Annotated in this window: 115 protein-coding genes, 4 rRNA genes, 1 pseudogene and 1 other annotated feature (2 of these 121 running past the window's edge); of the genes and pseudogenes, 10 read left to right on the forward strand and 110 right to left on the reverse strand. The window is 38.8% G+C overall.

Annotation, left to right across the window (positions count from 1 at the left end):
- From ACN6MT_RS02985 to ACN6MT_RS02995, 3 genes are all read right to left on the reverse strand, one after another.
- Positions 1-590 (reverse strand): 23S ribosomal RNA (locus ACN6MT_RS02985) (it extends 2,347 nt beyond the left edge of the window).
- Positions 591-778: 188 nt separating this feature from the next.
- A 16S ribosomal RNA gene (locus tag ACN6MT_RS02990) occupies positions 779-2,328 on the reverse strand.
- Together the 16S and 23S rRNA genes form the textbook arrangement of a ribosomal RNA operon.
- Before the next feature lie 273 nt (positions 2,329-2,601).
- The gene (locus ACN6MT_RS02995) at positions 2,602-2,832 is read right to left on the reverse strand and encodes a hypothetical protein (protein WP_063254304.1); all 231 of its coding nucleotides are present in this window, start codon (positions 2,830-2,832) and stop codon (positions 2,602-2,604) included.
- Between the two features lie 140 nt (positions 2,833-2,972).
- Here ACN6MT_RS02995 and pdaB point away from each other — a divergent pair, with 140 nt between their 5' ends.
- Positions 2,973-3,725 carry a polysaccharide deacetylase family sporulation protein PdaB gene (pdaB, locus tag ACN6MT_RS03000; protein WP_063254303.1) on the forward strand — a complete coding sequence of 251 codons (753 nt, stop codon included), beginning with the start codon at positions 2,973-2,975 and terminating at the stop codon, positions 3,723-3,725.
- 583 nt (positions 3,726-4,308) lie between these two features.
- Here the strand turns inward: pdaB and ACN6MT_RS03005 are convergent.
- Positions 4,309-4,992, reverse strand: a complete 684-nt coding sequence (locus ACN6MT_RS03005; RefSeq protein WP_419954747.1) for a KinB-signaling pathway activation protein — start codon at positions 4,990-4,992, stop codon at positions 4,309-4,311.
- Positions 4,993-5,145: 153 nt separating this feature from the next.
- On the opposite strand from ACN6MT_RS03005, the gene gerD reads away from it, so the two are divergent.
- Entirely contained in the window at positions 5,146-5,712 is a 567-nt protein-coding gene (gene gerD, locus ACN6MT_RS03010; protein ID WP_034676189.1) for a spore germination lipoprotein GerD, read from the forward strand.
- Positions 5,713-5,765: 53 nt separating this feature from the next.
- Here gerD and ACN6MT_RS03015 read toward each other — a convergent pair whose 3' ends face one another.
- The 18 genes and pseudogenes from ACN6MT_RS03015 to ACN6MT_RS03100 all read right to left on the reverse strand — a co-directional run bounded on the left by ACN6MT_RS03015 (position 5,766) and on the right by ACN6MT_RS03100 (position 25,697).
- Positions 5,766-6,821: a P-loop NTPase gene (locus ACN6MT_RS03015; protein WP_419954748.1), complete on the reverse strand. Its 1,056-nt coding sequence runs from the start codon at positions 6,819-6,821 to the stop codon at positions 5,766-5,768.
- A gap of 123 nt (positions 6,822-6,944) precedes the next feature.
- On the reverse strand, positions 6,945-7,673 hold the full coding sequence (cwlD, locus tag ACN6MT_RS03020) for an N-acetylmuramoyl-L-alanine amidase CwlD (RefSeq protein WP_268875100.1): 729 nt from the start codon (positions 7,671-7,673) through the stop codon (positions 6,945-6,947).
- A gap of 124 nt (positions 7,674-7,797) precedes the next feature.
- Positions 7,798-8,241: a YbaK family protein gene (locus tag ACN6MT_RS03025; RefSeq protein ID WP_034676180.1), complete on the reverse strand. Its 444-nt coding sequence runs from the start codon at positions 8,239-8,241 to the stop codon at positions 7,798-7,800.
- Between the two features lie 79 nt (positions 8,242-8,320).
- Entirely contained in the window at positions 8,321-9,751 is a 1,431-nt protein-coding gene (locus ACN6MT_RS03030) for an ATP-binding protein (RefSeq protein ID WP_419956369.1), read from the reverse strand.
- On the reverse strand, positions 9,741-10,427 hold the full coding sequence (locus ACN6MT_RS03035; RefSeq protein ID WP_419954749.1) for a response regulator transcription factor: 687 nt from the start codon (positions 10,425-10,427) through the stop codon (positions 9,741-9,743). The genes ACN6MT_RS03030 and ACN6MT_RS03035 overlap by 11 nt, the downstream gene beginning before the upstream one ends.
- Positions 10,428-10,506: 79 nt before the next feature.
- Complete coding sequence (locus tag ACN6MT_RS03040) at positions 10,507-11,523, reverse strand: hypothetical protein (RefSeq protein ID WP_419954750.1); 1,017 nt, start codon at positions 11,521-11,523, stop codon at positions 10,507-10,509.
- Positions 11,524-11,716: 193 nt separating this feature from the next.
- On the reverse strand, positions 11,717-12,406 hold the full coding sequence (locus ACN6MT_RS03045; protein WP_419954751.1) for an ABC transporter ATP-binding protein: 690 nt from the start codon (positions 12,404-12,406) through the stop codon (positions 11,717-11,719).
- On the reverse strand, positions 12,403-14,049 hold the full coding sequence (locus tag ACN6MT_RS03050; protein ID WP_419954752.1) for an ABC transporter permease: 1,647 nt from the start codon (positions 14,047-14,049) through the stop codon (positions 12,403-12,405). Before ACN6MT_RS03050 ends, ACN6MT_RS03045 begins: the two co-directional genes overlap by 4 nt.
- A gap of 2 nt (positions 14,050-14,051) precedes the next feature.
- Positions 14,052-15,134, reverse strand: coding sequence for a Fe(3+) ABC transporter substrate-binding protein (locus tag ACN6MT_RS03055; RefSeq protein WP_419954753.1), 1,083 nt, complete (start codon positions 15,132-15,134; stop codon positions 14,052-14,054).
- A gap of 339 nt (positions 15,135-15,473) precedes the next feature.
- Positions 15,474-16,724, reverse strand: coding sequence for an exo-beta-N-acetylmuramidase NamZ domain-containing protein (locus ACN6MT_RS03060; RefSeq protein ID WP_419954754.1), 1,251 nt, complete (start codon positions 16,722-16,724; stop codon positions 15,474-15,476).
- A 30-nt stretch (positions 16,725-16,754) separates the two neighbouring features.
- Positions 16,755-18,827, reverse strand: a complete 2,073-nt coding sequence (locus ACN6MT_RS03065; RefSeq protein ID WP_419954755.1) for a glycoside hydrolase family 3 protein — start codon at positions 18,825-18,827, stop codon at positions 16,755-16,757.
- A 27-nt stretch (positions 18,828-18,854) separates the two neighbouring features.
- Positions 18,855-20,540: a serine hydrolase gene (locus ACN6MT_RS03070; RefSeq protein ID WP_419954756.1), complete on the reverse strand. Its 1,686-nt coding sequence runs from the start codon at positions 20,538-20,540 to the stop codon at positions 18,855-18,857.
- An 872-nt stretch (positions 20,541-21,412) separates the two neighbouring features.
- A pseudogene (gene rpsI, locus ACN6MT_RS03075) lies at positions 21,413-21,478 on the reverse strand (30S ribosomal protein S9); the annotation flags it as partial.
- Positions 21,479-22,626: 1,148 nt separating this feature from the next.
- Complete coding sequence (locus ACN6MT_RS03080; protein WP_419954757.1) at positions 22,627-23,385, reverse strand: DUF3800 domain-containing protein; 759 nt, start codon at positions 23,383-23,385, stop codon at positions 22,627-22,629.
- A 28-nt stretch (positions 23,386-23,413) separates the two neighbouring features.
- Positions 23,414-23,809, reverse strand: a complete 396-nt coding sequence (locus tag ACN6MT_RS03085; protein WP_419954758.1) for a hypothetical protein — start codon at positions 23,807-23,809, stop codon at positions 23,414-23,416.
- Positions 23,810-24,876: 1,067 nt separating this feature from the next.
- On the reverse strand, positions 24,877-25,128 hold the full coding sequence (locus ACN6MT_RS03090) for a hypothetical protein (RefSeq protein WP_419954759.1): 252 nt from the start codon (positions 25,126-25,128) through the stop codon (positions 24,877-24,879).
- Complete coding sequence (locus ACN6MT_RS03095) at positions 25,125-25,400, reverse strand: hypothetical protein (protein ID WP_419954760.1); 276 nt, start codon at positions 25,398-25,400, stop codon at positions 25,125-25,127. Before ACN6MT_RS03095 ends, ACN6MT_RS03090 begins: the two co-directional genes overlap by 4 nt.
- A 90-nt stretch (positions 25,401-25,490) precedes the next feature.
- Entirely contained in the window at positions 25,491-25,697 is a 207-nt protein-coding gene (locus ACN6MT_RS03100) for a hypothetical protein (RefSeq protein WP_419954761.1), read from the reverse strand.
- Positions 25,698-25,910: 213 nt separating this feature from the next.
- On the opposite strand from ACN6MT_RS03100, the gene ACN6MT_RS03105 reads away from it, so the two are divergent.
- From ACN6MT_RS03105 to ACN6MT_RS03115, 3 genes are read left to right on the forward strand one after another with little or no spacing between them, the layout of a single operon-like run.
- Positions 25,911-26,060, forward strand: a complete 150-nt coding sequence (locus ACN6MT_RS03105; protein ID WP_419956370.1) for a helix-turn-helix transcriptional regulator — start codon at positions 25,911-25,913, stop codon at positions 26,058-26,060.
- Positions 26,023-26,217, forward strand: a complete 195-nt coding sequence (locus ACN6MT_RS03110) for a hypothetical protein (RefSeq protein ID WP_419956559.1) — start codon at positions 26,023-26,025, stop codon at positions 26,215-26,217. The genes ACN6MT_RS03105 and ACN6MT_RS03110 overlap by 38 nt, the downstream gene beginning before the upstream one ends.
- Positions 26,174-26,395, forward strand: coding sequence for a hypothetical protein (locus tag ACN6MT_RS03115; RefSeq protein WP_419954762.1), 222 nt, complete (start codon positions 26,174-26,176; stop codon positions 26,393-26,395). The genes ACN6MT_RS03110 and ACN6MT_RS03115 overlap by 44 nt, the downstream gene beginning before the upstream one ends.
- 127 nt (positions 26,396-26,522) lie before the next feature.
- On the opposite strand, the gene ACN6MT_RS03120 is transcribed toward ACN6MT_RS03115, so the two are convergent.
- Positions 26,523-26,936, reverse strand: a complete 414-nt coding sequence (locus ACN6MT_RS03120; protein WP_419954763.1) for a hypothetical protein — start codon at positions 26,934-26,936, stop codon at positions 26,523-26,525.
- Between the two features lie 450 nt (positions 26,937-27,386).
- Positions 27,387-27,509 (reverse strand): hypothetical protein, encoded by a 123-nt coding sequence (locus tag ACN6MT_RS03125; RefSeq protein ID WP_419954764.1) that lies wholly within the window; start codon positions 27,507-27,509, stop codon positions 27,387-27,389.
- Positions 27,510-27,567: 58 nt separating this feature from the next.
- On the opposite strand from ACN6MT_RS03125, the gene ACN6MT_RS03130 reads away from it, so the two are divergent.
- Positions 27,568-27,717, forward strand: coding sequence for a hypothetical protein (locus ACN6MT_RS03130; RefSeq protein ID WP_419954765.1), 150 nt, complete (start codon positions 27,568-27,570; stop codon positions 27,715-27,717).
- A gap of 79 nt (positions 27,718-27,796) precedes the next feature.
- On the opposite strand, the gene ACN6MT_RS03135 is transcribed toward ACN6MT_RS03130, so the two are convergent.
- The 5 genes from ACN6MT_RS03135 to ACN6MT_RS03155 all read right to left on the reverse strand — a co-directional run bounded on the left by ACN6MT_RS03135 (position 27,797) and on the right by ACN6MT_RS03155 (position 32,844).
- A complete protein-coding gene (locus ACN6MT_RS03135; RefSeq protein WP_419956371.1) occupies positions 27,797-28,285 on the reverse strand; it encodes an SMI1/KNR4 family protein in 489 nt (162 codons plus the stop codon).
- A gap of 184 nt (positions 28,286-28,469) precedes the next feature.
- A complete protein-coding gene (gene ltrA, locus ACN6MT_RS03140) occupies positions 28,470-29,798 on the reverse strand; it encodes a group II intron reverse transcriptase/maturase (RefSeq protein WP_419954766.1) in 1,329 nt (442 codons plus the stop codon).
- 594 nt (positions 29,799-30,392) lie between these two features.
- Positions 30,393-30,806, reverse strand: coding sequence for a hypothetical protein (locus ACN6MT_RS03145; RefSeq protein ID WP_419954767.1), 414 nt, complete (start codon positions 30,804-30,806; stop codon positions 30,393-30,395).
- Positions 30,807-31,120: 314 nt separating this feature from the next.
- Positions 31,121-32,281, reverse strand: a complete 1,161-nt coding sequence (locus ACN6MT_RS03150) for a DUF4179 domain-containing protein (protein ID WP_419954768.1) — start codon at positions 32,279-32,281, stop codon at positions 31,121-31,123.
- Positions 32,278-32,844, reverse strand: a complete 567-nt coding sequence (locus ACN6MT_RS03155; RefSeq protein WP_419954769.1) for a sigma-70 family RNA polymerase sigma factor — start codon at positions 32,842-32,844, stop codon at positions 32,278-32,280. The genes ACN6MT_RS03150 and ACN6MT_RS03155 overlap by 4 nt, the downstream gene beginning before the upstream one ends.
- A gap of 387 nt (positions 32,845-33,231) precedes the next feature.
- Between ACN6MT_RS03155 and ACN6MT_RS03160 the strand changes: the two genes are divergently transcribed.
- Positions 33,232-33,555 (forward strand): hypothetical protein, encoded by a 324-nt coding sequence (locus ACN6MT_RS03160; RefSeq protein WP_419954770.1) that lies wholly within the window; start codon positions 33,232-33,234, stop codon positions 33,553-33,555.
- 326 nt (positions 33,556-33,881) lie between these two features.
- Here ACN6MT_RS03160 and ACN6MT_RS03165 read toward each other — a convergent pair whose 3' ends face one another.
- The gene (locus tag ACN6MT_RS03165; protein ID WP_419954771.1) at positions 33,882-34,436 is read right to left on the reverse strand and encodes a tyrosine-type recombinase/integrase; all 555 of its coding nucleotides are present in this window, start codon (positions 34,434-34,436) and stop codon (positions 33,882-33,884) included.
- Positions 34,437-35,125: 689 nt separating this feature from the next.
- Between ACN6MT_RS03165 and ACN6MT_RS03170 the strand changes: the two genes are divergently transcribed.
- Entirely contained in the window at positions 35,126-35,269 is a 144-nt protein-coding gene (locus ACN6MT_RS03170) for a hypothetical protein (RefSeq protein ID WP_419954772.1), read from the forward strand.
- An 804-nt stretch (positions 35,270-36,073) separates the two neighbouring features.
- Here ACN6MT_RS03170 and ACN6MT_RS03175 read toward each other — a convergent pair.
- The 12 genes from ACN6MT_RS03175 to ACN6MT_RS03230 all read right to left on the reverse strand — a co-directional run bounded on the left by ACN6MT_RS03175 (position 36,074) and on the right by ACN6MT_RS03230 (position 46,098).
- Complete coding sequence (locus ACN6MT_RS03175; protein ID WP_419954773.1) at positions 36,074-37,567, reverse strand: restriction endonuclease subunit S; 1,494 nt, start codon at positions 37,565-37,567, stop codon at positions 36,074-36,076.
- Between the two features lies 1 nt (position 37,568).
- Complete coding sequence (locus tag ACN6MT_RS03180) at positions 37,569-39,038, reverse strand: N-6 DNA methylase (protein WP_419954774.1); 1,470 nt, start codon at positions 39,036-39,038, stop codon at positions 37,569-37,571.
- Positions 39,039-39,072: 34 nt separating this feature from the next.
- On the reverse strand, positions 39,073-41,427 hold the full coding sequence (gene hsdR / locus ACN6MT_RS03185; protein WP_419954775.1) for an EcoAI/FtnUII family type I restriction enzme subunit R: 2,355 nt from the start codon (positions 41,425-41,427) through the stop codon (positions 39,073-39,075).
- Positions 41,428-41,512: 85 nt separating this feature from the next.
- The gene (locus ACN6MT_RS03190; RefSeq protein WP_419954776.1) at positions 41,513-41,803 is read right to left on the reverse strand and encodes a hypothetical protein; all 291 of its coding nucleotides are present in this window, start codon (positions 41,801-41,803) and stop codon (positions 41,513-41,515) included.
- Positions 41,804-42,134: 331 nt separating this feature from the next.
- Positions 42,135-42,290, reverse strand: coding sequence for a hypothetical protein (locus ACN6MT_RS03195; protein ID WP_419954777.1), 156 nt, complete (start codon positions 42,288-42,290; stop codon positions 42,135-42,137).
- Between the two features lie 170 nt (positions 42,291-42,460).
- Positions 42,461-42,793 (reverse strand): hypothetical protein, encoded by a 333-nt coding sequence (locus ACN6MT_RS03200; protein WP_419954778.1) that lies wholly within the window; start codon positions 42,791-42,793, stop codon positions 42,461-42,463.
- Between the two features lie 27 nt (positions 42,794-42,820).
- Complete coding sequence (locus ACN6MT_RS03205) at positions 42,821-43,225, reverse strand: terminase small subunit (RefSeq protein WP_419954779.1); 405 nt, start codon at positions 43,223-43,225, stop codon at positions 42,821-42,823.
- 107 nt (positions 43,226-43,332) lie between these two features.
- Positions 43,333-43,563 (reverse strand): hypothetical protein, encoded by a 231-nt coding sequence (locus tag ACN6MT_RS03210; RefSeq protein ID WP_419954780.1) that lies wholly within the window; start codon positions 43,561-43,563, stop codon positions 43,333-43,335.
- On the reverse strand, positions 43,560-44,843 hold the full coding sequence (locus ACN6MT_RS03215; RefSeq protein ID WP_419954781.1) for a replicative DNA helicase: 1,284 nt from the start codon (positions 44,841-44,843) through the stop codon (positions 43,560-43,562). The genes ACN6MT_RS03210 and ACN6MT_RS03215 overlap by 4 nt, the downstream gene beginning before the upstream one ends.
- On the reverse strand, positions 44,827-45,093 hold the full coding sequence (locus ACN6MT_RS03220) for a hypothetical protein (protein WP_419954782.1): 267 nt from the start codon (positions 45,091-45,093) through the stop codon (positions 44,827-44,829). The genes ACN6MT_RS03215 and ACN6MT_RS03220 overlap by 17 nt, the downstream gene beginning before the upstream one ends.
- Before the next feature lie 2 nt (positions 45,094-45,095).
- On the reverse strand, positions 45,096-45,653 hold the full coding sequence (locus tag ACN6MT_RS03225; protein WP_419954783.1) for a hypothetical protein: 558 nt from the start codon (positions 45,651-45,653) through the stop codon (positions 45,096-45,098).
- A gap of 172 nt (positions 45,654-45,825) precedes the next feature.
- Positions 45,826-46,098, reverse strand: a complete 273-nt coding sequence (locus ACN6MT_RS03230) for a helix-turn-helix domain-containing protein (RefSeq protein ID WP_419954784.1) — start codon at positions 46,096-46,098, stop codon at positions 45,826-45,828.
- Between the two features lie 326 nt (positions 46,099-46,424).
- Here ACN6MT_RS03230 and ACN6MT_RS03235 point away from each other — a divergent pair, with 326 nt between their 5' ends.
- Both ACN6MT_RS03235 and ACN6MT_RS03240 read left to right on the forward strand, forming a co-directional pair.
- Positions 46,425-47,543 (forward strand): hypothetical protein, encoded by a 1,119-nt coding sequence (locus tag ACN6MT_RS03235; RefSeq protein ID WP_419954785.1) that lies wholly within the window; start codon positions 46,425-46,427, stop codon positions 47,541-47,543.
- A gap of 87 nt (positions 47,544-47,630) precedes the next feature.
- Positions 47,631-48,782 (forward strand): tyrosine-type recombinase/integrase, encoded by a 1,152-nt coding sequence (locus ACN6MT_RS03240; RefSeq protein WP_419954786.1) that lies wholly within the window; start codon positions 47,631-47,633, stop codon positions 48,780-48,782.
- Positions 48,783-48,889: 107 nt separating this feature from the next.
- Here the strand turns inward: ACN6MT_RS03240 and rpsI (ACN6MT_RS03245) are convergent, their stop codons facing one another.
- The 68 genes from rpsI (ACN6MT_RS03245) to ACN6MT_RS03580 form a co-directional block, all read right to left on the reverse strand.
- Positions 48,890-49,282, reverse strand: a complete 393-nt coding sequence (gene rpsI, locus ACN6MT_RS03245; RefSeq protein ID WP_034676157.1) for a 30S ribosomal protein S9 — start codon at positions 49,280-49,282, stop codon at positions 48,890-48,892.
- Positions 49,283-49,302: 20 nt separating this feature from the next.
- Positions 49,303-49,740 carry a 50S ribosomal protein L13 gene (rplM, locus tag ACN6MT_RS03250; protein ID WP_034676154.1) on the reverse strand — a complete coding sequence of 146 codons (438 nt, stop codon included), beginning with the start codon at positions 49,738-49,740 and terminating at the stop codon, positions 49,303-49,305.
- 255 nt (positions 49,741-49,995) lie between these two features.
- Positions 49,996-50,733: a tRNA pseudouridine(38-40) synthase TruA gene (gene truA, locus ACN6MT_RS03255; RefSeq protein WP_419954787.1), complete on the reverse strand. Its 738-nt coding sequence runs from the start codon at positions 50,731-50,733 to the stop codon at positions 49,996-49,998.
- A gap of 11 nt (positions 50,734-50,744) precedes the next feature.
- Entirely contained in the window at positions 50,745-51,542 is a 798-nt protein-coding gene (locus ACN6MT_RS03260; RefSeq protein WP_419954788.1) for an energy-coupling factor transporter transmembrane component T family protein, read from the reverse strand.
- Positions 51,539-52,405, reverse strand: a complete 867-nt coding sequence (locus tag ACN6MT_RS03265; RefSeq protein ID WP_419954789.1) for an energy-coupling factor ABC transporter ATP-binding protein — start codon at positions 52,403-52,405, stop codon at positions 51,539-51,541. The genes ACN6MT_RS03260 and ACN6MT_RS03265 overlap by 4 nt, the downstream gene beginning before the upstream one ends.
- A complete protein-coding gene (locus tag ACN6MT_RS03270) occupies positions 52,381-53,220 on the reverse strand; it encodes an energy-coupling factor ABC transporter ATP-binding protein (RefSeq protein ID WP_419954790.1) in 840 nt (279 codons plus the stop codon). The genes ACN6MT_RS03265 and ACN6MT_RS03270 overlap by 25 nt, the downstream gene beginning before the upstream one ends.
- Positions 53,221-53,590: 370 nt before the next feature.
- Positions 53,591-53,953 (reverse strand): 50S ribosomal protein L17, encoded by a 363-nt coding sequence (rplQ, locus tag ACN6MT_RS03275; RefSeq protein WP_034676140.1) that lies wholly within the window; start codon positions 53,951-53,953, stop codon positions 53,591-53,593.
- Between the two features lie 63 nt (positions 53,954-54,016).
- A complete protein-coding gene (locus ACN6MT_RS03280) occupies positions 54,017-54,961 on the reverse strand; it encodes a DNA-directed RNA polymerase subunit alpha (RefSeq protein WP_034676137.1) in 945 nt (314 codons plus the stop codon).
- Between the two features lie 176 nt (positions 54,962-55,137).
- On the reverse strand, positions 55,138-55,527 hold the full coding sequence (gene rpsK / locus ACN6MT_RS03285) for a 30S ribosomal protein S11 (protein ID WP_024027886.1): 390 nt from the start codon (positions 55,525-55,527) through the stop codon (positions 55,138-55,140).
- Positions 55,528-55,548: 21 nt separating this feature from the next.
- Complete coding sequence (gene rpsM, locus ACN6MT_RS03290; protein WP_026565543.1) at positions 55,549-55,914, reverse strand: 30S ribosomal protein S13; 366 nt, start codon at positions 55,912-55,914, stop codon at positions 55,549-55,551.
- Between the two features lie 23 nt (positions 55,915-55,937).
- Positions 55,938-56,051: a 50S ribosomal protein L36 gene (gene rpmJ, locus ACN6MT_RS03295; protein ID WP_000868344.1), complete on the reverse strand. Its 114-nt coding sequence runs from the start codon at positions 56,049-56,051 to the stop codon at positions 55,938-55,940.
- Positions 56,052-56,087: 36 nt separating this feature from the next.
- A complete protein-coding gene (gene infA / locus ACN6MT_RS03300) occupies positions 56,088-56,306 on the reverse strand; it encodes a translation initiation factor IF-1 (RefSeq protein ID WP_034676129.1) in 219 nt (72 codons plus the stop codon).
- 282 nt (positions 56,307-56,588) lie between these two features.
- Complete coding sequence (locus ACN6MT_RS03305; protein WP_419954791.1) at positions 56,589-57,239, reverse strand: adenylate kinase; 651 nt, start codon at positions 57,237-57,239, stop codon at positions 56,589-56,591.
- 56 nt (positions 57,240-57,295) lie between these two features.
- A complete protein-coding gene (secY, locus tag ACN6MT_RS03310; protein ID WP_419954792.1) occupies positions 57,296-58,594 on the reverse strand; it encodes a preprotein translocase subunit SecY in 1,299 nt (432 codons plus the stop codon).
- Complete coding sequence (gene rplO / locus ACN6MT_RS03315) at positions 58,594-59,034, reverse strand: 50S ribosomal protein L15 (protein WP_335415972.1); 441 nt, start codon at positions 59,032-59,034, stop codon at positions 58,594-58,596. The genes secY and rplO overlap by 1 nt, the downstream gene beginning before the upstream one ends.
- 33 nt (positions 59,035-59,067) lie before the next feature.
- Positions 59,068-59,250 carry a 50S ribosomal protein L30 gene (gene rpmD, locus ACN6MT_RS03320; protein ID WP_034676120.1) on the reverse strand — a complete coding sequence of 61 codons (183 nt, stop codon included), beginning with the start codon at positions 59,248-59,250 and terminating at the stop codon, positions 59,068-59,070.
- Between the two features lie 13 nt (positions 59,251-59,263).
- Positions 59,264-59,764, reverse strand: coding sequence for a 30S ribosomal protein S5 (gene rpsE / locus ACN6MT_RS03325; RefSeq protein ID WP_082799596.1), 501 nt, complete (start codon positions 59,762-59,764; stop codon positions 59,264-59,266).
- 25 nt (positions 59,765-59,789) lie between these two features.
- Positions 59,790-60,152 (reverse strand): 50S ribosomal protein L18, encoded by a 363-nt coding sequence (gene rplR, locus ACN6MT_RS03330; protein WP_034676115.1) that lies wholly within the window; start codon positions 60,150-60,152, stop codon positions 59,790-59,792.
- Between the two features lie 32 nt (positions 60,153-60,184).
- The gene (gene rplF / locus ACN6MT_RS03335; RefSeq protein WP_034676111.1) at positions 60,185-60,721 is read right to left on the reverse strand and encodes a 50S ribosomal protein L6; all 537 of its coding nucleotides are present in this window, start codon (positions 60,719-60,721) and stop codon (positions 60,185-60,187) included.
- Between the two features lie 31 nt (positions 60,722-60,752).
- On the reverse strand, positions 60,753-61,151 hold the full coding sequence (rpsH, locus tag ACN6MT_RS03340) for a 30S ribosomal protein S8 (RefSeq protein ID WP_034676109.1): 399 nt from the start codon (positions 61,149-61,151) through the stop codon (positions 60,753-60,755).
- A gap of 29 nt (positions 61,152-61,180) precedes the next feature.
- Positions 61,181-61,366, reverse strand: a complete 186-nt coding sequence (locus ACN6MT_RS03345; protein ID WP_034676107.1) for a type Z 30S ribosomal protein S14 — start codon at positions 61,364-61,366, stop codon at positions 61,181-61,183.
- A gap of 24 nt (positions 61,367-61,390) precedes the next feature.
- Positions 61,391-61,930 carry a 50S ribosomal protein L5 gene (rplE, locus tag ACN6MT_RS03350; protein ID WP_034676105.1) on the reverse strand — a complete coding sequence of 180 codons (540 nt, stop codon included), beginning with the start codon at positions 61,928-61,930 and terminating at the stop codon, positions 61,391-61,393.
- Between the two features lie 28 nt (positions 61,931-61,958).
- Positions 61,959-62,267 carry a 50S ribosomal protein L24 gene (gene rplX, locus ACN6MT_RS03355; RefSeq protein WP_034676103.1) on the reverse strand — a complete coding sequence of 103 codons (309 nt, stop codon included), beginning with the start codon at positions 62,265-62,267 and terminating at the stop codon, positions 61,959-61,961.
- A 32-nt stretch (positions 62,268-62,299) separates the two neighbouring features.
- The gene (gene rplN / locus ACN6MT_RS03360; protein WP_034676100.1) at positions 62,300-62,668 is read right to left on the reverse strand and encodes a 50S ribosomal protein L14; all 369 of its coding nucleotides are present in this window, start codon (positions 62,666-62,668) and stop codon (positions 62,300-62,302) included.
- Between the two features lie 41 nt (positions 62,669-62,709).
- Positions 62,710-62,973, reverse strand: a complete 264-nt coding sequence (rpsQ, locus tag ACN6MT_RS03365) for a 30S ribosomal protein S17 (RefSeq protein WP_034676097.1) — start codon at positions 62,971-62,973, stop codon at positions 62,710-62,712.
- Positions 62,974-62,995: 22 nt separating this feature from the next.
- The gene (gene rpmC / locus ACN6MT_RS03370) at positions 62,996-63,196 is read right to left on the reverse strand and encodes a 50S ribosomal protein L29 (protein ID WP_034676094.1); all 201 of its coding nucleotides are present in this window, start codon (positions 63,194-63,196) and stop codon (positions 62,996-62,998) included.
- Positions 63,186-63,620, reverse strand: a complete 435-nt coding sequence (rplP, locus tag ACN6MT_RS03375) for a 50S ribosomal protein L16 (RefSeq protein WP_034676090.1) — start codon at positions 63,618-63,620, stop codon at positions 63,186-63,188. Before rplP ends, rpmC begins: the two co-directional genes overlap by 11 nt.
- A gap of 1 nt (position 63,621) precedes the next feature.
- On the reverse strand, positions 63,622-64,278 hold the full coding sequence (gene rpsC / locus ACN6MT_RS03380) for a 30S ribosomal protein S3 (RefSeq protein ID WP_034676088.1): 657 nt from the start codon (positions 64,276-64,278) through the stop codon (positions 63,622-63,624).
- A 3-nt stretch (positions 64,279-64,281) separates the two neighbouring features.
- Positions 64,282-64,623, reverse strand: a complete 342-nt coding sequence (gene rplV / locus ACN6MT_RS03385) for a 50S ribosomal protein L22 (RefSeq protein WP_034676086.1) — start codon at positions 64,621-64,623, stop codon at positions 64,282-64,284.
- 17 nt (positions 64,624-64,640) lie between these two features.
- A complete protein-coding gene (gene rpsS, locus ACN6MT_RS03390) occupies positions 64,641-64,919 on the reverse strand; it encodes a 30S ribosomal protein S19 (RefSeq protein ID WP_026574091.1) in 279 nt (92 codons plus the stop codon).
- 60 nt (positions 64,920-64,979) lie between these two features.
- Positions 64,980-65,810, reverse strand: a complete 831-nt coding sequence (rplB, locus tag ACN6MT_RS03395; RefSeq protein ID WP_034676082.1) for a 50S ribosomal protein L2 — start codon at positions 65,808-65,810, stop codon at positions 64,980-64,982.
- A gap of 30 nt (positions 65,811-65,840) precedes the next feature.
- Positions 65,841-66,125, reverse strand: coding sequence for a 50S ribosomal protein L23 (gene rplW, locus ACN6MT_RS03400; protein ID WP_034676080.1), 285 nt, complete (start codon positions 66,123-66,125; stop codon positions 65,841-65,843).
- Complete coding sequence (gene rplD, locus ACN6MT_RS03405) at positions 66,125-66,748, reverse strand: 50S ribosomal protein L4 (RefSeq protein ID WP_419954793.1); 624 nt, start codon at positions 66,746-66,748, stop codon at positions 66,125-66,127. Before rplD ends, rplW begins: the two co-directional genes overlap by 1 nt.
- A 29-nt stretch (positions 66,749-66,777) precedes the next feature.
- Positions 66,778-67,404, reverse strand: a complete 627-nt coding sequence (gene rplC, locus ACN6MT_RS03410) for a 50S ribosomal protein L3 (protein WP_034676075.1) — start codon at positions 67,402-67,404, stop codon at positions 66,778-66,780.
- Positions 67,405-67,444: 40 nt separating this feature from the next.
- The gene (gene rpsJ, locus ACN6MT_RS03415) at positions 67,445-67,753 is read right to left on the reverse strand and encodes a 30S ribosomal protein S10 (protein WP_034676072.1); all 309 of its coding nucleotides are present in this window, start codon (positions 67,751-67,753) and stop codon (positions 67,445-67,447) included.
- A 698-nt stretch (positions 67,754-68,451) separates the two neighbouring features.
- On the reverse strand, positions 68,452-69,639 hold the full coding sequence (gene tuf / locus ACN6MT_RS03420) for an elongation factor Tu (RefSeq protein ID WP_034676069.1): 1,188 nt from the start codon (positions 69,637-69,639) through the stop codon (positions 68,452-68,454).
- A gap of 126 nt (positions 69,640-69,765) precedes the next feature.
- Entirely contained in the window at positions 69,766-71,847 is a 2,082-nt protein-coding gene (fusA, locus tag ACN6MT_RS03425; protein WP_419954794.1) for an elongation factor G, read from the reverse strand.
- 47 nt (positions 71,848-71,894) lie between these two features.
- Positions 71,895-72,365 carry a 30S ribosomal protein S7 gene (gene rpsG / locus ACN6MT_RS03430; protein WP_034676063.1) on the reverse strand — a complete coding sequence of 157 codons (471 nt, stop codon included), beginning with the start codon at positions 72,363-72,365 and terminating at the stop codon, positions 71,895-71,897.
- A 41-nt stretch (positions 72,366-72,406) separates the two neighbouring features.
- Complete coding sequence (gene rpsL, locus ACN6MT_RS03435) at positions 72,407-72,829, reverse strand: 30S ribosomal protein S12 (RefSeq protein ID WP_034676061.1); 423 nt, start codon at positions 72,827-72,829, stop codon at positions 72,407-72,409.
- Between the two features lie 104 nt (positions 72,830-72,933).
- Entirely contained in the window at positions 72,934-73,182 is a 249-nt protein-coding gene (locus ACN6MT_RS03440) for a 50S ribosomal protein L7ae-like protein (RefSeq protein ID WP_419954795.1), read from the reverse strand.
- Positions 73,183-73,337: 155 nt separating this feature from the next.
- Positions 73,338-76,937, reverse strand: a complete 3,600-nt coding sequence (gene rpoC / locus ACN6MT_RS03445) for a DNA-directed RNA polymerase subunit beta' (protein ID WP_419954796.1) — start codon at positions 76,935-76,937, stop codon at positions 73,338-73,340.
- Between the two features lie 67 nt (positions 76,938-77,004).
- Complete coding sequence (rpoB, locus tag ACN6MT_RS03450) at positions 77,005-80,565, reverse strand: DNA-directed RNA polymerase subunit beta (RefSeq protein ID WP_034676054.1); 3,561 nt, start codon at positions 80,563-80,565, stop codon at positions 77,005-77,007.
- Positions 80,566-80,825: 260 nt separating this feature from the next.
- The gene (locus ACN6MT_RS03455; RefSeq protein WP_419954797.1) at positions 80,826-81,425 is read right to left on the reverse strand and encodes a class I SAM-dependent methyltransferase; all 600 of its coding nucleotides are present in this window, start codon (positions 81,423-81,425) and stop codon (positions 80,826-80,828) included.
- 140 nt (positions 81,426-81,565) lie between these two features.
- Entirely contained in the window at positions 81,566-81,928 is a 363-nt protein-coding gene (gene rplL, locus ACN6MT_RS03460; protein WP_034676050.1) for a 50S ribosomal protein L7/L12, read from the reverse strand.
- 55 nt (positions 81,929-81,983) lie between these two features.
- Positions 81,984-82,484: a 50S ribosomal protein L10 gene (rplJ, locus tag ACN6MT_RS03465; RefSeq protein ID WP_034676047.1), complete on the reverse strand. Its 501-nt coding sequence runs from the start codon at positions 82,482-82,484 to the stop codon at positions 81,984-81,986.
- 33 nt (positions 82,485-82,517) lie between these two features.
- Positions 82,518-82,664: a sequence feature (ribosomal protein L10 leader region), on the reverse strand.
- A gap of 52 nt (positions 82,665-82,716) precedes the next feature.
- Positions 82,717-83,415: a 50S ribosomal protein L1 gene (rplA, locus tag ACN6MT_RS03470; protein WP_034676044.1), complete on the reverse strand. Its 699-nt coding sequence runs from the start codon at positions 83,413-83,415 to the stop codon at positions 82,717-82,719.
- Positions 83,416-83,534: 119 nt separating this feature from the next.
- Entirely contained in the window at positions 83,535-83,960 is a 426-nt protein-coding gene (rplK, locus tag ACN6MT_RS03475; protein ID WP_192654866.1) for a 50S ribosomal protein L11, read from the reverse strand.
- A 195-nt stretch (positions 83,961-84,155) separates the two neighbouring features.
- On the reverse strand, positions 84,156-84,689 hold the full coding sequence (gene nusG, locus ACN6MT_RS03480; RefSeq protein ID WP_419954798.1) for a transcription termination/antitermination protein NusG: 534 nt from the start codon (positions 84,687-84,689) through the stop codon (positions 84,156-84,158).
- A gap of 295 nt (positions 84,690-84,984) precedes the next feature.
- Positions 84,985-85,167 carry a preprotein translocase subunit SecE gene (gene secE, locus ACN6MT_RS03485; RefSeq protein WP_034676034.1) on the reverse strand — a complete coding sequence of 61 codons (183 nt, stop codon included), beginning with the start codon at positions 85,165-85,167 and terminating at the stop codon, positions 84,985-84,987.
- 49 nt (positions 85,168-85,216) lie between these two features.
- Positions 85,217-85,363: a 50S ribosomal protein L33 gene (gene rpmG / locus ACN6MT_RS03490; protein WP_082799595.1), complete on the reverse strand. Its 147-nt coding sequence runs from the start codon at positions 85,361-85,363 to the stop codon at positions 85,217-85,219.
- 112 nt (positions 85,364-85,475) lie between these two features.
- Positions 85,476-86,081, reverse strand: coding sequence for an RNA polymerase sporulation sigma factor SigH (gene sigH / locus ACN6MT_RS03495; RefSeq protein ID WP_052106397.1), 606 nt, complete (start codon positions 86,079-86,081; stop codon positions 85,476-85,478).
- Between the two features lie 117 nt (positions 86,082-86,198).
- A complete protein-coding gene (locus ACN6MT_RS03500; protein WP_034676028.1) occupies positions 86,199-86,708 on the reverse strand; it encodes an NYN domain-containing protein in 510 nt (169 codons plus the stop codon).
- Between the two features lie 2 nt (positions 86,709-86,710).
- Complete coding sequence (gene rlmB, locus ACN6MT_RS03505; protein ID WP_034676025.1) at positions 86,711-87,460, reverse strand: 23S rRNA (guanosine(2251)-2'-O)-methyltransferase RlmB; 750 nt, start codon at positions 87,458-87,460, stop codon at positions 86,711-86,713.
- A complete protein-coding gene (locus ACN6MT_RS03510) occupies positions 87,447-87,881 on the reverse strand; it encodes a Mini-ribonuclease 3 (RefSeq protein WP_034676022.1) in 435 nt (144 codons plus the stop codon). Before ACN6MT_RS03510 ends, rlmB begins: the two co-directional genes overlap by 14 nt.
- Before the next feature lie 3 nt (positions 87,882-87,884).
- On the reverse strand, positions 87,885-89,282 hold the full coding sequence (cysS, locus tag ACN6MT_RS03515; protein WP_034676021.1) for a cysteine--tRNA ligase: 1,398 nt from the start codon (positions 89,280-89,282) through the stop codon (positions 87,885-87,887).
- Positions 89,263-89,931 (reverse strand): serine O-acetyltransferase, encoded by a 669-nt coding sequence (cysE, locus tag ACN6MT_RS03520; protein WP_419954799.1) that lies wholly within the window; start codon positions 89,929-89,931, stop codon positions 89,263-89,265. The genes cysS and cysE overlap by 20 nt, the downstream gene beginning before the upstream one ends.
- A 384-nt stretch (positions 89,932-90,315) precedes the next feature.
- Positions 90,316-91,773: a glutamate--tRNA ligase gene (gene gltX / locus ACN6MT_RS03525; protein ID WP_419954800.1), complete on the reverse strand. Its 1,458-nt coding sequence runs from the start codon at positions 91,771-91,773 to the stop codon at positions 90,316-90,318.
- Between the two features lie 72 nt (positions 91,774-91,845).
- The gene (ispF, locus tag ACN6MT_RS03530) at positions 91,846-92,328 is read right to left on the reverse strand and encodes a 2-C-methyl-D-erythritol 2,4-cyclodiphosphate synthase (protein WP_034676014.1); all 483 of its coding nucleotides are present in this window, start codon (positions 92,326-92,328) and stop codon (positions 91,846-91,848) included.
- Between the two features lies 1 nt (position 92,329).
- Complete coding sequence (gene ispD, locus ACN6MT_RS03535; RefSeq protein ID WP_419954801.1) at positions 92,330-93,019, reverse strand: 2-C-methyl-D-erythritol 4-phosphate cytidylyltransferase; 690 nt, start codon at positions 93,017-93,019, stop codon at positions 92,330-92,332.
- Positions 93,020-93,061: 42 nt separating this feature from the next.
- Positions 93,062-94,147 carry a PIN/TRAM domain-containing protein gene (locus tag ACN6MT_RS03540; protein WP_419954802.1) on the reverse strand — a complete coding sequence of 362 codons (1,086 nt, stop codon included), beginning with the start codon at positions 94,145-94,147 and terminating at the stop codon, positions 93,062-93,064.
- Between the two features lie 198 nt (positions 94,148-94,345).
- Complete coding sequence (gene disA / locus ACN6MT_RS03545) at positions 94,346-95,419, reverse strand: DNA integrity scanning diadenylate cyclase DisA (RefSeq protein WP_419954803.1); 1,074 nt, start codon at positions 95,417-95,419, stop codon at positions 94,346-94,348.
- Positions 95,420-95,422: 3 nt separating this feature from the next.
- A complete protein-coding gene (gene radA / locus ACN6MT_RS03550; protein WP_034676005.1) occupies positions 95,423-96,805 on the reverse strand; it encodes a DNA repair protein RadA in 1,383 nt (460 codons plus the stop codon).
- 96 nt (positions 96,806-96,901) lie between these two features.
- The gene (gene clpC, locus ACN6MT_RS03555; RefSeq protein WP_034676002.1) at positions 96,902-99,343 is read right to left on the reverse strand and encodes an ATP-dependent protease ATP-binding subunit ClpC; all 2,442 of its coding nucleotides are present in this window, start codon (positions 99,341-99,343) and stop codon (positions 96,902-96,904) included.
- 13 nt (positions 99,344-99,356) lie between these two features.
- Positions 99,357-100,430 (reverse strand): protein arginine kinase, encoded by a 1,074-nt coding sequence (locus ACN6MT_RS03560; protein ID WP_419954804.1) that lies wholly within the window; start codon positions 100,428-100,430, stop codon positions 99,357-99,359.
- A 1-nt stretch (position 100,431) separates the two neighbouring features.
- Positions 100,432-100,980, reverse strand: a complete 549-nt coding sequence (locus tag ACN6MT_RS03565; RefSeq protein WP_034675995.1) for a UvrB/UvrC motif-containing protein — start codon at positions 100,978-100,980, stop codon at positions 100,432-100,434.
- A 28-nt stretch (positions 100,981-101,008) separates the two neighbouring features.
- Complete coding sequence (locus ACN6MT_RS03570) at positions 101,009-101,470, reverse strand: CtsR family transcriptional regulator (protein WP_034675992.1); 462 nt, start codon at positions 101,468-101,470, stop codon at positions 101,009-101,011.
- A 447-nt stretch (positions 101,471-101,917) separates the two neighbouring features.
- A 5S ribosomal RNA gene (gene rrf, locus ACN6MT_RS03575) occupies positions 101,918-102,033 on the reverse strand.
- 72 nt (positions 102,034-102,105) lie between these two features.
- Positions 102,106-102,500: ribosomal RNA gene (locus ACN6MT_RS03580) — 23S ribosomal RNA — on the reverse strand; it runs 2,542 nt beyond the window's last position.

A 102,500-nucleotide genomic window follows, 5' to 3' on the forward strand; every position in this document is an offset into this window, starting at 1 on the left:
ACGGGCTCTAACTACTTGTAGGCACACGGTTTCAGGATCTCTTTCACTCCCCTTCCGGGGTGCTTTTCACCTTTCCCTCACGGTACTGGTTCACTATCGGTCACTAGGGAGTATTTAGCCTTGGGAGATGGTCCTCCCAGCTTCCGACCGGATTTCACGTGTCCGGCCGTACTCAGGATCCACTCAGGAGGGAACGAAGTTTCAACTACAGGGTTCTTACCTTCTATGACGGACCTTTCCAGATCGCTTCATCTACCCCGTTCCTTTGTAACTCCATGTTGAGTGTCCTACAACCCCAAGAGGCAAGCCTCTTGGTTTGGGCTATGTCCCGTTTCGCTCGCCGCTACTCAGGGAATCGCGTTTGCTTTCTCTTCCTCCGGGTACTTAGATGTTTCAGTTCCCCGGGTCTGCCTTCAATACCCTATGTATTCAGGTAAAGATACTGCTCCATTACGAGCAGTGGGTTCCCCCATTCGGAAATCTCCGGATCAAAGCTTACTTACAGCTCCCCGAAGCATATCGGTGTTAGTCCCGTCCTTCATCGGCTCCTAGTGCCAAGGCATCCACCGTGCGCCCTTTCTAACTTAACCTAAATGGTTATTCTCTTAATAAATAAGAGAGAAAAACTAATGTGGCGATTCTCGGTTTTACTTTGACTTCTTCTTACGATTATCTAGTTTTCAAAGAACGAATTTGATAGAGAGATTGCACTCTCAAAACTAAACAAACAAGTAACCATCAACGTTTTATCAGTCCACAAGGACTGCATTTTCCTTAGAAAGGAGGTGATCCAGCCGCACCTTCCGATACGGCTACCTTGTTACGACTTCACCCCAATCATCTGTCCCACCTTAGGCGGCTGGCTCCTTACGGTTACCCCACCGACTTCGGGTGTTACAAACTCTCGTGGTGTGACGGGCGGTGTGTACAAGGCCCGGGAACGTATTCACCGCGGCATGCTGATCCGCGATTACTAGCGATTCCGGCTTCATGCAGGCGAGTTGCAGCCTGCAATCCGAACTGAGAATGGTTTTATGGGATTGGCTAAACCTCGCGGTCTTGCAGCCCTTTGTACCATCCATTGTAGCACGTGTGTAGCCCAGGTCATAAGGGGCATGATGATTTGACGTCATCCCCACCTTCCTCCGGTTTGTCACCGGCAGTCACCTTAGAGTGCCCAACTGAATGCTGGCAACTAAGATCAAGGGTTGCGCTCGTTGCGGGACTTAACCCAACATCTCACGACACGAGCTGACGACAACCATGCACCACCTGTCACTCTGTCCCCCGAAGGGGAAAATCCTATCTCTAGGAGTGTCAGAGGATGTCAAGACCTGGTAAGGTTCTTCGCGTTGCTTCGAATTAAACCACATGCTCCACCGCTTGTGCGGGCCCCCGTCAATTCCTTTGAGTTTCAGCCTTGCGGCCGTACTCCCCAGGCGGAGTGCTTAATGCGTTAGCTGCAGCACTAAAGGGCGGAAACCCTCTAACACTTAGCACTCATCGTTTACGGCGTGGACTACCAGGGTATCTAATCCTGTTTGCTCCCCACGCTTTCGCGCCTCAGCGTCAGTTACAGACCAGAAAGCCGCCTTCGCCACTGGTGTTCCTCCACATCTCTACGCATTTCACCGCTACACGTGGAATTCCGCTTTCCTCTTCTGTACTCAAGTCCCCCAGTTTCCAATGACCCTCCACGGTTGAGCCGTGGGCTTTCACATCAGACTTAAAGGACCGCCTGCGCGCGCTTTACGCCCAATAATTCCGGACAACGCTTGCCACCTACGTATTACCGCGGCTGCTGGCACGTAGTTAGCCGTGGCTTTCTGGTTAGGTACCGTCAAGGTACCGGCAGTTACTCCGGTACTTGTTCTTCCCTAACAACAGAGCTTTACGACCCGAAGGCCTTCATCGCTCACGCGGCGTTGCTCCGTCAGACTTTCGTCCATTGCGGAAGATTCCCTACTGCTGCCTCCCGTAGGAGTCTGGGCCGTGTCTCAGTCCCAGTGTGGCCGATCACCCTCTCAGGTCGGCTACGCATCGTCGCCTTGGTGAGCCGTTACCTCACCAACTAGCTAATGCGCCGCGGGCCCATCTGTAAGTGTCAGCGTAAACCGACTTTCAAATTTTCCTCATGCGAGGAAAAGGATTATCCGGTATTAGCTCCGGTTTCCCGAAGTTATCCCAGTCTTACAGGCAGGTTGCCCACGTGTTACTCACCCGTCCGCCGCTAACCAAGAGGTGCAAGCACCTCAAGATTCGCTCGACTTGCATGTATTAGGCACGCCGCCAGCGTTCGTCCTGAGCCAGGATCAAACTCTCCAAGAAAGTTGATATAGCTCATTTTGTTACGTTGGCTTAGCTTTTATAAAAAGCTAAAAAATTGTTTGTTGACGTTCTTGTTTGTTTAGTTTTCAAAGGACAAATTCACTGTGTCACCTAAAAGCGACTTTATTAATTTATCATAGCCAACATGTAAAGTCAATAACTTTTTTCGAGTTATTTATTTACGTCAGCAGCGACGTTTATTAATATACCAACATATGATTCAAAAGTCAACACACTATTTTAAATTAATTCTTTCTTTTTTTTAAGAGATATTTATCCTTTCTTCCTGCTTTTATTATCTCTTCTCATGTACTTCAGACATTCATTTGGTGAGGCCACTCTTTTAAATAGGGTAAATAAAATCTTATACCGCTCTTCCATTGCGCGCTTTACTATATGGTCAATACGATTATCTTTTAAATCAAATAAGATTTCATCCATCTCTCGCTTAATCAGGTATTCCATTTCTTTTACTTCTTTTTCATTTATGAGAAGCCCAAACATTGAATCACCCTTTACGAATTATGTAGTTATAGTAGTCTTTTCCAAATTAGTAAAATTTATAATTATTTTTTTCTTAATCATATTAATTTAAAAATACGCATAGGTATGAGACAAGGATAGCAATGGACGAGGTGGTATATATGAATTTCTTTTTTGTATTAAATAGTAGATCTGTAAAACAAACCATTTTGATAGTAGTCGCTGCTTTTTTTACCGCATTGTTTTTATTTATGGGAAATCTCTCGTTATCTCCAGTTTTTTCAACAAAGGACGGTCCTAAAGCTGTCTATCGCGGGGAAAAGGATATAGCTCTAACCTTTAATATTGGTTGGGGTGATGAAAAAGCAGAACCCATTTTGGATGCACTAAAAAAGGAAAACGTCAAAGCAGCAACCTTCTTTTTAGCTGGTTCATGGGCTGAGCGGCATCCGGATATAGTTAGCAGGATTGTCAAGGAAGGTTACGAAATTGGGATTCTTGGGTATGCCTATGAAGATTATACAGAATTAGAAGATGTGAAAATCGGAAAGGATATTTCAAAAGCAAAGGAAGCCTTCAGAAAGTTAAATATTAAGGACATCAAGCTTCTACGGGCTCCTACTGGTCATTTTGATCAACGTTCCTTAAAAATAGCGGAACGATATGGGTACACGATGGTTCATTGGAGTGTAGACTCTAAGGATTGGACCAACCCTGGGGTAAAGCAAATACAAGAGAATGTAAAGAAGGCTGCTAAAGGAGATATCATTCTTCTCCATGCCTCAGATTCAGCTAAACAGACGGCAAATGCTTTACCAGGAATCATTCAAGACTTGCAGGGAAAGGGACTTAAACTGGTAACAGTATCACAGCTAATTGCTAATGGCGTTGTTGAGTCAAGGGAAATTAAATAACGAAAAAGCGTCTAATAATTTTACAGATGGTTTACCTTTAAGGTGCAAAACGGTAAATCAAATAAAATATCACATCAACTTCACAGTACATTCCACAGTCAAAAGGGCTTAGAGATGAAAATATCTCTATGCCTTTTTTTAATGAAACCAACTGAAAGTTTTACAAAGTTCATTAGCTGCTAAAGCAAGTTTGATCAATAAGCGGAGAAATTCCTCTTAATTTGGAAATAGCACTGAAAATCACTTAAATAGACGGAAGGATTCCGACTATCGACACGAAAATATGGAAATGTGTAATTTTGCCTTGCTTAATCGAAAAATCTCCGCTTATATACCCCGAACGGGCTCTGTTCTGCCATCTAACCGAAAAATCTCCGGTTATTTTAAAATCACTGGTTACTCAATTAAGAATAAGCCTTCCTAACCAAGTAAACCTCATTTAGATGCGTTGAGGGGGACAATCGCTTTGCCACAAGTACCAAATCACAAAGATTCACACGATCAAGAAAAAACGCACTATGAATTATAATGTGAATTCAAGTGCGTTTTTTTATGTGTTTTATATTGTTTGAACCTCTAAATTTTAATGAACGGTTTTTTTGCTTAATTTTTTCGGGGATTTTGTTTTTTTATTGCTAGAAGAAGATTGCTTACTTTGTCTATGCTGCTGTGACTGCATATTTAGTTTATGAAGAATTAATAGTTGATACGCATTACAAGCTAATAAGGAAAACAACATTAAATAAACCCAGCTAGGTTCATTTACTCGTAACACAGGGAACCATTCTATAACAGTTACAACAATCATGAAAAAGAGTGCTGGAATAAATGCTTCCCGATTGGTTTGTTTCGCCTTAAACCAAGCAGTAACTAACGAAGGAATTAGCAGCAAGGCAGCCAGCACGATATATGATAGGAGGCTTTCCCCAGTTTTTGCAAATGTCTCATAGCGCAAATATACAAGGTCAAATAACACAAATAGAATTAATATAACTTGAACTCCATTCCAAAGTGAAACGGATTTAAAAATACCTAAACCAAAACGGTGAACCGTTAGATAGGCGAAAAAGCCCATTTGACTAACCACACTATAAAGAATGCCCCATAAAATAAACCAAAAAAGGGCAGATAATATATTGATCACTCGAAAATCGATAAAATAGTGCACATATTCATTCCAATTGATAATAAAACCTACAATTGCTGATGTAATTCCGCCAATTAAAAGCGTAGTCATAAACAGCCTGACCCAAATACGACTCGTCACACAATTATCCTCCAATAACAAAAAATAAATACCATACTGATTGTACCAATCCGAATATAAAAAATCCATCTTTTCAATTTCTTTACGCATAATCTAAGGTGCTTTTCTTCATCCTAAAAATTAAGGACTATTATGTGAAAGGAGCTTTTTTAAATGAAAGCAAAAAAGCTGATGCTCCCCTTGCTGATCACTATGCTTCTGTCTAGTTGTGCTTCTCCTGAAGCTAGCGGTGGAGATCAAATAGATTATGAAGCAACAAAGAAAATGGTTGTTGATATACTTAAAACAGATGACGGCAAGAAAGCACTACAAGAGGTTATGTCTGATGAAAAAATGAAAGAAACGCTAGTAATGGACCAGAAAGTGGTGTCTGATACCATTCAGCAAACCCTAACCTCTGATGCTGCGACAGAATTTTGGAAGAAAACCTTTAGTGACGCCAAATTCGCAGAGGGCGTAGCAAAAAACATGAGATCCGAGAATGAAAAACTTTTAAAGGATTTAATGAAAGATCCTGAGTATAGAGCCATGATGATAGAGGTTTTTAAAGAACCAGAAATTCAGAAAGAAATGGCAGATGCGCTAAAAAGCAAAGAATATCGAGAACATCTTCAAACCGTTATCTCTGAAACACTTGAAAGCCCTCTTTTTAAAGTAAAAATGCAGGAATTACTCCTAAAAGCCGCTGAGGAAACACAGAAAGAAGAAGAGAAAAAATAAAAAGCTTGGGATTTCAAAAAAATGCCTCTTCCGCACTTGGAAGAGGCATTCTTTTATTTATTTAAACGACTTGTCATTTTCTCTGCAATCTCTAGATAAATTTTTCCTAATTGATGATCTTCTTGATAGATTGATGGCGCAAAATCCTCGTCATTCCAATCAGGCTGATTGAGCGGTAAACGGCCAAGCACTTCTGAGTTTAAATCCTCGGCTAATTTATCACCGCCGCCTTTACCGAATACATATTCTTTTTCACCTGTCAGTTTACTTTCAAAGTAAGCCATATTTTCGATAATCCCTAAAATCTCATGATCGGTACGCAATGCCATCGCCCCAGCACGTGCCGCAACAAATGCCGCAGTTGGGTGTGGAGTGGTTACAATCACTTCTTTACAAGCAGGAAGCATCGTATGAACATCTAATGCAACATCTCCTGTTCCAGGAGGCAGGTCTAATAGTAAGTATTCAATTTCTCCCCATTCGACTTCATTAAAGAAGCTATTTAGCATTTTCCCTAACATCGGCCCGCGCCAGATGATCGGGGAATTATCTTCTACAAAAAAGCCCATGGAAATAACTTTTACCCCAAAGCGTTCAACAGGAAGAATTTTTTCTCCTCTGACAACTGGTCTTTTCGTAATTCCCATCATATCCGGAACACTAAATCCATAAATATCAGCATCAATTAAGCCAACTTTTTTACCTAGACGCGCGAGTGCTACGGCAAGGTTTACCGAGACGGTGGATTTACCAACCCCGCCTTTACCACTTGCAATGGCAATAAATGTTGTTTTATTAGAAGAAAGCAATCCCTTGTCTTCTGATTCACTTGCAGTAGCACGGTGTTCCGCTAATACCGCCTCAGGCAGTTCACTAAAACGGATTCCAACCGTTTGGGCACCAGCCTCTTTCAGCAAATTCACCACTTGTGTTTGAAGCTGTAATTGTTCAGCGGTTCCAGTTTTCGCAATCTGTAATTTTACGCTGACATGGCTTTTCTCTTCTTTGATTTTTACTTCTTCAATTGCATTTAATTCATCTAACGTTTTATGTAAAAATGGTTCTTTTAAGCTGCCTAGTACTTCACGGACTTTTACTTCTGTTAACATGTAAACAAACACCTCACCTTATGAATTCGTTTCCAGTTTTCAGTATACCATATTCTTTTCTAGAAGCAGTTAAATGAATCACATCCACTATGATTTCAAAAAAAAGAAGGTGTTTAAACACCTTTATTCATCCTCAATCTTTAATTCCTTTTCATTGGTGAAATATCGAAGGACACCTTGATAGATGGAAGCTGCTATTTTCTCCTGGTAGGCCTCCTTCTTTAATTGCTCTCTTTCATTTGGATTTGAAAGGAAGCCTACCTCCACTAACACCCCAGGCTTTTTAGCATTTTTTAAAATATAGACGGAATTAATAGGCTTCGCTTTTCTCGTTGTATTCTCTAAATTAACAATCAGTTCATCCTGGATGAATTTTGCTGCTTTGGCATTTTCTTTGAAATGAGGAGCATAAAATGTTTGCGCTCCACTCCATCTTGAAGAAGGAATAGCGTTCAAATGAATGCTGACAAAAAAATCATTATCGGAGTTGTTTATCATTTTTAAACGTTTTTTTAAATCTTCTACTTTTCTCCTACTGTATCCTTTTGTTCCTTCATCAGCTAGATCTTTATCTGTTTCACGGGTCATGACCACTAAGGCTCCCTGTTCCTGAAGATAGTCTCTGACCTTTAATGAAATATCCAAGGCAATATCTTTTTCTAACACTTTGGAATTTCCTGCTCCACCATCTGGACCGCCATGGCCAGGGTCAAGTAAAATGATTTTGCCGGATAGCGGAAGATTCCAAGAATCGCCCCATGTATCCTCTTTAACAAAATCATATTGTAAGATCAAAAATAACAGAAGTAAACCAACTGAAAAACCAATGACCTTAAATTTTTTCTTTGACACCCAAATCATCCTTCCCGCTCGTCCCTATTCACTTTACTATATGGGACAAGGGGACTGTTTAGAACAGGAAGAAATGTTAAACCCAGGATTATCGCTAATCCTGGTGCTTGAATATGCCATTTGATTAATGCAATCGTAGCTTGCGGCGTCGCTGAGCTTTTTCATACCCTTCTTTCCACCAGGTATCAATATACCCCTCACAGGAATAATAAAGGGTTTCACTCATGGTCCCTTCTTCACCATTTCCCCAATAAAGGAGAAAATTGTAGAGCGTATCAATTAAATGCTTCTCTTCTCTATAACAACGTTTTCGAACATCATCTATATTTTCGCCGTAATAACCAAATTTGCTAAATTTAGCTCCTAATAAGTACGCTTCTAATGCTACATCATAACAGGCTTCTTCAATGCCTGTATTCATGATAAAAGTTGACGCAATTCTGGATGAGCCAAAATATTGCTGCACCCGTTCTTTTAACATTTTAACAGACAAGTCCTTTAAAACAGACCGCTCGTATTTGATTTGTTTATCGCGACGCTTTTCTTTAAAGGTAGTAATGACAGTCACTCTTTTCACCTCTTAGGACTATTCTTCATCCTATAGGCATAAGAAATTCAAATTCAACAGCGTTTTCAATTGCCAATTTTTATTGAATCGTGTCATCTTTATTCCAAATAATTGAAAACGTACTTCCCCTGTTGCTGCTTTCGGATAAAATTAAATCTCCATCAAGGGCTTTTGTAAGCATTTTACTGAAAGGCAAACCTAAACCAAGACCTCTTACCTTTAATTTTTTCTTTTCTCCACGGAAAAATCTTTCAAATATATAAGGCTGTTCTTCTTCTGGAATTCCAGATCCCGTATCTGATATGTCAATACCGCAATCTGTCAGCCTTACTATTATTGAACCCTGGCCATCGAGTGATTGATAGGAGTTGTTTAACAGGTTAATCATGATTTGCTGTAACCGCAATGGATCGATGTACCGGTACAAGGTTTCATTAGGCACATTGACTTGATAATCAATCGGTTGAGGCTGTGTTACCGCCCATGCACGGACAATGTTCTTTATAAGCTCATTCAAATTGTGATTTTCTAGTCTGATGGAAAAGGCCCCTGCAGCTAAGGAATTAAAATCTAATAAATCTGCAATCATGGTTTGGAGCCGAGTGACTTCCTTGAGTGTAATATCAAGAAACTCTTCCCTTTCCTCACCCGTGACAACTCCATCACGCACTGCTTGGATCAGTCCGCTAATGGAGGTTACAGGTGTTTTTAGATCATGTGTAACACCCGCAAATAATTCAGCACGAAGTTTTTCAAGCTGCATCAGGCGCTTCGTCATCTCCGCAAAGGAACTGACGAGTTCATAAATTTCCTGTTCGTTTGATTCTGTATTTAAGTTAAGCTCATAATTCCCCTCTTTGATTTGCGCCGCCGCATGTGCCACATCTTGAATGGGCTTTAATATTTTCTTCGAGAGCAGGTATATCACAAGCCAACCTAATAATCCTAAGCCTCCTAATAAAATAAATAATAGACGATATTCCTGATTAACCTCTGACAATTCCTCTCCGCTTTGCATTAACACAACCCAGCCAATTTGGTCGTTATTTTTCATAATCGGCGATTTGATAGCATACATCACACCGATATCATCTACATCGAGCCTTTGTATGGTTTCTTTATTCTCAAAAACCTCACCGGGAATTTCAATTTTGTTCTGGTTCCGCGGCCCCATTCGTCCAGGGTTCATATGCCGCGGTCTTGAAAAAATCTCTTCCCCCTTTAAATTGGTGATAAATAGCTCTGGCTCTTTTTCTAATTGAAGGACTCTAGCTCGTTCTTCCAGCATACGATTAAAAAATGGATCAACCTCCATCATTCCATTTGATTGAGTTACTCGATTTGCAGTTTCAACCGCTAAATATTCCATTAACTTCAAACGATTCTCCAAGGTGGCTTTTTGAATCCACCATAAAGATCCAGCACCTAATAGGACTAATCCAATAATAAGCGTAACAAGGTATCTTGTTGTCCAATACGTAAGTAATGTCGTTCGTTTCTTATTTTTCATAAACACAGAATTGATACCCCAATCCCCGATGGGTACGTATTTCGCCTTGCGAGACTGGCCATTCACACAATGCTTGCCGTATCCGTTTAATTGCTAAATCAACAGCACGATCACTGCCTTCATAATCCATTCCCCAGACACTTTCGATAAGGTCGTCTCTTGTAAAGGTTCTATTAGGCCTTTCTGCTAAAAAGATAAGCAAACTGAGGTCTTTAGGTGTTAAAATAACCTCTTCTCCATTAATAGTTACAACATGAGAATCAAGGTTTATTTTTAAACTGCCAAACTGCTTACTGTTTTCTGTATCAAGAACATTTGCTGAACGCCGCAGCACAGCATTTACACGTGCTATGACTTCCTCACCAACAAATGGTTTTGTGATATAATCATCTGCTCCTTGATTTAATCCCTTAAGACGATAATCAATATCCCCTAGAGCGGTTAGCATAATCACTGGACAGGCACTAATTTTTCGAATATCTTCTAGAATACTCCAGCCGTTTCTACCTGGCAGCATAACGTCAAGTAATACAAGATTTGGACAATTCTCATGAAATAAACGCAATGCTTCATCTCCATCGTAGGCTTGTACGACATGATAGCCTGCATGCTGTAAGTAAACAGCCAATACTCTGGAGATTGTCTGTTCATCTTCAACAACCAAAATGGTTTTCATTACTTAACAACCTCCAATCTCTTTAACTATACTAGAAAATCCTCGGGTGGAATATACCGAGGATTTTGACTAATATAGTTTAAACTCCCATATTGCTACTAGGAGTGGTGCCAACTACTCCCGGTTGCCCATCGCCGCCTTTATGCATACCGCCGCCATGTGCACCGCCTCTATGACCAGGGCCGCCCATTCTCTTGCCAAACATTCCGAATGTGTCATTACCGAGTAGTTCTTTTAACTTCGCAGCATCCTTCTTTTCTATTTCACTTATGATTTCTTGTGTTGATTTATCCGTAGTAGCGATTCCCAAATCTTTTGCTAATTTTGCTATTTTTTGATCTCGCACTTCATCAGCAATCTGTTGAATCGTTTTTGCGTCGATCGTAATATTATATTCCTTTGCGTCCGCTAATACTTTTGCCTTGTAAACTTCTTGGGCAATTTCGTTCATTTCCTTTCCTTCTATACTTATACCTAGTTCTTTTGCCTCCTTATTGACGGTTGCGGTATATACTTCCTGTGTTAGTGTGGTTAAATCTTTCCCTTCAGTTGTAATTCCTAACTCTTTTGCCTTCTTATTCAGATCAGCTTGTCTAATATCCTTCATTAATGTTTCTGCATCTTTACCATCAATTGTTACGCCTAGCGCTTTTGCTTCCTTTTGAAGCTCAGCTAAGCGGATTTCCTGAAGCAGTGATTGTGCATCCTTTCCATCTGACTTGATATCTAATGACTTAGCTTTCTCTTGCAATTTGGCTAATTGTACTTCCTTTGCAAGAGTATTAATATCCTTATCAGTTGTCTTGATACCTAAATCCTTCGCTTCCTGCTTTATACGTGCTGCTTGGATTTCCTCCATTAACGTTTCAGCGTCTTTGCCGCTGGTTTCAATTCCCAAGCTCTTTGCTTGGGCCAATAGTTCTTCTGAATCCATACCCCTATGTCCAAAACCCATCATGCCTTTAAAGCCCTTTATCATATTTTCAACCTTTGTACCCGTGCTGCTCGTTGGGTCATCGTTTGCAAGCGTGGTAGTTGCATAACCTCCTAGCAATAAGACACCTGCAACCGTTAACCCCAATACAGATTTTTTCATTTAAATTACCTCCTGATTTTAGCAGGCTCTTGTACTTGCTGAACCTTGTACAATTACTTTAACGGCCAAATAAGTCAGGAGGATGTCAAATGAAAATATTTTTCTAAACATAAAAAGACCTCAACCATATTGGATGAGTGTCTTTTTATGTTGCATAATTGAAGGGTTTTCCTTGTGAAGTTTATTTTAATATCTACTTTATTCTAATACGCTTTTCAATAGAGGATACATTTCCATCACCTATACGGCTCATTGAAATACTACGATCACAGATTGCCTCTACATCATTGCGGTCATGTGTAACCAAAATACATGTGATACCGGTTTTTTTCAGGATTGAGCGAAGTTCTAACCTGATTGAGTCTTTTAAATCGGAATCTAAATTACTAAAAGGTTCATCCATTAACAGCACTTTAGGCTGTGGGGCAAGTGCACGAGCCAAAGCAATTCGTTGCTGCTGTCCACCGCTCAATTCATGAGGATAACGAAGCTCAAACTCTTCCATTTGAACGAGTTCGAGCATTTCTTTCAGACGTGATTTACGCTCATTTCTGCTTGTACGCACGAGCCCAAAAAGGAGATTATCCTTTACTGTCATATGCGGAAACAGGACATAATCTTGAAAGACCATACCTACACTCCGATCTTCCGGCTGAACAAATAGCTTTTCAGTCACTACTGGAGCTTCTGCTATATGAATAGCACCTTTGTTTGGTATCTCTAGTCCTGCAATCAGCCGAAGCAGTGTACTTTTTCCACTCCCGCTTGGCCCTAAGATACCCACAATCTCGCCCTTATTCATAGAAAAAGAAAAATCGTTAATGACAGGTTCTTTTGATTGCGTAAATGAAAAAGTCAGCCCCTTGATCTCTAAAATTTTCATTTTTTCACCCTCTTATCTATCAAATGAAAAACAACTACAGACATGGTGCTGATCACGATAATCATCAGGGAAGGAATTGCTGCCTCATGAATCATCTCATCTTTTGCATATTGAAAAGTTTTGGTCGCCAATGTCTCGAAGTTAAATGGCCTTAATAACAATACTAAGGGCAATTCCTTACAAATTTCAACAAATGTTAAAATAAAGCCGCTGAATAGTGCACCTTTAATTAATGGTAATTCCACTCTAAAAAACGTTTTCGTTATTCCATGGCCTAGTAATCTAGAGGCCTCGGTATATTTCGTACCTATCTTTTCAAAACCCACTTCAACCGCATTGTACCCTGTAGCCATAAAACGAATAACGTAACCAACAATCAGCATTACAATTGACATGCTTAAAAGTAATGGAGCATCCCCGAGCCCCATATAAGAATAAAGTGGTGCCAGCGTTTCATCAAGTTGTATGAAGACAGCTAATACACCAATAGCAATAATAGCACCGGGTATTGAATAACCAGAAGTAATCACTTTTGACAATATATATGGAAATGCCCATTTTGATCGGCATACATTCGCAATGATAGTAGCAACAATAATGATGATGGCTGTAGAGATTGCTGCTATAGAAACTGTCTGAGTCAATAAAGTAAAAAAGGATATGTCCCAAACCTTATCAAACGTCAACCCAGCCCAGGCAATTAGTTGAAATAAAGGGATGATAAATCCTAAAGATAATACAATGGTACAAAATATAAAAGCTGCTGCAGCTGGTACACCTTTTAATTTAATAGGAACAAGCGGTTTGGACTTATTACTTAGATGGTATCTCTTTCTTTGTCTAAGCAATCTCTCTAAAATGAATACTCCAATGATGATAAACATAAGCCAAGCAGCGAGCCGCATAGCAGTATCCACATCATACATACCGAACCATGTTTGAAAAATTGCTGTCGTAATCGTGTGAATTCCAAAATAGCTGGTAACTCCGTAGTCACTCAGCACCTCAAAAATGACTAATCCTGCTCCACCTATAATGGCTGGTCTAGCAAGCGGAAGCACGATTTTAAAAAATACTGCCGTAGGCCTTCTTCCAAGTAGTCTTGCATTTTCAATATATGATGAACTTTGGCTTTCCAAAAATGCTCTAGCAATAATATAGACATATGGAAACAAAAATATCGTAAAAACGAAAATAGCCCCACGTAAGGAGGAAAATGATAATAGTTCAGGATTAATTTGAACGTCCCATTGATTTCGTAATGTACTTTGAACGATGCCTGTATAACTCAGCATGGTTCGGTAGGTATACGCTGCAATATAAGGCGGAATCGCAAGTGGGAGGATTAATCCCCAGCGAAAAAACTTACGGAACGGAAAATCATACGCTGAAGTCAGCCAAGCAAGTGTGACACCTAAAAAAATAGTAAGAATCCCGGTAAAGAAAACCAGGATTAAGGTGTTTATTACATAATTCCCCAATAAATACTCGCGAATTTGGTACCAATTTTCATTTGGCTCTTGAAATATTTCTAGGAAAACGTAAAGGATGGGCAACAGAATAACTGCTGCCCCTATTAAGCTGATAATCCACCATCCGTTAAGCTCTTTTTTTGCATAGCGCTTAACACTTTCAAGTTTCATGTCTATTTCCAACCTGTCTTATTAAAGATTTCGATTGCTTTTGCATTATGTTCACCCAAGGTTTCAAAATTTAATTCCTGCATTTTGAATTCTCCCCATGATTGAAGTAATTCAGGCTGTTTTGCTTTTTGGTTAACTGGGAACTCATAGTTGTTTGCTGATAAATATTCTTGTGCTTCCACATCTGTCATATATTCAATTAATTTAACCGCATTTTCTTTATTTTTGCTATGTTTTGTTAATCCAATTCCACTGATATTAACGTGGGTACCATTCGTTTCTTGGTTTGGATAAAACACTCCGATACTTTCAGCCACCTTCACTTCTTCCGGATCTTCAGAATTTGCTAGTAAACCAACGTAGTAAGTGTTCATAATGGCTACATCACCAGTCCCAGCTGCAATTGCTTTTGCCTGGTCACGGTCACCGCCATCAGGCTGGCGGGCAAAGTTTTTGACAATTCCCTCAGCCCATTGCTCTGCTTTTTCTTCACCATTTAGTTCAATAAAAGAAGCAAGTAACGATTGATTGTATAGGCTTGTTGATGAACGTGCAAGAACCTTACCTTTCCATTGATCATCTGTTAAGTTTTCATATGTAGATAATTCTTCTGGTTTTACTCGGTCTTTCGCATAAACAATCACTCGTGCTCTTGTTGCCATTCCTACCCAGAAGTCCTCTTTATCTCTTAAATTTTCCGGTACATTTTTGTCTATTACTTCTGAGGTTACAGGCTGAAGGATGTCATTCTTTTTTGCATTAGCTAGAACTCCTCCATCCACCGTTAAAAATAAATCCGCTTGAGTGCTTTCCCCTTCACGCTTTAAACGTTCAATTAATTCCTCTGCCTCCGCTTTTACAACATTTACTTTAATCCCTGTTTCTTCCGTAAACATTTTATATACTTCATCATCTGCCTCATAATGTCTGGCAGTATAAACATTAACAACCTCGTTTTTTGTTGTAGTCTTTTTCGTTGTTTCCTTATCTGAATCCGAACTGTTTTGGTTTGAGCCGCAGCCAGCCAGACCTACGGCAAGAATTGCACTAGCCATCACAGGTTTAAACCATTTTGTTATATACATTGTTTGTTTCCCCTTTTCGATAAATAATATTTTGTCGTTTAATGATAACCATTTTCAATTACCTTTAGTTTACTGATAACGATTATCATTGTCAATGCATCTTTTGAATTTTTCAAAAAATATTCAGGTATGAATAATAAAAAAAGACTCCCCATTAAAATGATTGAGAGTCTATGAAATATGAGTGTGAACATAGGAGCACCACAATCACTTAATTAGGAATATGGAGATAATTTTAATCACAATCTTTTTTATTAATTGTATTCCTGTTAAGTGCTTTATTTCTTGAAGGGTAGCAATAAAAAGAGGCACCAAAAAATGGTGGCCCCTTAATCCATACTAATATAATAGATATTTTTCACGAACCTCATTAAATTCATCTAAACCATTCTGCCATGCTGCTTTCATTTCCTCAACACTTTTGCCAGCTTCAATATCAGCACGAATGGAGCCATTACCGACAAGGTTATCAAAGAAGGAGATTCCGGCTGCACTTGGTGCTCTAAATTGGAAATCATTTGGATACATATCATGGATTGTTTTTACAATATACAATCCTGTTTCAAACGGCTTATAAGAGTTTCTGTCTGTAACATGAATTTGAATACCGTGACTTAATACATTTGCATGTTTTGAAAATGTCGGAATAAATGACGCTGCACGGAATGTAACGCCTGGTAATTTGTAAGAGTTTAACTTCGCGGCCAGGTTGTCACTATTAATAAACGGTGCCCCTATCAATTCAAATGGCTTGGTTGTTCCTCGTCCCTCCGACACATTGGTTCCTTCAATTAGAGCAGCTCCTGGGTAGACAACAGCCGTTTCTAATGTCGGCATGTTTGGTGACGGAAGGACCCATTCTGATGGCGTTTCATCAAAATACATGTTCCGCTTCCAACCATCCATTTCCACTACTGTTAAATCGGCTCCAATCCCAAATTCACTATTGAATAGCTTCGCCAATTCCCCCACGGTCATCCCGTGGCGGACAGGAATCGGATATTCACCAATAAACGAAGAATACTTATCCTCAAGTACAGGCCCTTCGACTTTTGTACCGCTGATTGGATTTGGACGATCAAGAACGATAATCGGAATATTGTTCTCTTTTGCCGCTTCCATAGCTAACGCCATTGTATAAATGTATGTGTAGAAACGTGCTCCGACATCTTGAATATCAAATAGCAATACATCAACATTGCTTAGCATTTCAGGTGTCGGCTTTTTGGTCTTTCCATATAAGCTGTAAACAGGAAGCCCTGTTTTTTCATCCGTATATTGTTCAACGTACGCACCTGCTTGTGCACTTCCTCGTACACCATGCTCTGGACCATAAAGAGCAGTCAAGTTCACATTGGGGTTATTGAAGAGTAAATCTACGATACTCGTAACGTTTTGATCTACTCCGGTTGGATTAGTAATCAACCCTACGCGTTTATCCTTAATCAAATCTATTTCATCCTGCAACAAAACCTCAACACCCAAACGGAATTTTTTATTCTTTTTCTCTTTATCGTTCTTGGCCATTGCTGCAGAAACCGTAGATAGTAATAAAACGAGAACCAATAAACCTGTAAGCCACTTTTTCAAAACTATCCCTCCTCTTTATTTATTCCCTGCCTAGTATCCTAACCCATGGTCAAAACTGTATAATACACTACCATCATGGTTATAAAGTGTAACTGGAAGTTTTCCAGTTGGATTGTTCTTTCCAAAAATGGTGTTTGCTGCTGCTTCAAAGCTTGCTGGTCTGAAACCATATTGAACCAGGTAGGCGTCTACATTTGTGTAGGACATAATGTCATATGGATTTCTTGCCCCAACAGCGATAACAGGTACTCCAGTCTCTATGAGTTGTCTTGTCATCACCATTTGACTAGCGTTTTGTGCTCTGCCACTAACACTAGAAGTGTAGGTACCTGCAATGATATATTTTGCACCTTGTACTTGTGCTAACTGCGCTTCAGTAAGTTTATCAGAAGCATTGATATAAACGGCGCCAGCATGGTGTTTTTTAACCTCATTTGCAAGCAAATTAATCGAGAATCCAGAACCTCCAACTACGACAATCTTATCTTCAGGAGACACGGAAAGCGGAAGAACGGAATCATTTTTTACAAGAGTAATGGACTTTTCTGCTGCTTCTTTTTCAACTGCTTTATGTTCAGCTGACCCTACTACTCTAAGCGCATTCGCTACCTTATCGTCGAGGCTCCTTTCCATTTCAGCCTTAACGATTCCTCTATTTAACTTCAGTGTTAAGATTCTCTCAACGGATTGCTCTAATCTATCTTCTGAAATATCGCCTGAAGCAACAGCCTCATAAATGCCATTAGCTACAGCTTCTATTCCAACCGGCATTAAGAGAATGTCTGTACCTGCTTTAACCGCACGAATTGCTGCGTCAACAGGACCAAAATGATCTGCTATTGCCCCCATATTCATGGCATCCGTTACAATAACCCCTTTAAAACCCATTTCTTCGCGCATTAGACCTGTTAATATCTTGTGGGAAAGCGTACCTGGAACAGAGACTTCTGTTCCGTCCTTTTTAGAAATAGCTTTTGTATCGTCTATTTTCGGAAATGTCACGTGTGCAGACATAATCGCATCAATTCCCGCATCCATTGCCTGCTGGAAAGGATATAATTCTACTTTCTTCAAACGATCAATATCATGTGGTACTGATGGAAGTCCTACATGGGAATCAACCGCAGTATCTCCATGGCCAGGAAAATGCTTAGCAGTCGCCGCAGTCCCTGTTTCATGCAGTCCTTTAATATACGCATTTCCTAGGTTAGCAACTAGCTCAGGATCCTCACCAAAAGATCGAACACCTATAACTGGATTATCTGGATTGTTGTTTACATCCAACACCGGTCCAAAATTCATGTTAATACCCAGTGCATGAAGCTCCTCACCAATTGTCCGTCCAACTTTTTCAGCAAGTTCTTCAGACCTAGCCGCACCTAACGCCATATTCCCAGGCATGTCGGTACCAGTTTGCAGGCGTGTAACAATTCCACCTTCCTGATCAATCGAAATCAACAGTCCGTACTTTTCAGCAGCTTCTTGATAGGCACTGACTAACTTTGTTGTTTGATCAGCTGACACCGTATTCTCACGGAATAAAATCACACCGCCAAGATGATAATCCTTTACGAGCTTGGCAATTTCCGGATTCATTTCCGTTACATTTTTCCCCTTCCAGGTTCTAAAATCAGGCATTAGCATTTGTCCGACCTTTTCTTCCATGCTCATCTGCTTGATGGCATTACCGATAAGATCGTAGCGTGCGCCTTCTTCTTTTTCTATAATGACTTTTTCTTGGTTACCTTTGAATTGAATCGATATTCTATCGTTATAGCTGCCATCGCTGACAGATATAAAGGTTTTACCATTGTGACCAGATAACGTTACCTCTCCATTTTTAGAGACAGATGCAACATTCTTATTGGACGACTTCCATTTTAAATTTTCAGAGGCCAACAGAAATCTGCCATCATCATAAATATGAAGCGCGTTTAAAGCAAGTTTGTTATCCGTCACTTCCCGTGTAACTTGTGGCACATTTAGGTCTATCACTAAATCTTTACTGTCCGAAGCAGCTACAGCACCTGAAATTGGAATTCCTGTTAACAATAGTGCAATGGCTAGAAACGAGGTGAATACTGTCTTTACTAATTTTCGCATGTTTCTCCTCCTCAAGTGGTTCTTTATTTAATAATCTCTTAGTTCCCAATCGTTTTTAGAAAAGGCAAGAGTGTTTCCTGTATCTAGTTTTGGATTCTGAATATACCATCCACGTGAATTTGTAGATCCATCCGTTCGATAGACAAATCGTAATTTAGTCGCGTCACTAGGAATCGTCAATTCTTTCTTTTCCCAGCCATTACTTGTGCCTGTTAAGAGAGCAAGTTGCTGCCAACTTCCATCTCTAAAAATCTCTACAGACCCACTATCCCAAACATTCTCGATCCTATGCCATGTCGAAAAGGTGAGTTTGCTATCCTCAGATAAACGAAGATCAGTTTCCATAACTCGATTAAGCTTGTCACCGTACCCGGCAAACCAAGCTTCACCTTTATCAGGAATAGATACAGGAATGGAGTCGGCAACATTCCTAGCAAATAAACGACGGGTTTGATTCATTGATCCCATGTTTCTTGATGGATGGACACGGTTGGTTAGTAAAATCGCTACTGTTTTATTATTAGGGCTTACTACAATCGATGTCCCGGTATACCCTGTATGTCCAAATGAGTATGTACCTTCTGATAAAGCATCCATATACCAGCCCTGACCGAGTTCCCAGCCTAGTCCATGGTCATTACCAGGGAACGCTGCATTCTGATTTTCCAGCAGCAACTGTACGGTTTCTGGTTTTAAGATTCTTTTACTTCCATACTCGCCTCCATTTATAAAAATATGGGCAAGTTTAGCAAGATCATTTGCTGTAGAGAACACGCCGGCATGGCCGGCAACCCCATCCAATGACCAAGCATTCTCATCATGAACTTCTCCCCATACAAGACCGCGATTAGGAATTGCCTGGTATTCTGTCGCAGCAATGCGGTGTTTTAAGGAAGCCGGCGGGTTATACATGGTATCCTTCATTCCTAAAGGCTCTGTTATATATTCGTAGATGAATTCATCCTGGCGAGTACCCGACCAGTGCTCTACTAACATCCCTAATGTAATCATGTTTAGATCACTATATTCGTATTTCGTACCGGGTGTATTTTTCAATGGTTGGTTTAAGACGGCTTTCAACCTATCATCTCTAGAATTCCCTTGTGAATATAAAGGAATCCAAGCAGTAAACCCAGAAGTATGAGTTAACAGCTGGCGAATTGTTACGTTTTCTTTTCCGTTTGCTGCAAAGTCAGGAATATGTTTTGCAACTGGATCATCAAGATTGAAGTATCCCTTTTCAAAAAGAATCATGACAGCAGTAGCGGTAAAAATCTTGCTAATGGACGCCAAATCAAAGATTGTGTCAGTTTCCATTGGAATTGGATTTTTCATTTCGGTGAACGTACCATCGGTGTACTTTGCTGAATAGCCGTAAGCGTCAGTCTTAACAATTTTTCCAGCTCTTGCTACAAATGTGACTGCACCCGGCATTAATTTTTGTGAAATAGCTTGGTTCATAATTTGATCAATTTGCTGGAGTGGAGCCTTCATCATTCCTGCCCCTCGTGCAGAGCTTGGATGAAGTACGCTCGAAACAGGGATGATAGTTGAGTTCCATGTAAAGGCTGGGTGCGGGTTCTTAGATGGGATTGTGAGTTTCTCTTCCTTTTCAATCGTGGGTCCATAAGGCAGTTCATTGTTGGCAAATACAGTTGATGTCCCCAGCAGCATAGTACAAGCAGCAGTTATTATAAGAGTTTTTCTTTTCATATGCCCTCCTTGACTGAATTGTAGGCGGGATCTCCCCCGTGTTCACCAAAATTCTGGTAACGTTTACAACTTATAGTAAAAGCATATAGGTAATCATATACAGTCGTCTATACCACTTAAGTCACATAACAGCCGCTTTTACAGGCCAAAAGGATTACGTCGTTAGCATTATTTTTTAAAATAACGAGTAAAATTTTAAAATTTCATTTCAAAGAGGATTAGAATAGATACAATCCTTTAAAAAGATACCTGTTTCAACCTGCTAAAGCAAGTTGTCTAAAACTATTGAATGAGCGGATAGATCTCTTCTTGAGTTGTTTGTGATTTCTATTCTTAAGGACAAATCTTCCGCTGCCTTCCTGAGATTTGTCTTTCATCCATCCTATTAAGGACAAATCCTCTGCTACCCCTTTGAGATTCGTCTTTCATCCACCCTATTAAGGACATATCCTTCAATGCCTTCCTGAGATTTGTCCTTCATCCACCCTATTAAGGACAAATCCTCTGCTACCCCTTTGAGATTTGTCCTTCATCCACCCTATTAAGGACAAATCCTCTGCTACCCCTTTGAGATTTGTCTTTCATCCACCCTATTAAGGACAAATCTTCCGCTGGCTCCTTGAGATTTGTCTTTCATCCACCCTATTAAGGACAAATCCTCTGCTACCCCTTTGAGATTTGTCCTTCATTCGCCCTATTAAGGACAAATCTTCCACTGGCTCCTTGAGATTTGTCCTTCATCCACTCTATTAAGGACAAATCCTCAGCTACCTCCTTGAGATTTGTCCTTAATCCTTCCCCGTAATATGAAAAAGTGTACAAAAAAAAGACCCCCAACCAAAATTGGTTGAGAGCCTTTGAGTGTATGAAAATTAACGCTTTGAGAACTGAGGTGCACGACGTGCGCCTTTAAGTCCGTATTTCTTACGTTCATTCATATATATATATATAATATGAAGAAAAACGAAACAATATAGTACCTAAGGAAGCCTAATTAAAAGGCTTTTTTAGGTTGAATTGAAAATAAGATTATACATCATTCTACATGTTTCGTGGTCAAAATGCGGTCAATAGTCAATTAGAATAGTTACATCATGCCGCCCATTCATTTAATTATAAAATATGTAGAAATACGTTAAAAAGAGCGCCTTATATTGCTGTTTTTCCCATTTTACTTTTAATGTTTTCTAATAAAAGTAAAATATCAAGAGGACAAACCCTAAACAAAAATAGGGTCCATAAAGAGGCGGACCTTACTAAAATCACTTTCTTTACAAGGACAGTATTTTAAAATACAGTTAGTTAATAAATAAGTTTTTTACAACTTTAAATGGAGCTGATCGGAATTGAAACAACTCCTCCCGATTCCGTAATCCTACCACCATTTCACCCGCCAGCAAATTTTTTTACAACATAATTGATAAACAAGTCAATACTTCCTTCGGACCGCATTTCTTACGCTCATTATTATGAATCAATAAAAGGAATCCTATATCTTTATCTTTGTTTCGTGATCACAAAGTGGTCATTGTTTTCATCATTCCGCCAGACAATGATTTTTGCAAAAGCCGTATACATTTCTAGTGTTCTGTTTACTATATTTTTGCTCAAAAAAGTCTTACCAATTTTTCAAAAAGTGATGGTACAGATTGAAACTACATATTTTGACAATAAAAGTATACATTTTGTTGTCTTTTAGGAATACATTTACATTGACAGATTATCTTATTAAAGTCATAATAAAAATAAAGATAACGAGCCGCTACGGATCGTGCGACTTGTTCTTTATTAAATAAGCCACTACGGATCGTGTGACTTATTTTCAACAAACTATTATACGTGTAGGCCGCTACGGATCGTGCGACTTACAAATGATAAGCCGCTACGGATCGTGCGACTTATCATTCAAAAGGTCGGTGATTAATTTTAATTGTCGGCCTTTACAATTTCCAAAAAAATAAACGTTTAAAAACTAGTAAAAAAGGGAATAAATAAAAACATTTACCATATATTAATAATAGTTCTCGCTACGGATCGTGCGGGAACAAGGCTTGGGCCGCTACGGATCGTGCGACCCAAGCCTTTTTTATATTATTAATTCCTTCTTTATGCTCAAAAGCTTGCTATGCAGATCTCTTATTTTAACAGCATGTGGATCTGTACGAGCTGAATCTAATCTCGTAAAAGCTTGGGTTATCCACACTCCAACATCTGCAGCTTGTAACAATGGAAAATTAATTGATTTTTCAACAATCAATTCACCCATTGCCTTTTTAAGATTATTATCCCTTAAAGCAATTCTTAGCTGCTCCTTCTCTGGTGCATCACCATCATCGATAATTACTGTGAACTCCTCATTGTCACCTAGATGTCCTTCAACGTAGTGAAAAAATGCTGGGAGTAGTGTTTTATACTCTGTCATGTTGTTTTGTTTATTCGCTGGTTTAATAGCAGGTCTTAATTTTTCTTTGTCAACAATCCCGACATAAAAAGGTATATGCTTTTTTATCAATGCATCGACTACTTCTTCTAAGACTTGGTACTTTTCAACATCAGATAATTTACTCCATAGCCTTTTTCGATCTATGATATCAGCTGCATGTATTCGAAAATCGGATAAGAATTTAACTCCGTTTTCTAAGCTTGAAAATTGCGTAGAAGCATTAATGCCCGTGTTAAATCTCCCCAAAATCAGGCCTTTGTATTTCCGAAGAATTAGAACAAGCTCGTCATTTATTTCTTTCCAATCCGATGACTTTACATATGGGCCACCATATATTAGTTTAGTTTGGCTATTGTCCCATAATCCAGTATTCCCGGCTTCATCTAAATATAAAATCCCCACTGGCGCTCATCTCCCAAAACCAATTTATTCATTCACCAGGATCGCTATCTTCTTCCGAACCATCCGCAGGAGCATTTAAGTCCACTATTAGATATTGACCTTCTAACCTCGATAAAAACCTTTTAGCTTTTTCCAGTTTTATTTCAGGACAATATCTTAGAATAAATCTAATAAAGTCCTTATTGTTTATACGGATAAAACCATTACGTTCTTTTTCAGCAAATAAAATTGTATCGTCTGTTGCTTCAGTGATACTTACCCCTTGAACAATAATACATCGCCTTTCTCTATCGAAACCGATCCTAATTGAGTGGGAATTATTCAACGCATATATCGCCGCCTTATTAAAAACAACACCATATTCCGCAAGCGATACAATCGGAGTTCCTAGTGTAGGTTGATACCATTCAACATTAAATTCCATAGATCAGTGTAACCTCCTCCGATATTTTCTCTCTTTATATTCTATCACCACAACATTTAACTGTCTATCAAATTTATACCCTTTATATCTCATTTATATTACTTTTATTCCACCTTTTTATTTTTTTACCGATTCATTATACTCTGTTTAACCTAAAAATTATTTTTCCAAGGCAAATCAATTTTGACGGCCTGTATCATAGATATTTCAAGTTTTTATTACACGCAAACACTCAACAAAAATGCGATAAAAACACAACAAAGATAAAATAATATAGCTTATATTGGTATAATATCTGGGTTATCTGTTAGGAAACGTTAATTTAGATAACAGTATCTTTATGGAGACATCTTTAAAATACAATTGAAATTGTGAAAATCTCTTCAAAATAAGATAGGAAGGAAAGTAATACACACAAGAGAGAAGAGCATGCGGAGAGAATAAAAACACATTCATAAAAGTTTAAATGAGAGAAAAGAAAAGTAATATTATAAATGGGGAAAGATATTTCCGACATGTGTGTCTGGATATGGAGACATATCTTCGAGATAAATCATTTACCACAAACTATAATCTTTATCCACGACAACTCCTCCTGGTTATCAACCAATACACGACCAATTAATGCAATAGCCCTTCTCCTAGTCGAGAAGGGCTTTACAAATTCCTATTATAAAAGGCAATCACTGACCTCTATTTTAAAGACAAATCAATAGTCAACACCCTCCTTTTCTCATCCATAATGGCCTCATATGCGGAAGTTGCCTGTATATTTCCTCTTCCTTTTCTTTTTGTTCATAATCAGAAATGCTCCTATTAATATGCTCATTTTCTGTCTTTAAATGTTCCAGTTGTTCCTCATAATATTCTTGTCTTTCTTCAAAATACTCAATTTGCTCCTTTAAATTTTCGATTACCTTAATCAGATCAGCTTTTGAAAATTTGTTATAATCCTCACTATTAATGGGAACCTCCTCCTCAATTTAAATATGATTTTCTACCAAATGTTTATGATATTAATGGAAATACAATAACTGTTTGTCTTGATGACATACTTAATTTATTTCTTATGACACCCTAATATCGACATGCCTCTTGCACTTCGTACACTGAAACAAGTTGGGCTCCACTTCTTTGTGTCGCTTCAACTTCCTGCATGTCTGACAGCTTAACGTCACGTGTCGTCCAGAGAAATCATTAAGTCCAACGTTATTTTCTTCTGATAATAATTCCTCTTCTTCATCATCCATCCCTACCACATAAAATGCATAAGCCAAAATCACAGTCATACCGCCAGTAATATAACTGATCCAACTCATGTTATGTCCTCTCTTCCGCTCAGAACATAGTTCAATTCACCGTTATTATTGACAAGGACCACTCGGTAAGCTTTTTCTGTGCAATACTCCTTTTGCAGCTCTGAGACAAGACTATCGTCATTAAGCCCCTTTTCAATTAGTACTGCTGCCAGTGTCGTCGGCTTTATATTACATGCCGTTGCCAGTCGGTTCAGTTTGAAAGCTTGCTTGTTTGTCAGTGAGATGTTCACTCTGTGAACCCTCTTACCGCCAAGCCCCTTCCCTTCTATCATATCGAATCCTCCCTTTTGAAATCGTCTTGACAATTGACAGTGTCGACCATGTTACAGTGTTACAGAAATATCGAGTAGAGGATGGCGATATTACTTCCCAACGACTATTTTGATTCCCCCACTATCACTTCGTTGTACAATCTTAAGTGGTGCATTGCGTCGCTTCACATCTGCGAATATTAATTCCTTAACATAACCACTGAACTCTATTTTTTCTTTTTCGAGGTGCTCTAAAAACTCTTTCTCCTGTGGATTGGTTATATTAAAAGAAACTGATTTTACCCTTTTGTTGCTCATGTTTTTACCCTCCTTTCATTCGATTACTAAATGGTATGAGCGCTATGACCTATATATAACTATCTATCACAAAAATAGTTTGATTTTTTTGTAAGTAATCTTGTTAAAGGAATAACAATGAATTTTGTCGAACTATATGGTGAGGTGTTCATAATGTATAAAAGCAACATTGGGCAATTAATTAAACAATCACCGTATAAAAGGGAATATATAATGAAAAATTTAGGGGTATCTGCTAATACATTGTCAAATTGGAGCACTGGAAAAACCTTACCATCGCTCGATAAGGCTTTTCAATTAGCCGACATCTTAGGAGTAAAGGTTGATGACCTGTATGAACGAAAAGTGGAAGAAACTGATTGAGCAATTTGAGAGAAATGGGTATACTCCTAAAGATATTCAAAGGATTGTCCATTTTTACGATGTGACAATGGAAACCGATAAAATGTTGAAGAATTTGTACGAGGATGAAGAGAATGAACATACTGATTCAGATTTTCTACACCACGAACGACAATAGTGTTTTACGGAAAGGGAATTTTCCATTAAAGAATAAGAAACCTGAGGAAGTAGCTTATGATTTTTGGAAATGGATTAAAAGAGAACACCCATACCCATGTAAACTGGAAAAGGTAATTTCAAATGGAGAGGATTTAACGCAGCTGGTTAAGAACCTGGAGAAAGCGGCTCATGAATGAGTGGCTTTTTATTTTGCCATAAAATATCTAAACCTATATGAAAATGATTCTTGGATAAAATGATTTGAACTAAAAAAGTAAGAGTAACAATAAGCTCTTACCTTTTCTATTTATGGATGATTTTTCGCTAAACTTTTCGATACTTTACAAATCGAACTTCTTTCCATGTTGGAACAGTTGGGTCCCACGTATATTCAGACACCCTACTGGTTTTACGAAGAGATTCTAACTTATTGTTCACGTCTTCCTCTGATAGAAAAAATTCAGCTTTCCCTTCACAATAACCAGGTTTTATTCTTTGGTAATCAAATTGTAGGATATATACATTTCTATCGTCACATAAAAACTCCCTAAATTCAGTCGTTACTCTCCATTCTTCTCCCTTATGTAAGCTCTTATCTATTATCGTTGGTATTGTCCACATCCTAGTTGGCACTGGCCTGTTGACTGAAATAATGGCTTTAGGTCCACTTTTCAATGAATAGATTTCTCCACCATTCACTCCTAAAACAAATTGCTTATCTGCTTGATATACTTCCATGAAATACCTCCTTTGGTCTCCATTTAAGCATAATCGTTATTTAATGCACCTGCTGCTATGTATGTTACGATATTTCAACATCTGATTAATATAATCACTTGAACAGAAGAAACATACATATCGTAACTGGCTCTGATTGAAGTGCGACTCTTTAATAACAAAAAAAATGGGACACAAAAAAGCACCGTAATTAGCATGGTGTTTATTTGTATTAATTACTCTTTCTTATTCAGCTAAAGCTACCCGTTAGTTTAAGTGTATTTCTTCACAAACTTAACCTTTTGGGCAGGTACATTTTTTCTTTTTGTACTTATGCTAATTGGCTATAACTTGAATGAAGAAAATAGATAAACTCTACCGCCATTTCCTTAGATGTGGCGGTTCTTGGTTTTACTTACTTTATTAAAAAAACAAAGAGGGTAGCTATTCAAGCTACCCTTTTGTCAAACACTACAGATTTTTTAGCTTTTTAAGATTCTCAATAGTTTTGTCATCTAGAGTGGTTACAAATCCAATAATACCAACCGCGCTCAATGCCGCAAAACTAAGATTCAGAATACCTTTTTTGTCCATGCTTTCCCCTGCTTTCTAATTTAAATTGAAGAAAATAAATTAAAAGGAGATATTTAAAATGAAAAACAAAGGTGGACATGCTTATCATATCATAAAAAAGACAAAAATCACTTTATTTTTTATTTTTCAGAAAGGATTTTTTATTCTGCTTTTACCTCAGCCCCTTCAAGAAGCCGTATTAATAGTAATAAATTGGTTAAGCGATTAACCTGCCCGTTACTTCAAGAAGGAAAAGGCGATCCTACTTTATTGAAGCATCGCCTTCGTTTTACAACAAGCACTTATAATTATTCATCATAAGCATCTCCCAAAGAAATAAAATCATCATGAAGCCAGTACCAGTATTGACCTTTATTCAACATTAATTGTTCTAACAACTCAGTAAAAGAAGTTGCGATAATGGGGCAACTACCAGCAACACCGTGAGTATCCCAAAAGCTAATATAACATAGTCCTAATCGTGATTTATCCAGGTCAATTGTTATGTAATCACCATTTATATCGTCACCAATTATGTACCAATTTGAAGATATATCATATTCAGCTCTTTCACCGATAATAACGGGGTTTGCTAATACAAACTCTTGAGGAGAAACAATTTTTATTGCATAATCACAGTCAATATAAAAATCAATTCCCCCACAAATGTTATAAAATTCGTTTAAATCGCTTGGTAAGGTGTGTTCTTTTTCTACATCAGGAAAGCCTGCTGGAGGATGAACCAAACAATTTGGTAATTTCTTTATTTTATCAATTAAAAGTTGAATTTCCATTATTTTTCATTCCTTTATCTTATTTAACATTTAGACAGCCTAAATATTAATTCGCCCTGTTTTTGTGCTTTCCTTCTTGCAGTAGTCGAGTAGAAGAGAACCTCTCTACCTTACGGTAGATTGTGTTCTCCCCCCTCACAGAACCGTGCTTGCACTATTAATGCACACGGCTCCTCCTAATTATCATTTACAGAATATAGCTTATCTCTTTTCTTAAATCATAAATATTCACTTTGATTCTTGGTGAAGGAAGTGGATATTTACTAAGAAAGAGATTAAATTTATCCCATGTAAAGGACTTCCTTTGGCTTCTTCTGTTAAGCCATTTAAATAGTAAATACTCGATTTTCTCTTTGAAGTTGTTAACAGTTTGGGTATTATCTGTGATGCAATAATAGTTGTAATAGCCTATAAGTGAGCGTCTAAATCTATCCATGATCGTATGAATATCTTTATTTCTATTAGTCTTTAGCCATTCTTTAGTTTCTCTTAGTTTGCCTTGAACTTTCTTCCTGCTAGATTTCCGTTTTACTCGAAATTTCCCTTGTTTGCTTTTCCCGCAATAGTGGGTAAACCCAAGGAAATCAAAGGTAGCTGGTTTACTATTCCCCTCTCGCTTTGCATTATTTTCTGCGAACCTCCCAAAGGGAATAATTTTAGTTTTATCCTCGGCTATTTCCAAATTAAACTTCTTTAATCGAAGCTTTAATGAATGGAAGAATTGCTGAGCCTCACTTTTATGTTGAAAACAACAAACAAAGTCATCTGCGTACCTTACTATGTATGCCTGTCCTTTACATTGTTTCTTAACCACTTTCTCAAACCATAAGTCGAGTACATAATGGAGATAAACATTGGCTAATATCGGAGATATTACTCCACCTTGCGGTGTGCCATTATCTGTCTTGTACTTCTTCCCTTCCTCCATATATCCACCTTTAAGAAACCGGCTGATTATTCTCAGTAGGTTAGGGTCAGCGATACGGAGTTTCAAGAATTCTAACATCCATTTGTGGTCAACGTTGTCAAAGAAACCTTTGATATCTACATCCACTACATAACTTACTGACCTCTTTTCAATATAGTGGTTCAGTATTTTCAGCGCGTCATGGCAGTTTCGATTATGACGAAATCCAAATGAACAATCTAGGAAGTCATTTTCATAGATAGTATTTAGTATTTTGGTAATGCCTTTTTGTACAATTTTATCTTCGTGTTCCGGTATTCCCAATGGTCTTTTCTTGTTTGAATTGAGTTTTGGGATATACATTCTTCTTACTGGAACAGGGCGATAACTTTTGCTTTTAAGCTTACATACTAAATCCTTTATGTTTTCTTCCACGTTTTCACTGTATTGTTCTTTAGTCGTTCCGTTAACACCAGTCGCCTTTTTATTAGGTAGTTCATGATGACACTGTGTTAGCGATTGCACATTTAATAAGTGTGCTAGTGATGTAAATTTCATTTTAGGCTCAGATTTTGCTAATTCTGCTATCCTTAGTAGTTTTGTTTCCATTTATTATTCCTACCTCTGTGTGTAGTAAATGTATCCCTAGTAAGGGTGATAACTGGTAGCTAGCCTTTCCTCCATCGGCATTACCCAACTTCATTGGTACTACGCTGCTATCCGACTCCCTACACGGCATTTGGTTTCCTTGCTTGTTATCGCTTGTACACCATACTCTTCAATAAAGTAGAAAAGACCGGTAGGGTCTCCCGAGTTGCCGTATCATATCAATGTGTAACGTGCCAAGGTCTCTGACTCCAGAGAGGTTTTATCCTTCTTGCCTTTGACGATGGATAAAATGTTGCTTTCTGCACGCAGGTAAGGCATTAGCCCTCTCGGTTTACTAACGTTTATGGAGCTCAATTCCTTCAACCACTTGGCTTTCGGCCCGCCACCTAACTGTCTACGCTTAAAGATTAAAGTTACCTTTAACCCTCCAAGACTCGCTACGAGCGAATGGCTAGTTCTTACTCGGCGGGAATCCCACCCGCTATATGATACGACCTATGCTCGGCCGCACACCTGCACCGTTAGGACAAAAAAAAAGCTGCCACAATGACAGCTCTGTTCTTCCACTCTCGCACCCGTTACATTTACAAGTAACTACAAATGGTTATATTCTAATACTTCTATATTAAAACCATGGTTGCATTTCTTTTTATTAATTTTAATACTGTCACAAGATGGAGAAATCCTTATTTTAACCAAGTCGTCTATATAGTTATCTCCCTTGTCATTTTTAGGATTTACTCTAATCCTTACGGCAACATCATAAGAATGATTATCGTTATAATCAATATCAACAATTCTTGTCCATTGCCAATCTGTCGAATTATTATTATATTCTTTTAGAACCTTCTTATCTATGGTTGGAAATACAATATCTGAAATAATGTCCTCTGTTGTCATATATAATTCTGGTTCGTATTTTGAAACTTTGGCTGCTTCAACAGTTTGAAAAGGTGTAAAAGTAAATAATATAAATCCTAATATGATTAAATATTGTTTAACCATCATTATTCACCCCATATTTAAATTTACCCCTTAATCTTCCCAATTTGTTCTTCTTTATTAAACTAAACTGCCACTTACTTTAACACATTCTTTCACATACTACTTTCTGTAGAAGACAGTTCAGCGATTTTGTTAAATGCCCAAATATGAATGTCAAATGACCGTAGATCACCGTCTATTCTGGTTTTTCTTCAACAAAGTAATCAAATACAATTCTTTATATTTGCCATTTTCCTTAATAAAAGTTATATGAAATCTGTTTATTAAAGGAAAAAGCGACCCTTCATATTGAAGAATCGCAGTCCCAACTAACAATGCTATTTTTCTAAATCAATTATAATGTCTTCTAATGTAAATTCTTCTTTCCCTTTTCCAGGTTTGTACGGAAGTGGAATTTCTCTTACCCCAGTCTTTGTTTCTTCAACTGAAGTATAAGTATCAGAATTGTGATCTCTGAATGTGACATAAGGTGTAATTATCAACTTGGTTGCCCTCTGGTCCAATTTTTCAAATGTTTTACTCCAACTGAAATTAAAAGTGCCCTCGCTGCCTTTTCCTCCATTACCCTCGCCAGAATAGATATTCCCCAAATCATCCTTAATCTCTAAATCAACATTTACTCCGTCCCAAGTGTTTGTTACCAGTTGAGAAACATCTTGACTATAATCAACGATAAAGGACATTGGCGTGACAGATATTTTTTCTATATCGACTTTAACTCCATTTTTTTCCGAACTACTGTCACTCAACTGCATTTTGCTATCAACAGCATTTAGACTAAACGCAAATCTCCAATCTCCTTTTATCTCTGAATCACTATTTGGGTTATTAATACTGTCTATATTCCATTTTACGTTAGCAACATCCATTTCTATATCTTCCAGACTGCTAACTGTTAAAATGCCTATATATTTATTTGTATCTATTTTGGTAGTTTTACTCGTTCCTCCCATAGCAGCCATCCCTTGGATAACTGGAGAAGTTATACCTGCATTTCCTAACTCTTGTTCACTTTCAATGGTATAAGTTAATGTAACTGTTTTCCCATCAAATACGGCATTATTAACGGTGAACTTTATACCGTTACTTTCCTTGGTCATATTGATTTCACTGGAGAATTTCTTATACTCATAATAAAGTCCAGTATCTTTTTTCTGTGTATCTTTACTATCGTGAGTTTCTTCCTTATCTGCACCAGAAAAACCAGTTGTTCCATAATCGAAAAATCGGAAAATATCTTCAATGACTGGGATATTTCTAGCATATGCAGGTAAAGTTACAAAGCTTGTGACGGTTAGTCCAACTAAAATGGACGCTGCAGCAATATTTTTTTTCCAAGCTTTCGTTTGATTATTCTTTATGATCGATTTCTTTAAGGCTCTTTTAACCTTAGTTTTTTCTAGGGCACTTACTTCCATTTCCTCAAATTCACTCTCATCTAAGTTTACATCATTCAATAATTGATAAATATCCTTCATACGCCATTCTCTCCTAACTTGAGGTTTGTCACTTGCTTAATGAGCTTCTTTTTTCCTCTGTAAATTCGATTATCAATAGAAGCTTTAGTTAAACCTAGTTTTATTGATATATCCTCTGACTTTAAACCTAAAAAGAACTTCATGATAAAAATATCTCTTTCAACAGGTTCTAACTGATTTATTAACTTTATCAGTTCATTTTTGTCTTCCGTGGAGAGTAATTCTTCTTCTGCAGACTTTTCAACATTAAGAGGCATTTTATCTGAAGTTATTTCTATTTGCTTACTAGCTTTTCTGTAATAATCAATAGCTTTAAATTTAGCAATGGCACAAACCCATTTTTTAAAATCGTTTGGTTCTCCGCTAAATTTCATCGAATTGTTCCAGATAGAAAGGAAAATATCGTTGATACATTCTTCCATGACACCATTGTTATTTAGGGGACTAAGCACTTTATAAGTAATCCCTTTTATTAATGGCAAATATTTATCAATGATATATTCCAGAGCATCTTCTTTTTGTCGTTGTAGTCGATGTATATAATTCGATTCATTAGACCTCATTTACTGATTCCCCTTATTTTTTGTAAAAGCCTTTACACCTTATATAACGAATTGAAAGTGTTTTTTTCTCGCATTTACAAAAAATCTTTTATTTTAATCTACCATAGTGCAAGAGAATGCTTATGATTAAAAGAATAGGATTTTACTTTGAAATTTTCATCTTTTTCGTTCCGTAAAGAAATTTAGTAGACACTTTGAGATTTTCTTCACTTTTATCTTAAAAAAGGACCGCCAAAATGACGGTCCCTATGTTGAACTATACTGCTTCTTTAGCTTAAAAATAAATTCCACAAAATAAGGTACTACTACGTACTAATACACCTCATCAGGAGTTTATCCTTTCCATATCCACCCAATTATCTTATCCTATAACTAGGAGGTGATAATATGAGTTTTAGAATAAACGGCTTCGATAAGTTACAAAAGGAATTAAAAAAGATTGAAAGAAATGCTAGGGAACTGGATGGTCAACACTCCGTACCGTTAGATGAATTACTAAACGATCAATTCATAGTGAGGTTCTCTAACTTCCCTAGTTTTCAAGAAATGCTTGATAAATCTCCATTTAAAGTTGAAACACCTGAAGACTTCGCTGCTATTCCAGACGATGAATGGGATGCTTATGTAAGTACCAATACTAACTTCTCCTCTTGGCAAGAAATGCAAGAGAAAGCAGTTGCAGAATGGACAGCTAAAAAGTTGGGCTTTTAAGGAGATGAATTATCATCTCTTTTTTTAATAACTTCCTTAATAGTCATCCGGATCTACCTAATTGATCCACATAGTGAAAATAATACTCAATCTCCTTCTTCAGCAGTCGAGTAGAAGGGAGCCTTTCTACCTTGCGGTAAATTGCACTCCTCCCCCCTCACAGAACCGTGCTTGCGCTATTAACGCACACGGCTCCTCCAAATTATCATTTACAGAATGTAGCTGATTTCTTTTCTTAAATCATAAATAGGCCTAAAGCTGCTGCATAACCGCTTTGTAAACATTTTAGCAAATAAGGTACTCATCTGTTCTATGACGTTACATTCTCATAGCTTAAATGACTGCAAGCTATTTTCGATTTCTTCATCAGTGATTCCGATATAGCGCAACGTTATTTCTGGGTGCGAGTGATTTAATATGCTTTGTAGCGTTGCAATATCTTTTGATTGTTTATAATACCAATACCCAAAGGTCTTTCTCATGGTGTGGGTTCCAATTCCTTCCTCAATATCACACATTCCACCAGCTTTGTTTAGTTGTCTGTAAGCCTGGATTCTCGTTATGGGCTTATCTCCCTTCCTGCTTGGGAACAGCCAGTTACTATCCAATTTTTTGATGTAATTGTTCAATTCCTCGTAAATGTTGTGTAAGTGAATGGTTCTAGGCTTGTCTGTCTTCCCTTCTTTGACAATCACTTTCTTTTTTCCCTTTACATCTTTCACCTTCAGCAGTAACAAATCACTGACTCGTAATCCTGTATTGATTCCCAGCAAAAACATAATGTAATCACGTTCGGAACAGTGCCGTCTCAAACTCCACTTCATATCTTCGATTTTTTTCAAACTCCGAATTGGCTGCACGTCTTGAATCTCTTTTGACATTCTATTACCTCCTCCGTCAATACAGATAAAAAGCCATTTTGAATGTAACATTTTTCTTTATTTATCTTTATTTTATCCATTCCTCTATCAAAGTCAATAAAAACAATAAAATAAATGTAACGTTTTATGTATTTTGTTACATTGGAAAATAGATATGAAAAAATAATGTAATTGGACAAAAATTTGCACACACACCGAATATGTAGGTGCGTGTAACAGAATAAGGATATTTTGGTAGTTATACCAATAAGCATTTTGACGATATCTTTACTATTTTTAACAGTAATAATTGTCCGAAATGGAAGATCCCGAGAAATGGTAGATTGTTGATAATTACCGTTCTTCATGCTGAAGGTAAATTTGGCGGTGGCAGATAAGGTAATTGGTGGTCAACAATGGTTGGTGCTTCTGTTTTTCTAACCTTTTCCCCTTATTAAGTGCGATAACTCCAAAACAAATTCCTATTTTTTAGTGTAAGTGTTGATTGGCAAGAATACCTATGTCTCATCTACGGGGGGGGGGGATATAAGGATTTCAGCATGGTAAAGTCAGACATCAGATGACAAAGATCTTATTCGCTGGGATCAGGAATATGCTAAAATAAAGCATAGAAACGATAGAATAAGAATAAACAACATGAACAGTTTTTGGTGGTTTTCCTTGCCTTGAGGATTGGAGGTAGCGGAAGCATGCAAATCCTTGATTTACTAGGCTTGATAATGGATGTAACAAGCTTTGTTAAAGATTTTTCTGAATTTTCATCGTCAGATTCACCTTTTCATCTTGGAATTATGATCGTAGGCTTCGTTAAAGCAAAAAAAGAAGATATCTAATCTGCGAAATTAGATACCTTCTCAAAAAAAATTACTGTTTTACTGAATATGGCTTAACCATTAGCACTAGGCAAACAAACCATCAAAAAACTACATCAAGAATTTTTTAAATCGGGTGCTGCGAACACTCGATTTTTTTACTTCCACAATGGAATTTCTTGCAGTATTTAATCCCCTAAGGGGAACCTAGTTACCCTTATTATATCATCCTGATTTCGTTCGTAAACATTTTAATTACCAGAAAGCGTTAGAGCCACCATACGAAACTCAGTCTTCTAGCGCAGAATCTCCCCGCGATGTTAATCACCACTGCGATTAAGAAAACTATGAAATGGATTCTTTTGCGGTAGCGGTGGTTTAACTTTTAGTCTTATTGTTTTTCCTCTTGTAAGGGATTTCTGGATTTTTACAAACGTATTTGCTGTGACCGTCCAAATTGTTTTAATACTCACTAGATTCTTCTTGCTATGTCTTTTTGCAACGTGCGTTTGTTACGGTAATTTTCAGACCTATTAGCAAGTTCAATGGACAAGACATTTTAAGTTCTGAAAACGGCCTTTAATCAGAGTTTTAATAAGTATATAAAAAATGTAAACTATATTGGACGAATAAAATAGCCACATAAACCCTTAAACCCTCTAATATCAAGGTTTACAAGGACTATGTGGCTTTGTTTTCACGGTATTGTGGGTAACCCCTCCTTAACGAATTTTCACGAACGACCCGGGCGCGGTCGCCATTTTGAAAGATGTAGAGATGGGACCTCTTCTAACCGAGAGAGTTCATTGTTTATAACTAACAATATTATTCCTTCACTAGCTGTTTTGTGTAGGGTAATAGCTCTTCTATTTTAGCTACAATACGCTTTTGTTCTTCTAGTGGGGGAAGCGGTACTATATAATTCTTTACAGTAGTAGTAGATAATTCTTTTTGTTTTGTACTGCCATCTGATTGCTCTTCAATGACATTTTGTACTGAAGGACTAGAAAAATAATAGTAAAAATACTTACAACTCAAATGAGTTTTTATTGGTCTAATAACTGTAACGTGGCTGTCCGCAACTGCTAATTCGTAACGATTTTTACATTTTTCATAAATTGCTATCCTACCTAACGTGCCTAATCCAGTAGAATTCCACATTAAATCTCCATCTACCAAAAAACGTTCTTCTTTATAAGATGTTATAGTCTTAGGATCAATAAACTTTGCCTTGTCTAGACTAAATCCCGACCATTGAATACACTTTTGTGCAACAACAGGGTATTGTTTTATTTCTGAGTATTTAGGTGATTTACCCCTTTGAATGTATTCAGATATATCTTCTAACCTCACCCACTTCCAACTCTCAGGGATTTCAAATGGTAGTTCATCTTCTGAAATTTCAGCCAGTAATTTTTGCTTATTAATCTTACCTGCTTCAATTAGCTTTTCCTTTTCTTCTTGAATCTTCTGGTACAGTTCTTCAGCAGTACCCTCTTCTTCTCGCTGCTCGACCAGCTTTCCTTGAATCGCATATTGTAAAATGGATTTTCGCATATCCTCCGGGAACTTTTTATTCAGCTCCTCTACTTCAGAATAGGCTTTATCGTATTTCCCCACATAAGTCATGAGCTCTTCGATTTTTGCTATAATACGCTTTTGTTCTTCAAGCGGGGGGAATGGAAGGATAAGCCTACTCAAAGTTGTGGCATTAACATTTGGTTGTCCTGTGCCCATTGATCCTGCTTTTAGCTGAAGCCAGTATAAGGGACTTTCCATAAACCTCTTTAAATAATACTCATCTATACTTTCAAGTGGAACAACTCTAATTAAATATGAAGCAAATACGGCTCTATCCTTCAATGACTCTACAATGTAAGTTTTCCCTATAGTGCCTCCTGTACGAGCAATCATAATATCCCTATTATTTAGTCCGTATGTCAAAAAGTCTTTATCAGTCACATCACAGAAAGGAACAGATCCCCAGTCAACACTATTATTTTGGATATCAGTTATTCTAAGAAGCTTGCAGTTTCCAACTCCTTTTGCTGATGCAGTATAACCATAATGAATATTCTGGCTTACATCCGCTAACCTTACCCATTCCCAACTTTCTGGAATATCAAACGGAATCTCATCCTCCGTAATCTCTGGAAGTGTCTTAGTCTTCTTAATTTTTCCTTCCTTTATTAACCGCTTTTTCTCTGCCACAATCTGCTCAAGGAATTCCGTAGCAGTACCTTCTTCTTCTCGCTGCTCGACCAGCTTCCCTTGTATCGCTAATTGAAGGATACTATTTTTTAAATCTTGTCCATTCATATTAATTACCTCCGAGCATAGAAGTAATCTGGTCTAACACTTGGTCAATCTCAGCATTTAGAGAAGCTCGCTTTTCCTGATATCCTTGAATCAAGTCCATTGGCTCTAGGATTACTTCCTCTTCACGCGGGAACCCACATAAGTCAATATTATAATTTTTTTCTTTAATTTCACTGATAGAATATCTTTTAGCTTTCGGAAAGCCATCCACGTCGATTTCTTCTCTGGTATCCCACCATGCTAGAGCTTCATTGAAGTGTTCTAGTTTCATTGGTCTAGTCTTTGAAAAGTTTTTATAACCTTCTGGCATATCCACACGATAGAACCATGTTTCATTAGTCGGTTCCGTATTATCGAAGAACAAGATATTCGTTCTAATCGATGTATATGGTGCAAATACACTATGCGGCATCCTTAAGACAGTATGGAGATTAAATTCACTAAATAGTTTCTTCTTAATATTGAACTTTGTATTATCCGTTCCAAACAGGAATCCATCCGGAATGATAACTGCTGCTCGACCGTTCTTCTTTAATCGGTACATAATCACATTCATAAATAAGTCGGCTGTTTCTGAACTTCTTAGCTCCATCGGGAAGTTGTTTTTAACGCTATCTTTCTCACTACCGCCATAAGGTGGATTCATTAAAATCACATCAAATGGTTCCATTTTACGTAGCTCTTTATAATCTACTTCTAATGCATTGCCGTGAAGGATATTTGGATCATCAATATCATGGATGAGCATATTTGTCACACACAGCATATGCGGCAATGCTTTCTTTTCAATTCCATACACAGACTTATTATAGATTTCTCTATTTTCAAGAGAGTTACCAACTTGTTTATCCAGTGCAGATAAAGCAGATGTCAAGAAACCACCCGTACCACAAGCGAAGTCCCCGATTTTTTCTCCTAATTCAGGTTTAACCACTTGGACCATAAAGTCCGTGACTGCCCTTGGTGTGTAGAACTCACCGGCATTTCCTGCACTCTGTAAGTCCTTGAGGAACGATTCGTAAATTGTACCGAATTCATGACGCTCTTTATATTCTGTAAAGTCAATTTCATCAATGATATTAACAACTTGACGAAGCAGTACTCCATCTTTTTGATAGTTGTTGGCATCCTCAAAAGCGGACTTTACAATAATTTGACTCATAGGTGTTTCTTCGTCAATTTCTAAATTCTTAAGCGCATGAAACAGTTTGTTGTTTACAAAATCAAGTAAGGAATCTCCTGTAAGTGCCTCACCATCTTTTAGATCAACTGCCCAATCTCTCCACTTTAAACCTTCCGGAATGATTGACTTGTAGTTGTCATCATGAAATTCCCATGTTTCTTCCTTTGCATCATATATTTTTAAAAATAGAAGCCATACTATTTGCTCGATTCTCTGGGCATCCCCATTTACGCCAGAATCGTTTCTCATTACATCTTGAATTCTCTTCACAAAATTACCAGTTGCCATAACCTAAACCTGCCTTGTCTATTGTTGTTTTTATTTATGCGTAGTAAATTTCATTCTCTAGTTCCTGTACTGCCTTTTGGTACGCTTCTTTTCCACCAAAGGCTTTGACAATCTTCATTGGACTACCAATCTTTGCAAATTCCTTAAGTTGAAGTACCTTCGTATCTTCTATTTCTTTAATACCATCATTGGCATACTTATCAAGCAGTGCTTCAATTACCTGCTGGGCTATATCGGAATACTTATAAAGATAGTGACGTTTCTTTACATTCTCTGCTCGCTCTTTCTTTGTCAGCGGCGGCTTATCGTAAGCCAAGTGACAGATAAGATCAAAATCATCCAGCTCTGTTCTGCCCAGTTCTTCTCTGACCGCCTCTAGTAGTACACCACTGTCTTGTAATTCATCAATAATAGCTTGTTTTTTCTCCGCTTCAGTCCATGTTCTCAAGAAATCATCCAGCTTAGTGTATTGCTGGAGGATATTTTTCTTTGTGTAGTCAATCAGACTTTCAGTGATGAGCTTTCCATCCTTGTCGACATATTGGACTCTCTCTGAAAGAACTCTAACGGTAACGTCCCCTATATAATATTTACGAGGCTTATCTTCACCATCATCATCAAAGACATCCGTTACTCCTGTGTCACCATTGGTCACATTGCCATCATCTTGTCCATAGCCTTCATTGCCTTCTTCTGTTTCCGGCTCATCCACCGAATCATTTCCCTCAAGTTCAATAACCACTTCCGGTCTGCCATCAAAGTCAGGATCAGCAAAGAGCCGGCTAGAATTTCTGAAATCCATAATGGTAAAGTATGTCTTACCATATTCTTCAAGTAATCTTGTTCCACGACCGATAATCTGCTTAAATTCGGTCATGCTGTTGATGTTATTTTCCAAAACAATTAACTTACACATTTTTGCATCTACACCGGTAGTCATGAGCTTACTTGTAACCGCTATAACCGGATAAGGGCTTTCTTCATCAATAAAATGTTCCAATTGGGCTTTACCCTCATCATTGTCCCCGGTGATTCGCATGATGTATTTATCATTTTCAACATACAAGTCTTTATTCTCATTGATAAGTGCCTGTCTCATACGCTCAGCGTGTTCAATGTCCACACAGAATACTATGGTTTTACTAAAGCGATCTGTTTTCTTTAAGAACTCTGTGATTTTAGAAGCTACGACTCGTGTTCGATCATCAATTACTAGAGATCGGTCAAAATCTTTTGCATTGTACTCTCTGTCCTCTATCTCATAGCCATATTTATCAACCTTTCCAGCTTCCGGACGATAACCCTCTAAGTCCCTATCTAGACCAATTCTAATTACCTTATAAGGCGCTAAGAACCCATCGTTGATTCCTTGTTTTAAAGAATACTCATAGACCGGCTCACCAAAATAAGAGAAGCTGGATGCATCTTTTGTTTCTATTGGTGTTGCTGTACAGCCGACGTGAGTAGCCGATGAAAAATAATCCAGTACTTTTCTCCAGGCAGATTCCTCTTTTGCACTCCCTCTGTGGCACTCATCGATCACAATCAAATCAAAAAAATTCGGTTGAAACTGACGGAAAGTCTCTTCTCCAGCATCCCCGGTTAGTTGTTGATAGAGAGCTAAATAAATCTCATAGGAACTATCAAGATTCTTGTTCTGTACCTTTATCATCTTTCCGCTAAAAGGCTTAAAGTCACCAGATATAGTTTGGTCAATAAGTACATTTCTGTCTGCTAAGAAAAGTATCTTTTTCTTTAAACCAGATTTCCATAACCTATAAATAATCTGGAAGGTCATAAAGGTCTTACCAGTGCCTGTAGCACTAACTAATAACACACGGTCTTGTCCCTTGGCAACAGCATCTACCGTTCGGTTGATTGCAATTCTTTGATAATATCTAGGTGTCTTGTAATTAGGCACATAGTAATAAGGCTCAAGCATTACCTTTGCTTCAGCCTCATTGATATTCATATCAAGTAAATATCTTTGGTATAATTCTTCTGGAGATGGAAACTCACCAAGGCTAAGTTCTCTTACTTTACCAGTGATTAAGTTCTGCTCCACAAAGGCATCCCCATTAGAAGCGTAGACATAGTAAATGTCCAGTGCTTTGGCATAGTCAATCGCTTGCTGCAATCCTGCTCCTACCGGATGATTATTATCTTTCGCCTCAATAACTGCTAAAGGAAAGTTATTTTTGTAAAAAAGTACATAGTCCGCTCTTTTCTTCTTTCCTCTGGCAGTAATGTTTCCACGAAGTATGATTCTACCAGCTGTAAAGGCATATTCCAGTCGAACTTGCTTCTTTATGTCCCAGCCAGCCTCAGTGATTGCCGGTGTAATATATCTGGCTTTGATATCTTCCTCTGATAGATTTCTCTTTCCCATTATCTCATCCCCTCCGCCCTATTTCTATATCCTCGTTGCTATTTCTGTCAATACACTCCATTCTTGATATTCCTCCACCTCTTTCTTACGGGCTTCTAAGACCTTTATAGTTCCTTAACACGCTTTTCTTCTTGATAAAGACCTTTGCCATAAAACCAGGTCTATAATTTTGAAGTTCCTGTAAGGCTTGTTTTTCTAAATGTCCAGGGCGCCATTTTAAGAATGGAGGTTCAGTATTTTTAATGTCCAGCCAATTAAAAAAATCATCACAAACTTTTTGAATCGAATTTATCATATTCATTCTATTTTCATACGTTGCATTTTCTCTAACTAATCGCGTTCCTTTTGCAATCGATTCAATTCCGATGTGAAGCACTTCGATAGTTCCTATTACCTCAATTACGGCGGCCTTCCATCGGAAGTGTAAGTATAAGAAAGACCAGTACCAGTTGCAGGAGCTATATTAATGCTTTTCCTAAACCAAACCCATTTGGTTTCCTGCTTACTCCAAAGCCTACAGTTACCTGATGGAAAGTTTTCTCTTGTATTATCCGATTCAATTCCCCGTACCTTCTTACATTTATTTTCCAACTATAATTGTATCATGGTATAGGACTTTAGCTACAATAATTATTGCTAAAAAAATAGAGAGAAATACAATCATTGTGACTGTAATCCCCCCTAAATTTGAATAGCTATCCCTATAATTAATTATCTACAACATTCGAATCGCAAAATCCAAACTCAATTTTACCGTCAATAGCACCCTTTAATTCCTTTTTATCAACAAAAGCACCATTAGCCTTGGCGATGTATTCTGAGGCTTTTAACCGATCCTTCTTATCAGCACCATCAACCCTCATAATCTCCGTCCAAAACCGGCTTCGTTTCTGTTATCTCAGCAATATATTGTACGTCTAACCACTCATTTCGCTCATTATATGTGGCGGCGTATAAAAGTCTCTATTATATGGAAGGAGAGGGCAGGACGCACAAATTCTCCCTGTTTATATCCTACATCGTGCCACCATGGTCAACGATGGGACTTATGTCCACCATGTTTATCAACGTGCTTCTCAATTGATTCAAAGACTCCCTGCAAGTCAGTATGGTACCCGTCAGCGAATCTAGTTTGCTTAAACATACGATCGACCTTTTCGTTCTTGATAACCTTTACCCAAACCTTAGGAGATTTCTCAACCAATTCGACAGCTATATACGAGCCATCGGTACAATCGAAATACATAGCAAAATGGTCACCCGATGAACTAATAAAATATTCACAACGAATTTTCTTGTCAGCTAATTTATCCCCATATTCGTAACACGCTTCTACAAACTCACTAAATACTAATTGCTTCTCCATAATATTGCCTCCAACCTCTTCTAGTGATTACCCTTCATTCGGGTCAACAAAGCCGAATTCAATTTTGCCAGAATGTTCATTCTTTTGTTCTACCTTATCCGTTGCCTTATAACCGCCTCTATCAAGAATATCCCTTATGGCAGTAAGGCGGACATTTTCGGATTCAGCATTCACGGCAAGATCAAATAACATTCCAACCGTTTTCTCTGCCATAGCTGCTAGGCGATTCTGTAAGCGTTCACGGCGTTCCTTTTGGAGTTCTTCCAAATAGCCCCTAACTTTAACATTTTTTAACTGTCTGGAAGCTTCAGCATGAGCGCCCTTTTCCCCATATCCTGCTGCTATCGCCGCTTTTGTACCAATGTTAAGCTCGAAGTATACTTCAGCGAATTTTTTCTGCCTGTCAGTGAGTTCTTCAGAGGTTTTCATCATTCAATTCATCCCCATTCGTTTACGTTAGCTATCATCCCTGGTTCCACTGTACTAAGCTGTTACAAATTTAATAGTCCCTTTATGATTTTTTTGAGGGAGAGTTGGATTCAAACAATTTTATTATTGGGGTCAGCTTGCCGTTTATATCTTTCCTCTTGATATTCACAAAGGTATTCATTCATTTTGGTACGAAACTTTTCTTGAAAGTAATATTCAAGTTTTTCTTGGTTGTCCACCAAATTCAATACTTTCCTTTCGTAAACTAGATATTCAATCATCAGCTGGAGAGAATAAAATTTTCCTATGATGGCATCTGCATATAAGTCCTTAATTGTCATATTGCATTTTCCAGACTGCTAAATTGGTTGTACTCTTTTACAAAGTTTAATTTAACTGTTCCTACTGACCCGTTCCTATTCTTCGCAACAATGATTTCAATCAAGTTTTTATTTTCTGATTGTTTGTTAAAGTAGTCATCTCGGTGTAAGAAAAGAATTTTGTCCGCGTCTTGTTCAATTTCACCACTATCCCTTATATCAGACAGCATAGGGCGTTTATTTTGGCGTTGTTCTAGCCCTCTTGATAGTTGCGATAAGAGAAGAACAGACACCTTTAAATCCCTTGCCATACGCTTTAAATTACGACTGATTTCCCCAACCTCTAAATGCCTTTCTCTTCTGCCGCTCCCTTGAATCAATGTTAGGTAATCAATGATGACTAAATGCCTCTTTTCAGGAAAATTTCTGATACTTTGTTTCACTTTTGATCGTATTTCCTGAACAGTGACTTTTGATTTATCATAAATGACTAAGTTGTTCCTGAAGCTAGATACGACTCCCTGGGCGTAATGGTATTTCGTCCAGTCATCTTCCATAAATCGCTTCATGGCATTTTTCATTTTCATAGAGTTAATACTTCCAATATTAGATATCATTCTGGTGAGAATGGACTTAGCTGACATTTCCAATGAAAAGAAGTCCACGAAATGATCTTTATTACATACATTGGAAGTAATCCCTAAAGCAAACGCTGTTTTCCCTACTGACGGACGCGCCCCCAAAATGATTAATTCTTCTTCATTTAATCCGTCTAACAGATTGTCCAGGTCTAAATAGCCTGTTGGAATTCCGTTAATACCTTCCTTTTCTTTTTCTGTATCTTCATATAAGGAATACAGCACTTCGGAAAGGTTGAATTCTACATCAGCGCCTTCTTCAAGTAACTCGTTTATATCAGTTACGACCCGCTGCAGGCTATTCATTTCTTTAGGAGAATGGACTTCTTCAATCCCTTTCATCAACTCTTTTGTTTTGCGAATCTTATACTCCTGCATTACGTAACGTTCATAGGTTTTAACATTGGCTTCATGAGTATGGATAGAATATAGGTCACTTAAATAGTCACTCCCCCCAATGAAAATAATTTCTTGTCCCAATTCTGTATTTACTGATACGATATCTATAGGTATATCTTTTGCTTCAAGCCGTCTCATGGCTTGAAAAATCTTTTGATTAGGAATGTAATCAAAATGATCAGGCGTGATTACGACTTCATTGATGAGGTCGCCTTTTTTCATTAAGCAGGAAAGTAACGCCTGCTCGTTATTTTCTGGCAGCATTCTTTTCCCACTCCCTTAACTGTTGTAAAATGTTTGATTCAAAGGATTCATGCTTCCTTTCTATTAAATCCGAAATAACGGGAGGGAACCTGCATTCTAAGATGTGCTTTTCAACGTTCCTCATAACTACAGCAGGATTTTGATCACTAAGCATCCTCGTCCAATCATCAATTTTGTCGGTCGTTACTTCAAATTGATGATAATTGTTTTTAATCAGTCTCAAAACATCTTTAACTTGATTTCTATTCATTTTTATAAATCCTCCCAATTAATATTCTTTGCCTGCAGTAATTGGCTCTTTTTCTCCCAACTCAAAATCGTAAGATAATCACTTTTATATTTCTTTCCAGTCGAGCCTTTGTAAAGGTTTAACTTTTCAATTCTGTCTGCGGTGCCTGGTTCCCCAAATTCATCTAGTAGTTTTTCGTATTCCACTACACTAAGGCGTACATATTCAGCATATTTATTCTTTTTTTCATTCTTTTCATTCTTATCATTATTGTTTGTGACCATCTCCTGTTCATCTGATGTTCTCCTGTTGTTCAACTGTTGATCCATTTCTTGATATTCAGTCCAGTTAATTATTGAAACAACACTGTATTTATTAGTTTTTTTGATGTTCAACATTCCCCACTTTTCTAAGTTCGTCAGGTACCTCCACCAAGATATCTCACTTAACTTTTGACTCGTCTTCATCCCCTTATTTAAATCCCCTGCCAAGGCAGACCTGCCAGTGATAAATTCACCTGGATTTAGTATAACTATCTGATTTCCAATAAAGTGCTGATGACTTTTGTGAGAAGCTTTCATCAGACAATACATCCAAAGTTTTATATAATAAAGGTCATTCCATATAGGTGAGCACATCGTTTTCCTATATAGCTTGATATAACCTTGCACAGCAACCCCTTCTTTCATTCCATCACTTTATTACAATTTCTAAGAGATCCTCCGATAATTTTCTTTTACTACGGCTATTGTTTCACCGTGAATTTTCCCGCAGCCATCCCGATACTTGTGAACGATTCAACCGAATGACCTGCCCCTTCTGGAAATATGGTATTTCTTTATTTGAAATGAGGGCGCGTACTGTAGGTACGCTAACTTTTAAGTACGTGGCTGTTTCTTTTATGGTCATAATTTCGTCATTAGCCATTTGCACGTGATACTCAGCGACCATTTCTAAAAATACCTTTCTTAGATCAGCCTTACTTATCAGTAAAACATCTTCAGGTAATTCTATAGTAAGATTCATTTCCTATCCCTTAGTTCTTGTATTTTTAAAATCATTTCCTGCATCTGTTCTGGCTGCAATTGTTTTCGTAGCAATCTTGAGAATGAACTCTCCCCATAATTCAATAACTCTCCCACTTCCCATTGTGAATACCCCTTTAATTTAATAATCTCCCTCACCTGTTTGTTAGCTTTTTCCCTCATCATTAACCTCCATAACGTTTAGTAACATCGATAACCATAACCGCTTGATAAATTGTGGTTGATGTTGTATATTCAATCTAACATATTGACTTTAATCACATAATGATTAAAAAGTGTTTAAAAATAAAGAAAGAGGTAATTATTTTGAGACTTAAACTGATGGATGACAATTCTGTTTGGTATAAACAGCAATATGAGATTTCAAATATTAATGGAATTGATTTCATTTCTATAAAGAATGACAGTGAAAAGGAGTTTTACGACCCACTTGAAAAAAAAATTCTTCCCCGGCGGCCACATACCGAAAAGGAACATTTATTTTCAAGCCCTCATATTGCATTAGGAAGGATTGATCCAGAAAATATAGATGAGCTTTTATTTTTCGTAAACACATGGGGACTATTGGGTTTACAAAATACAAGAGTATATACCAATGAGTTTCGGCTTTCGGAAATTTTAGATTTTCCGAATTTAAGTAAGGAATATCCATACATACATGATTTATATAATACTCACAAAAGAAAAACGGGAGAGCGAAAACGGGAACCTGTCTTGGTTTTCCAACAAGCAGTAAGGGATTATCAGCAAATGCTCAACGGGCTTTTACAGTTTCAAAACTATTCAATTCCCACATGCTTCAAGAGTAAAAAACAAAAAAAAGAGACGATCTTTAAAATGGAGAAAATTTTCGAAAAGCTGGAGCAAAACAAAATAAGGAATAATGATTCAACTTCCGATAGTTTTAACATCGATATTTTAAGGGAGAAAAATGATGAGATTGGAAAGCCAATTACTAAAGACTTTAAAGCAAAAATGATTGCTATATCCGAAGAAAAAATTCATGCAACCAGCTCATATTATTTCCTAAACGAAATGCTTAAAGAAAGTTACAGTCAAATTTTTTGGAATGTTGAAGAAAGTAGTGAATCAGAGGGTTGGGGTTATAAATCTCTACTGGCTGCAATTTATTTAAGAGTAAAATTAGATCGTACAGAAGGAAAGAATTTTAGACGTTGCAACTGGCATAAATGTAAAAAGCTCTATATTCCTTATAGAGATGATAATAAAACCTGCAGCAAAAAATGTCGCAGTTCACTCGGAGTCCATAACCATAACTTAGAGAAGTACCTTGAAATGGCTTTAGAAGAGTTTTCGGACATTTCACCAGAAAAGGTCATTAAAGCATTCCACTCATTAATTGAAAGTGGTTGCACTGGTGAGAAGACTATCTTAAAAGAATTAAAACGTCTTTTACTTACATGATTGTAACAAGTAAAGTTACTCCCGTATTTTCAGTTATGGTTTACAATAATCAGTTTACCTATAAATATAAAATAGAGGTGTACAAAAATGGCGTCATTTCAGAAGTACTCAACAAAACAAGGGCAATTATGGTTGTTTAAAATGGACACAGGGATTAATGCCCAAACAGGAAAAAGAACATCCACTACTCGGAGAGGGTTTAAAACGAAGAAAGAAGCACAAGCAGCAGCCGTTAAGCTAGAACAGGAATTAGAGAATGGATTACTTATCAACAATAATAATTTTACTTATGAAGAGGTTTTCAAGCAATGGTACTCCAATCATTGTAAGACGATTAAAGTGAGCACTAAAAAAACTATTGAATCGAAGTTCAAAACACACATCCTACCCCGTTTTGGCAAATTAAAAATAAAAGATATTAGTAAAACATACTGCCAAAAGATGATCAACGAAATTGCAGATACGATAGCTTCAGCCAACGATATTAAGATACAAGCAAACCAGGTATTTAAATTTGCCCTTAAAATGGACATTATCACAAAGAATCCAATGGAACATGTAAGTATACCAAAACAGCAAAGTGACCTTCTTAGCGATGAAACAGAAGCCAATGAACGAAATTATTGGACAAAGGAAGAAATTAAACAATTCTTAGAGATAACAAAGAAGGAAATATCATATCGTGATCATTCACTTTTTCACCTACTTATTTATACAGGCGCGCGTAAAGGTGAATTATTAGCACTTACTTGGAATGACATTGATTTTGAAGCTGCCACCATTCGATTAGCAAAGACCTTATTTCACAATGAGGGTGAGTTCATTATCCAGACGCCTAAAACTGCTAAATCCAAACGTTTAATTAGCTTGGATGGTCAAACCCTGCGGTTATTAAAACAGTGGCGTATACGTCAAAAGGAAGCGAATATGGCCGTGATTAACATCATTGTTGATAATAACATGGTTTTTACTCGAGATGATGGCAACCCTTTGCGATTGGCTTATCCGAATGAAAAGCTAAATACAGTCATTAAAAAACACAATCTACACCCAATTACCATTCATGGGTTACGTCATACTCATGCTTCACTTTTATTCGAAGCTGGAGCAAGTATAAAAGAAGTGCAGGAACGGTTGGGCCATGAGGATATCAAAACAACAATGAACATCTATACACACGTAACAGACACGATAAGAGAACAAACAGCAACAAAGTTCCAAAGGTATTTAGAGCTATGATTTTTGGTCAAATAATATTTTGGTGGTCAAAATGTGGTCACAAGCCCCTTTTAGGTATAAAAAAGACCCCCAACCAAATTCGTTGAGAGTCTTTAAAGTGTTGAAAATTAACGTTTTGAGAACTGAGGTGCACGACGAGCGCCTTTAAGTCCGTATTTCTTACGTTCTTTCATACGTGGGTCACGAGTTAGTAGACCTGCACGCTTTAATGTTGGACGATATTCAGGATCAACTGTAAGTAATGCGCGAGCAATACCATGACGGATTGCGCCCGCTTGACCAGTGTATCCACCGCCGCTTACGTTTACAAGAACATCGTAGCTGCCTGTTGTTTCAGTAGCAACTAATGGTTGGTTTACAACCATACGTAAAGCTGCAAATGGGATATATTCTTCGATGTCACGTCCGTTAATTGTAATTTTACCTGTACCTGGAACTAAGCGCACACGTGCGACAGAGCTCTTACGACGACCAGTACCAATATATTGAACTTGTGCCAAGTTAATTCCCTCCCTCTTTATTAACCGCGAAGTTCGTAAACTTCAGGTTGTTGTGCTTGGTGCGGATGTTCTGCGCCAGCATATACGTGTAATTTTTTGAATGTTTGACGGCCAAGAGAATTCTTTGGAAGCATACCTTTAACAGCAAGCTCGATCATTTTCTCAGCATAGTTTGTACGCATTTCAAGAGCAGTTCTAGTTTTTAAACCACCTGGGTGCATAGTGTGACGATAGTAGATTTTGTCAGTTAATTTTTTACCAGTTAATTCAACTTTAGAAGCGTTGATAATGATAACATGGTCACCAGTGTCAACATGTGGTGTAAAAGTTGGTTTATTTTTACCGCGTAAGATTGCTGCTACTTCAGAAGCAAGACGACCAAGAGTTTTGCCTTCAGCATCAATCACGTACCATTTACGCTCGATATTGTTGGCGTTAGCCATAAACGTTGTACGCATGAATTTCCCTCCTAATTTAAATCCAAAAAGATTATTTTTTCGCACCATCATAAGCCGTTATCGTTCATTCTGTTCCGGGAATAAACGGCAACGCCATTGTGCGTCATTTTTTAAGTTCATATATTTTCAATCACGATGAAGACTTTCCGGGGCTTTATCGTGGGATTAAAAACACAACCATATAATATAATAAATTCTTTATAGCAAAAAGTCAAGAAAATGTTACACCAGGTTGTGTTGTTATTAAAAATTCATTTAATAATGTACCTTCCAAAGATACAAACCTTGTCCCGGAGCGGTTTTCCCAGCATAACGGCGATCCCTTCTTTCAAGTATCTCCGCTATCTCCTCTGGCTGCCGCTTTCCAGAACCAACCTCAATTAACGTTCCTACTAAAATTCGAACCATATTATATAAAAAGCCATTTCCTACAAAACGAAAACAGAGACTTTCTTCTTCTTCTAAAATTTCAATCGTCTCAATCGTTCTAACCTTATCTTCCACTTCTGTCCTTGCGGAACAAAAACTAGAAAAGTCATGTGTACCAAGCAAATAGGTGCAGGCGTCTCTCATGGCAGCTAAATTTAAATCATAAGGGTAATGAAAAGCATAATTTCTTTGAAATGGATCCCTTTTTGCCGATTGATATAGAAAATAACGGTATTCTTTTCCGCTGGCATCAAATCGGGCATGAAAGGATGGATCTGCTTTTTCCACAGAAAGAACTGATATATCCTCCGGCAGCATTGAGTTTATGGCTAATTCCCATTTCTCCGCAGGAAGGGACAAAGGCGAATCAAAATGAATCACCTGGCCTTTTGCATGAACTCCAGCGTCCGTTCTTCCGGAAGCAGCAATTCTCACATGGCTGCCTTTATGAATTTTAGCCAAGACGTTTTCTATTTGACTTTGAACGGTTCGTTTATTAGGTTGAACCTGATATCCTGAAAATCCAGAACCATCGTAGGAAATAATGCATTTATAGCGATTCATTATATACTCCATTATGATCGTAATAAGATTAATAATATCGTTAAAACAGCAAGAATAATAAGCTGCAGTGTATCCGCGAATTTCCAGCTCAATAGACGGTATTTTGTCCTTCCTTCACCGCCACGGTACCCTCGTGCTTCCATGGCAATGGCAAGCTCCTCAGCACGCTTAAACGAGCTGACAAAAAGGGGAATCAGTAAAGGAATGACTGCTTTAATTCTTTCTTTCACTGGACCGCTGGAAAAATCTACTCCACGGGCGATTTGTGCCTTCATGATCTTGTCGGTTTCTTGCATAAGGGTTGGAATAAACCGTAGTGAGATGGACATCATCAGGGCCATTTCATGTACAGGAAAGCGAATTTTTTTCAATGGGTTTAATAGTGTTTCCAGTCCATCTGTTATTTCTATAGGTGTTGTCGTTAATGTAAGTAGACTGGTCATTAAAATTAAGAAAAAGAATCTCATTGAAATAAAAATACCTTGTCTAACCCCTTCTTCATAAATCTTAATGGGGCCAAGCTCATACAGTAAACTTCCTTCTTTTGTGAAGAAAACTTGTAAGAGTAAAGTAAATAACACTAACCAGAGAACTGGCTTTAGTCCTGCATATAAAAAACGAACAGGTATTCGAGATAGTCCTAGCATTAAAAACGTATAAATTCCAATTAAAACATAGGTTAGAAAGTTGTTTGCTAGAAAAATGACACATACGAATAAGAAAATGATAATAAGCTTTGATCGCGGGTCCAATCGATGAACAAGACTCTCCGCGGGAACGTATCTCCCAATAATCATTTTTTCCATCATACCGGTGCACCTCTTAACAATTCTGCAACAGCGGATGATAGCTCCTCAATGGAAAGATAAGTTGCTCCTAACTTAATCCCAAGCTTAACTTCCAGACTTCGTTGAAAACGGACAACTTCTGGTACATCTAGTCCCATATCGACCAGCTCTGAAACGGACGAAAAGATTTCTAAAGGTGTTCCTTGTTTTACAACGCGTCCTTGCTGCATAATGACAATTTGGTCTGCATACTTAGCTGCATCTTCCATACTATGCGTTACCAGTATAGTTGACAGGTTTCTCTCTTTATGAAGTGAATAAAACATATCCATGATCTCTTTACGGCCACGAGGATCCAGACCTGCTGTCGGTTCATCTAAAACGAGACAATCGGGTTCCATCGCCAAAACACCAGCGATCGCTACACGTCGCATTTGCCCTCCAGACAAATCAAATGGAGACTTCTCTAATATCTCTTCGGTAAGTCCAACTTGTTTTAAAGCGCGCCGTGCTCTCTCTTTTGCTTCTCTCTCTGAGACACCAAAATTCATAGGGCCGAAAATAATATCCTTTTCAACCGTTTCCTCAAATAATTGGTGCTCTGGAAATTGAAAAACTATCCCTACCTTTTGTCTAATCTGTTTTAAATTCTTATTCTTCTGCTTCGCTTTGACCTCATGGTTCCCAATCACTACAGTTCCTTCAGTCGGCAGCAGCAAGGCATTTAAATGCTGTAAAACAGTAGACTTTCCTGAACCAGTATGGCCTATTAACGCTACATATGTTCCCGAAGGGATGTCAATAGACACATCTTTAATAGCTAAACGTTCAAAAGGAGTGTTTACTTGATAACGGTACTCTATATTTTGGAGTGATATGTCCATAGCTCATTCACCAACTCTTCTTCCGATAAATAGTGCTTCGATAGGTTGATTCCTTTTGCACGAAATGCATTACTCATTTTAATAGAGAAAGGGATATCCAGCCCAAGATGAACCAATTCATCATCCATTGAAAATATTTCCTCAGGACTGCCCTCGCGATATACCTCCCCCTGATTCATCACAATAATTCGATCAGCTTTAGCAGCTTCTTCTAAATCATGTGTAATGGAAATGACCGTGAGACCCTTCTCTTCCTTTAAGGCCCTTACGGTTTCTAAAACTTCCCCACGGCCTTTCGGATCGAGCATGGAAGTCGCTTCATCCAGGATAATGATTGACGGTCTCAATGCAAGAACACCAGCAATCGCAACACGCTGCTTTTGCCCGCCAGATAGATGGTGCGGCTCTTGATTAAGAAAATGATCCATTTTGACTTTTTTTAAAGAATCTTCAACCCTAAAGATCATATCATCCCTTGGGATTCCATGGTTTTCTAAACCAAAAGCCACATCATCCTGTACAGTAGTACCTACAAACTGATTATCAGGATTTTGAAAGACCATTCCTAACTTCTTTCTGATCTCCCAAATAGATTCTTCATTCAATTTAATTCCACAAACCATAATTTCACCCTGCTGCGGAAATTGTAATCCATTTAAAAGCTTTGCCGTCGTCGATTTACCAGAACCATTATGACCTACAATAGCTAACCATTCACCCTTATAGATATCAAAGTTTACATTTTGAAGAGCGTACCTATTTTGGTCTTCATATTGAAAAGACACATTCGTTAAGGAAACAACTGATTCCCTCATCAAAACCTTCTCCTCTCATCTCACCTATTCCTACCTATCTATGCATAGCTCGAAGAATACAAAAAAAGCCTGCACCTCCCCCTGGGCAGAAGAACGTGTAAATTCTGCCGCTAAACGGGTTTTCTCTAAAGAAATAGGAGGAGGTGCATGAGCTAGACGAGACGTGAAAAAGATAATTAAAAGGCTTACATTCATCTTTCCAAGGAGAAATAAATTCTCCTTCAAGTGCCCTTCTAAAGAAGGGTCACGCTCATCATAACACTCTTTTTGGCTTGGTTCGTGTTTGATATAAAGTTTATCTTACAGAAAAAGGGCTCAAGAACAAGTTTGTAACTAAACTGTCCAGCGCCCTTGTTGTCTGTTAAAGGTATTAAACTAACTCGATAATTACCATTGGTGCACCATCGCCGCGGCGTGGTCCAAGTTTCATAATACGAGTGTATCCACCTTGGCGCTCTTGATAACGAGGAGCGATATCAGTGAAAAGTTTTTGTAATGCGTCAGTACCTTTTTCAACATCAGCAACTTCATTACGAACGTAAGAAGCAGCTTGACGGCGAGCGTGTAAATCACCACGTTTACCTAAAGTGATCATCTTCTCAACAGTACCGCGAATTTCTTTTGCACGTGTTTCTGTAGTTTCAATGCGTTCATTGATGATTAAGTCTGTAGTTAAATCACGAAGCATAGCTTTACGCTGTGCGCTTGTGCGTCCTAACTTTCTGTATGCCATGAAGGGTTCCCTCCTTTGTTGAAGTCATTAAACGGATTAGTTTTAAACTAAGAAATGACCTAATCAGTCATCCTTACGTAAGCCTAATCCAAGCTCTTCTAGTTTCGCCTTCACTTCTTCGAGTGATTTGCGGCCTAAGTTACGTACTTTCATCATATCTTCTTCAGTTTTATTAGCTAATTCCTGAACAGTGTTGATTCCTGCACGCTTTAAGCAGTTATATGAACGAACGGATAAATCAAGTTCTTCGATCGTCATTTCAAGGACTTTTTCTTTTTGATCCTCTTCTTTTTCGATCATAATCTCAGCATTTTGCGCTTCATCAGTTAATCCAACAAAGATATTTAAATGCTCAGTTAAAATCTTTGACCCAAGAGCAATTGCTTCTTTTGGCCCTGTGCTTCCATCTGTCCAAACATCAAGCGTTAGCTTATCATAGTTTGTCATTTGACCCACACGAGTATTTTCTATCTGATAAGACACACGAGAAACTGGAGTGAAAATAGAATCAATTGGAATCACACCAATCGGCTGATCTTCACGCTTATTTTGCTCAGCTGGTGTATAACCACGGCCTCGCTTAGCTGTTAAACGCATGCGTAGATGTCCGCTTGAAGCCAATGTTGCGATATGAAGATCTGGATTTAAGATTTCTACATCACTATCATGAGTAATGTTTGCTGCCTTAACAGGACCTTCACCTTGAACATCAATTTCAAGAGTTTTCTCTTCATCAGAGTAGATTTTTAAAGCTAATTTTTTAATGTTTAATATGATGGATGTTACATCCTCTACGACGCCTTCAATTGTTGAGAACTCATGAAGTACCCCATCGACCTGAATCGATGTAACAGCGGCACCTGGGAGTGAAGATAATAGGATACGACGTAAGGAGTTACCCAAAGTGGTACCATATCCACGCTCAAGTGGCTCTACGACGAACTTCCCGTACTTGGCATCATCGTTGATCTCAACCGTTTCGATTTTTGGTTTTTCTATTTCGATCATCAAATAACCCTCCTTCAAAACGTCGAAACCTCGACCAGTATTTTTACTAATCGAAATTCCCCCATGTATACGTTCCCGTTTTGTGCACAACAACTGGAATAATTTTTCAGTATAAATTACTAAAAATTAGTATCATATCCATTATAGACGCAGGATACAAATTCTATACAGAAAAATTAAACACGACGGCGTTTTGGTGGACGGCATCCGTTATGAGGAACTGGAGTAACGTCTTTAATAGCTGTTACTTCAAGACCTGCAGCTTGTAATGCACGAATAGCAGCCTCACGACCTGCACCAGGTCCTTTAACTGTAACTTCAAGAGTCTTCATACCGTGTTCAATAGATGTCTTAGCTGCAGTTTCAGCAGCCATTTGAGCAGCGAATGGAGTAGATTTACGAGAACCTCTAAATCCAAGCGCACCAGCACTAGACCAAGAAATTGCATTACCATGTACATCTGTAATTGTTACGATTGTATTGTTAAATGTTGAACGGATATGTGCAATACCTGATTCAATATTCTTTTTAACACGACGTTTACGTGTATTAGTTTTACGTGCCATTTAAATAACCTCCTTTGCCGATTACTTCTTCTTGTTCGCAACAGTCTTACGAGGACCTTTGCGTGTACGAGCGTTGTTTTTCGTGTTTTGTCCACGAACCGGTAAACCACGACGATGACGTAATCCGCGGTAGCAGCCAATCTCCATTAAACGCTTAATGTTAAGAGAAATTTCACGGCGAAGGTCACCTTCAACTTTTAATTTGTCGATGATATCACGGATTTTGTTTAATTCGTCTTCTGTTAAATCACGCACTCGAGTATCTTCAGAAACACCAGCTTCTGCTAATACCTTTTGTGCAGTATTTTTACCAATACCATAAATGTAAGTTAAAGAGATAACTACACGCTTTTCACGTGGAATATCTACACCAGCAATACGTGCCATTAGTTAGCGCACCTCCTTCAAGATTAACCTTGTTTTTGTTTATGTTTAGGGTTTTCACAGATAACCATGACTTTACCGCGTCTACGGATAACTTTGCACTTTTCGCAGATCGGCTTAACAGATGGTCTTACTTTCATTATCCTAACCTCCTTAGTAATACGGAGTGCAAGCAACTATTTAAAGCGGTAAGTAATTCTTCCGCGTGTTAAGTCATATGGAGAAAGCTCAACAGTAACTTTGTCACCCGGAAGGATGCGAATGAAGTGCATTCGGATTTTACCAGAAACATGAGCTAGCACGGTATGACCATTTTCTAATTCTACCTTAAACATTGCATTCGGCAAAGTTTCAAGTACTTTACCTTCAATTTCAATTACATCATCTTTGGCCATTAATTCGTCTCCCTTCTCAATTCAATTATTTCATTCAAAAAACGCTTAGCAAAGACTTTTCTTAGGTACAAAACAATAGCAACCTTTTAATATTAACATAATGTTCGTCTTCTGTCCGCAAGTAAATTCTACATTAAATGGAATATTGAATTCCACATGTAAGTCTTGCCCAACTCTCGGTCCTACATACTCAGCACAATAGAAAAGCCATTTACATCCACATACATCTGAAGCTTATTGAAGAGATGTTCGAGAGTCGATCTACGATAAAACTAATGGCCATTAACGTAAGTCCCTGACCAATTGCTGGATATCAGCAAATACTTTATTAATGTCCTGCTGCCCATCAATAGTACGAAGGTAACCTTTTGTTTCATAGAAAGTAAGTAATGGTTCTTGTTGTTTGATATTAACGTCTAAACGATTTTGAACCGTTTCAGCATTATCATCAGCTCGTTGATAGAGCTCACCGCCACATTTGTCGCAAGTTCCCTCTTTTGCAGGAGGATTAAATACTAAATGATATGTTGAGCCGCATTCTTTACAAATACGACGACCGGTCAAACGATCCATTAAAATACTTTTATCTACATTTATATTAATGACATAGTCAATCTTTTTATCTAAATCAGATAATAGACTTTCCAAAGCTTCTGCTTGAGGTACCGTTCTAGGAAAACCATCAAGTAAAAAGCCCTTTTTACAGTCATCTTTACTTAACCGTTCACGAACAATGCCGATTGTTACTTCATCAGGAACAAGTTCGCCTTTGTCCATGAAAGACTTAGCTTCTAACCCTAATTCTGTTCCTTCTTTCATCGCTGCACGGAACATATCTCCAGTAGAGATATGAGGGATGCCGTATTGTTCGACGATTTGTTCGGCCTGAGTACCTTTACCAGCACCCGGAAGCCCCATTAATACTAAATTCACACGTGTTCCCCCTCGTGCTATTTATTGGTTTAGGGAACATAAGTCCCCGAAACCATTTATTTAATAAAACCTTTATAATGACGTTTAACTAGCTGCGCTTCAAGCTGTTTCATCGTGTCAAGTGCAACACCGACTACGATTAGCAAGCTTGTTCCCCCAATTTGGGCTGATTGCGGTAAATTCGCCACATTGATAAAAATGATCGGAAGAATCGCAATTACCGTTAAGAATAGGGCACCAACAAATGTTAAACGATATAGTACCCGTGTTAAATATTCCTGTGTACTCCTGCCAGGTCTAATACCTGGTATATAACCGCTTTGTTTTTGTAAATTTTCTGCTGCTTGTTCAGGATTAACCTGAATAAAGGCATAGAAATACGTAAAAGCGATAATCAGTGCAGCATATAAAGTCATTCCAATTGGGTGGGAATAATCAAATACTCTTGTAATCCATAGGGTTACATCATTAGTTGGAAAGAATGAAGCAACGGTTCTAGGAGTTACAATAAAGGAAACTGCAAAGATTACAGGGATTACACCAGCAGCATTAACTTTTAACGGCATATGAGTGGATTGTTGTGCCCCTGCATTACGTCCATTAATCGCTCTTTGTTTCGCATACTGGATAGGAATTTTTCTTGTTGCCTGTTGAATGAAAATAGTACCTACAACAATCGCAATTACCGCTAAGAGAATTAAAAGAACCGTAATAATACGGAGGAATAATTGCTCACCAGCATTTTCAAACTGCTGTACATAAATCTGATTGACTGTATTAGGAATACTTGCAACGATACCAGCAAAGATGATAATGGAAATACCATTTCCAACACCCTTTTCAGTAATTTGCTCTCCTAACCACATCAGAAATGCAGTACCAGCCGTTAAAACAACTGCTATCAATAAATAAGTACCAATTCCAGGGTTTTTAATCAATTGTCCACTTGCCATATTATTAAAGCCGTAAGACATACCTAAAGCTTGAATAAAGCCAAGCACAATTGTGAAATACCGTGTAAACTGAGCTAACTTCCGACGACCAGCATCCCCTTGCTTTGACCATTCCGTAAATTTCGGAACTACATCCATTTGTAAAAGCTGAATAATAATGGAAGCAGTGATATAAGGCATAATACCCATAGCAAGGATGGAGAAGTTTTGCAACGCTCCACCACCAAAGGTATTCAAGATCCCAAAAACACTTAGTTTATCTTGTGCTGCCAGAATTTCAGCATTTACATTCGGAACAGGAATAAAACTGCCTAGTCGAAATACGATTAACATTAAAAGAGTAAAAATAATTTTTCTTCTAATTTCAGCCACGCGCATAAAATTGGAGATTGTCTGGAACATTAGATCACCTCAGTAGTTCCACCTACAGCTTCAATTGCTTCTTTGGCGGTAGAGGAGAATTTATGAGCTTTAACAGTAAGTTTTTTCTCTACGTTCCCTTTTGCAAGAATCTTGATTCCTGCCTTTTCATTCTTAACTATACCAGTTTCAATTAGAAGTTCTGGAGTAACTTCTGTACCCTCTTCAAACTGATTAAGAACATCAAGGTTAACAATCGCAAATTCTTTACGGCTGATGTTAGTAAAACCACGTTTTGGTAAACGACGGAATAAAGGTGTTTGACCACCCTCGAATCCAAGACGGACACCGCCGCCGGAACGAGCATTTTGACCTTTATGACCTTTACCAGCAGTCTTACCTTGACCAGAACCGATACCGCGTCCTAAACGTTTACGTTCTTTACGAGAACCCTCAGCAGGTTTTAGTTCATGAAGTTTCATATTGGCACCTCCTTATGAAAGAAAAACAATCAATTATTGTTCTTTAACTGTTACAAGGTGAGCAACTTTTGTAATCATACCGCGGATGGCAGCATTATCTTGATGCTCAACTGTTTGATTTAATTTACGTAAACCTAGAGCAGTAACTGTCGCGCGTTGGTCTTCAGGACGACCAATTACGCTGCGGTTGAGGGTAATTAATAGTTTGTTTGCCATTTTATTTCCCTCCTTATCCTAGCAGTTCTTCTACTGATTTACCACGTAACTTAGCTACGTCTTCAGCACGTTTTAATTGTTTTAGACCATCAATCGTTGCACGTACCATATTAATTGGAGTGTTAGTTCCTAGTGATTTAGAAAGGATATCTCCTACCCCGCCTAATTCAAGAACAGCACGGACTGGACCGCCGGCGATAACTCCTGTACCTTCAGATGCAGGCTTTAATAGAATTTCACCAGCACCAAAACGTCCAATAACTTGGTGAGGAACAGTAGTTCCAACCATTGGTACTTCGATTAAGTTCTTCTTAGCATCTTCGATTGCTTTACGAATCGCATCTGGTACTTCTTGAGCTTTACCAGTACCGAAACCAACATGACCGTTTTTATCTCCAACTACTACTAGAGCAGTAAAGCGAAAACGACGACCACCCTTAACAACTTTCGCTACACGGTTAACCGTTACAACGCGTTCTTCTAGTTCGAGTTTGTTTGGATCAATACGACGTATCATTTATGTGTCCCTCCTTTGTCTATTAAAATTGTAATCCGTTTTCACGGGCTGCATCAGCTAGTGCTTGGATACGTCCATGATAAAGGTATCCTCCACGGTCGAATACAACAGCAGTGATACCTTTTTCTACCGCACGTTTAGCGACTAATTCTCCGACCAACTTAGCTGCTTCAACATTGCTTGTAGATTCAAGGTTAAGATCTTTTTCAATAGTAGAAGCACTTGCTAAAGTAACTCCACTCATGTCATCGATTAATTGAGCATATAAATGCTTGTTAGAACGAAACACATTTAGACGTGGACGAGCTGCAGTACCGCTAAGTTTCGCACGAACACGAGCATGTCTCTTCTTGCGACTAGCATTTTTGTCAAGCTTCGTAATCATTTACGTCACTCCTTTCGTTTACCTATGCGGCATTACTTACCAGTTTTACCTTCTTTACGACGAACAAATTCGCCTTCGTAACGAATTCCTTTGCCTTTATAAGGCTCTGGAGGACGAACTTGACGAATATTGGCTGCTAATGCGCCAACACGTTCTTTGTCAGTACCTTTAATCGTAATCTTTGTATTAGCAGGTACTTCGACTTCAAGACCGCTTTCAGGTTCAATCTCAACTGGGTGAGAATATCCAACGTTTAATACAAGCTTGTTACCTTGCTTTTGAGCACGGTATCCAACCCCGATTAATTCTAATTTTCTTTCGAAGCCCTTGGAAACACCTTCAACCATGTTCGCGATTAACGCACGAGTTGTTCCGTGCAATGCGCGATGTTCTTTCACATCAGTTGGACGAGTGATCGTAACAAGGTTTTCTTCGATTTTAATTTCGATATCTGGATTAAAAGAGCGAGTAAGTTCGCCTTTTGGTCCTTTTACAGTAACAGTACTATTGTTTAAAGTAACAGTTACTCCTGCAGGGATTTCAATAGGTTTTTTTCCTACGCGAGACATTCAGTGCACCTCCATTCATTCAGAAACTATATTACCAAACGTAAGCTAATACTTCTCCGCCCACTTGTTTTGCACGAGCTTCTTTATCAGTAATAACACCATTTGAAGTTGATACTAGTGCGATACCAAGACCGTTAAGGACACGTGGCACCTCAGTAGATTTTGCGTAAACTCTAAGTCCAGGCTTGCTTATGCGCTTAAGACCTGTGATAACACGTTCGTTATTTGAACCGTACTTTAAGAAAATACGGATGATACCTTGTTTATTGTCTTCAATAAATTCGACGTCACGAACGAAACCTTCGCGCTTTAAGATTTCAGCGATTTCTTTTTTAATATTAGAAGCAGGTACTTCTAACTTTTCGTGACGCACCATGTTCGCATTACGAATGCGAGTAAGCATATCAGCAATTGGATCTGTCATGACCATTATTTTTACCTCCTTCCCAGACTTGGGTTTTACCAGCTGGCTTTTTTAACACCAGGAATTTGTCCTTTGTACGCTAATTCGCGGAAACAAATACGACAAAGCTTAAATTTACGGTATACAGAGTGTGGACGGCCACAACGTTCGCAGCGTGTATACTCTTGTACTGCATATTTAGGCGTGCGCTTTTGTTTCGCAATCATTGACTTTTTAGCCACGTTTTCGCCTCCATTATTTAACGATTACTTTTGGAACGGCATTCCAAATTGAGTTAACAGTTCACGTGCTTCTTCATCAGTGTTAGCAGTGGTTACGATAACGATATCCATACCACGAACCTTGCTTACTTTATCGTAATCAATTTCTGGGAAGATTAATTGTTCTTTAACACCCAAAGTGTAGTTACCACGACCATCGAATGATTTCTTAGAAACACCACGGAAGTCACGAACACGAGGTAAAGAAACAGAAACTAATTTATCCAAGAATTGATACATGCGCTCACCGCGAAGTGTAACTTTAGCACCGATCGGCATACCTTCACGAAGACGGAAGCCAGCGATTGATTTCTTAGCACGAGTTACTACAGGCTTTTGACCTGTAATTGTTGCTAGTTCTTCAACAGCATTATCTAAAGCTTTAGCATTTGCTACTGCGTCACCAACACCCATGTTAATAACAATTTTATCAAGTTGAGGAACTTGCATTACTGATTTATAGTTGAACTTGCTCATAAGAGCAGGAGTAACTTCTTTTACAAACTTTTCTTTTAGGCGGTTCACTTATTGTACCTCCCTTCTAAATTTTAGACTATTTATCTAATACTTCACCGGATTTTGCTACGCGTACTTTTTTGCCATCAACCGTTGTGAAACCAACACGAGTTGGGTTACCAGACTTAGGGTCGATAGGCATAACGTTTGATACATGAATTGGTGCCTCAAAGCTCATAATTCCGCCTTGTGGATTCACTTGAGAAGGTTTAGTGTGTTTTTTCACGATGTTTACACCTTCTACTAGTACACGGCTATCTTTAGGATAGGCTGCTAGGATTACTCCTGTTTTGCCTTTATCCTTACCGGAGATAACTCTTACTTTGTCACCCTTTTTAACATGCATTCGTAAGCACCTCCTTAAAGGCAATATTTATATTATAGTACTTCTGGAGCCAAGGATACGATTTTCATAAAGTTGTTATCGCGAAGTTCACGAGCAACTGGTCCGAAGATACGAGTTCCACGTGGGCTCTTATCATCCTTGATAATTACACATGCGTTTTCATCGAAACGAATGTATGATCCATCAGGTCGACGAGCACCGCTTTTCGTACGAACGATAACAGCCTTAACAACGTCACCTTTTTTAACAACGCCACCAGGTGTTGCTTGTTTCACTGTACATACGATAACATCACCAATACCCGCAGTTTTACGGCCTGAACCACCAAGAACTTTAATGGTAAGTACCTCACGAGCACCAGAGTTATCAGCAACTTTTAAACGTGATTCTTGTTGAATCATGTGTGTAACCTCCCTTCGGAATAGAGCATTTATCCGAACAATTAAATAATAACTGCTTTTTCTGTAACTTCAACTAAACGGAAACGTTTAGTAGCTGAAAGCGGACGAGTTTCCATGATACGTACGATATCGCCGATTTTTGCTTCATTTTGCTCATCATGAGCTTTAAACTTTTTAGAGTATTTAACGCGTTTACCGTAAAGAGGATGCTTTTTGTAAGTTTCGACTAAAACAGTAATGGTTTTATCCATTTTGTCAGAAACCACGCGTCCAGTGTAAACTTTGCGCTGATTACGTTCACTCATTTTGTGAACCTCCTCTCATTTATTACTTGTTAACGCTGATTTCTCTCTCACGAATCACAGTTTTCATACGAGCAATCGCTTTGCGTACTTCACGAATGCGAGCTGTATTTTCAAGTTGACCAGTCGCTAATTGGAAGCGAAGGTTGAAAAGCTCTTCTTTTAAAGATTTAACTTTTTGTTCAATTTCGGCAGTGGTAAGGTCTTTAATTTCATTAGCTCTCATTTGATTCACCACCAATTTCTTCACGTTTTACAAACTTACATTTAACTGGAAGTTTGTGCATAGCAAGACGTAGTGCTTCACGTGCTACTTCTTCAGAAACACCAGCAATTTCAAACATTACTTTTCCAGGTTTAACAACAGCTACCCAGCCTTCAGGTGCCCCTTTACCGGAACCCATCCGAACTTCTAGAGGTTTAGCAGTATATGGCTTGTGAGGGAAAATTTTAATCCAAACTTTACCGCCACGTTTCATGTAACGAGTCATTGCAATACGGGCAGCTTCGATTTGGCGGTTAGTGATCCAAGAAGCTTCAGTAGCTTGTAGGCCGAATTCACCGAATGTTACTTCAGTGCCACCTTTTGCGTTACCACGCATTTTCCCACGGTGTTGACGGCGATATTTAACGCGTTTTGGCAATAACATATTATTTGCCTCCTTCCGCAGATTTCTTCTTAGTAGGAAGGACTTCTCCCTTATAGATCCATACTTTTACGCCAAGCTTACCATAAGTAGTATCAGCTTCAGCATGAGCATAGTCGATATCAGCACGAAGAGTATGAAGTGGAACAGTTCCTTCGCTATATTGTTCTGAACGAGCAATATCTGCACCGCCTAGACGACCTGATACCATTGTTTTGATACCTTTAGCTCCTGCACGCATAGCACGTTGAATAACTTGCTTTTGTGCACGACGGAAAGATACACGATTTTCTAATTGACGAGCAATATTTTCAGCAACTAATTTCGCATCAAGATCAGCTCTTTTAATTTCAAGAATGTTGATGTGAACACGTTTGCCAGTTAATTGATTTAAAGCTTTACGAAGTGCTTCAACTTCAGTACCGCCTTTACCGATAACCATACCAGGCTTAGCAGTATGAACTGTTACATTCACACGGTTAGCCGCACGTTCGATTTCTACTTTAGAAACAGAAGCATCTTTCAAACGCTTCGTGATATACTCACGAATTTTAAGGTCTTCGTGTAAAAGATCAGCGAAGTCTTTACCAGCGTACCATTTAGATTCCCAATCTTTAATGATTCCGATACGCAAACCGACTGGATTTACTTTTTGACCCACAGGTTATCCCTCCTTCTTTTCTGATAGAACGATTGTGATGTGGCTAGTGCGTTTGTTAATCTGACTTGCACGGCCCATTGCGCGAGGACGGAAACGTTTCAACGTTGGTCCTTCATCTACAAAAGCTTGAGTTACAACCAAGCTATTAACGTCCATTTCATAATTATGCTCGGCATTTGCCATAGCAGATTTCAATACTTTTTCCACGATTGGAGAAGCAAACTTTGGAGTGTGATTTAAAATCGACACCGCTTCACCAACTTGCTTTCCTCGAATTAAATCTACGACTAAACGTGCTTTACGAGGAGCAATACGAACTGTTCTTGCAACAGCTTTAGCTTGCATTTGGATGCCCTCCTCTCTTAACGTCTGGTTTTCTTATCATCATTACCATGGCCTTTGTAAGCACGAGTTGGAGCAAACTCTCCAAGCTTGTGTCCTACCATGTCTTCAGTAACATATACAGGCACATGTTTGCGACCATCATAAACTGCGATAGTGTGGCCGATAAATTGTGGGAAGATCGTAGAACGACGTGACCAAGTTTTAACAACTTGCTTACCTTCAGTTTCATTTAACTTTTCGATCTTAACCATTAAATGATCATCAACAAATGGTCCTTTTTTAAGGCTGCGACCCATGGATGAACCTCCCTTCGTGATTGTTCTACGGCTCGTTCTTTGAACCGTAGTTCAACCCCGTTATTTTTTACGACGACGTACAATAAACTTGTCGGATTTATTTTTCTTCTTACGAGTTTTGAATCCAAGAGTTGGTTTACCCCATGGAGACATTGGTGATTTACGTCCGATTGGTGAACGTCCTTCACCACCACCGTGTGGGTGATCGTTAGGGTTCATAACAGATCCACGAACTGTTGGGCGTTTGCCTAACCAGCGTGAGCGTCCTGCTTTACCAATGTTGATAAGTTCGTGTTGCTCATTTCCTACTTGACCGATTGTTGCACGGCACTCAGCAAGAATCATACGAACCTCACCAGAATTTAAACGTACAAGTACGTATTTACCTTCTTTACCAAGAACCTGTGCTGAAGTACCAGCAGAACGAACTAATTGTCCACCCTTACCAGGTTTTAATTCGATGTTGTGTACTACTGTACCAACAGGAATGTTTGCTAATGGTAATGCATTACCTACTTTAATATCAGCCTCTGGGCCAGACATTACTTCCATACCTACTACTAGGTTTTTTGGAGCTAGGATATAACGCTTTTCACCATCTACATAATTGATTAGTGCAATATTTGCGGAACGGTTTGGATCGTACTCGATAGTGGCAACGCGTCCAGGAATGCCATCTTTGTTACGTTTAAAGTCAATGATACGGTATGAACGCTTATGGCCGCCACCTTGATGACGAACAGTTAACTTACCTTGGTTATTACGGCCGCCTTTTCTCTTTAAAGGTGCTAATAGAGATTTTTCTGGTGTGCTAGTAGTGATTTCTGCGAAATCAGATACTGTCATACCGCGACGACCATTAGAGGTAGGTTTGTACTTTTTAATCGCCATTTTATTCCCTCCTCTTCTTGTTAGTTTTTATTAAGCTTCAAAGAATTCAATTTCTTTGCTATCAGCAGTTAATTTTACAATTGCTTTACGACGTTTGTTTGTGTAACCACCGAATTTACCCATGCGCTTGAATTTACCTTTATAGTTCATGATGTTAACTTTTTCTACTTCAACGCCAAAGATCTCAACGATCGCATCTTTAACTTGAGTTTTGTTAGCTCTCACATCAACTTCAAACGTATATTTCTTTTCAGCCATTAGGTCAGTAGAACGTTCAGTGATAACGGGGCGCTTAATGATATCGCGTGCATCCATTATGCAAGCACCTCCTCTACTTTTTCAACTGCAGCTTTCGTCATGATTAATTTATCATGATTTACAACATCAAGAACATTGATTCCGTCAGCAGTTACAACTGTTACACCAGGGATGTTACGAGCAGACAATGCTACGTTCTCATCTAGGTCAGCAGTTACGATAAGAGCTTTCTTCTCAACAGAAAGGCCACCTAATACTGTTTTGAATTCTTTTGTTTTTGGTGCGTCGAAAGCTAGGCTTTCTAATACTAAAATGTTTTCTTCTAATACTTTAGAAGATAATGCTGATTTAATCGCTAAGCGACGTACCTTCTTAGGTAATTTGTAGCTGTAGCTGCGTGGTGTTGGACCAAATACAGTACCACCTCCGCGCCATTGTGGAGAACGGATTGACCCTTGACGAGCACGACCAGTTCCTTTTTGACGCCATGGTTTACGTCCACCGCCGCGTACTTCAGAACGAACTTTTACTTTATGAGTTCCTTGACGTAAAGAAGCTCTTTGCATAACAATCGCTTCAAACAATACGTGTTGGTTAGGTTCGATACCAAATACTGATTCATTAAGTTCGATTTCACCAACTTGAGATCCGTTTTGGTTAAATAATGAAACTTTAGGCATTCTTTTGTTCCTCCTTTCTTATGAAGATATTACGCTTTTACCGCACTTTTAATCTTTAATAACGCTTTTTTAGGTCCAGGAACGTTACCCTTGATTAATAACAAGTTACGCTCAACATCTACCTTTACGATTTCAAGGTTTTGTACAGTAACTTGCTCTCCACCCATACGTCCAGGTAATAATTTACCTTTAAATACACGGTTTGGAGCTACAGGTCCCATTGAACCAGGACGACGGTGATAACGTGAACCGTGAGCCATTGGGCCGCGTGATTGTCCGTGACGTTTGATAACGCCTTGGAAACCTTTACCCTTTGAGATTCCTGTTACATCTACAACATCGCCAGCAGCGAAAATATCAACTTTGACTTCTTGACCAACTTCATATCCTGTTACGTCTAATCCGCGGAATTCGCGAACGAAGCGCTTAGGAGTAGTGTTTGCTTTAGCAACATGTCCTTTTTCTGGTTTGTTGGAAAGCTTTTCGCGTTTGTCTTCAAAACCAACTTGAATAGCTTCATAACCGTCGCTATCAACTGATTTCTTTTGAAGAACTACGTTCTGAGCAGCTTCAACTACAGTTACTGGAATTAAGTTGCCGTTTTCTGCAAATACTTGAGTCATACCAATCTTTCTTCCTAAGATTCCTTTGGTCATTTAAGTCACACCTCCTATAAAATTTGGTTATTTATTATTACTAAAGTTTAATTTCAATATCAACACCAGATGGTAAGTCTAAACGCATTAACGCATCAACTGTTTGTGGAGTTGGGTTAACGATGTCGATTAGACGCTTATGAGTTCTCATTTCGAACTGCTCACGAGAATCTTTGTACTTATGCACCGCACGAAGGATCGTGTAGATTGATTTCTCAGTCGGTAGTGGAATCGGACCAGAAACGGCTGCACCTGAACGCTTTGCTGTTTCAACGATTTTTTCTGCAGACTGATCAAGAATTCTGTGATCATAAGCTTTTAAACGGATACGAATCTTTTGTTTTGCCATTATTTTCCCTCCTTTATTCGCCTATTTTAAAAATAGACATTCTCAGTGAAAATTTCCCACACACTCGCCATGGCAAAGCGGCCGGGTGTGTCAGCAACCTTTCACATCATCGCAGTCAAAGACCAACATTGTCTATTATACATAATAGATTAGGCAAACGCAACATTTTTTTATAAAATCTTTTTTGTTACGTTTAGCACACTTTTATTATTATAGCGACCTGTTTATGTAATTTCAATAGATAATATCATTCTCCAGAAATAACCTTTAAAATCGCTTTATTGTTTGAAAGTTCTTTCTATCTATTAATAGAAGAAACTCGATTAATTTATAGGCTGTTTATTTGATCTCCAGAACCTATCGAAAGTTAAATAAAAAATGGTTAACCAGAAATATCTAGCTGACCTTATATTACGAAGCGGAGACTTTCCGGTTAAATTCACATTGGAACTGGTTTCTGGGCAAATAATGGGAGATTTTCCGGTTATCCAAACAAATATTTTTCAAATTCACACTTTTCAGGTCAATAGGCGGAATCTCTCCGTTTATTTAAGCTATTTTTTATAATAATTACAAATTTAACGGATTTACTCCGTCTAATATGATTTCTTATAAATTGTTAACAACCTTTAAATAGCTAAAATATAAAAAGCAGCTGGATCGTCACCCAGCTGCTTCCCATATAACTGATAATTAAATTATTCAGTGATAGTTGTGATTGAACCTGAACCTACTGTACGGCCACCTTCACGAATTGAGAACTTAGTTCCTTCTTCGATAGCAACTGGAGCGATAAGCTCAACAGTCATTTCAATGTGGTCACCAGGCATAACCATTTCTACGCCTTCTGGAAGATTACAAATACCAGTAATATCAGAAGTACGGAAATAGAATTGTGGACGGTAGTTAGTGAAGAATGGAGTGTGACGTCCACCTTCTTCTTTTGATAAAACGTAAACTTGTGCTTTAAACTTTGTGTGTGGAGTGATTGATTTTGGCTTAGCCAAAACTTGTCCACGCTCGATTTCTTCACGTGCTACACCACGAAGAAGAGCACCGATGTTATCTCCAGCTTCAGCAAAGTCAAGAAGCTTACGGAACATTTCTACACCAGTTACAGTAGTAGATTTTGGCTCTTCAGTGAAACCTACGATTTCAACTACGTCACCAACTTTAACTACACCACGCTCAACACGTCCTGTAGCAACAGTTCCACGACCAGTGATTGAGAATACATCCTCAACTGGCATCATGAAAGGCTTATCTGTGTCACGAGTTGGTTGTGGAATCCACTCATCAACTGCGTTCATTAGTTCAAAGATTTTTTCTTCCCATGCTGCGTCGCCTTCTAGAGCTTTAAGAGCAGAACCTTTGATAACTGGAGTGTCATCGCCAGGGAAATCGTATTCAGATAATAGGTCACGAATTTCCATTTCTACTAATTCAAGAAGTTCTTCGTCATCAACCATATCACACTTGTTCATGAATACAACAAGGTAAGGTACGCCTACCTGACGAGAAAGAAGGATGTGCTCACGAGTTTGTGGCATTGGACCATCAGTTGCAGATACAACTAGGATACCGCCGTCCATTTGAGCAGCACCAGTGATCATGTTTTTAACATAGTCAGCGTGTCCTGGGCAGTCTACGTGTGCATAGTGACGGTTGTCAGTTTCATACTCAACGTGCGCAGTAGAGATTGTGATTCCACGCTCTTTTTCTTCTGGAGCACCATCGATTTGATCATATGCACGAGCTTCTGCTTTACCAGATTTAGCAAGAACAGAAGTGATTGCAGCTGTTAAAGTTGTTTTACCGTGGTCAACGTGACCAATTGTACCAATGTTAACGTGTGGCTTAGAGCGGTCGAATTTAGCTTTACCCATTAGGAAAATCCTCCTTTAATTTAAAAAAGTTAAGTATATTAGATGGAAACTGTAAATAGGTTATTCCAATTTCACAGTTTCCATTGTTACATAAGTAGTTATACTTTATTAAAAGGTGAAAATCAATTATTCACCTTTATTTTTTTTGATAATTTCTTCAGAAACTGATTTTGGTACTTCTTCATAGTGATCAAAGTGCATAGAGAATACTCCACGACCTTGTGTACTTGAACGAAGTGCAGTTGCATAACCAAACATTTCTGAAAGTGGAACCTGAGAACGAACTACTTGTGCATTACCACGAGCTTCCATACCCTCAACACGTCCACGACGTGCAGTGATTTGACCCATAATGTCACCTAGATACTCTTCAGGGATTACAACTTCAACCCTCATCATAGGCTCTAGGATTACAGGTTTACACTTTGATGCCGCGTTTTTAAGTGCCATTGAAGCAGCGATTTTAAATGCCATTTCAGAGGAGTCAACATCATGGTAAGATCCATCAAACAATCTTGCTTTAATATCAACTAGTGGATATCCAGCAAGAACACCACGATCTAATGCATCTTCAAGACCAGCTTGAACAGCAGGGATGTATTCACGAGGAACAACACCACCGACAATACCGTTTTCAAATTCGAATCCTTTACCTTCTTCGTTAGGTGAGAACTCGATCCAAACGTGTCCATATTGTCCGCGTCCACCGGATTGACGTGCAAACTTACCTTCAACTTGTGCAGAAGCACGGAATGTTTCACGGTAAGCAACCTGTGGAGCACCTACGTTAGCTTCAACCTTAAATTCACGACGCATACGGTCTACAATAATATCAAGGTGAAGTTCACCCATACCAGCGATGATAACTTGTCCAGTTTCCTGGTCAGTGTGCGCACGGAATGTTGGATCTTCTTCTTGAAGTTTTTGTAGTGCAGTTGTCATTTTATCTTGGTCAGCTTTAGACTTAGGTTCAACAGAAAGTTGGATTACTGGCTCTGGGAACTGCATAGACTCTAGGATAACAGGGTTTTTGTCATCACATAAAGTATCACCAGTAGTAGTATCTTTCAGACCTACAGCTGCAGCAATGTCACCAGCAAAAACCTTTGAGATTTCTTGACGGCTGTTTGCATGCATTTGCAGAATACGTCCGATACGTTCACGCTTGCCTTTAGTAGAGTTTTGAACATATGATCCAGACTCTAATGTACCAGAGTAAACGCGGAAGAACGTTAATTTACCAACATAAGGGTCAGTCATAACTTTAAACGCAAGAGCTGAGAAAGGCTCTTCATCACTTGAATGACGTTCTACTAATTCTTCTTCATCATCCACTGCATGTCCTTTAATCGCAGGAACATCTACTGGAGATGGAAGGTAATCGATTACTGCATCTAACATTAATTGAACACCTTTGTTTTTGAAAGCAGATCCACAAATAACAGGATAGAATTCTACATTAACAGTACCTTTACGAATACCAGCTTTAAGTTCTTCGATGGTGATTTCTTCACCGCCAAGGTATTTTTCCATTAACTCTTCATCTAATTCTGCTACAGCTTCAACTAACTTTTCACGCCATTCTTCAGCTAATTCACGGTAATCTTCAGGAATTTCTCCTACTTCAATATCAGTTCCTAAGTCATTACTGTAGAAAACAGCTTTCATTTCTACAAGGTCAATGATTGCAGAGAACTGATCTTCCGCACCGATTGGTAACTGAATTGGGTGGGCATTCGCTTGCAAACGATCATGTAATGTCTTTACAGAATACAAGAAGTCTGCACCGATTTTGTCCATTTTGTTTACAAATACTACACGTGGTACGCCGTAAGTTGTTGCTTGACGCCAAACAGTTTCAGTTTGAGGTTCAACACCAGATTGCGCATCAAGTACAGCTACCGCACCATCAAGAACACGAAGGGAACGTTCAACTTCAACTGTGAAGTCTACGTGTCCTGGAGTATCAATGATGTTTACGCGATGGCCTTTCCACGATGCAGTTGTTGCTGCGGATGTGATTGTGATTCCGCGTTCTTGCTCTTGCTCCATCCAGTCCATCTGAGAAGCACCTTCATGTGTTTCACCGATTTTATGAATTTTACCAGTGTAATAAAGGACACGCTCAGTGGTCGTCGTTTTACCGGCATCGATGTGTGCCATGATGCCGATATTACGAGTATTTACTAAGGAGAACTCTCTTGCCATGGGTCTTTCTCCTTCCTAGTATAGAAGTTTTTATATTAAAGGTAATCCTACCAACGATAGTGAGCAAACGCTTTGTTTGCTTCTGCCATTTTGTGTGTATCTTCACGCTTCTTAACAGATGCACCAGTGTTGTTAGCTGCATCCATGATTTCGTTTGCTAAACGCTCTTCCATTGTCTTTTCACCGCGAAGACGCGCATAGTTTACTAACCAACGAAGACCAAGAGTTGTACGACGATCAGGACGTACCTCAACTGGTACTTGGTAGTTTGCTCCACCTACTCGGCGTGCTCTTACCTCAAGTACTGGCATGATATTCTTCATTGCTGCTTCGAAAATTTCCATTGGCTCTTTGCCAGAGCGTTCACGGATTGTTTCAAATGCAGAGTAAAGAATTTCTTGTGATTTACCTCTTTTACCGTCAACCATCATTTTGTTGATTAGACGAGTAACTAATTTAGAATTGTAAAGTGGATCTGGTAACACGTCTCTTTTTGCTACAGGACCTTTACGTGGCATTTAATTTCCTCCTTTCAAACAAGCTTTCTATTTAAACTGTTTTATTTCTTAGCTGCTTTTGGTCTCTTAGTACCATATTTAGAACGACCTTGCATACGGTTGTTAACTCCAGCCGTATCAAGAGCACCACGTACGATGTGATAACGTACCCCCGGTAAGTCTTTTACACGTCCTCCACGAATAAGAACAACACTGTGCTCTTGAAGGTTGTGGCCAATACCAGGAATGTATGCAGTCACCTCAATACCGTTTGTCAAACGTACACGTGCATATTTACGTAACGCTGAGTTCGGTTTCTTTGGAGTCATTGTACCAACACGAGTACATACTCCGCGTTTTTGTGGTGAAGTTACATTTGTTTGTGATTTTTTGAAGCTGTTGTAACCTTTGTTAAGCGCAGGTGATTTTGACTTTTCCTCTTTAGATTGACGAGGCTTGCGCACTAATTGGTTAATAGTAGGCATGTTACTTTTCCTCCCTTCATTATTTGTAGACCCACACATCCAGGTGGTTCATTTTTGTGCAAAAAACAAAGTCCTTGCAGATCTTCTATCTACAAAAACAGTTTTTAACGGATAATTACGACAGTTGAAGCACCAACTTCTATTCCACATGCTTTCCCGAGTTTTTTCATCGAGTCAACATAGATGATTGGGATGTTCAATTCTTGAGCTAGTTTCACTACTGCTGCTGTAACTTTCGTTTCAGCGTCACTTGCAATGATCAACTCACTTGCGGTTCCACCCTGTAGTACTTTAACTGTTTGTTTAGTTCCTATAACAATCTTAGTTGCCTGTAATACTTTTTCATAAGACATTTATCATATCCTCCAAAGTATCAGGTGAATAGGAGCACCTTTGATATAATACCATCTTAAAAAATAGATGTCAACAAAACTTTCAACTTTTTATGAATAACCTATCTTTAAAATGCGGTACTCGCATTTTAAGCGGGCACCGCACATTTTAACTTTTAATCAATTGCAACTGTTTCTTCGGAGGTTGTATCCCTTAAAACAGGTTCTGCTTTGCGATAACGCTGCATACCTGTTCCCGCAGGAACTAGCTTACCGATGATAACATTTTCTTTTAAGCCGAGTAATTCATCACGTTTACCTTTAATTGCAGCATCTGTAAGAACTCTTGTAGTTTCTTGGAATGATGCAGCAGACAGGAATGAGTCAGTTTCAAGTGACGCTTTCGTAATTCCCAGTAATACAGGACGTCCAGTAGCTGGTAACTTACCTGCTAACAATGCTTTTTCGTTTGCATCTGTGAATTGGTGAATATCTAATAGTGTACCAGGAAGTACATCTGTTTCACCCGCATCACTTACGCGAACCTTACGCATCATCTGACGAACCATTACTTCTACGTGCTTATCGCCAATTTCAACACCCTGCATACGGTATACCTTTTGAACTTCGCGGAGTAAGTATTCTTGAACAGCAGTAACATCTTTTACTTTAATTAACTCTTTAGGGTCAATTGAACCTTCTGTTAATTCCTGACCACGAGCAATTTGATCATTAACTGCAACTTTTAGACGTGCTGTATATGGAGCATTATACGTACGTGATTCAATTTCACCTTGAACAATAATCTCATGCTGACGATCACGTCCTTCATTAATACCAACAACCACACCGTCAATTTCAGAAATAACCGCTTGACCTTTAGGATTACGAGCTTCAAAAATTTCTTGAATACGCGGTAAACCTTGGGTAATATCGTCTCCTGCTACACCACCTGTATGGAATGTACGCATGGTTAACTGTGTACCAGGTTCACCAATTGATTGGGCTGCAATAATACCAACTGCTTCCCCAACTTCAACTTCTTGACCTGTTGCCAAGTTACGTCCATAACACTTCTTACATACACCATGACGGGTATTACATGTAAACGCAGAGCGAATCTTCACTTCTTCGATTCCAGCACCAACAATTGTTTCTGCTAGATCCTCGGTGATAAGTCCATTTTCAGGAACTAACACTTCTTTTGTTTCTGGATGTCTAATTGGGTTTCGAGCATAACGGCCAATTAAACGTTCATCTAAACCTTCGATAACCTCCGTACCATCTTTTAAGGAACGAATTAACAAACCACGATCAGTACCACAATCATCTTCACGGACAATGACATCTTGCGCAACGTCAACAAGACGACGTGTTAAGTAACCAGAGTCAGCAGTTTTTAATGCTGTATCAGCAAGACCTTTACGCGCACCGTGTGTAGAGATAAAGTACTCTAATACTGTCAGACCTTCACGGAAACTTGATTTAATTGGTAATTCGATGATACGTCCAGCCGGGTTGGCCATCAAACCACGCATACCAGCAAGCTGAGTAAAGTTAGATGCGTTACCACGGGCACCGGAATCACTCATCATGAAAATTGGATTCGTTTTATTTAACGATTTCATCAGTTTTCCTTGAATGTTATCCTTCGCCGCACTCCATATAGCAATAACACGATCATAACGTTCGTCTTCCGTAATTAATCCACGACGGAACTGCTTCATAACGTTATCAACCTTGCTTTGTGCCTCATGAAGAATTTCTTGTTTTTCCGGTAATACCACGATATCAGCGACACCGACAGTAATACCTGCTTTTGTAGAATATTTAAATCCTAAGTCCTTCATACGGTCTAGCATTTTAGACGTTTCAGTAATTTTGAATCGTTTAAATACTTCTGCAATGATATTTCCAAGGATTTTCTTTTTGAACGGGTCTACTATTGGCATTTCTTTAATTCTAGCTGGAACATCTTCACCTTTTTCAACAAAGTACTTTGCAGGTGTTTCCACCTCTAAGTTTTGTCTCGTTGGTTCATTGATATAAGGGAATGACTTTGGAAGAATTTCATTAAAAATAAGTTTACCTACAGTCGTAATAAGCAGCTTATTATTCTGTTCTTCTGTTAAGGTTTCATTTCCTAGCGAACCAGCATGGACTGCAACACGAGTGTGCAGATGAACATAGCCATTTTGATAAGCAACTAATGCCTCGTTCGTATCTTTAAAGATCATACCCTCTCCGACAGCGTCTTCTCTTTCAAGAGTTAAGTAATAGTTACCTAGTACCATATCCTGAGAAGGTGTTACAACTGGCTTACCATCTTTAGGGTTCAAGATATTTTGAGCTGCAAGCATTAATAGTCTAGCTTCTGCTTGTGCTTCAGATGAAAGTGGAACGTGAACAGCCATTTGGTCACCGTCAAAGTCCGCATTGTACGCAGTACATACAAGAGGGTGAAGGCGAATCGCTCTTCCTTCAACAAGTGTAGGTTCAAATGCCTGAATTCCAAGTCTATGAAGTGTTGGGGCACGGTTTAATAAAACTGGGTGCTCACGAATAACATCTTCAAGTACATCCCATACTTCAGGAGATACTCTTTCAATCTTACGTTTTGCAGATTTAATATTATGGGCTAAGCCTTTTTCTACAAGTTCCTTCATAACAAATGGCTTAAATAATTCAAGAGCCATTTCTTTCGGAAGACCACATTGGTACATCTTTAAGTTAGGACCAACAACGATAACGGAACGACCAGAATAGTCAACACGTTTACCAAGTAAGTTTTGACGGAAACGCCCTTGTTTCCCTTTTAACATATGGGAAAGTGACTTTAATGGACGGTTACCTGGACCCGTTACCGGACGACCACGGCGGCCATTATCAATTAATGCGTCTACTGCTTCTTGAAGCATACGCTTTTCGTTTTGAACGATAATACTTGGAGCACCAAGATCCAACAAACGTTTTAGACGATTATTACGGTTAATTACTCGACGGTATAAATCGTTTAAATCGGATGTCGCGAATCTTCCTCCATCCAACTGTACCATTGGACGAAGCTCCGGAGGAATAACAGGAAGAACATCAAGAATCATCCATGATGGCTCATTTCCAGAGTTACGGAATGCTTCCAACACTTCAAGGCGTTTGATCGCACGAGTACGACGCTGGCCTTGAGCTGATTTTAACTCTTCTTTTAATGCGTCAACCTCTTTATTTAAGTCGATATCAGAAAGAAGTTTTTTAATCGCTTCCGCACCCATGGCTGCTTGGAATTTATTGCCGTACTTTTCACGGTATGCACGATATTCCTTTTCTGATAAAAGTTGTTTCTTATCAAGAGCAGTATCGCCTGATTCTGTTACAACATAAGAAGCAAAGTAAATAATTTCTTCTAATGCCCTAGGAGACATATCTAATACTAGTCCCATACGGCTAGGGATGCCTTTAAAATACCAAATATGAGAAACAGGAGCAGCTAGCTCAATATGCCCCATACGTTCACGACGAACTTTAGCACGTGTTACTTCAACACCGCATCGATCACATACAACACCTTTGTAACGGACACGCTTATATTTACCGCAGTGACATTCCCAGTCCTTTGTAGGACCAAAAATTCTTTCACAGAATAAACCATCTTTTTCAGGTTTCAATGTACGATAGTTAATCGTTTCTGGCTTCTTTACTTCTCCAAAAGACCAAGAACGGATTTTATCCGGTGATGCCAGACCAATCTTCATATACTCAAAATTATTAACATCCAGCAAGGGGCCTACCTCCCTTTCTATCTAGACAATCATTAGCTGAAGCACACTTAGGTGCTTCAGCTAAGTCTTATTCCTTGGAACCAACCTTTTCAGATTCAAATGCTGCTGTTTCTGGAACAATGTTTAGTGTATCGACTTGTTGTAAGTCATCTTCATCTTCCATATCACGCATTTCAATTTCTTTTTCATCTCCAGATAGGATTTTTACATCCATACCAAGACTCTGAAGTTCTTTAATTAATACTTTGAATGATTCAGGAACACCTGGTTCCGGCACATTTTCACCTTTTACAATGGCTTCATATGTTTTCACACGACCCACAACGTCATCTGATTTTACTGTCAGAATTTCTTGTAGAGTATACGCGGCACCGTATGCTTCAAGTGCCCAAACCTCCATCTCACCGAAGCGCTGACCACCAAATTGCGCTTTACCGCCAAGTGGCTGCTGCGTAACAAGTGAGTATGGTCCAGTTGAACGAGCATGAAGCTTATCATCAACCATGTGCGCAAGTTTAATCATATACATGACACCGACAGACACACGATTATCAAAAGGCTCACCTGTACGTCCATCATATAGAACCGTTTTAGCATCATTCGCCATTCCAGCTTCTTCAATCGTTCCCCAAACATCTTCTTCACGGGCACCGTCGAATACTGGTGAAGCAACATGAATTCCAAGGGCTCTAGCAGCCATACCTAAGTGAAGCTCAAGCACCTGACCGATATTCATACGAGAAGGAACCCCTAACGGATTCAACATAATATCAACTGGAGTACCATCTGGTAAATATGGCATATCTTCCTCTGGTAATATACGAGAGATAACCCCTTTATTACCATGACGTCCTGCCATTTTATCTCCTTCGTGAATCTTACGCTTCTGAACAATATAAACACGTACAAGTTGATTTACACCTGGTGGCAGTTCATCGCCGTCTTCGCGATTAAAGACTTTAACATCAAGGACAATACCGCCGCCGCCATGTGGAACTCTTAGAGAAGTATCGCGCACTTCACGTGCTTTTTCTCCGAAGATTGCATGTAAAAGCCGTTCTTCTGCAGTAAGTTCTGTAACACCTTTAGGAGTTACTTTACCAACCAGTAAGTCACCATCTTTTACTTCCGCACCAGTACGGATAATTCCACGCTCATCTAAATTACGAAGGGCATCTTCCCCTACATTCGGAATGTCACGTGTAATTTCTTCTGGTCCAAGCTTTGTATCACGAGATTCTGACTCATATTCTTCAATATGAATAGAAGTATAAACATCATCTTTTACAAGACGTTCGCTCATAATGATCGCATCTTCATAGTTGTAGCCATCCCAGTTTACGAATGCAACTAAAACGTTACGGCCTAGAGCTAATTCTCCAAGTTCCATAGAAGGACCGTCTGCTAAAATCTCACCTTTTGTCACGTGGTCACCCACAGCAACAATTGGTCGTTGATTATAACAAGTTCCCTGATTAGAACGGATGAATTTCAACATTTTATATTTATCAAGGTCACCTTTAACTTCTTGACCATCGACTGTATTAATACGGCGCACCCAAACCTCACGGGCCTCCACATGCTCAACGATTCCTTCATGCTTACAGATAACGGCTGCTCCGGAGTCTTTCCCAGAAACATATTCCATACCTGTTCCAACTCTTGGTGCTTCCGGCTGTAATAACGGCACGGCTTGACGCTGCATGTTCGCTCCCATCAAGGCACGGTTCGAGTCATCATTTTCTAAGAACGGAATACAAGCTGTCGCTGCAGAAACTACCTGTTTAGGAGATACATCCATATAATCAATACGGTCGCGTTTTACAACTGTGTTTTCTCCACGGAAACGGGCAACAACGTCCTCATCAATGAAAGTACCGTCATCGCTAAGACGAGAGTTCGCCTGTGCTACAACATAGTTATCCTCTTCATCTGCCGTTAAGTAATCGATTCGGCCTGTAACTTTTCCAGTATCAGGATCAATTCGACGATATGGAGTTTCAATGAAACCAAAACGATTAACCTTTGCAAATGATGATAGTGAGTTGATCAAACCAATGTTTGGTCCCTCTGGCGTTTCAATCGGACACATACGGCCATAGTGGGAATAGTGAACGTCACGCACTTCAAATCCTGCGCGTTCACGTGTTAAACCACCAGGTCCTAATGCAGATAAACGACGCTTATGTGTTAATTCTGCAAGCGGGTTCGTTTGATCCATGAACTGCGATAACTGTGAGCTTCCGAAGAACTCTTTTATTGACGCAATAACTGGACGAATGTTAATTAACTGCTGTGGCGTGATGGTAGCAGTATCTTGAATAGACATTCTTTCACGAACAACACGTTCCATACGAGACAAACCAATACGGAATTGATTTTGCAGCAATTCTCCAACAGAACGAAGACGTCTGTTTCCTAAATGGTCAATATCGTCAGTATCGCCTACACCATGCAATAAGTTAAAGAAATAACTGATTGACGCAATGATATCAGCTGGTGTTATATTTTTAATAGGTTCAGCAACGTAAGCATTGCCCAACACATTGATTACTTTTTCACCATCGTCATTTGGTGCATAGATTTTAATGCCTTGAAGAATAATTTCTTCCTCTACTACACCGCCAACAGGATTAAAGCCCTTGAAGTTAATATCCTTTTCGAGAGCAGGAATAATCCGATCAAGGTTTCTACGGTCTAGAACTGTACCTTTTTCTGCAATAATTTCACCTGTCTCAGGATCAACAAGAGATTCAGCCAAGCGCTGGTTAAATAAACGATTTTTAATATGAAGCTTTTTGTTAATTTTATAACGGCCTACATTGGCTAAATCATATCTCTTTGGATCAAAGAATCTTGATACCAATAAGCTCTTTGCGTTATCTACAGTTGGAGGTTCACCTGGACGCAGGCGCTCATAAATTTCTAAAAGCGCTTTTTCTACTCCCTCAGTGTTGTCCTTTTCAAGAGTATTTCGAATGTACTCATTATCTCCAATCAATTCAATAATTTCTTGATCAGAGCCGAAGCCAAGTGCACGCAAAAGAACCGTAACGGGCAGTTTCCGAGTACGATCTATCCTCACATATACGACATCTTTGGCGTCAGTTTCATATTCCAGCCAAGCGCCGCGGTTCGGAATTACAGTAGCCGTAAATCCTTTTTTCCCATTTTTATCAAGTTTTCCACTAAAGTATACGCTCGGAGAACGTACTAACTGGGAAACGATAACACGTTCTGCCCCATTGATGACAAACGTACCCGTTTCAGTCATAAGTGGGAAATCACCCATAAAAACATCCTGATCTTTTACTTCGCCTGTTTCTTTGTTTACAAGACGTACTTTCACACGCAATGGTGCAGAATATGTAACGTCCCGCTCTTTCGATTCCGCAACAGAATACTTAGGTTCGCCAAGGCTGTAATCAATAAATTCAAGTGATAGGTTACCAGTAAAGTCTTCAATCGGTGAAATATCCTGGAACATTTCACGCAATCCCTCATCAAGAAACCATTGATATGAAGAGGTTTGGATTTCAATAAGATTTGGTAATTCTAAAACTTCACTGATTCGTGCGTAACTTCTTCGTTGGCGGTGTCGTCCATACTGAACTAGTTGACCTGTCAACTGATTCACCCCTCAAATCAAGCGTTTTTATAATGCATATATTTTGGTCTTATGTAAGGATAAGAAATCCCCCATCAGACAAAAAAAGAAAAAGGGTTTTTATTTCTTAAAAACCACATTTTCACATTTTGACTATTATTTTGTCATCATTTCCGTCTTAATTCATTTTTATACCATAAAAATAAGTATTTACAGGAATAAATCGGAAATTATTATGATGGCATTTTATAATGCTACCATACGTGACATTTTGAAGTCAACTATTTTACCGCTTTAATGATAAAATAACCTTTAGACTTGTCAACAGTCTCTACTGTGGTAAATAATTGATTTAATTTTTCAATCGCCGAAGGTGCTCCTTGCTTCTTTTGAATAACAACCCAAAGCTCGCCGCGGGTGACTAAATGTTCATGACTTTGTTCGAAGATATCATGTACCGTCTTTTTTCCCGCCCTGATTGGAGGATTTGTTAAGATAGCTGCAAATTCGTATCCCTTTACATTGATTAAAGTATCACTTTCGTAAATATCAACATTGTGTACCGAATTTTGCCCAGCATTAGCCTTAGCCAGTTCAATTGCCCGTACGTTCACATCAATCATATGTACTGTGCGATCCGGAAAATTTTTTGCAATCGAAAGACCAATGGGACCATAACCGCAGCCTACATCTAGAACAGGTCCTTCTACACTTGGTAATTCAAATGCTTCTATTAATAAACGAGAACCAAAATCTACTTCCTTCTTTGAAAATACTCCATTATCCGTTTTAAAGCGAAATAACTGATTCCTTAAGGTAAAGTCCCAAAACTTCGGATCACTTTCGACTTTTTGGGTGCGAGAATAGTAATGTTCAGACAATAAGCTCACCTCCTGAGGAGTGTTGATTAATGAGGTTACCCGAGGAAAAAATTAAATATCTAGCTGCAGCGCCAAAGCACTTCCGCTTTTACGATATCGAAAAAAAGCCCGCTTATACAGCGAGCTTTTCTATAAGGTTATTACTTAACTTCAACGTTAGCTCCAACTTCAGCAAGCTTAGCTTTAAGTTCTTCAGCTTCTTCTTTAGATACGCCTTCTTTAACAGGCTTTGGAGTGTTGTCAACAAGATCTTTTGCTTCTTTAAGACCAAGACCTGTGATTTCACGTACAACTTTGATAACCTTGATTTTTTGATCTCCAGCGCTAGCAAGGATTACATCAAATTCAGTTTGCTCTTCAACAGCAGCAGCACCAGCTCCGCCAACCATTGCTACAGGAGCAGCAGCAGTTACACCGAATTCTTCTTCGATTGCTTTTACTAGATCGTTAAGTTCTAAAACAGTCATAGATTTAACTGCTTCAATGATTTGTTCTTTAGTCATTTTAATTTTCCTCCTTAGTTTTCATTCCGTTATTTGTTAAGCGATAAGTTTTAACTTACGCGCCTTGTTCTTCTTTTTGTTCTGCAACTGCTTTTGTAGCAAGAGCAAGGTTGCGGATTGGAGCTTGTAGTACGCTGAGTAGCATAGAAAGCAAGCCTTCGCGTGAAGGTAGTTCTGCAAGTGCTTTAACCTCTTCAACTGTTGCTACGTTGCCTTCGATTACACCAGCTTTAATTTCAAGTGCATCATGCTTTTTAGCAAAGTCATTAAGAATTTTTGCAGGTGCTACTACATCTTCTGTACTGAACGCAATAGCGTTCGGACCAGTCAATGCTGCGTTTAACTCTGAAAGTTCAGCTGCATCAGCTGCACGACGAGTCATAGAGTTTTTGTAAACTTTGAAGTCGACACCAGCTTCACGAAGTTGCTTACGAAGTTCAGTAACTTCAGCAACAGTTAGCCCGCGGTAGTCAACTACGATTGTTGAAACACTAGCTTTTAACTTAGCTGTAATTTCATCAACGATTTGAACTTTTTGTTGGATTGCGCTGCTCATCTTTACACCTCCTGTAGATTCTCTACATTTATACCAGGCAAAGTAAAACCTCCATATCAAGAGTCAGACATGGAGGTGCATACAATAGCCGAAGATTTCAGCCAATTCTATCGCATTACCTCGGCAGGAAATTAAGCTCTAAAGAGCACCTGCTGTCTTCAGTACAAATGTTTTATTTAAACAACAAAATAGATTATATAAAATGTATCTATATTTGTCAATTGGTAATAAATTACTTAGCTGAAGCAGTTGAAGGGTCAACCTTCACACCAGGTCCCATTGTTGAAGTAACAGTTACGTTCTTCATATATGTTCCCTTTGCAGCTGCAGGCTTAACTTTTAACATTGTTTCGAATACAGTATTGAAGTTCTCAACAAGTTTTTCGTTTTCGAAAGATGATTTTCCGATTGGCACGTGGATATTTCCAGCTTTGTCAACACGGTACTCAACTTTACCTGCTTTGATTTCATTGATTGCACGAGTTACATCAAATGTAACAGTTCCAGTTTTAGGGTTTGGCATTAAACCTTTTGGTCCTAATGTACGTCCAAGTTTACCAACTTCACCCATCATGTCAGGAGTTGCTACGATTACGTCAAAATCAAACCAACCTTGTTGGATTTTGTTGATGTATTCTGCATCGCCAACATAATCTGCACCAGCAGCTTCTGCTTCTTTCACTTTTTCACCCTTAGCGAAAACTAATACGCGTTGAGTCTTACCAGTTCCATTCGGAAGCACTACTGCACCACGAATTTGTTGGTCAGCTTTCTTAGGGTCTACGCCTAAACGGAATGCAACTTCTAATGTCGCATCAAATTTAGCGAAGTTTGTTTTCTTTGCAAGTTCAATTGCTTCAGTAACTGGGTAAGCTTTTGTGTTATCAACAAGCTTAGCAGCTTCTAAATACTTCTTACCTTTTTTAGCCATTTTTATTTCCTCCTAGATTGTGGTTTTAACGGAATAACCTTTTGCAGGAATTACCTCCCACGAATAAAGGTTGCGTAAGTAACGCAACCCCCTTCATTACAAAAAACAGTTTACATGGATTAGTCTTCGATAACGATACCCATGCTGCGAGCAGTACCTTCAACCATGCGCATTGCTGCTTCAACGCTTGCTGCGTTTAGGTCAGGCATTTTCTGTTCCGCAATCTCGCGTACTGTATTACGCTTAACTGTTGCTACCTTATTACGGTTAGGCTGGCCAGAACCAGACTGAATTCCAGCTGCTACTTTCAAAAGAACTGCAGCAGGAGGAGTTTTCGTAATAAATGTAAATGAACGGTCTTCAAATACCGTAATTTCAACAGGAATGATTAATCCAGCTTGATCTGCTGTACGAGCGTTAAATTCTTTACAGAATCCCATGATGTTAACACCGGCTTGACCTAGTGCAGGTCCAACTGGTGGTGCAGGATTCGCTTTCCCAGCAGGGATTTGTAATTTAACAACTTTAATTACTTTTTTAGCCACGAGACACACCTCCTTAAAGTCCGTGATGTGGTAATAGGGTTTACACCCTCCCACTCAGGTATCTGTCTTTATATAAAGATAAAGATCTTAGCAAAAGTCTTTGTCTCATTAAGAGACATACTGACCTATGAAATATTACCACTTTTTAAAAATGATTTCAAGTTTTTTTGAAATTACTATTAATTTTTCTTAAAATTATAGCTTATCAATCTGCGTAAATTCTAGTTCTACCGGGGTGTCACGACCAAACATGTTAACAAGAACTTTAAGCTTCGATTTGTCTTTATCCATTTCTTCAACTGTTCCTGTGAAATTCGTAAATGGACCTTCTTTCACTCGAACAGTTTCACCAATTTCATAGTTAACATCGATTCGTTTCTCATCCACACCCATGCGTTTTAGAATTCCGACAACTTCATCAGGCAGAAGTGGCGTTGGTTTCGATCCTGCTCCTGATGAACCAACAAATCCAGTTACACCTGGTGTATTACGCACTACATACCATGAGTCGTCTGTCATGACGATTTCAACAAGCACATAGCCAGGGAATACTTTCTTTTTAACTACTTTCTTTTTACCATTTTTAATCTCTGTTTCTTCTTCTTCTGGTACAACTACACGGAATATTTTATCCGTCATACCCATTGATTCAACACGTTTTTCTAAGTTTGCTTTTACTTTATTCTCATAACCTGAGTAAGTATGTAATACATACCAATTCTTTTCCATTCAAGAGGACTAAACGTCCATCCCTCCCCGTACTTTATAATAATGCTGTTGATTTGCGCTCCGGGCACTTCGCGCACCTTAAGGCGTTGCGGTGAGCCTCCTCGGCGCGAGCGCCTGTGGGGTCTCACCTGCTCTGTACTCCTGCAGGAGTCTTCGTGCCTTCCGCACAAATCAACAGCGTGGCAATATCAAGACTTGCTGTAAAATATTTTTTAGACAAATGAAAAAACCCGTTAAACGGGCTTTAGATAAAATTTCCTGTATTATTTACCATTATACCATGAAATTCGTTTTATTATTCAATAATAAAACGAATCAATTTTGAAATACCTAAATCTAGGACAGCAAAAAACGCTGCGAAGAAAGCAACTGTTGAGAAAACTGTAATGGTATAGCGTGTTAGTTCTTTGCGTTTTGGCCAACTAACTTTTCTCATTTCACGGAAAATGTCACTGAAGAATTTCTTTAAGCGCTGCATATCTATAACCCTCCAACTGTCGGAATAACATTGCTAGTATAGATTAATATTATTTTGTTTCTTTGTGGATTGTATGGGAGGCGCATGTTTTGCAATACTTTTTTAATTCCAATCGTTCTGATTGCAACTGATTTGCATGGGTCGAATAATTACGCGAACCACATTCAACACATGCCAGAATAATCTTTTTACTCATCATTAAACACCTTCATCATCCATCTAATATATCTTTAAAAATGTAACATGACCCCTAATTATTGTCAACAACATGTGTTAGCGGATTCATACAATTGTCATCGATTCCACAATTAAAGACTAAATTCCCTTATTTCTAAATAGCGCTCTAATTTCCTTTTCACTCGCTGAAGGGCATTATCGATGGATTTTACATGACGGTTCAGCTCTTCTGATATTTCTTGGTACGATTGTCCATCTAGATACAGTGCCAAAACCTTTCGTTCTAGGTCGCTTAATAATTCTGTCATTTTTACTTCAATATGATCAAATTCTTCTTGGTTAATAATCAATTCTTCTGGATCAAGAACCTTTGCACCAGAAAGAACGTCCATAAGGGTCCGGTCCGATTCTTCATCGTAAATAGGCTTGTCCAATGATACATAGGAATTTAACGGTATATGCTTTTGCCTTGTTGCAGTTTTAATAGCGGTAATAATTTGTCTAGTGATACACAACTCTGCAAACGCTTTAAAAGATGTGAGCTTGTCCTCGCGAAAATCGCGAATTGCCTTATATAGCCCAATCATTCCCTCTTGTACTATATCTTCCTTATCTGCACCGATTAGGAAGTAGGATCTTGCCTTTGCACGTACAAAATTACGATATTTGTGGATCAAATAATCAAGTGCCTCACTATTCCCTTGGTGCACTAGATCAACAATTTCCTCGTCTTCCATTGAAAAAAATAGCTCGTTGCTTTTTTCCCCGAAGTCTGTACCCAATTTAAGATCCCCCTCCACCGAACAAGCATAGATAGTATTATTATACTGCCCGTAACTTTTGAACGTCAACGCTTACTTTTGTCCTCTGCGCCACTTTTCAAAAATTTCTGCCACTTCGCTGCTAATCGGTATTTTTGAGACTGGTCTTTTTTCTTGAATTTTTTTTACCTTTTTTTCGATTCCTTTTTCAACCGAGGACATCTCGATAAGCAATTCCCGTGCAGATTTTCTTAGAGCGCCTTGTCCAAAAATTGCCCATTGCTCTGTATAATCGGAAGTAGCCACATGTATTTGAGTCCTTCGGTTGTTTAAAGAAATCGCCAGCTTTTCAATTCGCTCATCCGCTGTTTCGTTTTCTTTTGTAAAAATAACCTCTACCTTATGATTCTTATATTTCTTCTCAGTCCCCTGGACATAGTAGGCATCAAAGACAACAATCACGCGATAGCCAGAGAAAGCTTGGTATTCTGCCATCCTTTCTACCAAACGGTCCCTAGCCGCAGGCAAATCATGATCCCTTAACGCCCTTAACTCCGGCCAAGCCCCGATTATGTTATATCCATCGACAAGCAAAATATCCATAACTATCCCTCTAGAGGATGCCGCCTGCGGTATACCTCATACATTAATAACGCGGCTGCTACAGACGCATTTAATGATGTTACCTTTCCAGCCATCGGCAGGTTGATAAGGAAGTCACATTTATCTCTAACCAGACGCCCCATCCCTTTTCCTTCACTTCCAATCACAAGACCGATTGGCATTGTTCCATCAAATTGGCGATAATCTTGCTTTCCACTCGCGTCCGTACCAGCTATCCAAATACCGCGCTCCTTTAATTCATCTATCGTGCGCGCCATATTGGTAACACGTACAACCGGGATATGTTCAATTGCACCTGTTGAGGCCTTTGCAACGGTTGCTGTTAATCCAACCGCTCTTCTTTTTGGAATAATAATTCCATGGGCTCCCACTGCGTCAGCGGTTCTCATGATAGAACCTAAATTATGAGGGTCCTCAATTTCATCTAGTAACAAGAAGAAGGGGGCTTCATTTTTCTTTTCTGCAGCTGCAAATAAATCGTCCATTTCTGCATATTGATAAGCAGCTACATAGGCAAGAACTCCTTGATGGTTTTCATCGGATATCTGATCGATTTTTTTCTTTGGGACAAATTGAACAATTACATTAGCCTCTTTTGCTAGTTGAATTAATTGCTGCATTTGACCACGCTGTGAGGACTCTGCAATCAAGATCTTATTGATATCCCTTTCTGATCTCAGAGCCTCCATTACAGGATTTTTTCCAATGATGTAATCCTTATTTTCGTTCATTCGCTAGTTCCTCCTTTCTTTCTTCAACAAACTCAAAGGACTTTACGATAAGTTCTTCTAATCGTTCCGTTTTCTCTGTTAAATATAAAAAACCAATTAATGCTTCAAATGCGGTGCTATAATGGTAGGTTTGGACATCTGTGTTTTTAGGTACAGTGCCCGATTTAGCATTTCTCCCGCGCTTGACCACCGCCAGCTCCTCCTCTGACAGGAGACTTTCATCCATCATCCGAAATAGTACCTGGCATTGAGCCTTTGCGGAAACGTATGTCGTTCCCTCTCGGTGTAGATGATTTGGCTTAACCTTGCCGCTTTGCAGGAGGTGACGTCTGACATATGTCTCATATACAGCGTCACCCATATAAGCTAAGGCAAGACTATTCAATTGATTGGCATTTACTTTTTCTTGATAATCAAGCATGGATTAGCCTCTTTTCCATCTCGTACCTTGCGGCGTATCTTCTAAAATAATATTCATTTCCTTTAATTGATCTCTTATTTGATCAGATAGCTGAAAATTACGGTCTTTTCGTGCCTGAATTCTTTTTTCAATTAACGCGTCAATTTCTTCATCTAGCAATTCTGTTGTTTCAAGCGTCAAACCTAAAACATTAAATAACTCATTAAATTGTGCGGTGAATTTATCAATTACTTCTACCGCTGTGTTTTTTTCTAATAAGTAGTAATTAGCCAGCTTTGATAGATCAAATAAAACGGAAATTGCTTTTGCTGTGTTGAAATCATCGTCCATCGCTTTTATAAACTCATTCTCTATTACATCTATCTTCTCGAGCCATTCTTGATTATTGTTTGTTAAATTTGTACTGGATTCCTTGCGATGTTGTAAATTTTGGTAAGAAGTTGTTAAGCGTTCAAAGGCTGCCTTTGTGCTGTCTAACAACTCTTCACTGTAATTAATTGGGTTTCGGTAATGAACAGAAAGCATAAAAAATCTTAAAACTTGCGGATTATGCTTTTTGATAATGTCATGTACTAGAACAAAATTTCCGAGTGATTTAGACATTTTTTCATTATCGATATTAATATATCCATTATGCATCCAATACCGGGCAAAAGTTTTTCCGGAAAGTGCCTCTGATTGGGCTATTTCATTTTCATGATGAGGGAACGTTAAATCTTGTCCGCCTGCATGAATATCGATTGTTTCCCCTAGGTATTTTTTTGCCATTGCCGAGCACTCAATATGCCAGCCTGGGCGTCCAATACCCCATGGACTTTCCCAAAAGATTTCCCCTTCTTTTGCCGCTTTCCATAAGGCAAAGTCCATATCATCTTGTTTCTTTTCACCAACTTCAATTCGGGCTCCAACCTGCAAGTCATCAATTGATTGATGGGAAAGCTTGCCATAATCATCAAATTTTCTTGTCCGGAAATATACATCCCCTTCTGACTCATAAGCGAAACCTTTTTTAATAAGCTGGTCAATAAATTCAATGATAATATCCATATTTTCCATTACGCGTGGATGAATATCCGCCTTTTTGCAGCCTAATGCCGTTACATCTTCAAAATAAGCTTGGATGAAACGGTCTGCGATGGATGGAACATCCTCTCCAAGCTGATTCGCAGCACGTATTAATTTATCGTCTACGTCTGTAAAGTTGGAAACATATTGGATGTCATAGCCCCGGTATTCAAAATAACGGCGGACGGTATCAAAAACAATCGCCGGACGAGCATTGCCGATATGAATATAATTATAGACAGTCGGACCACAAACATACATTTTTACCTTTCCTTCTTCGAGCGGGATAAAGGTTTCTTTCTTACGGGTTAGAGTATTATACAGTTGTATGGTCATTCACTTTATTCCTTTCTTTCTTTAATTCAATTAATTCTTGCTGCAATTCAGTTAGTTCGACTTGCAAATCTTTGATTCGATCCGCAATAGGATCGGGAAGGTTACAATGGTCTAAATCCTTGCCAATTCGTTTGCCATCTTGAATCACTACCCTTCCTGGGACCCCAACAACTGTGGAATTCGGCGGTACTTCTTTTAATACAACCGATCCTGCGCCAATTTTAGAATTTTCACCAATGGTGATAGATCCCAGCACCTTTGCACCTGTTGCAATTAAAGCATTATCCTTAATGGTTGGATGACGTTTCCCTTTCTCTTTCCCAGTTCCCCCAAGTGTTACGCCTTGAAATACCGTTACATTATCACCAATTTCACAGGTCTCTCCAATCACAACTCCCATACCGTGATCAATAAATAATCTCCTGCCTATTTTTGCACCTGGATGAATTTCAATACCTGTGAAAAAGCGACTAATTTGAGAAATGACCCGTGCAAGGAAATAAAACTTTCTTTTGAAAAATGCATGTGCAATTCGGTGTGCCCAAATTGCATGTAAGCCTGAATACGTTAAGATTACTTCTAAATAACTTCTTGCTGCAGGATCTTGTTCAAAAATAACCTCAATATCCTCCTTCATCCTTTTGAACATTTTCTCATTTCCCCCTTAATTGTAATGAAGCTTCTGTCTAAAATAATCCCCATGCTCTTCAAATAAATAAAAAAACGCGTCTCTGTCTTAACGACAGAGACGCGTTTGGCGTGGTTCCACTCTGATTAGACCGGTAAGCTTATAGATGTACAGCTTACATTGGTCTCACTCTACCTGTTAACGGAAAGGTTCCGCCCATATTTACACAAGATTTTCATCTTTTCAAAATGGGACTCAGAGGTGCATTTTCAAACATGAGAGGCTTAGACCACTTTCAGCCGGTGATGGTCTTCTCTTTAAAGCATCATACCTTACTTTTCCTCATCTACACTTTTTCATATAGAAAGATTATTTCTTTTACTATATTACATTTTGTCGCTAATGTTAACCAATAATTTTTTGAATTCTATTTAAAACTTTTCCTTTTCCTAAAAGTTCAATCGTTTGAGGTAAATCTGGACCATGAGTTTGACCGGAAACAGCAGCACGGATTGGCATAAACAGATTTTTACCCTTTTGGCCGGTGGATTTTTGAACGGCCTTCATCGCAGCCTTAATTTCGTCTGCTTTAAAGTTATCCATCTTGTCAAGCTCCACAGAAAATGCCTTAAGTACTTCTGGAACTGTCTCGCCTGATAATACTTCCTTGGCGTCTTCTTCGTATTCAGCTTCATCTTTAAAGAACATATCGGAAAGTTCAACAATCTCTGCACCGTAGCTCATTTTTTCCTGTAAAAGTGCAACTAAACCTTTTACCCATTGTTGTTCCTCTCCAGTCAAGTTCTCACCTAAACGTCCAGCTTTCACTAAATGCGGCATAGATACTTCTAGAACTCGATCAACATCTATCTTCTTCATATATTGGTTGTTCATCCATGTTAGCTTATTGGTATCAAATAAAGCCGGTGACTTCGATAGGCGATTTGCATCGAAGATTTCAATAAATTGCTCTTTAGAGTATAGTTCCTCTTCGCCCGCTGGAGACCAACCTAGTAACGTAATAAAGTTAAACAAAGCCTCCGGCAAATAGCCTAATTCTTCATATTGTTCGATAAACTGAATAATGGATTCATCTCGTTTACTTAATTTCTTTCTACTCTCATTCACAATTAGTGTCATGTGACCAAAAATCGGCGGTTCCCAGCCTAATGCTTCATAAACCATAAGCTGCTTAGGAGTGTTAGATATATGGTCGTCACCTCGTAGTACATGCGAAATTTTCATTAGATAATCATCAACGGTTACTGCAAAATTATAAGTTGGTGTTCCGTCCTTTTTAATGATAACCCAATCGCCCATTCCTTCAGATTCAAAGGATACAGTTCCTTTTACCATGTCATCAAAGGTGTAAGTTTTTCCTTCCGGTACCATTATTCTAATGCTTGGCTCGCGTCCTTCACTTTCTAATTTTGCGCGTTCCTCAGCTGTTAAATGGCGGCACTTTCCTGAATAATGAGGAGTTTCTCCTCTCTCCATCTGCTCTTCCCGCTCTGCTTCAATTTCTGCCTCTGTACAGTAGCATTTATAGGCATGGCCATTTTCTAATAATTGATTATAATAGGTTTGATAAATATCATTTCTTTCAGACTGCCGGTAAGGTCCATATTCGCCGCCGACATCGACACTTTCGTCCCAATCCATCCCTAACCATTTAAGATATTTTAATTGGCTTTCTTCCCCGCCGGCAATATTCCGCTTTTTATCTGTATCCTCAATACGGATAATAAATTTGCCGCCTTGACTGCGTGCAAACAAATAATTAAATAATGCAGTACGGGCATTTCCAATATGTAAATGTCCAGTCGGACTTGGAGCATACCTTACACGAACTTCATTTGACATTATTATGCCTCCATATAACATTGATTTCTTATATCTGATTTATTTTACCATTGTAGATTTCAGCAATAAAGACTATATGTTAACCTTTTTTAACAAAACGACTGCTTGTGAAGCAATTCCTTCACCGCGGCCTGTAAAGCCTAACTTCTCTGTTGTTGTTGCCTTTACATTAATTTGTTCGGGAGAAGCGTTTAATAATTCAGCTATTCTCTCTTTCATTGGCTGTATATAAGGTGCCATTTTGGGTTTTTGTGCAATAATTGTACAGTCTGCATTAACAAGTTCATAGCCTCTATCTTTTACGAGCTGCCATACTTGCTCCATAAGTTTAGCCGAATCTGCATCCTTAAAGTTTGGATCTGTATCCGGAAAATGCTTGCCAATGTCCCCTTCACCAATCGCCCCAAGACAAGCATCCGAGATGGTATGTAATAATACATCTGCATCAGAATGACCAAGCAATCCTTTTTCATAGGGAATGGTAATTCCGCCTATAATCAACGGCCGACCCTCGGTTAATTGGTGCACATCAAAACCTTGTCCAATACGAAACATTTTAAAAACTCCCTTGTCTTTTCTCTAGTATTGCTTTTGCAAAAAATAAATCCTCGATGGTGGTAAGCTTGATATTATCATAATCTCCTTCCACCATTGTGACTGGATGAGAAATTCGTTCTACCAAACTAGAATCATCCGTACCAATAAAGTGATCCTTCTCTGCCTGTTCATAGGCTTTAAAAAGAACAGAAAAACGAAAAGCTTGTGGGGTTTGAACAGCCCACAAGCTGGATCTTTCAACAGTTGCCATGACCACATGATTCCCTACTGTTTTCATGGTATCCTTTGCTGGTACTCCAATAATTGCTGCACCTGTTTCTTGTGCTGTATCTAGTAATCGGTGAATATGCTCCTTAAGAATAAAAGGCCGAGCGGCATCATGAACAAGAATAATTCCATCATTCTTCACAGTTTTCAATGCATTATAAATGCTATCCTGACGTTCCTTTCCACCGGGAACTAAATCCAGCACCTTCTTCACCTTATACTTATTTAACAGATTTTTAAACTCCTCGGTATCGAGCGGGTTAACAGCTAAAATTATTCCGTCACATAACTCATCTTCATCAAAGACCTTTAAAGTATGAATTAATACAGGCATATTATTTAGTTCTAATAAAAGCTTGTTTTTCCCTGCCCCCATCCTCTTCCCCTGACCAGCGGCCGGAATAATGACTTGATAAGCCATAATAAATCTCCATTCTATTCTTTCTGTCTATTGATCCGTAAATTATAATGCCTTTTCCAATAATTTTGGTTTTGCAAAAATCATTCTACCTGCAGAGGTTTGAAGCACACTCGTTACAAGAACATCGATTCTTTTTCCGATATATTCTCGTCCCTCTTCCACCACAATCATTGTGCCGTCATCAAGATATGCTACACCTTGGTGATATTCTTTACCATCTTTGATTACCTGTACTGATAACTCTTCCCCAGGCAGCACTACTGGTTTTACGGCATTGGCTAAATCATTAATATTTAATACAGAAACGTTCTGTAATTCACATACCTTATTAAGATTAAAATCGTTCGTAACAAGCATTCCACTTGTAATCTTCGCTAGTTTTACAAGCTTACTGTCCACTTCTTGAATTTCATCAAAATCACCTTCATAAATCTCAACTTTTATCGCTAGTTCCTTTTGAATGCGATTTAGAATATCTAAGCCTCGTCTTCCACGGTTTCGCTTTAACACGTCTGATGAATCAGCAATATGCTGTAATTCCTCAAGTACAAAGCGAGGAATTACTATTGTTCCTTCTAGGAATCCGGTTTGACAAATATCCGCAACACGGCCGTCAATAATGACACTCGTATCTAAGATTTTCAATGATTGTCCCTCTGACTTTTCAGTGTCGTCTTCCCCTGATTTCTTCTTTCCACGGCTGCCAAAGAGATTTAACAGCTCATCCCTTTTCTTAAATCCAACCTGAAAGCCAAGGTATCCAAATAATAATGTCAGCAAAATAGGAGCGACAGCATTAAGAATAGGTACTTGAACTGCATTTAGAGCAAAACCGATTAAAAAGGCTACCAATAAGCCAAAAATTAATCCTAAACTGCCAAAAATCACGTCTGTTACCGGGATTTTTACCAGTGAGTCTTCAGCCCATTTAATAAACTCTAGTACATAATCTACTGCCCAAAAAGTAATAAGATAAAAAATAATTGCACCTATAATAGCCGCGGCATACGAGTTACTGATTATTGGAATGTCATCAAAATTAATTACTTTTAACAATTGTGGGATCAATAATATTCCAAGCGTACCACCAGTTATAAGAAAGCATGCTTGAACAATACGTTTTAACATTCCTTCACCTCCTCTACTCATTATAAACATATTCCCAAAAATGAAACCTTCGTTTAATGATTATTTTGGTCAAAGTGTGAATTTTAAATCATGAAAGTTACTTTTCTATAGTAAAAAATATTTTTCAATTCATAGGGTAGCACTGGAAAAATGCCCTGTCAAACAAACGTAAATTGTACACTTTACTCGTAAGGTAAGCTACAAATGCCGCTCTGTATATAATCTCTCTTTAATTAATCGTAAGCCTTCCTTGATTTTTTTTGCACGGATTTCACCAATTCCTTCTACATCATCTAATTCTTCAACCGAGGCTGATATAATATTTGAAAACTCACCGAAGCTAGATATAATGTTTTCAATTATTACAACGGGAAGACGGGGAATTTTATTTAGAATCCGATATCCACGAGGATGCTTGCTTTCATCAAGAGGAGTATATCCTTGATACCCCATTAGTTTTAGTATTGCCATATCATCTAATGTCCCATTACTAGTTAACACTTGCATTCGTTTAAGAACATCTCTCGACTTGATTTCTCTATCAAGGGCATAGTCCTTAATAATCAGGGCTGTCTCTTCTTCCAAATCTGTCAATATTTCATTCATTTGCAAGCGAATGAGCCTGCCTTCTGTTCCCAATTCATTCAAGTAAGTAATGAGTTCATTTTTAATTCTTAGTACCATCTCAAACCGATGGAGAACGAGTAAGAAATCGTTATATGTAACCGATTCTTCGAACTCTAAAATACTTAGACCGGCAATGCTCCGCTCAAGGACTGCTTTATACTTTTCCAGCATTTGAATCGCCTGATTTGCCTTGGTCAATATGACAGAAATATCTTTAAGGGCGTAACGGAAGTTTCCTTGATATAAGGTTATGACATTTCTTCTTTGAGATATAGCAATAACAAGTGCCTTTGTTTGCCTGGCTACTCGTTCAGCGGTGCGGTGGCGCATACCGGTCTCCGAAGCAGGTATTTCGGAATCAGGAACAAGCTGGGCATTGGCAATAAGAATAGTATTCCCTAATTCATTTAAGATAATTGCACCATCCATTTTGGCTAGCTCATAAAGATAACTTGGTGAAAAAGGACAATTAATTTGAAAACCGCCATCTACGATACCTTTAACTTTATCATTGTAACCAACAACAATAAGTCCTCCAGTATTTGCTCTTAATACATTATCAATACCTTCACGAATAGGTGTACCTGGGGCAATAAACTGTAAAACTTCACTAACAGTTTGTTCACCCAGCTTTTTATTCTCCATGTTCTACACCCCTAACACTGCTTTTAAAGCTTCTGCTACAGTCGAAACCCCGATTAGTTCCACACCTTTCGGACCCTGCCAGCCGCTCAAATTATTGGCAGGCAGAATAACCCGTTCGAACCCTAACTTTGCAGCTTCCTGAACACGCTGTTCAATTCTCGAGACTCTTCGCACCTCTCCTGTTAACCCAACCTCTCCTATAATACAGTCCGTTGCCCTCGTAGGTTTATCACGAAAGCTTGAGGCGATACTTACAACGATCGCTAAATCGATGGCTGGTTCATCTAGCTTCACGCCTCCTGCGACCTTTAGATAGGCATCTTGATTCTGAAGAAGCATTCCCATCCGCTTCTCTAAAACTGCCATTAATAATGGAACACGATTATGGTCAATCCCTGTTGCCATTCTTCTTGGGTTTCCAAAGCTTGTCGGAGATATTAAAGCCTGAATTTCGACAAGTACAGGACGTGTCCCTTCCATTGAAGCAACGACAGTGGAGCCTGCTGCGCCTTGCGACCTCTCTTCAAGGAATATTTCCGATGGATTTGCAACCTCATCCAGTCCAAATTCCTTCATTTCAAAAATACCCATTTCATTGGTTGATCCAAAACGGTTTTTTACAGCACGTAAAATACGATATGTATGGTGCCTTTCCCCTTCGAAGTAGAGAACAGTATCTACCATATGCTCGAGCAGCCTTGGTCCAGCTATGGACCCTTCTTTTGTTACATGACCAACAATAAAGATAGCAATGCCCTTTGTTTTCCCAATCCTCATTAATTCTGATGTACATTCACGAACTTGTGAGACGCTCCCTGGTGCCGACGTTACTTCCGGATGGAAAACCGTCTGAATGGAATCAATAATCACAAAACTTGGATTTGTATTTTCAATCGTTCGACTAATTTCATCTAGATTGGTCTCAGCATACACGAGAAGATTTTCAGATTTAATTCCCAGTCTTTCAGCTCGAAGCTTTGTTTGCCTCAGCGATTCCTCGCCTGATATGTATAAGACCTGATTGCCTTTATTCGCAAGTTGAGAGGATACCTGTAAAAGGAGAGTTGATTTACCGATGCCAGGGTCACCACCGATTAGAACTAGTGATCCTTTAACCACTCCACCGCCTAAGACTCGATTAAGTTCATTTAAATCGGTAAGAATTCTCGGTTCTGACAAGGATTCAATGGCAGTAATAGGCGTTGGTTTAGCTGCCAATGTTGAGACCCCTTGAGAATGAGCGAAGGCGCCCCTTCTATTTCCGCCAGTTACCTCAACTTCCTCCACCATTTTGTTCCATTCTCCGCAGCCTGGGCATTTTCCTAACCATTTAGGAGATTCATACCCACACTCCTGACACATGAACTTCGTTTTTCGTTTGACCATATCTATCTACTCCTGACTCTAAATAGAAAAAGAGGTACACGGTCGAGACTTATAACGTGTACCCCTTTTAGTTGCTCCAAATAGTATCGAATCTGGTTATTTAGTTAGAGTCGTTTTTTCTGCCGTTCTAACTAAGAATTCACCATTATCAACATCAATTATAACATGCTGCCCTGTTAATACTGTACCTTTTAACAGTTCTTCAGAGAGGCGGTCTTCAATATGTTTTTGAATAGCTCTGCGTAATGGACGGGCACCGTATTCAGGATCATAACCCTCGATAGATATTTTGTCTTTTGCTGCATCGGTTAACTCTAAAGAAATATGCTGCTCTTTTAATCGTTTTACAAGCTGGTCAGATAAAAGGGTAACAATTTCTCCAAGATGCTTTTTCTCTAAAGCATGGAAGACAATGATTTCATCAATACGGTTTATGAATTCTGGACGGAAGGCCTTTTTCAATTCTTCCATTACTTTACCCTTCATGTCCTTATAATCCTGGTCTCCATCTTGAATATTAAAGCCCACATATTTGTTGCGTTTTAGTGCTTCTGCACCAACGTTGGAAGTCATAATCAGAACCGTATTACGGAAGTCAACCGTTCTTCCTTTAGAATCCGTTAAGCGGCCATCTTCAAGAACTTGCAGTAAGATATTGAACACATCTGGGTGTGCCTTTTCAATTTCATCAAGCAAGATAACTGAGTATGGCTTTCTACGAACCTTTTCCGTTAATTGACCGCCTTCTTCATAACCCACATATCCCGGAGGTGAGCCCACCAAGCGAGAAGTAGAATGCTTCTCCATGTATTCTGACATATCAATCCGAATCATGGCATCTTCATCACCAAACATTGCCTCAGCAAGTGCTCGTGCCAACTCGGTTTTACCTACACCAGTAGGGCCAAGGAAAACAAAAGAACCGATAGGGCGTTTTGGATCCTTTAAGCCTGCCCTAGCCCGACGAACTGCTTTAGAAACGGCCTTAACAGCTTCCTCCTGACCAATCACACGGGAATGCAGGAGTTCCTCTAAATTAAGTAATTTAGCCGTTTCTGTTTCAGCTAGCTTGGAGACAGGTATTCCCGTCCAGCTTGAAACAACACTTGCAATATCCTCAACAGTGACCTCACTGTTTTCTTTACCTTGCTTTTCTTTCCATGTTTTCTTCGTTTCTTCAAGCTGCTCACGCAGACGTTGTTCTGTATCTCGTAAGGATGCTGCTTTTTCAAACTCTTGGCTTTGAACAGCAGAATCTTTCTCCTTACGAACTTCATCAAGCTTTACTTCTAATTCTTTCAAATTTGGCGGTGTTGTGTAAGAACGTAATCGAACCTTAGATCCTGCTTCATCAATTAAGTCAATTGCTTTATCTGGCAGGAATCGATCAGAAATGTAGCGGTCAGATAGCTTTACTGCAGCTTCAATTGCCTCATCTGTAATCGATACACGGTGATGGGCTTCATAACGATCACGAAGACCCTCTAGTATACGAATGGACTCTTCAGCCGTTGGTTCATCAACACGAATTGGCTGGAAGCGGCGTTCTAATGCAGCATCCTTTTCAATATATTTTCGGTATTCATCCAGTGTCGTTGCACCTATACATTGGAGTTCTCCACGTGCCAGAGAAGGTTTTAGAATGTTAGAAGCATCAATCGCTCCTTCTGCTCCACCAGCTCCAATTAACGTGTGTAATTCATCAATAAAGAGAATAATGTTGCCTGCTTGGCGTATTTCATCCATTACTTTTTTCAAACGGTCCTCAAATTCACCGCGATATTTGGTACCAGCTACTACGGTACCCATATCCAGCGTCATAACCCGCTTGTCACGAAGAATTTCAGGTACTTCATTATTTACGATTTGCTGTGCAAGTCCTTCAGCGATAGCGGTTTTACCTACTCCTGGTTCACCGATTAACACAGGGTTATTTTTTGTACGGCGGCTCAATACTTCAATTACCCGCTGGATCTCCTTGCTTCTTCCGATTACAGGATCCAAACTTCCTTCTCTCGCGATGGCTGTTAAATCTCTAGCAAGGCTGTCAAGGGTCGGGGTATTGGCACTTACTGATGCTCCTCCCTGATGACCGCCTGATTCATTACTGCCTAGTAATTGTAATACCTGTTGACGTGCTTTATTTAGGCTAACTCCAAGATTATTAAGAACTCTTGCAGCAACTCCCTCACCTTCTCGGATTAAACCGAGTAAGATATGCTCTGTTCCAACATAAGAATGTCCTAGTTTTCTAGCTTCATCCATCGATAATTCAATTACCTTTTTCGCCCGTGGTGTGTAGTGGATCGTTTGGGATGCTTCCTGGCCTTTCCCGATTAACGATTCCACTTCTTTTTGAATTTTTTCTGAACCTAATCCAAGCCCATAAAGCGCCTTAGCGGCAATGCCTTCTCCCTCACGGACTAAACCTAATAAAATATGCTCAGTTCCAATATTGTTGTGACCCAGTCTAATTGCTTCCTCTTGCGCTAAAGCTAAAACCTTTTGAGCTCTCTCAGTAAAACGGCCGAACATCATATTCCATTCCTCCTCACCTTTTATCTTGCTCCATTTTTAATCGTTCTCGAATTAATGCTGCTCGTCGGATATCTCTTTCATTTGCTCTTAAATGCCCGCCTGCATACTGCTGCAGGAAACCAGGCTGGGTTAGAATCATTAATTCATTTAATATATTCTTAGGAAGATGATTAATGTATCCCATATCAATTCCTAGGCGGACATCAGAAAGGCATTTTGCAGCCTCTTTTGTTTCAATAATTCTACAATTGGATAACACACCATAAGAACGAAACACTCTATCTTCTAATTGTATGTTTGAAGTTTTCCGTAATGCTTCACGAGCGGACCTTTCTTGTGAAATTAACTGACTTACAACACCCTTAAGGTCGCGGCAAATATCTTCCTCAGATTTTCCTAGAGTAATTTGGTTGGAAATTTGAAATATATTTCCAAGCGCTTCACTCCCTTCGCCATAAATCCCCCTTACTACTAATCCCAGTTGATTTATTGCAGGAATAATTCGATTGATTTGCTGTGTTAACATCAATCCTGGTAAGTGCATCATGACTGAAGCGCGAAGACCTGTTCCCACGTTTGTAGGGCAGCTGGTAAGATAGCCATGCTTCTCATCGAATCCAAAGTGAATGTGACTTTCCAGCCAATCATCTACTTCATTTGCTGCCTCCAATGCCTCGGTTAGTTGCAGCCCAGGAAACAAACATTGAATACGAATGTGATCCTCTTCATTTATCATAATACTAACTTCTTCATTTTCGGTTAATAGAACGGCGCCATATGGTGCGTCTTCTGCTAAATTAGGACTTATCAGGTGCTTTTCTACTAATACCCTTTTTTGAAGAGGCTGGATGTCATCAATTTTTAGTAATTCCATTTTCCCAAACTTTGTAAAGTTAGACTCACTCAGGATTTCTTCCATTTTCAAAATAATCGATTGTGCTTCTTCATGGGAAAATAGTGTTGGAAATTTAAAGTTCTCAAAGTTTCGGGCTAAACGGATTCGGGAACTAAGGACAATATCTGAATCAGGTCCCTCCTCGCTCATCCACGAGCTGACTGCTTGATTAATAAAACGTTCAAGCGACACGTTATTCCCCTCCCTTACTACTGCCAGGTAATTCTTTTTCGAGTGAGCGAATTTCATCTCGAATCTTAGCTGCTTCCTCAAATTCCTCTTGTTTAATCAGCTCTTTTAGTTCATTTTTAAGACTTTCAACTTGCTTTTTAAGGTGTATTCCTCCACCAATTCTCTTTGGAATTTTACCACTGTGTGTCCCATTTCCACTGTGAAGTCTCCTTAAGACCGGTGGAAGCTGTTCCTTAAATGTTTCATAGCAATGGGCACATCCGAAACGACCCACTTTAATGAATTGTGGAAATGTCATTGAACATCTATTACACTGAAGTACTTCTTCTTGATGAAACGTATTTTGATTTTGTTTTTGAACAGTAGGATCAATATTTAATAGACCCGCTAATAGGTTATTAAAAGTAAAGCCTGATCCCCCAGTAAACATAAACATCTCGCCCTTTTCTTGGGCACATTTTTCACAAAGGTTTACCTCGGTTTTTTCCCCGTTGATGATTTTTGTAAAATGCAGTGCAGCAGGCCGTTGATTACATTCCTGGCAAATCATTTTATTTCACCTCTCTAGCTGATATAGATTATTTATATTTCAATGATGTTAACATCGCTTTCAACATTCGTGCACGTAATTCGTCTCGGAATGGAAGATCAATATAAAGGACTGAACGGTCAATAACACTTAACATTATTTTTGCCTCTCGTTTTGTAATTATCTCCTCATGGACTAGTCTGTAAATTACATCTTCCGCAGTCGTTTGTGCGATTCGCTTATCAATGAGTGACAGCAAATGATCAATTAGGTCGACTAAATCATGGGATTGAACCTTCATGATTCGGATATATCCGCCTCCCCCACGTTTACTTTCTACGATATACCCTCGTTCAATGGTAAAGCGCGTATTAATAACATAATTGATTTGTGATGGTACACATTGAAATTTATCCGCTATCTCGCTGCGTTTAATTTCTACATGTTCCTGTTCACTCATTTCTAATACTTGTTTTAGATACTTTTCAATAATATCGGAGATGTTTCTCATCTTCCCACCTCCTTCTTCTGACTTTGACTATATTTGACATTAATTATACTGAAAATTTTATGTAGTTGCAAACAAACTGCTACTAATGATTTTCTCCATATTTCGCAGATGTGAAACCTGTATGGATTGATTAATTTGTTTTTAGGTAATTGGTATTGGTTTAGGTTGTTGCGATGAAATTAGTTTGAGGTAATTAGTGTCTTTTTGGAGTAAGTGGTAGGTTTAATTTTTTCGTTACCGTTTTTTATAAAAAGTAGGATTATGGACATGAATAAGGGCTATTCGTTACCATTTTTGTAAATAGTTGAGCCGCATGGTAACGATTGCTCTCTATTCGTTACCAGTTTCTATAAAAGTAGACCAGTGCGGGCAAGATTTCCTAATCTTCTTCTTAACACTGCCGAACAATACAAAAAAGCACAACCCTTATCAGGTTGTGCTTCATGTGCCTGGCAACGTCCTACTCTCACAGGGACAAAGTCCCAACTACCATCGGCGCTGAGAAGCTTAACTTCCGTGTTCGGTATGGGAACGGGTGTGACCTTCTCGCCATTATTACCAGACTGTTTTTGAGGTATCATTCCCTCAAAACTAGATAATCAGAAGAAGTGTGTAAAAACGAGTTCACCTTAAAATTGGTTAAGTCCTCGAACGATTAGTATCAGTCAGCTCCACACGTTACCGCGCTTCCACCTCTGACCTATCAACCTGATCATCTTTCAGGGTTCTTACTAGCTTGACGCTATGGGAAATCTCATCTTGAGGGGGGCTTCATGCTTAGATGCTTTCAGCACTTATCCCGTCCGCACATAGCTACCCAGCGATGCCTTTGGCAAGACAACTGGTACACCAGCGGTGCGTCCATCCCGGTCCTCTCGTACTAAGGACAGCTCCTCTCAAATTTCCTGCGCCCACGACGGATAGGGACCGAACTGTCTCACGACGTTCTGAACCCAGCTCGCGTACCGCTTTAATGGGCGAACAGCCCAACCCTTGGGACCGACTACAGCCCCAGGATGCGATGAGCCGA

The sequence above is a fragment of the Neobacillus niacini genome, assembly GCF_048572935.1.
In the GTDB taxonomy this organism is placed as follows: Bacteria; Bacillota; Bacilli; order Bacillales; family Cytobacillaceae; genus Neobacillus; species Neobacillus niacini.

What these genes read in the sequence shown, in the direction of transcription:
- ACN6MT_RS02995 (WP_063254304.1), bottom strand. Translation starts at nt 2,832, where the DNA reads ATGTTTGGGCTTCTCATAAATGAAAAAGAAGTAAAAGAAATGGAATAC.
- pdaB (WP_063254303.1), top strand. Translation starts at nt 2,973, where the DNA reads ATGAATTTCTTTTTTGTATTAAATAGTAGATCTGTAAAACAAACCATT.
- gerD (WP_034676189.1), top strand. Translation starts at nt 5,146, where the DNA reads ATGAAAGCAAAAAAGCTGATGCTCCCCTTGCTGATCACTATGCTTCTG.
- ACN6MT_RS03015 (WP_419954748.1), bottom strand. Translation starts at nt 6,821, where the DNA reads ATGTTAACAGAAGTAAAAGTCCGTGAAGTACTAGGCAGCTTAAAAGAA.
- ACN6MT_RS03030 (WP_419956369.1), bottom strand. Translation starts at nt 9,751, where the DNA reads ATGAAAAATAAGAAACGAACGACATTACTTACGTATTGGACAACAAGA.
- ACN6MT_RS03035 (WP_419954749.1), bottom strand. Translation starts at nt 10,427, where the DNA reads ATGAAAACCATTTTGGTTGTTGAAGATGAACAGACAATCTCCAGAGTA.
- ACN6MT_RS03040 (WP_419954750.1), bottom strand. Translation starts at nt 11,523, where the DNA reads ATGAAAAAATCTGTATTGGGGTTAACGGTTGCAGGTGTCTTATTGCTA.
- ACN6MT_RS03045 (WP_419954751.1), bottom strand. Translation starts at nt 12,406, where the DNA reads ATGAAAATTTTAGAGATCAAGGGGCTGACTTTTTCATTTACGCAATCA.
- ACN6MT_RS03050 (WP_419954752.1), bottom strand. Translation starts at nt 14,049, where the DNA reads ATGAAACTTGAAAGTGTTAAGCGCTATGCAAAAAAAGAGCTTAACGGA.
- ACN6MT_RS03055 (WP_419954753.1), bottom strand. Translation starts at nt 15,134, where the DNA reads ATGTATATAACAAAATGGTTTAAACCTGTGATGGCTAGTGCAATTCTT.
- ACN6MT_RS03065 (WP_419954755.1), bottom strand. Translation starts at nt 18,827, where the DNA reads ATGCGAAAATTAGTAAAGACAGTATTCACCTCGTTTCTAGCCATTGCA.
- ACN6MT_RS03070 (WP_419954756.1), bottom strand. Translation starts at nt 20,540, where the DNA reads ATGAAAAGAAAAACTCTTATAATAACTGCTGCTTGTACTATGCTGCTG.
- ACN6MT_RS03085 (WP_419954758.1), bottom strand. Translation starts at nt 23,809, where the DNA reads ATGGAATTTAATGTTGAATGGTATCAACCTACACTAGGAACTCCGATT.
- ACN6MT_RS03090 (WP_419954759.1), bottom strand. Translation starts at nt 25,128, where the DNA reads ATGAGTTGGATCAGTTATATTACTGGCGGTATGACTGTGATTTTGGCT.
- ACN6MT_RS03095 (WP_419954760.1), bottom strand. Translation starts at nt 25,400, where the DNA reads ATGATAGAAGGGAAGGGGCTTGGCGGTAAGAGGGTTCACAGAGTGAAC.
- ACN6MT_RS03100 (WP_419954761.1), bottom strand. Translation starts at nt 25,697, where the DNA reads ATGAGCAACAAAAGGGTAAAATCAGTTTCTTTTAATATAACCAATCCA.
- ACN6MT_RS03105 (WP_419956370.1), top strand. Translation starts at nt 25,911, where the DNA reads ATGAAAAATTTAGGGGTATCTGCTAATACATTGTCAAATTGGAGCACT.
- ACN6MT_RS03110 (WP_419956559.1), top strand. Translation starts at nt 26,023, where the DNA reads ATGACCTGTATGAACGAAAAGTGGAAGAAACTGATTGAGCAATTTGAG.
- ACN6MT_RS03115 (WP_419954762.1), top strand. Translation starts at nt 26,174, where the DNA reads ATGAACATACTGATTCAGATTTTCTACACCACGAACGACAATAGTGTT.
- ACN6MT_RS03120 (WP_419954763.1), bottom strand. Translation starts at nt 26,936, where the DNA reads ATGGAAGTATATCAAGCAGATAAGCAATTTGTTTTAGGAGTGAATGGT.
- ACN6MT_RS03125 (WP_419954764.1), bottom strand. Translation starts at nt 27,509, where the DNA reads ATGGACAAAAAAGGTATTCTGAATCTTAGTTTTGCGGCATTGAGCGCG.
- ACN6MT_RS03130 (WP_419954765.1), top strand. Translation starts at nt 27,568, where the DNA reads ATGAAAAACAAAGGTGGACATGCTTATCATATCATAAAAAAGACAAAA.
- ltrA (WP_419954766.1), bottom strand. Translation starts at nt 29,798, where the DNA reads ATGGAAACAAAACTACTAAGGATAGCAGAATTAGCAAAATCTGAGCCT.
- ACN6MT_RS03145 (WP_419954767.1), bottom strand. Translation starts at nt 30,806, where the DNA reads ATGATGGTTAAACAATATTTAATCATATTAGGATTTATATTATTTACT.
- ACN6MT_RS03150 (WP_419954768.1), bottom strand. Translation starts at nt 32,281, where the DNA reads ATGAAGGATATTTATCAATTATTGAATGATGTAAACTTAGATGAGAGT.
- ACN6MT_RS03155 (WP_419954769.1), bottom strand. Translation starts at nt 32,844, where the DNA reads ATGAGGTCTAATGAATCGAATTATATACATCGACTACAACGACAAAAA.
- ACN6MT_RS03160 (WP_419954770.1), top strand. Translation starts at nt 33,232, where the DNA reads ATGAGTTTTAGAATAAACGGCTTCGATAAGTTACAAAAGGAATTAAAA.
- ACN6MT_RS03165 (WP_419954771.1), bottom strand. Translation starts at nt 34,436, where the DNA reads ATGTCAAAAGAGATTCAAGACGTGCAGCCAATTCGGAGTTTGAAAAAA.
- ACN6MT_RS03170 (WP_419954772.1), top strand. Translation starts at nt 35,126, where the DNA reads ATGCAAATCCTTGATTTACTAGGCTTGATAATGGATGTAACAAGCTTT.
- ACN6MT_RS03175 (WP_419954773.1), bottom strand. Translation starts at nt 37,567, where the DNA reads ATGAATGGACAAGATTTAAAAAATAGTATCCTTCAATTAGCGATACAA.
- ACN6MT_RS03180 (WP_419954774.1), bottom strand. Translation starts at nt 39,038, where the DNA reads ATGGCAACTGGTAATTTTGTGAAGAGAATTCAAGATGTAATGAGAAAC.
- hsdR (WP_419954775.1), bottom strand. Translation starts at nt 41,427, where the DNA reads ATGGGAAAGAGAAATCTATCAGAGGAAGATATCAAAGCCAGATATATT.
- ACN6MT_RS03195 (WP_419954777.1), bottom strand. Translation starts at nt 42,290, where the DNA reads ATGAGGGTTGATGGTGCTGATAAGAAGGATCGGTTAAAAGCCTCAGAA.
- ACN6MT_RS03200 (WP_419954778.1), bottom strand. Translation starts at nt 42,793, where the DNA reads ATGGAGAAGCAATTAGTATTTAGTGAGTTTGTAGAAGCGTGTTACGAA.
- ACN6MT_RS03205 (WP_419954779.1), bottom strand. Translation starts at nt 43,225, where the DNA reads ATGATGAAAACCTCTGAAGAACTCACTGACAGGCAGAAAAAATTCGCT.
- ACN6MT_RS03210 (WP_419954780.1), bottom strand. Translation starts at nt 43,563, where the DNA reads ATGACAATTAAGGACTTATATGCAGATGCCATCATAGGAAAATTTTAT.
- ACN6MT_RS03215 (WP_419954781.1), bottom strand. Translation starts at nt 44,843, where the DNA reads ATGCTGCCAGAAAATAACGAGCAGGCGTTACTTTCCTGCTTAATGAAA.
- ACN6MT_RS03220 (WP_419954782.1), bottom strand. Translation starts at nt 45,093, where the DNA reads ATGAATAGAAATCAAGTTAAAGATGTTTTGAGACTGATTAAAAACAAT.
- ACN6MT_RS03225 (WP_419954783.1), bottom strand. Translation starts at nt 45,653, where the DNA reads ATGAAAGCTTCTCACAAAAGTCATCAGCACTTTATTGGAAATCAGATA.
- ACN6MT_RS03230 (WP_419954784.1), bottom strand. Translation starts at nt 46,098, where the DNA reads ATGAATCTTACTATAGAATTACCTGAAGATGTTTTACTGATAAGTAAG.
- ACN6MT_RS03240 (WP_419954786.1), top strand. Translation starts at nt 47,631, where the DNA reads ATGGCGTCATTTCAGAAGTACTCAACAAAACAAGGGCAATTATGGTTG.
- rplM (WP_034676154.1), bottom strand. Translation starts at nt 49,740, where the DNA reads ATGCGTACAACGTTTATGGCTAACGCCAACAATATCGAGCGTAAATGG.
- truA (WP_419954787.1), bottom strand. Translation starts at nt 50,733, where the DNA reads ATGAATCGCTATAAATGCATTATTTCCTACGATGGTTCTGGATTTTCA.
- ACN6MT_RS03260 (WP_419954788.1), bottom strand. Translation starts at nt 51,542, where the DNA reads ATGATGGAAAAAATGATTATTGGGAGATACGTTCCCGCGGAGAGTCTT.
- ACN6MT_RS03265 (WP_419954789.1), bottom strand. Translation starts at nt 52,405, where the DNA reads ATGGACATATCACTCCAAAATATAGAGTACCGTTATCAAGTAAACACT.
- ACN6MT_RS03270 (WP_419954790.1), bottom strand. Translation starts at nt 53,220, where the DNA reads ATGAGGGAATCAGTTGTTTCCTTAACGAATGTGTCTTTTCAATATGAA.
- rplQ (WP_034676140.1), bottom strand. Translation starts at nt 53,953, where the DNA reads ATGGCATACAGAAAGTTAGGACGCACAAGCGCACAGCGTAAAGCTATG.
- ACN6MT_RS03280 (WP_034676137.1), bottom strand. Translation starts at nt 54,961, where the DNA reads ATGATCGAAATAGAAAAACCAAAAATCGAAACGGTTGAGATCAACGAT.
- rpsK (WP_024027886.1), bottom strand. Translation starts at nt 55,527, where the DNA reads ATGGCACGTAAAACTAATACACGTAAACGTCGTGTTAAAAAGAATATT.
- rpsM (WP_026565543.1), bottom strand. Translation starts at nt 55,914, where the DNA reads ATGGCACGTATTGCTGGTGTAGATATTCCACGTGAAAAGCGTGTAGTT.
- rpmJ (WP_000868344.1), bottom strand. Translation starts at nt 56,051, where the DNA reads ATGAAAGTAAGACCATCTGTTAAGCCGATCTGCGAAAAGTGCAAAGTT.
- infA (WP_034676129.1), bottom strand. Translation starts at nt 56,306, where the DNA reads ATGGCCAAAGATGATGTAATTGAAATTGAAGGTAAAGTACTTGAAACT.
- secY (WP_419954792.1), bottom strand. Translation starts at nt 58,594, where the DNA reads ATGTTCCAGACAATCTCCAATTTTATGCGCGTGGCTGAAATTAGAAGA.
- rplO (WP_335415972.1), bottom strand. Translation starts at nt 59,034, where the DNA reads ATGAAACTTCATGAACTAAAACCTGCTGAGGGTTCTCGTAAAGAACGT.
- rpmD (WP_034676120.1), bottom strand. Translation starts at nt 59,250, where the DNA reads ATGGCAAACAAACTATTAATTACCCTCAACCGCAGCGTAATTGGTCGT.
- rplR (WP_034676115.1), bottom strand. Translation starts at nt 60,152, where the DNA reads ATGATTACGAAGCTTGACAAAAATGCTAGTCGCAAGAAGAGACATGCT.
- rplF (WP_034676111.1), bottom strand. Translation starts at nt 60,721, where the DNA reads ATGTCTCGCGTAGGAAAAAAACCTATTGAAATCCCTGCAGGAGTAACT.
- rpsH (WP_034676109.1), bottom strand. Translation starts at nt 61,151, where the DNA reads ATGGTCATGACAGATCCAATTGCTGATATGCTTACTCGCATTCGTAAT.
- rplX (WP_034676103.1), bottom strand. Translation starts at nt 62,267, where the DNA reads ATGCATGTTAAAAAGGGTGACAAAGTAAGAGTTATCTCCGGTAAGGAT.
- rplN (WP_034676100.1), bottom strand. Translation starts at nt 62,668, where the DNA reads ATGATTCAACAAGAATCACGTTTAAAAGTTGCTGATAACTCTGGTGCT.
- rpsQ (WP_034676097.1), bottom strand. Translation starts at nt 62,973, where the DNA reads ATGAGTGAACGTAATCAGCGCAAAGTTTACACTGGACGCGTGGTTTCT.
- rpmC (WP_034676094.1), bottom strand. Translation starts at nt 63,196, where the DNA reads ATGAGAGCTAATGAAATTAAAGACCTTACCACTGCCGAAATTGAACAA.
- rplP (WP_034676090.1), bottom strand. Translation starts at nt 63,620, where the DNA reads ATGTTATTGCCAAAACGCGTTAAATATCGCCGTCAACACCGTGGGAAA.
- rplV (WP_034676086.1), bottom strand. Translation starts at nt 64,623, where the DNA reads ATGCAAGCTAAAGCTGTTGCAAGAACAGTTCGTATTGCTCCTCGTAAA.
- rpsS (WP_026574091.1), bottom strand. Translation starts at nt 64,919, where the DNA reads ATGGGTCGCAGCCTTAAAAAAGGACCATTTGTTGATGATCATTTAATG.
- rplB (WP_034676082.1), bottom strand. Translation starts at nt 65,810, where the DNA reads ATGGCGATTAAAAAGTACAAACCTACCTCTAATGGTCGTCGCGGTATG.
- rplW (WP_034676080.1), bottom strand. Translation starts at nt 66,125, where the DNA reads ATGGATGCACGCGATATCATTAAGCGCCCCGTTATCACTGAACGTTCT.
- rplD (WP_419954793.1), bottom strand. Translation starts at nt 66,748, where the DNA reads ATGCCTAAAGTTTCATTATTTAACCAAAACGGATCTCAAGTTGGTGAA.
- rplC (WP_034676075.1), bottom strand. Translation starts at nt 67,404, where the DNA reads ATGACCAAAGGAATCTTAGGAAGAAAGATTGGTATGACTCAAGTATTT.
- rpsJ (WP_034676072.1), bottom strand. Translation starts at nt 67,753, where the DNA reads ATGGCAAAACAAAAGATTCGTATCCGTTTAAAAGCTTATGATCACAGA.
- tuf (WP_034676069.1), bottom strand. Translation starts at nt 69,639, where the DNA reads ATGGGTAAAGCTAAATTCGACCGCTCTAAGCCACACGTTAACATTGGT.
- fusA (WP_419954794.1), bottom strand. Translation starts at nt 71,847, where the DNA reads ATGGCAAGAGAGTTCTCCTTAGTAAATACTCGTAATATCGGCATCATG.
- rpsG (WP_034676063.1), bottom strand. Translation starts at nt 72,365, where the DNA reads ATGCCACGTAAAGGTCCTGTAGCAAAAAGAGACGTGTTACCAGATCCA.
- rpsL (WP_034676061.1), bottom strand. Translation starts at nt 72,829, where the DNA reads ATGCCTACTATTAACCAATTAGTGCGCAAGCCTCGTCAATCTAAAGAG.
- ACN6MT_RS03440 (WP_419954795.1), bottom strand. Translation starts at nt 73,182, where the DNA reads ATGTCTTATGAAAAAGTATTACAGGCAACTAAGATTGTTATAGGAACT.
- rplL (WP_034676050.1), bottom strand. Translation starts at nt 81,928, where the DNA reads ATGACTAAAGAACAAATCATTGAAGCAGTTAAATCTATGACTGTTTTA.
- rplJ (WP_034676047.1), bottom strand. Translation starts at nt 82,484, where the DNA reads ATGAGCAGCGCAATCCAACAAAAAGTTCAAATCGTTGATGAAATTACA.
- rplA (WP_034676044.1), bottom strand. Translation starts at nt 83,415, where the DNA reads ATGGCTAAAAAAGGTAAGAAGTATTTAGAAGCTGCTAAGCTTGTTGAT.
- nusG (WP_419954798.1), bottom strand. Translation starts at nt 84,689, where the DNA reads ATGGAAAAGAATTGGTATGTATTACATACTTACTCAGGTTATGAGAAT.
- secE (WP_034676034.1), bottom strand. Translation starts at nt 85,167, where the DNA reads ATGCAGCGCTTAAAGAAATTCTTCAGTGACATTTTCCGTGAAATGAGA.
- rpmG (WP_082799595.1), bottom strand. Translation starts at nt 85,363, where the DNA reads ATGAGTAAAAAGATTATTCTGGCATGTGTTGAATGTGGTTCGCGTAAT.
- sigH (WP_052106397.1), bottom strand. Translation starts at nt 86,081, where the DNA reads ATGGAAGACGAGGAAATTGTTGATCTAGTGCACCAAGGGAATAGTGAG.
- ACN6MT_RS03500 (WP_034676028.1), bottom strand. Translation starts at nt 86,708, where the DNA reads ATGGATATTTTGCTTGTCGATGGATATAACATAATCGGGGCTTGGCCG.
- rlmB (WP_034676025.1), bottom strand. Translation starts at nt 87,460, where the DNA reads ATGAACGAAAATAAGGATTACATCATTGGAAAAAATCCTGTAATGGAG.
- ACN6MT_RS03510 (WP_034676022.1), bottom strand. Translation starts at nt 87,881, where the DNA reads ATGCTTGATTATCAAGAAAAAGTAAATGCCAATCAATTGAATAGTCTT.
- cysS (WP_034676021.1), bottom strand. Translation starts at nt 89,282, where the DNA reads ATGACCATACAACTGTATAATACTCTAACCCGTAAGAAAGAAACCTTT.
- cysE (WP_419954799.1), bottom strand. Translation starts at nt 89,931, where the DNA reads ATGTTCAAAAGGATGAAGGAGGATATTGAGGTTATTTTTGAACAAGAT.
- gltX (WP_419954800.1), bottom strand. Translation starts at nt 91,773, where the DNA reads ATGTCAAATGAAGTTCGTGTAAGGTATGCTCCAAGTCCGACTGGACAT.
- ispF (WP_034676014.1), bottom strand. Translation starts at nt 92,328, where the DNA reads ATGTTTCGTATTGGACAAGGTTTTGATGTGCACCAATTAACCGAGGGT.
- ispD (WP_419954801.1), bottom strand. Translation starts at nt 93,019, where the DNA reads ATGGCTTATCAAGTCATTATTCCGGCCGCTGGTCAGGGGAAGAGGATG.
- ACN6MT_RS03540 (WP_419954802.1), bottom strand. Translation starts at nt 94,147, where the DNA reads ATGTTAAAACGTATTGTTCAAGCATGCTTTCTTATAACTGGTGGTACG.
- disA (WP_419954803.1), bottom strand. Translation starts at nt 95,419, where the DNA reads ATGGAGAATAAAAAGCTGGGTGAACAAACTGTTAGTGAAGTTTTACAG.
- radA (WP_034676005.1), bottom strand. Translation starts at nt 96,805, where the DNA reads ATGGTCAAACGAAAAACGAAGTTCATGTGTCAGGAGTGTGGGTATGAA.
- clpC (WP_034676002.1), bottom strand. Translation starts at nt 99,343, where the DNA reads ATGATGTTCGGCCGTTTTACTGAGAGAGCTCAAAAGGTTTTAGCTTTA.
- ACN6MT_RS03565 (WP_034675995.1), bottom strand. Translation starts at nt 100,980, where the DNA reads ATGATTTGCCAGGAATGTAATCAACGGCCTGCTGCACTGCATTTTACA.
- ACN6MT_RS03570 (WP_034675992.1), bottom strand. Translation starts at nt 101,470, where the DNA reads ATGAGAAACATCTCCGATATTATTGAAAAGTATCTAAAACAAGTATTA.